Source organism: Demequina aurantiaca (assembly GCF_050598105.1).
Lineage (GTDB): Bacteria > Actinomycetota > Actinomycetes > Actinomycetales > Demequinaceae > Demequina > Demequina aurantiaca_A.
This window is the reverse complement of the sequence record NZ_CP192436.1, coordinates 1375817-1489893: the sequence shown is the minus strand read 5'-3', so window position 1 is coordinate 1489893 and position 114077 is coordinate 1375817. Positions and strand designations below refer to the sequence as shown.

Sequence of the window (114077 nt, the reverse complement as noted above, 5' to 3'; positions counted from 1 at the left end):
GCGTCCGCGCGACGTCGCCGTGTATGTGGGCGCCGGGACGGTGCACGCGGGCATCACCGGTCGCGACCTGCTGCTGGACAGCGCCGCGAAGGCGGTCGAGACGCTGGAGCTGGGCTTTGGCGGCTCAACCTTCCGTTACGCCGCCCCGACCGGGGAGTTCACCTCGATCGAGCAGATCGACGGCAAGCGCGTCGCCACCTCCTACCCTCACCTGGTCAAGAACCACCTCAAGTCGTTCGGAGTCGAGGCCAAGGTGGTCCGCCTGGACGGCGCGGTCGAGTCCTCCGTGCGCCTGGGCGTCGCCGATGTCGTGGCCGACGTGGTCTCCACGGGCACCACGCTGCGCGCCGCCGGCCTCGAGATCTTCGGCGAGCCGCTGCTGAAGTCCGAGGCCATCCTCATTCGCGGCGCCGATGCCTCCGAGGACGACGTCGCCGTGCTTACCGGCCGCCTGCGCGGCGTGCTGATGGCCCGCCAGTTTGTCCTGGTCGACTACGACGTCCCCAACGAGCACCTTGAGGCCGCCGTCGCCATTTCCCCCGGCGCGGAGGGTCCCACCGTCACCCCGCTGCACGGCAAGGACTGGCACGCCGTCCGCGTCATGATTCCGCGCGTCGAGATGAACCAGATCATGGATCAGCTGTACGCAGCCGGTGCCCGCGCGATCCTCTCGACCGAACTGCTAGCCGTCAGGGTCTAGTCATGGCGCAGGCGGACGCGGCGGAGCGACTTCTCAACCTGATCATCGCGCTGACTCACGCGCCTCGGCGCATGACTCGTGACGAGATTCGCGACACGGTGGACGGCTACACCGGACGCCCGCGCGGGGCCATCCCCGACGAGGCCAAGAAGTCCGACGCCGCCTTCGAGCGCATGTTTGAGCGCGACAAGGACGACCTGCGTCGCATGGGCGTCCCGCTGCGCACCGTGACCGACCCTCTTGACGGCGCGGACATCGGCTACAAGATCGTCGCGGCCGACGCCGCGATGCCCGCCCTGGATCTCACTCCCGCGGAGGTCGCGGTCCTGGGCCTGGCTGCCGAGTATTGGCAGGGGGCGACGCTGGGCGACGACGCCAGGCTGGCGCTCACCAAGGTGGCCTCTCACACGCCTCACCAGGTCAGCGAGCCGATGCCGTTCTCGGCGCTGTCCACCGCGTCGCGCGACGCGACGTCGCTGTTTGTCGACGCCATCCACGAGCGTCAGTGCGTGCGGTTCGACTACACGTCGACGACCTCCGGGTATTCGCGCCGAAATGTAGAGCCCTGGCGCCTGGTGGTGCGCGGCGGCACCGAGTACCTGGTGGGTCGCGATGTGGACAAGGACCAGACCCGCACCTACCGCGTGAGCCGCGTGCACGGCACGGTGAAACTCACGGGGGAGCCGGGAGCCTTCGAGCGTCCCGAGGTGGTTCCCAGCAGCATCTTCTCCGCGACCGCGGGAGGAACGGCCATCCTGGCGTTGCGCCCCGAGTCCGGCTACGCGCTGAGGGCTCGCGCGACGGCGCTCGACACCATCGCGGCACGCGAACTCGCGGTGGAGTCTGCCTCCATCGGCGTGACGGCGGCGGAAGTAGCCAATGAGCACGTGCCGGGGGAGTGGGAACTCTTCTCGGTCCGCTACGAGCACCTCGACCTGCTTCGAGACGAGGTGCTGTCGCTTCGCGGCGGCGCGAAGGTGGTTCATCCCGAGGCGTTGGCGGCTTCCGTCGTCGACTTCGCACGCAAGGCGCTGGAGGTGGCCCGTGGCTGAGAAGGCACTGCCGCGGCTGACGAGGCTGCTCGGCATCATGACCTACGTCCAGGATCAGGGCGAGGCGCCGTTCTCTGAGCTCGCCGCGCACTTCGGTGTGACCGAGGCTCAGATTCGCAAGGACATCACCGCGCTGTGGTCCGCAGGCCTGCCCGGCCACGCGGGTGGCGACCTCATCGACTTTGACGCGTACCTGTACGACCAGGACGTCGCCTCGATCGTGGACAGCCAGGGCGTCACGCAGGTGCGTCTCAGCACCCGCGAGGCCGTCGCGCTGGTCGGAGCGCTGTCGAGCATGCTGGCCTCCGGCGCAGCGCCGGACGTGGCGACCAGCGCCAACGACAAGATCCGTGCCCTGTTAGGCGCCGACGATCCGGTGACCGTGCTGCCCACCGCGGACGTGGACCGCGCCATCGCGACGACGCTGCAGGACGCCGTGACGACTCGGCGGGTCTGCGACATCGAATACGTCGACGCGGCCGATCGACGCACCTCGCGCACGATCGAACCTCACCGGCTGGTCGCCATCGACGGCGTCGCGTACGTGGAGTGCTACTGCCGACGGGCCAACGACTACCGCACCCTGCGAGTGAGTCGCATCGTTGGCGTCGAGGTGCGGGACGAGTCAGTCGTCGCGCCTCCTGCCGACGCAGCCGGGTTCTCCCTTGTCTCGCAGTTCCAAGCCACCGTCGTGGCGGGCCGCGGCGCACGCTGGGTGCTCGAGGACCTGCCGGGAGTGAGCCTCGTGGAGGTGGGGGACGACGTGTCCGCGACCTTCGACGTGGTGGACGTCGACTGGGTGGCTGACCGGCTGCTCGCCATCGCCCCATACCTGCGCACCGTCGAGCCCGCGAGCGTCCGCGACGCGCTGGCGCAGCACGCGGATGCGGTATTGGCCACGCTCGCCGGTTAGACTGACTGGACGTCGCTAGAGGAGTCACACATGGGTGCATTAAAGGGCTGGCACATTGTCGTCCTACTGGTCGTAGTTCTGTTGCTGTTTGGTGCGCCCAAGCTTCCCGAGCTCGCTCGGTCGGTAGGCAAGTCTCTCCACATCCTGAAGGACGAGGCCAAGTCGCTCACCTCCGACGATGACGACAAGCCAGCCACGCCGTCGAGCTCGGCGCAGGATCGCAACGACGCTGCGAATACCTCGACGACCGAGGTCACCGGCGACGGCGACACTGAGGCGCGTGGCAAGTAAGCCTGCGCGCCGGAAGCAAAACCCCGACGCGCGGATGCCGCTGCGCGAACATCTACTCGAGTTCCGCAAGCGCATCATCCTGGTCGCCATCGGCATAGCCGTGTTCACGGTGGCCGGTTGGTTCGTCTACACCCCCGTCTTCGAGGCGCTGCAGGCACCCATCTTGAGGGCTGCGGATACCGGCGACGGGCTCGTGGCCATCAACTTTGAGGGCCTCGCCACGGCGCTCGACATGCAGATCAAGGTGTCCGTCGTGATCGGGGTAGTGGCGAGTTCCCCGTGGTGGCTGTATCAGTTATGGGCGTTCGTGTCGCCGGGGCTCAGGAGCACCGAGCGCAGGTACACGGCCGGCTTCCTGGGCGCCGCCGTGCCGCTCTTTCTGGGCGGCGTCGCCCTCGCGTGGTGGGTGTTCCCGCACGCGGTCCAGATCCTGACGGACTTCCGCCCGGAGAACACGACTAACCTGCTCAACGCGCAGATGTTCATGACGTTCGCGATGCGCCTGGTGCTGGCCTTTGGACTCGCGTTCGTGTTCCCCGTGGTGATGGTCGCCCTGACCTGGTCCGGTGCGGTTCCCTCACGCACGTGGCTGAAGGGCTGGCGCTGGGCGGTGATGGGCATCTTCGTGTTCGCCGCCATCATGACCCCTACTCCCGACGCCATCACCATGATCATCATGGCGATCCCCATGTGCGCGCTGTACTTCGGCGCCATCGGGGTGGGTGCGCTGCGCGAGAGGAGCCGGCGTCGCCGCGCCGCTCGCCAACAGGACTCCGCCGACGCCGACGCATGAGCCGCATCGGCGTCATCTCGAACCCCACCGCAGGCTCCGGTCGGGGTGCGCGTTGGGGCAGCGAGGCGCTAGTTGAACTCTCCGCCCGCGGGCACCAGATCCGCGATCTTTCTCGTGGCACCTGGGCGGCTTCCTACGAGGCCGCCATGGAGCACCGCGGCGACCTCGACGCGCTCGTCGTGGTGGGCGGGGATGGCATGGTTCACCTCGGAATCCAGGTGTGCGCACGCACGCAGCTCCCACTCGGCATAGTCGCCGCTGGGTCAGGCAACGATGCGGCGACCAGCCTCGGCCTGCCCGTCCACGACATCCCCGGCGCTGTGGGGCGTATCGACGCCGGTCTCGAGGCGCCTACCGCTATTGACCTGGGCGTCATCGAAGGTCCGCCCCTGGACCACCCCGCCGCGCCGAGGTACTTCATCGCGGTGCTGTCGGCAGGGATTGACGCCGCGATTGCGGCGTACGCGGCCAACCTCAGGTACCCGCGCGGACCCTTCAAGTACAAGGTCGCGACCATGCGGGAGCTGCCTCGGTTCAAGCCCTACGGCGTGAGGGTCAGGGTGGATGACCAGGAGTGGACGCAGCTGTGCACCCTGGTCGCGGTGGCCAACGCGCCGCGCTTTGGCGGCGGGCTCATCGTGTCGCCGGAGTCGTCGATGACGGACGGGAAACTCGAGCTGGTGCTGGCCGAGCCGCTCAGCAAGGGCGCCATCGTCAAACTGTTCCCCAAGCTGTACGACGGCACTCACGTGGGCGACCCGCGGGTGCGCATCATCCAGGCCACCAAGATCGAGATCGCGCCGGCCGGCATCAACCAGTTGCTATCGCCCGGAGCGCCCGGAGCGCCCGGAGCGCCCGCCGACTCTCGCGGATTCGTCGGCGCGGCCCTCCCTCCCGCCTTCGCGGACGGCGAGCTGGTCGGTCGCGCGCCCATGACGGTGACTGCCGCGCCAGGGGCGCTGCGGGTGCTGGGCGCGCAGTTACCTGTTTCCGCGTAGCGACCCCTCGACCAGCGGCGACTTCTTGACCCGGCGCTGCCGCGGGCGCCCCGCGGTTCGTACGGCCGATGCATCGGCGGGGGCGAGTGGGCAAGTAGCCTGGAAGGCATGACACCTCCAGCGGACGACACCCTCTCACCGGCGGAGCGTTTCGCCGCCGCCAAGGCCCGCACCCGGCGCGCGGACCTGGAAATGTTCGTCAACACGCTCAAGTTTCCGCTTGACGACTTCCAGCGCGAGGCCTGCGAGGTAGTCGCGGACGGCCACTCCGTCTTGGTGGCGGCGCCCACGGGGGCGGGAAAGACCATCGTCGGCGAGTACGCGGTGCGTCACGCGTTCGACCGCGGCGAGAAGGCCTTCTACACCACCCCCATCAAGGCGCTGAGTAACCAGAAGTTCCAGGACCTGCGCGCGGTGTATGGCGAGGCGAACGTCGGCCTGCTGACTGGTGACACCTCGATCAACTCCGAGGCGAGCATCGTGGTGATGACCACCGAGGTGCTGCGCAACATGATCTACGCGGGCTCGCGCACGCTGGACCGCCTGGGAGTGGTGATCCTGGATGAGGTGCACTACCTGGCCGACCGCTTCCGCGGCTCGGTCTGGGAAGAGGTGATCATCCACCTCAACGAGCGCACCGCGATTGTCGCGCTGTCCGCCACCGTGTCCAACGCCGAGGAGTTTGGCGCTTGGTTGCACGAGGTGCGCGGCGACACGCGCGTGATCGTGTCCGAGCGACGCCCGGTGCCGCTGTGGCCCCACGTCATGGTGCGCGAGGGGATCTTCGACCTCTACTCCCCGGGGGTCGACCCCCAGGAGCCGGGACCCAACCCGGACCTCAATCCCGAACTCGAAGCGATCGGCCGCCGCGACCGCGCCAGCGACAGCCGCAATCACCACGGGCGCAACCAGCATCGGGCCGGCCGCGGCCCGAACAAGCCGCGCGGCCGGCGCAGCCCACCCAGGTTCGCCGTCGTGGACGTGCTGGACCAGCAGGCCCTGCTGCCCGCGATCGTGTTCGTGTTCTCCCGCAAGGGCTGCGAGGAGGCGGTGGACCAGGTCCGTCGCTCGGGGCTGGTGCTCACCGACGACCACCAGCGCAACCGCATCGCGGACATCATCGACGAGCGCTGCGCCGGCATCCCCACCGAGGACCTGGGCGCGCTGGGCTTCGACCACTGGCGTGACCACCTCGAGGCGGGCATCGCCGCCCACCACGCGGGCATGATCCCCCTGTTCAAGGAGGTGGTCGAGGAGCTGTTCGCCGCCGGCCTCATCAAGGTGGTGTACGCCACCGAGACGCTCGCGCTCGGCATCAACATGCCTGCCCGCTCGGTAGTTCTCGAGAAACTAGTGAAGTGGGACGGCCAGGGTCACAAGGACCTGACGGCGGGGGAGTACACGCAGCTCACCGGCCGCGCGGGCCGTCGCGGCATCGACGTCGAGGGCCACGCGGTGGTCGTCGAGCACCCCGGCTTCGACGCCGGCCAGCTGGGCCGGCTCGCGTCGCGTCGCACCTACCCCTTGATCAGCTCGTTCCAGCCGTCGTACAACATGACCATCAACCTGCTGTCCTCGCTCGGGGTATCCCGCTCGCGGGAGGTGCTGGAGATGTCCTTCGCGCAGTACCAGGCAGACCAGGGCGTGGTGGGCAAGGCCCGCCGGGCCAAGGACCTCGACGCGACCCTCGCGGGCTACAAGGACGCCGCCAAGTGCGACAAGGGCGACTTCATGGAGTACGCGGCGCTGCGCGAGAAGATCGCGCGCTCCCAAAAGGGCTCGGCAAAGCAGGTCAAGCGCGCGATGCGCGAGGCCACCGCCGACGTCCTGTCGGAGCTGCGCCGGGGCGACGTCGTGAAGATCGGCGGGGGCCGCCGTGCGGGGCTGGCCGCGGTGGTCATCCCGGACGCCGACGCATCGGCGCCGCGTCCCACGGTCGTCACCGACGACGGACGCATGTTCAGGCTCGCGCTATCGGAGCTGCATCACGGCATCGACGTGGCCGGGGCCATCACCGTGCCCAAGAAGTTCGACCCCCGCAACGCCCGCAGCCGTCGCGAGCTCGCCCAGGTGATCGAGGGTGCCAAGCCCACGTTCGACCTCAACGCGCACAAGAGGGCCGTCCGCGAGGGGCTGCCCGACGCGGGCAGGATGGAGCGCGAGACCGAGGCGCTGCGCCGCAAGATGCGCGCCCACCCGTGTCACCACTGCCCGGACCGGGAGTCGCACGCGCGATGGTCCGAGCGCTACTACCGCACGCTGCGCGACAAGGACAAGCTGGCCAACGAGATCTCCCGCGCCACCGGCTCGATCGCGCGCATCTTTGACCGCAGGCTGGCGGTGCTCGGCGACCTGGGCTACGTCGAGGGCCACGGCACCGAGATTGCCGTGACGGACGCCGGCGCCATGATGCGCACGCTGTACTCGGAGAACGACCTGGTGATGTCCGAGTGCCTGCGCCTCGACGTGTGGAGCGAGCTCAGCCCGCCCGCCCTCGCCGCCGCGGTGTCGACCCTGCTCTACAACGGGCGGCGCGAGGACGAGAACAAGACGCCACGCATCCCCGGCGGGGAACACGGGACACTGGGCAACGCGCTCAACGAGACGGTGCGCGTGTGGTCCAGGATTGACGACCTGCAAAGCTCGCACCACCTGCCCGACCTCAACGCGCCCCACTGGGGCATCGTGGGTGCCATCCACTCGTGGGCGCAGGGCAAGAGCCTCGACGCCTCGCTGCGGGGCACCGAGACCGCCCCCGGGGACATGGTGCGCTGGTGCAAGCAGGTGATCGACATCCTCGACCAGGTCGCGCAGGTCGCGCCCTCCGAGCTGGTCCAGGGTCGCGCGCGCACGGCAATAGATGCGATGCGCAGGGGAGTCGTGGCGTACTAGCAGCGCGCGCTCGTTTAGGCTTACGTGGTGTCCAAGTTCATGAGGTTCGTCGCCGCAATTGTGGGCGGAGTCCTCTTGACTCTGGCCTTCCCTGACTTTGGCGTGTGGCCGCTTGCCTTCGTCTCGGTCATCGTCCTGTGGTTCGCGCTTCGCGGCGCGACGGCCTGGGGCGGATTCTTCCTCGGCTGGGCGTACGGCATCGTCTTCTTCGCCCCGCTGCTGTGGTGGGCCTACGTGGCCGTTGGCCCCATTCCGTGGGCCGCGCTGAGCATCGTCGAGGCGCTGGCGTTCGCGCTCTTCGGCATGGCCTGGGCGCAGATCCGTCGCTCGGGGCTGCTGGAGAACCGGGAGTGGGCCGCGGCACCGGCCTTCGCCGCGCTATGGATCGCCGTCGAGCAGCTGCGATCCATGTTTCCCTTTGGCGGCTTCCCGTGGGGGCGGATCGCCGAGTCGCTCGTCGATTCCCCGACTGCCCGCTTCGCGTGGCTGGGCGGCATCCCGCTCGCCGGCTTTGTGGCCGTCCTGATCGCGGCGCTGCTGGCACTGGTCATCGAGTTCCTGATCCTGCGGCGCGTCCTGTCCGCGGCTCTCGCGCTGTTCGTCGCTGTCGTGGTGTTCTTCGGCGGGATTCAGCTGCCCATCAATTCCGAGGCGCAGGACGGCACCATCGCGCTGGGGATTATCCAGGGAGACGTGCCCAACGACGGGCTTGACAGCTTCAAGCAGGCGCGACTCGTGACGGAGAACCACCTGGCCGGGACCGAGGCGCTCGTCGCATCGGAGCCCGGGCCCATCGACCTGCTGGTGTGGCCGGAGAACGCGGTCGACCTGGACCCGCGGGTGGACGCGGAGAGTGCCGCGGCGGTCACCCAGGCGGCGCAGCTTGCTGAGGCCCCGCTGCTGTTCGGCACGGTGGATTACACGCCAGTGGAGGGTCGCTACAACACGTCGATTTTGTGGAGCGAGAATGGCACCGTGATGGACACGTACAGCAAGCAGCGGCCCGCCCCGTTTGCCGAGTACATCCCCATTCGCGAAGTCGCGCGGATCTTCTCGCCGGCGGTGGATCGGGTCACCCAGGACGTCATTCCCGGCGTCGGCGTCGCTACCATCGACGTGCCCGTCGAGCGAACGGGATCCACCGTTCGGGTTTCCACGGTGATCTGCTTCGAAGTCGCCTACGACCAGATTGTGCGCGACTCGGTGGCGGACGGCGCACAAATCATCATCGTCCAGACCAACAACGCGTCGTTTGGGCTCACCGCTGAGAGCACTCAGCAGCTCGCGATGACCCGCCTGCGCGCCATCGAGACCGGCCGCGTCGCGGTCCAGGCCTCTACGGTCGGCGTGAGTGCGGTCGTCGACCCTCGGGGTCGCGTGATGCAGGAGACCGGGTTGTTCACCGCCGAGCAGATGTACGCGGAGGCCGCGCTGCGCACGGAGATTACCCCCGCGGTACGGTTCGGCCCTGTGTTCTACTGGGGTTTCCTGATCGCGCCGTGGCTGATTGTTGCCTTCGCCACCCGACGCCGGCTAGCGACTAAGTACGAATGGTAGACATGCGCACGCTCATCATCATCCCCACGTACAACGAGCGCGAGTCGCTCCCGCGCCAGGTAGACGGCGTGCGCGAGGCCGCGCCCGACGTAGACATCCTGGTGGTGGACGACGGATCACCGGACGGCACCGGCGAGTGGGCCGACGAACGTGCCGCCCAGGACTCGCACGTGCACGTGCTGCACCGCACCTCCAAGCAGGGGCTGGGCGCGGCCTACCTCGCGGGCTTCGCGTGGGGCCTCGAGCGCGACTACGGCATCCTGGTGGAGATGGACGCGGACGGCTCGCACCAGGCCAAGCAACTGCCCAGCCTGTTGGAGCACGCCGGCGACTATGAATTGGTGATCGGATCACGTTGGGTCCCCGGCGGGTCCGTCGTGAATTGGCCCACCAGTCGCAAGTGGCTGTCGACGGGAGCCAACACGTACGTGGGACTCGCGCTCGGCATCGGCGTCAAGGACGCGACCGCGGGGTTCCGCGCGTACACGGCCGATGCGCTGCGCGCGCTGGATCTGGACTCCGTCGAGTCGCAGGGATACTGCTTCCAGGTGGACATGTGCTGGCGCGTGGTGCGCGACGGAGGACGCGTGCGCGAGGTGCCCATCGAGTTCGTCGAGCGCGAGTTCGGCACGTCAAAGATGAGCGGCGACATCATTCGCGAGGCGCTCGTCAAGGTCACGCAGTGGGGCGCGCAGCACCGCTGGCACCAGGTGACCGGCGTCTTTAGACGCAGAAACGACGCCTAGAAGGGGTATCTAGGCGCCGTCTCTACGGACTGCGCTGTCCAGACTCTGCTCGCGAGCGAGTGGTCCGATTGCGACGGGAGGTTAGCCCCGGCGTCCTGCGCGGAGGAGCTGAAGACGCTCCTCGAGTAGTTCTTCCAGTTCCGGGATGGTACGACGCTCGAGCAGCATGTCCCAGTGGGTACGCTGCGTCTTCACGTCCTTAGGCTCCGGCTGTGCGCCGTCACGCAGTAGCGCGAGGGCGCCGCAGTGGCACTCCCAGGACAGCGGAACGTCTGCCTCGACCGAGAACGGCATCGTAACGATATGACCGTTCGGGCAGTCGTAGTGGTGCTCGGTGCGCGCCGCGAGCTCGGCGTTTGCTGCGGTTTCCATGGACTGGGTTCCCAGTCGCATGCCGCGAAGTGCGCGATCAGCCATGTCAGCCTCCAAGAGTGTGGGCTGGGGTGTGCCCACTCGTTACGGGAACGCGTGCGGAGTCCGCTTTGTTCCCTGATTCGTCGCAAACAGGCATATTGTCGGCCGATGCGGCGGCGGGCGTAGTGGCTCGGTCCGGGCGGCTACCGAGCCACACGGAGAACAGAATCACCCCTGCTCCTGCCCACTGTAGCGGTGAGAGCGTCTCGCTGAGAACCAGCCAACCCAGCATCGTCGCCACTAGCGGCGCCAGGAAGGTGAGGATCACCACGCGGGAGGCAGGTAGTGCCAGGATTCCGCGGAACCACAGCAGGTAGGAGAGGACGGCTCCGGGAATCGCGAGCCACGCGTAGCCGGCCATGTTCGCAGCGCTCAGGCCGTCCGGCAGGCCCTCAAAGAGCAGGGCCGGAATCACGAGGAACAGCCCGCCCGCGACCAACTGCCAGGCAGTGAACGACAGCAGCGGCACCGGCCGCCCCCACTTCTTGGTCAGCACCACGCCAAGGGCGGTGGAGGTTCCGCCGAGTAGTCCCGCGATGACGCCGATCCAGTCGAGCTGCGCCTCGGGGGACAACACGAGCATGGCGACACCGATCATCCCGAGGATGGCCGCGAGGATCGCGTTGCGGCGTACCGCCTCGTGAATGACCACCATCGCCAGGACGGTGGCGATGATCGGGTTGACGGCGCCCAGCGTGGCCGACACCCCGCCCGGCAGCCTGTACGCGCTGACGAACAGCAGCGCGAAGAACGCGCCGATGTTCAGGGTGCCGAGCACCGCCGCCTTCCACCACCACTGGCCGCGGGGGAGGGTTCGCGTCGCGGCCAGCAGGATCAGGCCGGCGGGCAGGGCCCGCAGGGTCCCGGCCAGGAACGGGCGGTCGGGCGGCAGGAACTCGGTGGTGACCAGGTAAGTGGTGCCCCACAGGGCGGGCGCAATGGCCGTGGCGAGGAGCAGGCTCCGATTGGATGGCATGCCGTATCCGATCTCTTGACGTAAAGATATCTATTGCCGCCAGGCTACGTCGGTGATATCTTGATGTCAAGAGATTGGCGTCACGATGGGCGCAGTGGACGATGGGGGATGGCATGACTACTCGGGGGAGACCGGAGACCGACCACGCGGGCGCGACCGGCGCATCGGCCGCTGGAGGCGACCAGGTCGACACGTTCATCGCGCAGTGGGCCAAGGAGCGTCCCGAGCTGGACGTGAGCCCCATGGCGATCATCGGGCGCATCTCGCGCCTGGCCCTGGAGCTACAGCAACGGCTGGACGCGGTGTTCGCCCAGTTCGGGTTGCAGTCGTGGGAGTTCGACGTGATGGCCACCTTGATCCGCTCTGGCGAGCCGCACGAGCTGACGCCCGGCGAGTTGGACCGGACCATGATGATCACCTCGGGCACCACGACCCACCGAATCTCGAAGCTCGAGCAGCGCGGCTTCGTGACCCGCACGCGCGACCAGGACGACCGGCGAGTGGTGCGCGTCCGCCTCACTGAGTCGGGCCGCGCGGTATTCGACGCCGCACACGTCGCGCACATGGCGAACGAGCAAGAAATCCTCGCGCCTCTCGTTGCCGCAGACCGCGCGAAGCTACTCGACGGCCTCCGCGCGCTGTCCGGCGTACTGGCGAAGGCACCGCCCAGCTGACGTGGCCCTGCTCCGTCGAGCTAGTGGTGCGAGCGCTGATTTGCGGCGCTCTCTGACGTCGCGGGTGACTCTAGCGCCGCGCGCTGGTACGCTCTCGACTAGAACATAGACAAACATCAATATAAGGAGACATCGTGGCCGAGGCGAACCGTGCGGACCTACCAGTAGTAGTGATTGGTGCGGGCCCAGTCGGCCTGGCCGCTGCGGCACAACTTTTAGAGCGCGGCCTCGAACCCCTCGTTATTGAGGCGGGGGAGTCTCCCGGGGCGACCGTCTCAACCTGGGGTCACGTGCGACTATTTTCCCCGTGGCGCTACGACATAGACGATGCCGCCCGCCGGCTCCTCGAGGGCACCGACTGGGTCGAGCCGGACCTGGACGAGCTGCCGACCGGCGCCGAACTGGTGAGCGAATACCTGACGCCGCTGGCCGCCACGCACGCGATCTCGTCGCGACTGACGACCGGCACAAAGGTGCTGGCCGTGGCCAGGGACGGCGCGGACAAGACCCGCACGCTGGGCCGGGAGCGCCGCGGATACCGCGTGCGCACCGTGAACTCGCAGGGTGGGGTCGAGGACGTGCTGGCCCGCGCCGTGATCGACGCGTCCGGCACATTTGCCACCTCCAACCCGCTCGGGACGAGCGGCATGCCCGCCGCGGGAGAGCGCGCGGCGGGGGAGTTCATCACCGGACCGCTACCCGACGTGCTGGGCGCGCAGCGGTCCAGGTTCGCGGGTGTTCACACGCTGGTAGTTGGCATGGGTCACTCTGCGGCGAACACTCTGTTGTCACTGATCGAGCTGGCGGAATCGGAGCCCGGCACCACGGTGACCTGGGCTATTCGGGGCGGCTCGACGCGCCGCCTGCTCGGCGGCGGGGCCGACGACGAATTGCCCGCTCGCGGGTTGCTGGGAGAACGTCTGCAGGCGGCCGTGGAGGCGGGCCGCCTCACCCTGGTGAAGTGGGCCTCGATCGAGCAGATCGTCGTCGGCACCGGCACCGGCACCGGCACAGTGCGCGTGCTGGGCAAGTCTCGCGAGGAGACGATTGATCTAGAGGTGGGTGCCATCGTCAACGCGACCGGCTTCCGTCCCAACCTGGACATGCTGCGCGAGGTGCGCCTGGACCTGGACCCCGTGGTCGAGTCGCCCCGCCAACTGGCGGAGCTCATCGATCCCAACTTTCACTCGTGCGGCACCGTCCCTCCCCACGGCGAGGCGTTGCTCAGGCACCCAGACGACGGGTTCTACATCGCCGGCATGAAGTCCTACGGCCGCGCGCCTACGTTCCTGTTGGCCACGGGCTACGAGCAGGTGCGGTCCATCGCGGCGGCGCTCGCCGGCGACCAGGCCGGTGCGGACCTGGTGCAGCTGAACCTGCCCGCTACCGGCGTGTGCGAATCGGACATCAACCCGGACGCCGAGGAAGGCTCTGGCGGCTTGTGCTGCAGCGCCGAGCCGTCGACCGTACAGCCGCTGACGCTAGAGACACTCGTGCCCGCGGGTGCAGGATTCGGGAGCGGCGTTGCTCATGGGCGCTCAGGCGACCAGCCCAAGCCGGCCAACACCTGCGGCTAGATCTGACCTTGATAATGTAACGCCGATAATTGACATTATGTCATTAGTGCGAGAGATACGAGCGCCTCCCCTGCGCGGATGGTGTCCTGCACGAAGCCGTCAGTGGCGCTTTGTTGCGTGCTCGCGCGACCCGCTCGGCGTACACCACACAGCGCCCACCCCGTTCATCGGAATGGGCGCTGCTGATGGAACTAGTTGCGCTGCGCCCTGAGTCGCAGCGCGAGGGCGCCGAAGCCGACGAGGACCAGAGACGCGAGTGCGAGCATTCCGCTCTGGGCACCGGTGCTCGAGAGTTCGCCAGTGGTTGCCACAGCAACCGTGTCGTCGGTTGAGGCGGGATCCGCGACGCCGGCCACTGCTGCAACAGAATCAGTGTCGGGTGTGACGACGGCCTCCCCTGCCGGAGTCGTCACTGCAACCTGCTGCCATCCGGTGACCGTAATGGCCTGCCAGCCGATAACCGCTCCATCTGACGCGTACAAGACGAGCGAGTGCTTGCCTGCAGCCAGTGCTTCCGGAATGGTCACCGTGAAGGTATCTGCCCCGAGAATTGTTGGTTGCGAGAACGCCACAAGGTGAGTTCCAGTCGAGTCGCCCAGGTCGGAGCAGTCGGTGCCGGCGACAGTGATCGACTCACCGTGCGCGACCGTGACGACGGGAGTCCCGTCGGCGCAGATGACGAGACCTCCCTCGGCGATGCCGTCCAGGTCTGACTCCAACGGGTCGAACTCCGAAGGGGTCGTGTTGATCGGCTCAGTCGCCTGAATGTAGGGAGGCGGCGTCAATGTGCCAAGAGAGACATCGGTCTGGTTGCCAACGGAGTGGGGTCCGTAGTCAATCGAGTACGACATCGTTACCGGAGACTGGTCCACGCGACCTGCAGTGACCATGTCGGCCGTGACAGACACTCCCTTATAGAGGGTGTCCTCGCGCTCGTCCGGGGGGATGAAGTGGACGGTGACCCCCCAACCGGTCGTGTCCGCGACGTCGATCAAGAGACTGGTGTAGTCCTCAGCGCCCGTGTAGGTCAGGCGGTACGGGAAGGCGACGGTATCGCCTTCGTCGATCCGACCGTTCTCGTTGGCGTCAACACTAAGTGTCGGGTCGAGCCAAACGACATCAACCACTGCCGGGCAGGGTCCGGCGTCAGTCTGCGTCCACGACGACTTTGCGCTTGCGAAGCTGTAGCCGTCCCCGGGCGTCGCCACGGCGGTGGCGGTACGGTTCCCCGTGCCGTCCTGACCGTAGTCAATCGCCCAGTTCACTCCAGTCTGCTCCAACGGCGTAGCCACCGTGATGTTATTCGCGCCACAATCGTCAGTGAACGTGGGTGTAAACGGAGTCACCGGGTGCGGGTTCAACCACGCCGAGGGAGCCGAGGCAGGAAGAGCGCGGTTCGTCTCATTGAGCAGAGTGCTTCCACTGTTGTAGGTGACCGAATAGTCGACTACATGCACGAGCGGCTCGACTCGGCCTGCGGCGACCATGCCGGTGGTCACCAAAACGTCGCGCCCGTCAGACGCAACACCCGTCTCGTCCATCGGTAAAAACCTGCTGAGTCCGTAGTCAGCCACGCGGAAATGCATGGCCGCGAACGCTTCCGACCCTGTGTACCTCACCGTGTAGGGGAACCGTACGTAGTCCCCCGCGTCAGCAACTCCGTTTTCGTTGACGTCCGTGGACAAGAACGGAGTCCCCCATGTCACGGAACCGACGAGGTCCGGAAGGCACTCGCCGGCGTCGTCCTGAGACCAGATGGACTTGGCTCCGCCGAAGGTGTAGCCGGCCTCCGGGGTGGCGGTCGCCGTGATGCGGGTATCCCCGCTCACGTTGGACGAGTTCACGACGTCCCACGCCACGCCGTCCTTAGCTAAAGGGAGAGAAACGGCGATGTTATCGCCCCCGCAAGCGTCAGTGAACGTGGGTTCAGTCGGTGTTACCTGAATCAGCGGGTTCACCCAGGCAGCAGCGGGAGAAGGAGGTGCAATCGGATACCGGCCAGCGGATGGCGGCAAACCGACCTCCTCGTAGACGTAAGTGCCCCCGAAGTTGGTGGGTGCAGACACGCGCCCAGTCGCCGCCATCTCGGCGTTCACCACCACGGTTGTTCCGGTGATCTTGGCGCTCACGTTGCCAGGAGAGAAGGAGCCGGAAGTCACTACGGGGACGTAAAGCGAATACTCCATGGAAAAGCCCTCGGCAGCGGTATTCGCGTTGAGAGTGCCTTCCCATGCGACCGTGTCGCCTTCGTCGGCTCGCCCGTTGGTGTTGGTATCTACTAATAGTGTCGGCGCGCCCCACACGAAGGTGGGAACGCCATTTCGCACAGCTGCTTGCGCGGGCGGCACAACGAGCAACGTTGCCCCCATCGCCATTAAGAGTCCAGACGCTCCCGCGCGGCTCGCAAATTTCCTCATGGTCATCAATCGTCCCTTCGCAGATGCGCGAACTCATCCGCACTGGGACAAGGCGCTAGCGGCTGGTAGCCGCAACGTGAAAATAGCACAGAACCCCTGGTTACCACCGGTTTTAGACCCTCGTGCGGGGACAAAAGCAAGCAACCGGACATTCTCCGCGACTACTCCCCCTCGAGGCTAACTGTCACCGCGCCAATCGACCTCAGCGCGTACGAGGCGGCCTTCATCTTTAGGCAGGCGTCAGGACAAGATGAAGCAGGCGCTGAGCACCGAGAGAAGCCGCACCTGTGTTGTCAGGGCTAGGCCCCTTGAGGGGCTACTTAGACCCCATCTCTTGGAACCAATTCGTCAGGCTCGGCCGGCGTGCCGCGGTGAGGAACCCCTACGCCAACGCGAGGAATAGCAGCCTTACGCCGATCTCGTGGGCCCAGTCACGCACTAGTGCGAAGTCGCGGTGGTCGCCCATGGGCGGGTTAATGGCGCGGATGATGGCCCGCTCCCCCACGTTGAGACGGTCGTAGTCCAGCGCGCCGGCGAACATCGCGTGTTGCTCGGCTCCCACTAGCTCAGTGAGTTTCTCCGCCTCACCGGTGGCGTACCCGGGTTCCTTGACCTCCCGAACGCCGGACGAGAACAGCCAGACGTCACGCTTCTTCAACTCGTCGGCATGCTCCTCGATGAGCGCGGACGCGTCGCGTCGCCACAGTCCGCCGTAGATGGCGCTACCCACGATGACGGCGTCGTAAGCGGTCACGGAGAGCACGTCACAGGCGTCCTCGACATCGACGTCGAATCCGACCGATCCAATCTCTTGGCCAATCACGTCGGCTAGTCCGCGCGTCGCGCCGTACTTTGAACCGACAGCTACCAAAACCTTCATGACACACCTTCTTTCGTTCCCCCAATTGTTGCGTGGCGTACCCCGCCTCCCAAGGGACGTTGGTCCCCCGCTATTACGCAGCGTCGCGGCCGTACGGCGGGAGGCGTGTGCACGGGCGCCGACTACGGTGGTGTCATGAAGCCACTCATCCTCGCCTTGGTCGCCGCGCTGATCCTCGCCGGCTGCTCGCCAGACCCCGAGCCGACGGAGGAATACCACGACCAGGCAGAGAGCAACCTGATCGTGCAGACCACGCAGACAAAGGTCATCGGCGTCCATACGGAGGTATGGCAGCAGGCCGCCACCATCGAGGAAGCGCACGCCGCGGCCGAGTCCGCGTTGAATCTGGTGGTGGGTGCCGACGGGCCTCACTACGGCGACGCGGATGGCGACGGCAGCATCGGCGGAGAGACCGTGGCCGGGCTGCTGCCGGGGCTCGACGGTGAGCCGGGCGTGGCGCAGATCGAACCCATCAACGAGTGCGTCGAGAGGGATGTCCTGGGCGGATCGTGGGACGACCCCGCCGCGCGGTGGGCAGAGGCAGACGCCGCGCTGGCCGCCTGGTCCCCCAGCGACAACACGATGCCCACCCTCGCGAGCCACCCGCAGCGAATCTACGGGTGGGCCTCGCTCACCCTCGCCACGGATGACCTAGACGAGGCGCACGAGTACGCCGGTCACGCGCTGATCCACGTGAACGTCACCCTCGACGCGTTCGAGAACTGCTCCTAGCGTTACTCGACGACGACCACGAGGTCGCCACCGGCGAGGGTCTCGGTGCCGCTGAGCGCGATGCGGGTCACCTTGCCAGCCACGGGGGTGGTGATGGATGACTCCATCTTCATGGCCTCGATCACCGCGACTGTCGCGCCGGCCTCGACCTGGGCGCCAACCTCGACCGATGCCGTGACGGCGCCGGAGAACGGCGACGCGATCGAGCCATCGTTGTTCGCATCGGCCTTCTCGCGGGCGACCACGTCGACCGACGCGCTCTCGTCGCGAACCTGGACGGGGCGAATCGAGCCGTTGTAGTTGAACATCGCGGTGCGCTCGCCGTGGTCGTCCGGCTCTCCGAGCGCTTCCAGCGTCGCGATCATCCGGACGCCGCGCTCGAGGTCGACCGTGACCTCTTCCCCGCTGTCGGCGTTGATCCCGTACAGGTAGTGGAAGGTGTCGATCACCGAGATGTCACCGTAGCGCTCGACCGAAGCGTCAAACTCCTTGGCCGGCCCCGGGAACAGCAGGTGGTTGAGCCTACGACGGCGCACCTCACCCGACTGCGCCAACGCCTCGTTGTCCTCGTCCGTGAGCACAGGCGACTTGGTCTCGAACGTGCGTCCCTTCAATGCCTTGGTACGGAACGGCTCGGGCCAGCCTCCGGGAGGCGTGCCGAGCTCGCCCGAGAGGAAACCGACGACGGAGTCCGGCATGTCGTACTTGTCGGGATTCTCCGCGAAGTCGACGGGATCCGCGTCGTTGGCGACCAGGTGCAGCGCTAGGTCCCCGACCACCTTGGAGGAAGGCGTGACCTTCACCAGGCGGCCCAGAATCTTGTCCGCGGCCGAGTACATGTCCTCGATCTGCTCGAACTTGTCGGCCAGTCCCAGGGAGGTCGCCTGCTGACGAAGGTTAGACAGCTGACCGCCCGGGATCTCGTGCATGTACACGCGGCCTGTGGGGCCCGGAAGCCCGGACTCGAAGGGCGCGTACAGACGGCGCACCGACTCCCAGTAGGGCTCCAGGTCCTGTGCGGCCTTGAGGGAGATACCGGTGTCGCGCGTGGTGTGCTCGAGCGCGGCAATCAGCGCACTCATGGGAGGCTGGGAGGTGGTGCCGGCCATCGCTGCGCTTGCCACGTCGACGGCGTCTACTCCCGCCTCTGCTGCGGCCAGCAACGTGCCGATCTGGCCACCCGCGGTGTCATGGGTGTGCAGGTGCACGGGAACGTCGAAGCGCTCGCGCAGCGCAGAAACGAGCGTGTACGCGGCGGCGGGACGCAGCAGTCCTGCCATGTCCTTGACCGCCAGGATGTGGGCGCCGGCGTCCACTAGTGAGTCCGCTAACTTGAGGTAGTAGTCGAGGGTGTAGAGGTCCTCGTCGGGGCTGATCATGTTGCCCGTGTAGCACAGCGAGGCCTCGGCGACCGCCTGTCCGGTGGCACGCACGGCCTCGATGGCGGGCCGCATCTGCTCGACGTCATTGAGCGCGTCGAAGATCCGGAAGATGTCGATTCCGGTCTCGGTGGCCTCCTGCACAAAGGCGTGCGCCACCTCGTCCGGGTACGGCGTGTAGCCGACAGTGTTGCGGCCGCGCAGCAGCATCTGCAGGGCGATGTTCGGCATCGCCTCGCGCAGGTTTGCGAGGCGCAGCCACGGGTCCTCCGACAGGAAGCGCAGCGCGACGTCGTACGTCGCTCCGCCCCAGGCCTCCATCGACAGCAGTTCGGGCGTCATGCGGGACACGTGTCCCGCCGCAGCGAGCAAGTCGTACGTGCGTACCCGGGTGGCGAGCAGAGACTGGTGCGCGTCGCGCATCGTCGTGTCGGTCAGCGCGAGCTGCTTCTGATCGCGCAGCGCCTTGGCGAAGCCCTCGGGTCCCAGTTCCAACAGGCGCTGGCGCGAGCCCGCGACGGGCTCGGCATTGAGATCGATCTTGGGTAGCTTGTCCGCCGGACGCATGAAGTCCTCGACGTGGTCGCCGTTGGGCTTGTTCACGGTGACGTCGCCAAGGAACTGCAGCAGCTTGGTGGAACGGTCCTTGCTCGCTGCGATCTCGAGCAGGTAGGGGCGGTTGTCGATGAACGACGTCGGCACTCCCCCGGCCTTGAAGTCGGGGTCGGCGAGTACCGCCTGCAGGAACTTGATGTTGCTCGTGACGCCGCGAATACGGAACTCGGCCAGCGCGCGCGAGGCGCGGCGGACGGCCGAGTCGAAGTCGCGTCCACGGCAGGTGAGCTTCACCAGCATCGAGTCGAAGTGGCCCGAGATGGAGTTGCCCGCCATACCTGTGGCGCCGTCGAGGCGGATGCCCGCGCCGCCCGGCGAACGATAGGCGACGATGCGGCCGGTGTCGGGAACGAAGCCGTTGGAGGGGTCCTCCGTCGTGATGCGGGTCTGCACGGCATAGCCGTTGACGCGCACGTCCTCCTGGCGGATGCCGATCTGCTCGAGGGTCTCGCCCGAGGCGATGCGCATCTGCGCGCTCACCAGGTCGATGTCCGTGACCTCTTCGGTCACCGTGTGCTCGACCTGGATGCGCGGGTTCATCTCGATGAACACGTGCTTTCCGGCGCGCTCGCCCTCGGTGTCTACCAGGAACTCGACGGTGCCAGCGTTGATGTAGCCAATGGACCTGGCGAACTTGACGGCGTCGCGGCAAAGCGCGTCGCGAATGGCGGGGTCGAGGTTGGGCGCCGGGGCGATCTCGATGACCTTCTGGTGGCGACGCTGCACGGAGCAGTCGCGCTCGAACAGGTGGACAACGTTGCCCTCGTTGTCGGCAAGAATCTGCACCTCAATGTGGCGCGGGGCAAGCACCGCCTGCTCCAAGAACACGGTGGCGTCGCCGAAGGCGCTCTCCGCCTCGCGCATGGCAGCGGACATCAGCTCGGGTAGTTCCTCGCGGGTCTCCACGCGGCGCATACCGCGACCGCCGCCGCCGGCCACTGCCTTAACGAAGATCGGGAAGCCGATGCGGTCCGCCTCGACAACGAGGTAGTCCTTATCCTTTGACGGCTCGGACGACTCAAGTACGGGCACGCCGGCCGCGCGCGCCGCCTTCAGGGCAGCCACCTTGTCGCCCGCGTTCTCGAGGACCTCGGGCGGGGGGCCAATGAAGGTCAACCCGGCGTCGCGGCACTTGGTCGCGAACTCCACGTTCTCACTCAGGAACCCGTAGCCCGGGTAGATGGCATCCGCGCCGGCCAGCTTGGCCACGCGCACCATCTCGTCCGCGTCGAGGTACGCCTTGACGGGGTGACCCTCGTCGCCAATCTGGAACGCCTCATCGGCCTTCAGCCGGTGTTCCGACATCCGGTCCTCGTGGGGGAAGACGGCGACCGTCTTGGAGCCCAACTCGACGGCAGCGCGGAAGGCGCGCACAGCTATTTCGGCACGGTTTGCTACCAGGACCTTGGAGAACATTGACTTCCCTTCGACTTTGGCTTTATCTTGCCAGGTTTCGTCTGGGAGTCACAGTTTCGTAAGCCCCCAATGGAAAAAACTTGCATGGAGGCGGTAATTGCCCGCGGCCGATGCGGGGCTAGCTTGCGTTCGTACGCCTTGCGCGGCGCTCGGCGAGTTCGTCGACAACGTCAGCGGCGGCAACTCCGGGAGCCTGTCCGCGGTCGGCGGGAAGCGTTGCAAGCGAACCCTCAAGCTCACGCCACACCTTGCCCAACGCGATTCCAAAAACGCCCTGGCCGCCCTGGACCAGGTCGATGACCTCGTCGTTCGACGTGCACTCGTATACAGAGGCGCCGTCGGACATCAGGGTGATCCGGGAGAGGTCCTCGACGCCGCGCTCCCGAAGGTGCTCGACTGCCGTCCGGATCTGCTGGAGCGAGACGCCCGAGTCGAGCAGTCTCTTGACTACCCGCAGCACCAAGATGTCGCGGAATCCGTACAGGCGTTGCGTGCCGGAGCCGGTAGCGGTGCGCACGGTTGGCTCCACCAAGCCAGTGCGCGCCCAGTAGTCGAGTTGACGGTAGGTGATGCCCGCGGCGCTACACGCCGTGGGACCGCGGTATCCCGTGTTCTCGTCGAGATGGGTGAGTCCGTCATCGAACAGGATGCCCTGGTCGGCGACGTTTCCGGGGTTGCGGATCGAGGTTAGTTCGTGGCCGGTTTCGTCGGTCATCGCGCCTCCTCGTTTTGTCTTTCAACCTTGGGTTCAACGTTATTGCCGGCCGGCCCTCAGGTCAACGACATTCCACCTTCACGCTACCGCGTGTCGCGCATTGATTGCGGTTGCCATCCCTATCGGCTCAGGGAGCCCCGTACAGAAGCCGAGAAAACGGCGATGGCCGCCTCGCCGAACTCGCGTGAGGCGTCCTCAGCCTCGGCAGCGCGCCCGCGCATTCTGTCGGGCTGAGCGACGGCCTCCGCGAGGTCGGCCGACCGCCCGGCAGCAGCCATGAGGGTCTTCAGCGTGCGCAGGTCTCCCCCGCCGTTGAGGTAAGCCTGTGCTGATGTGGCCAGCGGCAACCACACTCGGTCGTATCGCCCTGGCACCGACTGAGACAGAAGACCAGCCTCATCGAGTTGCTCGATGAGTGACTCAGCAACGCTCGCGCCGGCGGCGAAGTCGCGCAATCCCAGGTACTGATCCGCATCGTCGTCAACGGGACGTGGCGCCACCGCCATGTGCATCCGCCCCGAGTCGAGTGCCTCGAGGTGGCTCGCGATGACGCTGAGCGGCTGATACTGGTCGCGCTGCTGACGGAGCACAAACCGGAGCCGTTCCAGGTCCGCCGGCGAGTACTGCCGGTAACCAGAGGCGGTCCTGAACGGCGTGACGAGCCCGTTGTTGTCCAGGAACCGCAACTTGGAAGTCGTGAGAGCCGGAAACTCGCTCTGTACCTGGGCCAATACGTCGCTCACGCGCAGCATCGGCTCGTGAGAAACCGCGTGCGGCCACGTTCCCTCAGGCACGGAATCCGTCGCCAATTGGGGTGCGACGACATCGATCGAGGGTTCTCCCTCAGGACCGACGACGGCTCGAAGCTCAGGCATTGCGCCAGCCTACTTGCTTGGGAACTACTTGGCCGAGCCCGGGTAGAACGTCAGTCGGTACTTACCGATCTGAACCTCGTCACCGGACTTCAACTCACGTTCGGAGACACTCTCGCGGTTGACGTAGGTGCCGTTTAGCGAACCGGAGTCCACCACGACGAAGCCGCCGTTACGGCGTACAAACTGGACGTGCTCGCGGCTGACGGTCACGTCGTCGAGGAAGATGTCTCCCGAGACTGACCGGCCGGCGGTGGTCACGTCGACGTCGAGCAGGAAGCGTGCGCCCTGATTGGGGCCGTGGTGCACGATCAACAGCGCGTTGTCGTGGTCAAGCGCGTCTACCGAGGACTGGTCCTGTGCGGACAACCGCACTGCGGGGTTGTCGTCAAAGGGCATCTGGGCGTCAAGGGACATCGTCCGTTCGGCTGGTGATTCGTCGTACGTCATGGTGCCTCCTCGTTCCGCGCGCGTGCTGCGGTATTTCGCCCCACCAGTCTACGACCTACAGCGGGCTCGGTGTCACCTTTTGGTTCGTCGATTCACCGTTGCGGCACGGGAGTTTCGCGTGAGCGTCGACGTACATCCAGAACGTAGCCGATGCCGGCCCACCAGTACAGGACCGTGGCACCGAAGGTGAACACTAGCGCGAGCACGTACAGCTGATCCCAGCGGTCGTAACACAGGTACGCGATGGGGAGGGCGAAGTAGAGCAGTAGCGTCGCGAGCTTGCCAATGAAGGTGACCTGAGGGGTACTGACGCCGCCTCGCTTCCCGATCGCGAGGGCCACTCCCACCACCAAGTCACGCAGCAGAATCAACACCACCAGCCACCACGGGACGATGCCTCGCACCGCGAGAGCGAGCACCACGGCGACGGTGAGGATCCTGTCCGCCGCTGGGTCGAGCAACCGACCCAGCTTGGTGACCTGGTTCCAGCGGCGCGCGAGGTAGCCGTCGAGGAAATCGCTGATACCGGCAATCGCGAGGGCGGCGATCGCCCATCCGTCCTGGTGATTGCCGAGCAGGACCACGAACACGACGATCAGAAGAATCCGCAGCGCCGAGATGGCGTTGGGTATGGTCCAGATGGCGTCGCTGATTGATTCGTTGCCTACCGCGGCCCCGTCAGCGGAATCGTCTGCCCCGTTGCGCTGGTCACTCGGGCTGTGCGCGGGCGCGGACCCCGAGGGGCTACCGTCAGGTGTTGGTGTCGTCACGCTCTTGAGTCTAGAGCCACGGACGTGGCTGTCGTCAGCCAGTCTGCTTGGCTTCCGATTCCTTCTCCATGACGGTGTCGACCGTCTCGGTCGCGATCCTGGTCGCCTCATCCGCGCTCGCTCCCCTGGCAAGCTCCCTCGCGCGGATCTGCTCGAAGTGGTAGCGACGCGTACCGGTGGCATTCGTGTCTGACATGGCGCACTCCCTCGACTCGGTTGGTGTTATCCAGGCTACGGCCTGACCCGGTCGGCGCGCTGGGCGAGAGGCCTATTCGTTATCGAGTCGGGTCGCTGTGACCACCACGTCGAGCCGCGTAGCGGACGCGCTCAGACGCTCCTCGGTCCGGGAGTCGACTTGCCAACGAGAGGACAGCGCCAAAGCATCGACTACCTGTTGCTCGCTAAACCTGGCGTCAAGCGGGGGCCCGGGCACACCAGCCGGCTCCTCCGGGGAATGACCAACGATCAGCAACATCCCTCCTGGCGCCACCGCCGCGGCCGCGCTCTGCCAGGCTCGCCCGCGCACTGCAAACTCCTCGTGCAGGAAGTGACAGGTGACCAGGTCGTACGCATGGTTCGTCGTCCACACGCTGAGGTCGGCCTGTATCCAGGAGCACTGTCCCGAGACCCCGGCCTGATCGGCTGCCGCCGATGCGCGTGACAGTGCCTCGCCTGAGAAGTCGACGCCGCGCACGCGCCAGCCTTGGGACGCGAGCCAAACCGCGTCGCCGCCCTCGCCGCAGCCGACGTCCAGCGCCGTCCCCGGCTCGAGGGCGCTGGCACGTTCCGCCAGGGTGGCGTTCACCGCGCCGGACCACACCGAGGCCGCGGCGTAGCGAGAGTTCCACTGCGCCGCGCTAGACATAGCACCCGCCACGAAGCGCGGAGGCCGCGCTCGAGAGCGGCGTGGCGGTACACAACATAGGCATGTCTTCACACTACGGCGCTGAGTTGACCCCCACCACCAATAACTACAACGATCGGGTGTCGTCGGGGGTGGGTGGGCACCATTCACCGCAGCGAGGCGAATACGCCTAAAATGTGGGCCATGGACAGTTCGGTCACGCCCCTCCACGCGCTCGGCCCGGTTGAATGGGCGCAATGGCGAGCATTTTCGCTCATGAGCCGACGAGTCATGAGCGCGGTCGAGGCTCGCCTGCAGGCGGATGCCGGAATCTCCAGCGCCGACCTTGAGATCCTGGCCGCGCTCGACAAGTCTCCAGGCGGCACCGCGCGTGCCAAGGACCTAGGCGAAATGCTGTCGTGGGAGAAGAGCCGCATCTCGCACCAAGTCACGCGCATGGTTGATCGTGGCCTGCTTCAGCGCACCGAGTGCGACCAGGACCTGCGCGGTAGCTGGGTTCAGCAGACCACCGCCGGTCGCGACGCGCTCGCGCTGGCGCTGCCTCACTACGGAGCGGCTGTGCGCGAGGTTTACTTGAATCACTTGGGCGACGGCCAGGCGTCCAGCCTGGCGCTGACCGCGCTCCAGGTGGTCGCAGCCTCCACCCCCGATGCCTGCCGGGCCGAGACAGATGAGATCGGCAAGGCGCTGGCCCCGTAGCGCGCTACTGGTCCACGGGTGGCACGGTGTCGTAGCTGGCAATCGACGCCCTGATCGCGTCCAGGGACGCGTCACTGAGTCCGCCATCACCGGTAACGGCTATCCACGCGTCGAAGGTAATCGCGCCGTACTTGTGACCGGAGTCGTCCGGAACCGAAGTGCCCATGGTGAAGTCGATTAGGGCTTGGAGTCCGGTCACCACCGGAATCCATCGCATATCCGGCGACACCACAGGGGATCGCTGCCCGTCCTCGAGCCACTGTGGGCGCTGCCAAAAGATGGACGCGCTTAACCACGTGACCGGGTCATTGCCATGCTGCAGGTAGGCCACCCTCGGGTAGTCCCACTCGCCGGCCAAGAAGTCAAAGTCCTCAGGCGTCGCGAACCACCGCACCTGGCGACCGTCGTCAAGGACCGGCAGCGTCACGGGACTGTGGGGGTCACGTTGGGCGGTCAACGTGTCCCACAGCCCGGTGCGCGCCGGAGTGCCCGCGAACACCGCTCCCTGCGATCGCGCGAGCATCGTGTCTAAGTCCGGGAACACCGACTGCATGGCATACGAGCCAAGACTCATGCCGTAGATCACCAATTGCGGACGGCTCTCCGAGGGCAGCGCGCTCCACCACGCGTACACCGAGTAGAACTGCGCACTCGCGCCCTCGGCGGGCACGTTTGGACTGAGAACCCGGCTTCGCCAGCTGGGCTTGTCGTTGTATTCGAGCGCGACTACCGCAGTGTCTCCGCCGTGAAGGTACTCGATCGAGTCCAGGGCCTGGGGGTCCAACCAACCAGTGCCGGTTGTCCCGGCGACGACGAGCACCTCGCGGTCAGCCGCCCCCATGCGTTGCAGCTCGTTCACCGCGATGGCCGACCGCTCAGCGTACGTGGGTGCCGCGGCAAGCCCCACGTAGACCCGAATCGGCTCCAGTGCGGGCTCCCCCGTCAGGGCACCGATGGCCGTCGCGTCTGGTCCGGTCGCGACTACCTGGGAACCGGCGAACCCCAAGTCGTCCCACGCGACCACGCTGCCCGGCCCACCGGAACGCAGGTAGGAGGCCGGCCGCGTGAGAGTGGGGTCTGGCATGGCGTTGGAGGCGCTCCATCCGCGGTCCAGGACGCGTAGTCCCAGCATGACGAATGCAGCCGCGATCAAAGCGAAGATCAAGGTCACCGCGAGCAGGGTGGCCGCCACGGTCGCCATGTCGAGCGCTCGTTGCGAGAGCGAGGTGTCAGGTCCCACCACCCGCCGCACTATCGGGGCGCTACGTTTGCCCGTGGCCTGATAAGCCAGCCGCGCCCCGCGCCCCAGCGAGATCGCGACCAGCGCAACGACTAAGGCGACGCCGAGCAGCTGGAGCCACGAGTACCCGGGAATCGTCGGTAACCCAACTGTGGTCCGGATCCCGTTCTGCCACGCGACGACGAGTGGCGCCATGATCACGCCGCCGGTGACGATTACGAGGCCGACTATTGGCCAGCCCCACCTGGCCGCATCGTGATGGCGCCACGGCACAACCCGGCGAGCCATCGCCCACGCGGCAACGCCGACTCCGTAGCCAACGGCAAAACTCAGTCCCGATATGGCGCCCTGGGATACCTGTGGCCTCGGCAGCAGAGAGGGGGTGAGTGACAGCGCCAAGAAGGCTAGTCCCACAAGGACGCCGCCGTAATCGAGGCCGAAGGCGTCAACCAAGCGCGACCTGCGAGTACTGCCGCGTGCCTGCCCTTCGCTCACACCCTCACTCTAGTGAGTTGGCTCGCCGTCAAATGCGAGGTGGCGTTCGAGCGCGGGCCTCGAGAGGCGGACCCCAAAAACCGGGCCGCCCGCCTCCAGCGCGCCCGATTGCGCGAGGCCGCCGCCATCCACCGCGTCAAAGCCGATGCGGTGCACCATCTCCAGGACAAGTTCCACCGCGGCTCGCGAGTCCCCCGCGACCGCCAGCGCGCGTCGTTCGTGGTGCCCGGATTCCCGCCGGTCCGTCTCTATCTCGTGATACCCGATGTGGTTGAAGGCCTTCACCATCTCCGCGCCGGCAAATCGTGTGGAAACCACCTGAGTGGTGGGGTCGCCGTCCGCAAAGTCCGCCAATCGCCCGTCAACCGGCTCCCAGTAATTCATGACGTCAACCACCACCTTGCCCCGAAGCAATTCAGGGGCCACGGTATCCACCTTGTGGAGCGGCACCGCCAGGATGACGACATCGGCGCCGTGGACAGCGTCCCTCGCCGCCATCGCTACTGCCCCGGGAGCGAGCACGTCGATGATGAGTGCGATGCCGCTTGGCGGCCCGGAGCCCACCACCCGAACGTCGTAGCCCGCGGCCACCAGAGACCGAGCCAGCGCCGTACCCACCCGCCCGGCGCCAAAAATGGCGACCGTCCGCGCGAGGGGGGCGAGCGTCTGCGACGATGAAGCGGAAGGGGAATACTGCCGCGTGCGCGTTGTTGACATATCAACGTAAACATCGCGCGACTTCTCCGTATTCCTGCCACTTGCGACGGGGCACGAGGCCCCGCGCCCGATGAGAGGATCCCCATCATGCAACTCGGCGTTATGAGTTTTGGAGACCGCCGCAGCGGCGCCGACGGCACGTGGACTCCCGTCGCGCAGTCGCTCAAGGAGCAGCTCGAGCGGATTCAACTGGCTGAGCAGGTGGGCCTGGACTTCTACGGCCTCGGCGAGCACCACATAGAGTCCTACGCCATATCCAACCCCGGAACCGTGCTTGCCGCCGCATCGTCCGTCACCGAGCGCATCACGCTCGGTACCGCCGTGAGCGTCGTGAGCACAGACGACCCCGTGCGCCTCTTTCAGCAATTCACCACGCTCGACCAGCTCAGCGCTGGGCGCGCGGAGATCATGGCGGGCAGGGGTTCCTTCACCGAGAGCTACCCGCTGTTTGGCGCCTCGCTGAACGACTACGAGGCGTTGTTCGACGAGAAGATCCAGCTGCTCTTGCGGCTCAGTGAGGAGTCCCCCATCACCTGGAGCGGACGCTTTCGCGCCGCTCTCGACCAGGCGCTGGTTCTGCCCCGCCCGTTCGGTGAGCGGCTAAGCGTGTCAATCGGCACCGGCGGCAATCCCCAGTCCTCAGTGCGCGCCGGAATGCTGGGTGCGCCGGTCGTCTACGCGGTTATTGGCGGCCAGCCGGAGCGCTTCGCGCCACTCGTAGACCTCTACCGGCGGGCCTCGGAACAGGCGGGCAACGCGGCACGCCAGCACGTCACCATGACGGCGGTCGGGCTCATCGCGGACCGGTCCCAGGATGCGAAGAATACCTTCTACCCGTACTGGAATCAGGTGATGGAGTACGGGGCGCAGGCGCGCGGCTGGTCCGTCCCGAGCAGGGTCGATTACGACCACATGACTCAAGGTGGCGACATGATCTTCGCTGGCTCCCCCGACGAGATTGCGGCGCGCCTGATCTCGGTCGGTCAACTCACCAAGGCCGACCGCTACTTCCTGCAGATGGACTGGGGCGGAGTGCCTCACGGGCACGTGATGAAGGCCATCGAGTTGCTGGGCACCCGCGTCAAGCCCCAAGTAGACGAGGCCTTCGGCTCACGTGACTAACGCGGACGAACTCCACGGAGGGGCGGAGCAGGCGACGCAGGCAAAGGTGGTGATCATCGGCGCTGGCCAAGCCGGGTTGTCGACGGCCTACCACCTGGCCCGGCAGGGACTTGGTGCGGGCACCGACGTGGTCACCCTCGACCGCGGCCCGGACGCGGGAGGGGCATGGCAGCACCGGTGGAGCGCGCTGAAGGTGGGCGACGCGCACCGGATCCACGACCTCCCCGGGATGAGCGAGATGTCGATCTCCTTCGACACCGCGCCTCGTGAGCAGAGCGCCCGCGACGTGGTGCGGAGCTACTACGCGGCCTACGAGGAGCACTTCGGGCTGGAGGTGCTCCGTCCCGCGACCGTCGTTTCCGTAGAGGCCCTGGTTCCCGTGGACACGCAGACTCACTCGCCTGCCGCGCCGGTGGACGATGCGCGGCGAGGGACGGGGTTCGTCGTCACAGTGGACCACGGAGGCGCCACGCGACGCCTGCGAACCCAGGTAGTGGTGAACGCCTCCGGGACGTGGCACCGACCCCGGGTGCCGCAGGTCGCGGGACGAGACGTCTTCGAGGGGAGGCAACTCAGCACCCCCGAGTACACCAGCGCGGAGGAGTTCGCCGGGCTGCGAGTCGGGGTGGTGGGCGCGGGAACGTCCGCGCTGGGATTTCTCGACGAACTGACGGCGGCAGGCGCGACCACGGAGTGGTTCACGCGGCGCGCGCCTCAGTTTCTGGAAGCGGACCCCGGGCTGACCCGGGAGGGCGGGCTGGAGGCGGTACGTCGCCAGGACGAGGCCGCGCGGGCGGGCAGAATCCTCCCCAGCATCGTTGGCACGACGGGTTTGCCGCGGTCCGACCGGGTCCGCCGCATCGAACGTCGCGGTGCGCTAAAGCGGCGCCCCATGTTCGCGCGCTTGGTGCGCGACGGGGCCGTCGACGTCGAGGGCGACTTCATCCCTCTTGACGCGATCGTCTGGGCCACCGGGTTCGATGCCGAGCTTGACCACCTTGATCAGTTGGCGCTGGATCGCGGGCGCGGCGGGATCGTGGTGCGTGACGGAGAGTCCGCGGACTTTCCGGGCCTCTTCCTGGCGGGTTACGGGCCGCAGGCGAGCACGATCGGCGCGAACCGAGCGGGCCGCGCCATGGCCAGGCAGATCGTATCGCGGCTCGGTGTCGAGTAGCGCAGATTCTAAATGTGCGCAGACTCTAAATGTGCGCAGTCTAGAAGCGCGCAGCCTAGGCTTGCGCCGCGCATGACTCGGGCAGCCGCGGAGGCCCCGCTCGGTCGGCCTCGCCGAGGAGTCGCCGGGTAAGCAGCGTGGCGCCCACGGTCGCTGCGGGCATGGTCGCCACCGCACCCAAGGGCAGGAGGAACAGCAGAAACACGGTGACTCCGAAGCCGGCCGACACCGAACGTTGGCTGGCGAGCTGGCGGCGTCGTTCGCGCAGGGTGACGGTTCCCCGGCGCGAAAGCGAATAGGACGTGAGTTCCAGGGTGACCAGCCACCCGCCAAAAACGGCGCCCGTCGTGAAGGCAACGGCGGTGCCGACCACCGGCACGAGCCCCAGGATGAACAGCGAGGACGCGACCAGCAACGCCAGCGCGAGCAGTCGCGCCGCCTCCGCGAGGCCACGCAGCAGGCCGCGCACCCAAGACTCCTCCGCCACCGCCGTCGGGGCGCCCAACTCGGCGTCCACCTCGCGGGAAATGCGTTCAAAGAACGGCTGCCCCACCAACAGGGTGAGCGCCGTAAAACTGTAGACGGCGATCAACAAGGTCCCGGCGATCAGGCCGATCGCTATGACCACCCACAGCACCGTCGCGAGAGGGCCCGTCACCCCCGAGGCGACGCGTTCCAGAATCCAGGTGGCGGCATCCCCGAGGTTGTAGGAGAAAACCACTACCGCCGTCGCGACGAGTAGCACGGAAACCACGCCTGGCAGCAGCCCCCAGCCCATCAGGCGGGGGCTGCGCGACCAAGCTCGGAAGCCGCGCAGGACGTAGGAGGCACCCAGGAAGAATCCGGACGCCCCCGACTTGCTCAAGCCTCTGCGCACGTATCCGGCGGATTTGGTCACCGCGTCTCCACTAGCCATCGCATCAACTTAGCCGACAGTCTCGGGAAGGTGCCGTCCGCCCAGAGCCGCTAGTTGAGCGTGACGCTTGCCAGCGTGATCTCGATGCCCGAGAGCGCCTGGGATACGGGGCAGTTCGCCTTCGCGTCCTCAGCGAACTTCGCGAACTCATCGGCACTCAGCCCGGGGACGGTCGCCACGACCGTAATGGCGCTGGACTTCACTCCCTCGCCAGGAACGAAGTCGACCTGCGCGTCGACGGACAGCTCCGACGGTGCGGTGCCGTTCTCGCCCAGCGCGTGCGAGAGCGCCATGGCGTAGCAGGAGGAATGGGCGGCGGCCAGCAATTCCTCGGGGGTAACTGCGCCTGCGCCACCGGCGGAACGCGCGTTCCAGTTGATGTCGAAGTCGGCGGCGTTGGACGACGCCAGCGTTGTGTGGCCGGATCCGGTGGGGAGGTCTCCCGACCAGGTGGTGTGTGACTTGCTTGAGACTGCCATGTGCACTCCTTCTATTGTGGTGAATGTAGGCTCTGGCACGTGCCCAAAGACCTTAACGAATCTAACAACGACGCCGCCGTAATCGTTCCCGCGGAGGCCGCCGATGCTGACAACGGTATCGACCCGGACGATCTGGCGACGACCCTGCGGGTGCTGGCCGCCCTCAACGAGGTAGACGAAGAGCACGCGGATTTCATTGCCGTACGCCACGCCACTGCCCGCATGATCAAGGCCGTGAAGCAGGCGCGCCGCAGCGAGAAGCGGGCCTCCATTGCCGAGGCAGACCGTGCGGTAGTCGCGAGCACCGCCACCGGCGCCGCGGACCGGATCGACGACGAGACGCGCGGACTCACGCTGACGGCGAGTGCGCAGGCGGCCACGGCGGGGACGTTCACCAAGGCGCGCCCGTGCTACATCTGCAAGCAGAAGTACAGCACGGTCGACGCGTTCTATCACCAGCTCTGCCCCGCGTGCGCATCCCTGGGGCACGCCAAGCGTGGCGCTCGCACCGACCTGCGCGGCAAGCGCGCGTTGCTGACCGGCGGCAGAGCCAAGATCGGCATGCACATCGCGCTGCGCCTCCTCAGGGACGGCGCCCACACCACCATCACCACCCGCTTCCCGCGCGACGCGGTGCGCCGCTTCGCCGCAATGGACGATGCCGGGGACTGGTTACACCGCCTCACCGTCGTCGGAATCGACTTGCGTGACCCGTCCCAAGTGGTGTCGCTCGCCGACTCCGTGGCGGCCGAGGGTCCCCTAGACATCCTGATCAACAACGCCGCCCAGACGGTGCGCCGCTCCCCCGGCTCGTACGCACCGCTGGCCGAGGCCGAGTCCGTGCCGGTCGAGGACAACCTCTGGCCTGAGGGCCGCGGGCCCGCGATGCTCACGTTTGGCCACGCGACCGACGTCCACCCCCACGCGCTGCAGCAATCAGTGACCGCGCACCCATTGCTTGCCTCCGCCCACTCCGCGGAGGTGGGCCACGCCGCGGGGAGCAGCGAGGTGGCGGACCAGGCTCGCCGCGACACTGCCGCGGACGCCGCCATCGCCTCGGAGAATGCGCGACGCCTCACGTCGCTCGCACTCGCGCCCGGATCCTCCTCTCTCGAGAAACTAGCTGACGGTAGCGCCATCGACGCGGGAGGGCTCGTCCCCGACCTGCACGACGTGAACTCCTGGGTGCAGGCGGTGGGAGACGTTGACGCGCTCGAACTGCTCGAGGTCCAGCTCTGCAACAGCACCGCGCCTTTCATCCTGATCAACCGACTGCGCACGCAGCTCGCGGCAGGTGCCCGCGGCGCGGCCGCGGAGGGCTCGGGCCGCAGCTACGTGGTGAACGTCTCCGCGATGGAGGGCGTGTTCACCCGCGGCTACAAGGGTCCCGGCCACCCGCACACCAACATGGCGAAGGCTGCCGTCAACATGCTGACCCGAACCAGCGCTCGCGAGATGTTCGAGTCGGACCACATTCTGATGACCAGCGTCGACACGGGCTGGATCACCGACGAGCGCCCCCACCCCACCAAGGTCCGCCTCGCCGAGGAGGGTTTCCACGCTCCGCTCGACCTTGTCGATGGTGCCGCGCGGGTGTACGACCCGGTGGTGCGGGGCGAGGCCGGCGAGGACCTCTTCGGGGTCTTCCTGAAGGACTACGCTCCTTCCTCCTGGTAGTGCGAATCCTGCGCCGCATCGTCGGGTGGGGAACACATCGTCTCCGATGGCTGTTGACCAAGCCATGACTAGCAACGCGGCGCTCGACTCAATCGAGATCACGACCATCGACGGCACCAAGACCACTGTCGGCGCCTACTCGGACAAGGCGCTGATGATCGTCAACGTCGCCTCGCGGTGCGGGCTCGCGCCCCAGTACGAGCAGCTGGAGCAGTTGCAAAAAACCTACGGCGATCGCGGCTTTACCGTGCTCGGCTTTCCGAGTAATCAGTTCATGCAGGAGCTGGGCTCCGCGGACGCCATTCAGGAGTATTGCTCGCGAACCTGGGGCGTGACCTTTCCGATGTTCGAGACAATCCGAGTCAACGGTCGACACCGCCACCCGCTCTATGCGGAACTCACGTCACATGCCGACGCGGACGGCAAGGCTGGACGCATTAAGTGGAACTTCGAGAAGTTCGTGGTGGGTACGGACGGCGCAGTTACCCGCTTCCGCCCCACCACCAAGCCCGACTCCCCGGAGGTCATCGCGGCGATTGAGGCAGCACTTCCTGCTACCTAGGAGAAGGCCCTAGGCTACGAGCTCCGCGACGCTGAGGGCGCCGATCAGTCTTCTAGGGCCGCGGTGGACAGGGGAACCATGTCAACAACTACGCGGTCTCGTCCGGCCGCTTTCGCCTGGTACATCGCCGCATCGGCCCTCGCGAGGGAGCGTTCAACGGGCACGCCACCCACGGCCACCGACACGCCGAAACTCACCGTCGGCACGGTGATGCCGCTGCGCAGCGCCGATGCCGCAAAACTATCGCCCAAATCACTCAAGCGCTCCGACACGTCGCTCGTGGAGGTTTCGCACAGGAGGAGAGCAAATTCCTCTCCCCCCAGCCGGCCCGCGAGTTCGCCGTCGTCGAGCGACTCGGTGACGGCGGCGGCAAATACCTCGAGCGCTCGGTCGCCGGCCGCGTGACCGTGCTGGTCGTTGATGTCCTTGAAGTGATCGAGGTCCGCGACTACAAAGAGCCGCTCCTGGCCCGAGGAACACGGCTTCGCGATGGCGGTGGAGACGCGTTCGAAGAAGGCCGTGCGCGCCAGGAGCCCGGTGAGGTCGTCGAGCGCCACGCGGCGGCGTAGTTCGCGCGTCTGTTCGTCGTAACCCAGAGCCGCCACCGAGAACGTGACCGCGACCAGTGTGATGAGCAGCACCACCGTGGCGGGGCCGCTACCAACCGTCGTGGTGAAGACACTACTTTCGTGTCCTGCCACCACGTAGAGCACTGCTCGCCAGGTATAGAACACAGCCAGCAGTGTCGACGCGAGCGCGCTCACCATGAGCGCGACGCGCGCCTCGCCATCGTGAACCCACTGCGGCGACTGCCGGCGCTCTCGCCACGCGAGCCAGATGTCCCGCGCGCCGAGCGAGAAGAACAGCGCCATCACGACGAAGAGCAGGCCGTTCCCCGCCCAGTCATTGGTGGCTGGATCGTCAAGCAGAGCCGCGACGGCCACTATTGCCGGAGCGCCGTACATCACCCATGGCACAGGCGGCAGGGAGCGCAGCGACCTGGTCGCGAACCACACACAGATCACGCCGATCGTCGAGACCAGGCTGGACATCGGGTTCGCGAGGACCTGCCAATCGGTCCCGTTCAGCAGCAAAAGCGCGGGGCTGACGGCCGAGCACAGCAGCGCCAGCGACCACCACCCGGCGAATGGTGACTTGGTGGGCCGGTACACGCCGACGTAGAACAGCACGAGCACCACGACCGAGAGTGCGCCCAGCGCGAATCGCAGAGTCTCGATATTGAACACCCATCGACCCTACCGGCACGAAACGATACGACAGAACGAAGGGCTGCGGGTGTCTCTCAACTGGTTTTCCTGCGATGTCCTCCCACGTCTCCGTGCAGGGGAGGAAAACAGGCACACGATGACGAGCGACCACGTCGGCTCAACCGCCGGGCTATTCTCGGTCGGCTTCCTCTGCGGAGCCGGAAATCATCTCGCGCAGGCCCGGCCACGCCTTCGCGAAACCGGGGTGGAGATCGAGACTGGCAACCTCATCCACCGGCACCCAGGCAAGCGCGAGGCTTTCCTCGTCGCCCGCCACGGGCTCGAAGGGCTGCTCCACCCGGGCGATCACGGTCGTATACGTCCAGACGCCACGGTCGAGCACCGTCGTGGCAAACGGGCGAACGGCATTCGGGGGAACACCCGCCTCTTCGTGGGCTTCGCGGAGCGCTGCGGTGATCGCGTCCTCGTCCAGATGCCGGGCGCCGCCGGGCAGTCCCCAGGTGCCGCCGTGATGGCTCCACAACGCGCGATGCTGCATCAGCACGCCACGCGAGGGGTCCACCGCGAGTAGGCCCGCCGCGCCGAACCGGCCCCATACCTTCTCGCCAGAATCGATCACGACCCACGCGTCTCCGGGGTCGCGCCCGGGGTGCAGTGGAGGGGGAACGTCGGTCACTTCGTCAGCCTCCCACAGTTCTTTTAGCACTCCGCAACGCGCGTGCGGTGCGCCAAGGTGCTCGCGACGAACTACCGTATACCTATGCCTACTTCCGATAATCCGCCCACTGATAGCCCCCTAGAGTCGCACGACGCAGTCACCTTTGCCGATCTCGGCCTAGGCGACGCCGTCCTCAAGGCCCTCAAGGGTGTCGGATACGAGACCCCATCGGCCATTCAGGCCTCCACCATTCCGCACCTGCTCGAGGGCCGCGACGTCATCGGACTCGCGCAGACCGGCACCGGCAAGACCGCAGCCTTCGCGTTGCCCATCCTCGACCGGCTAGACCGCTCGCAGAAGAATCCGCAGGCGCTCGTGTTGGCACCCACTCGCGAGCTTGCACTCCAGGTATGTGAGGCGTTCGAGACCTACGCGGGCCACAGCGCCGGCGTGCACATCCTCCCCGTCTACGGCGGCCAGGGCTACGGAGTCCAGCTCTCCGCGCTGCGTCGCGGCGTCCACATCATTGTCGGTACGCCAGGTCGCATCATGGATCACCTCGACAAGGGCACTCTCGACCTTTCCGAGTTGAAGTACCTAGTTCTCGACGAGGCAGACGAGATGCTCAAGATGGGCTTCGCGGAGGACGTTGAGACGATTCTGGCATCCACCCCCGACGACAAGCAGGTGGCGCTCTTCTCCGCGACCATGCCGGCGCAGATCCGCCGACTGTCGTCCAAGTACCTGAATAACCCGGCCGAAGTCACGATCAAGGAGAAGACCACCACCTCCGCGAACATCACCCAGCGGTACCTGATCGTGGGCTTCCCGCAGAAAGTCGACGCGCTGACACGCATCCTCGAGGTGGAAAACTTCGAGGGAATGATCGTGTTCACCCGGACCAAGAACGACACCGTGGTCGTCGCCGAGAAACTGCGCGCCCGTGGCTACGCTGCTGCTGCCATCAACGGCGACATCGTCCAGGCTCAGCGCGAGAAGACCATCAAGCAGCTCAAGGACGGCAAGCTCGACATCTTGGTGGCGACCGACGTTGCCGCCCGCGGGCTCGATGTGGATCGAATCAGCCACGTCGTGAACTTCGACCTTCCCATCGACACCCAGTCCTACGTGCACCGCGTGGGTCGTACGGGTCGCGCCGGGCGCACGGGTGCCGCCATCAGTTTTGTGACTCCTCGCGAGCGTCGCATGCTGAGCTCCATCGAGCGAGCCACGCGTCAACCGCTCACTCAGATGCACCTGCCCACGGCCGAGGACGTCAATGCGACAAGGCTCACGCGATTCGACGACTCCATCTCCGCCGCGCTGCTCCTGCAGGATCGCATCTCCAAGTTCCGCGACATCATCGATCACTACGTCGAACACCACGACGTGCCGGAGGCGGACGTCGCCGCCGCGCTTGCCGTGATGGCCCAGGGAGATACTCCCCTGCTCATCGACCCCGCCGCCGAGCCGCGCAAGCAGGAGTTTGATCAGCGCGCAGTCGGCAAGGGCAACGCGCGCGACTCAGGTCCCAGCACTGGTCGTAGCTCGCGCGGCAACGACCGCAGTTCCGCATCGGGCCCCATGGCGACCTACCGCATCGCGGTAGGCAAGCGTCACAAGGTGGAGCCCCGGCAGATCGTGGGTGCCATCGCCAACGAGGGTGGCCTGGGCCGCGGAGACTTTGGCGCGATCAAGATCCACCCGAACTTCTCGCTCGTTGAGCTTCCCTCCAACCTTTCACAGGACGCCTTTCGCAAGTTGCAGAAGACTCGCATCAGCGGGATCCTGATCGATCTCAAGCTCGACAACGGCGCGTCACCGAGGGGTGGCACGCTGTCCCGCGACGACACTGCCGGCGGCTACGACAAGCGTCCGCCTCGCAAGCCGCGGTACGACAACAACTAGCTGCGACGGCGCGCTTGGCGCGCTAGAAGTCACGATGCCCAGGGCTTAGGTGCCCTGGGCATCGTCATTTTTCAATCCTCCAGGATCGCGGCGCGTAGCCACTGCTCCGGTATCCCCATGCCCTCGACAAGTGCGAGGGCATTTGGCCGCAGGGTCCGGCACAGGTCGTTCAGCGTGCCGCCGATAGCCTTGGCGTTGGAGCCGCTGATGCGGTTGTGCTCCAGGAACCACGCGCGGTCGGTATCGATGCTGCCCAGCGCGAACAGCGTGCACAGCGTCTTCAGCACCTGCCGCGCGTCCGCGTCCTTACACGCGGCTATGCCCGCGACAAAGGCCTCCAGCGCGACGCGTTCCATGTGCGCCCTGGCCACGAACTGCACGTGATCCCCCAGCGCGTTGAACTTCTCGAATGAGTCACCCTTGCTCTGCGAGGCGGCCTTGAAACGCCGCGCGAGCGACTCAAGCGAGTGGCGCTCACGTTCCTCGAACATCAGGGCGTGCCACGAGGAATCGGTAAGGCTGGACTCCTCCGGCCTGCGCCGCGCGGATGCCGCGAGTTTGTCGAGCATGATCGACGCGGCGGTGCGTTCCATCATCGTCTCGCTGACCACCCGACCGGTCTCGCGCACTACCCCACTGCGGTCGAGCTCACCCCACGCCCGCTTGTAGTCGGACAACAACGACTTGGTCACCAGTTGCATCAGCACGGTGTTGTCGCCCTCGAACGTCGCGAACACGTCCACGTCGCTACGCAGGTCCGTGAGTCGGTTCTCGCTGAGGTAGCCGGCGCCGCCGCACGCCTCCCTGGCCTCCTGAACCGTCTCGTTCGCAAAGCGGGTGGTCACTGCCTTCAGCCCGGCCGCGCGGGACTCCAATTCCCGCTGGTCGACTTCGGTGTGCTCCCCTCCCCCCTGGATGTGAACCAACATCTCCGTCAGTTCGTTCTGGGCAAAGCCGAGTGCGTAGCTGCGCGCGATGCGGGGAAGGAGCCGGCGCTGGTGCACGAGGTAGTCAAGGAGCAGCACTCCGCCCTGCCTGCCCGCCTCCGGGAACTGGCGCCGCTTGAGCGAGTAGCGGGTCGCGATGGACAGCGCCCGGCGGGCGGCGATTCCGCCCCCGGCCGCGATGCACACGCGCCCGCGCACCAGCGTGCCAAGCATCGTAAAGAAGCGCCGGTTGGGATTGTCGATTGCCGACTGGTAGTTGCCTTGCTCGTCGACTCCGCCATAGCGGTCGAGCAGCATGCGACGCGGCACGCGGACGTGGTCGAACAGGATGGTGCCGTTGTCCACTCCGAGCAGACCGCCCTTGTGGCCCTGGTCGCCGATGCTCACGTTGGGCAGCACGTCGCCGTCATCGGACCGCAGCGGCACCAGGATGGTGTGCACGCCCTGACACACTCCCCCCACGTAGAGCTGGCCAAAGACGGCGGCCATGTGACCGTCGCGCGCCGCGTTGCCGATGTAGGCCTTGGCGGCGCTCGGGGACGGCGAGTTGACCTCGAACTCCTGGGTATCCGGCAGGTAGGTGATCGTGGTCTCGATGCTCGCCACGTCGCTGCCGTGGCCAAGTTCAGTCATGGCGAAGCCGCCGAGCAAGCGCATCGAGGTGATGTCTGGCAGGTAGGTCTCGTGGTGCCACGCCGTGCCGAGGTTGGTGACCGCGCCGCCGAATAGCCCGAACTGGACGCCGGACTTAATAGTGACGGACAGGTCGCCATGGGCGTGTAGTTCAAAGGTCATGACGGCGGAGAGTGGATCCGACACCGCGTTCGCGCCGGCTGGTACTCCCACCGAGCCCAGGCCGTTCGCGTTAAGGAACAGGAGCCTGTCAAGAGTCCACTGCCTGGATTGCTCGATGTCCGCCGCGGGATCTCTCAACAGATCGGCGGCGGGGAACGTGCTTCGGCCGGCCTCACGCGCATCGGCGAACGGGCCGTCGAGCGCACGCCGCATGGACGCCCCGAGGGTCGTGAGGCGTTCCTCGTTCTCGGTTGCCCTGGTCGTGTCGGTCAACGTCATTGTTGCTCCTTTGGGGGGGTCGCTCAGCTGGGGGTCATGGCGCTCGCGAATGCGGGCGCAAAAAGTCTCGAAACGTGGTCGACCACCTGGTCGCGCGGCTCGCGCTGACCGGACTCCATCCATCTGGCGACGACCGCGCTGATGAAGCCGACTAGGCCGTGACCCCACGTGGCCGCACACTGCGCGGACACGCCAGGGCCGTTCTCGCTTGCGACAATCACGCCGGTGACGTAGTCGCCCATGCGCACGGGCATCGAGCCCATGGGATCCCCGGCGGCGGCGCCGGGAATCGGGCCGTTCATCACGAACCGATAGATCTCGGGGTCACGCTCGACCAGGGTCAGGTACGCGTCCGACAGCACGGTCGCCAGATGGTCAAGATTGGCCGGCTCGTGAGCCGCTATCGCGGTGGTGAGGCCCTGTTCGATGTAGGCGTGCACGGACTCCACGACGGCCTCATACAGCCCGGCGCGATCGCCAAAGTGGCGGTAGAACACGGTCTTAGAGGTTCCGGCCCGCGACGCGATCTCGTCCATACCGACACCTGCGCCATTCACGCGGATGGCGCGCAAGGCATGCGACACCAATTCACGGCGGCGTGTAATGCGGTGCGCGTCCCATCGAGTATCTCGACCATCTCCAGTCATGGCTTCACCATAACCGATACCGCGAGTATCTGCTACCGTAAGTATCGGAGAAATCCTCGTGAACAGTCCCGCACCCGATTCTCAAGCCAATGGAGGCATGATGAACAGCAACGCCGTCATCGTAGGTGGAAACCGCACCCCTTTCGCGAAGGCAGGGGGACCCTACTCCCAGGCCTCGACTCACGACCTACTCACGTCAGCGATTGACGGGCTTGCTGCCCGTTACGGCCTCAGCGGGATGCGCATCGGGGAGGTAGTCGCGGGTGCAGTACTCAAGCACCCTCGCGACTTCAACCTGACCCGAGAGGCCGTCCTCAGCTCGTCCCTGGCACCCGACACCCCGGCGTGCGACCTGCAGCAGGCATGCGGGACTGGACTCGAGGCGACGATCTACATCGCCAACAAGATTTCCCTTGGGCAGATCGAGTCGGGCATCGCCGGAGGGGCTGACTCCGCATCGGACGCTCCCATCACGGTAAGCGAACCGCTGCGCAGGACGTTGCTCGCAGCCAATGCTGCTCGATCGACTTCCGCACGGCTGAAGGCGCTCGCGCGCATTAGGCCAAGCCACCTCAAGCCGCTCGCGCCCTCGGTCAGCGAGCCCCGCACCGGGCTGTCCATGGGCGAGCATCAGGCGCTGACAACGGAGCGTTGGGAGATCACGCGCGAGGCGCAGGATGAACTGGCTGCGGCCTCTCACCATTCGTTGGCATCCGCCTGGGACGCAGGATTCTTCGACGACCTGGTCACTCCCTACCTCGGGGTCGCACGCGACGCCATCCTCCGCCCCGACACCTCCGTTGAGAAGCTCGCCAAACTCAAGCCCGCCTTCGGCGGACCCCACGGCACCATGACGGCCGGCAACTCCACCGCTCTCTCCGACGGTGCTGCCGCAGTGCTGCTCGGCAGCGAGCAGTGGGCCAGGGACAACCACCTCCCGGTGCTCGCGCGATTCGTCGATGCGAATGTGGCCGCGATCGATCACCCCGGCGGAGGCGACCTACTGCTCGCGCCAGTGGCGGCGACCGGCCGGATGCTCGAACGCAACGGGTTGACCCTGGACGACTTCGACTTGGTAGAGATTCACGAGGCCTTCGCCTCGACCGTGCTCGCGACCCTGTCCGCATGGGAGTCGGACGAGTACTGCCGAGGAGTCGGCTTACGGGGCCCCATCGGCACGCTCGACCGGGCACGGCTCAACACGACGGGCTCATCGCTCGCCGTGGGCCACCCCTTCGCCGCCACCGGTGCCCGCATCGTTCCCACCCTCGCCAAGTCCCTCCACGACCTAGGACCGGGAAGCCGCGGCCTGATCTCCGTGTGCGCCGCCGGCGGACTCGGCGTCGTCGCGATCCTGGAGGCAGTGTGATGGGCGCTCTCGAGAAGATCTTCTACTCCCCCGTCGGCCACGCCGTCGCCAACCGCGCCGGCCTCGCCGATCCTCCCAAGCTTCGTCGCGGCCGCACGTGGACCAAGGGCGCCGTCGTGCTAGCGCCCATCGGCTCGTCGACCCTCGCGGAGGAGACGCTCGCGTTACTGGGGCTGCAGACTTCGGCGCCGATCGTCGACGTGCCGGCCGCCTCACCCCCTGGTTACGGTTCACGCATTGGCGCGCTCGTCGTCGACGCGACCGACCTGTCGACCATTACGCAACTCGAGAACCTACGGGCGGTACTACGGCCCGCCATTCGGGCGCTCGAGGGCTCCGGGCGAATCGTGATCATCGCGCGCGAATCTGGCGGAGGGTGGGAGTCAAAGTCAGTGGCGCGCGCCCTCGACGGCATCAATCGGACCGTGGGCAAGGAACTTCGTCGCGGCGCGACGTCGAACCTGATCTACGTGGCCGCGGACGCCGCCCCCAGCGACCTGGTGTCGACGCTCGGCTTCCTCCTGCAGGGACGCTCAGCCTTCGTCGACGGGCAATCTTGGCACGTGGCCACGGCGGGCGGCTCGGTGGAGCAGCTCGACGACCAACCCTTGCTGGGCAAAGTGATCGTGGTGACGGGAGCCGCCCGTGGCATCGGAGCGTCAATCGCCCGGACCCTCGCGCGCGACGGGGCGAGCATCGTGGCGGTCGACATCCCCGCCGCTGGTGAGGGGCTCGCCGAGGTCGCCAACGAGGTGGGGGGCACGGCCCTGCAACTGGACATCACCGCGCCCGATGCGGGCACCGTCGTGGCGGAGCACGTGGCGCGCAGAGGCGAGCGAATCTACGGCGTGGTGCACTGCGCGGGAATCACCCGCGACAAGATGCTGGTGAACACCGACGCGGATCGCTGGGGGTCCGTGCTCGACGTCAATCTGGCCGCGCAGATCCGCATGAACGAGGCGCTGCTCGATCCCGACGTGGCGGGCTCCGTCATGGACGGTGGGCGGATTGTGGGCATCGCATCCACCTCCGGGCTCGCCGGGAACAAGGGCCAGACCAACTATGCGGCGTCCAAGGCCGGCGTCGCCGGGCTGGTCGAGGCGATGGCGCCGGACCTCGCGGCGCGATCCATCACGGCTAACGCGGTGGCCCCGGGCTTCATCGAGACCGCCATGACCGCCAGGATTCCGTTCGTGCAACGGGAGATCTTCCGTCGCACCAATTCGCTCAGCCAGGGTGGCCAGCCGGAGGACGTAGCCGAGACCATCGGCTACCTGCTCGACCCGGCGTCTGCTGGGGTGAATGGGCAGGTCGTGCGCGTGTGCGGCCAGAATTTGGTGGGCGCCTGATGGTCAGGCCGGAGGAGATTCTCGACCACACCCCCCACATGGGACCCGTGTTCGCGCGCGCCCTGGTTCCCCGCCGCACAACGACGGCCCGCATCCCGGAGCAGGTGGCAGTCCTCGAGGATCAACACCAGCCCCTCCCGCGACTAGCGCAGTACAACCGGGTCTGCGGATTCACGCTCAGGGACTCAGTGCCCCCCACCTGGATCCACGTGCTCACCTTCCCGCTGCACGTTCATCTCCTGGGCGCGCCGGAGTCCTCCATCAGACTCGTTGGCGCGGTGCACGTCAGCAACTCGATGACGCTGCACCGCCCCGTGGGAGTCGGCGAGCGGCTGCAGCTACGCGTGCACGTAGAGAACCTGCGAGCCCACAAGCGCGGCGCGCTGATCGACCTGGTGGGCGAGGCTCGGGTCGACGGCGAGACAGTATGGGACGGCTCCAGCACCTACCTCGCGACGGGCATGGCCGCCCCCGGTGAGCCGGAACAGGCCGAACGCCCCGCCTTCGAGCCCGTCACTCCCCAGGCCAAATGGCGGCTTCCCACGGACCTCGGGCGGCGCTATCGGGAGGTCTCGCACGACCCCAACCCCATTCACACCAGCAGGGTGGCCGCTAGGGCGTTTGGCTTCGCGCGCCCGCTCATTCACGGGATGTGGACTCACGCGCGCGCGTTGGCCGCGCTCGAAGGGCGGGTGGCGGGCTCCTATTCCACGTCGGTAAACTTCCTCCGGCCCATCATGCTGCCCGGCACCGTTGGGTTTTCCGCAATACCGACTACGGACGGCTATCAGGCGGCGGTTACCTCGCGCGACGGAGCCAAAGCTCATCTCTTGATGGGCGTCACCCGCGCGCCGCAGTTGTAACTATGGCCTCCGCTACCCCATCATTGTTGCCAGACGCGCACCCCATCAAAGAGGATGACCATGACGACGAACGCAGACAGCCACCTTCCCTCCGCTGACCCGGTAGGGGGCGAGGACCGCCCGTGGTTCAAGTTCTACCCCGATGCCGTCCCCACGCAGATTCCTGCCGTGGTGGAACACTCCCTGAGCGACATGGTCCGCAACGCCGCGGCGAACCACGGCGATAACATCGCATTCTCCAACCTGGGCGGCAGCCTGACCTTCAACGAGGTGGACCGCCTCGCTACCGACTTCGCGGCGTTCCTGCAAAATGACTTCGGCCTCGAAAAGGGCGACCGCATCGTCATTCAGATGCCCAATTTGCTGCAGTTCCCGGTCGCGTTCTATGGAGCGTTGCGCGCGGGCCTGATCGTCGTTAATGCGAACCCGCTGTACACGGTCAGCGAGCTCCGGGAGACCCTGCAGGACTCCAAGCCTCGCGCGATTGTGGTGATGTCCAACTTCGCGCACAAGGTCGAAGAACTTCTGCCAGGGTCGACGCTCGAGCACGTGGTGATCACGGACGCGGGCGACATGTTGTCGCAGCCCAAGCGCAGCCTCATCAACTTTGCCGCGGACAAGATCAAGCACATGGTCCCCAAGTTCTCGATCCCCGAAGCGGTCCCCTTCCGTGCCGCCCTCAAGCGCGGATCCGAGGCGACGTGGAAGGATCCCGAGCTGGCTCAGAGCGACGTAGCGCTGCTTCAGTACACCGGCGGAACAACCGGCGGTTCGAAGGCCGCGATGCTGTCCCACTGGAATCTGCTCAACAATCAGGAGCAGTTCATGGGCCAAATCCGCAACACCCTGGGCGAGGACCGCCAGCACGTCGTCATCGCGGCCCTCCCGCTTTATCACGTGTTCGCGCTCACTGTGAATGCCATCGGGTTCTTCCGGTTCGGATCCCATAACGTCCTCATCACCAACCCGAGGGACATGCCCGGGTTCGTCAAGACCATTCACAAATCCAACCCCGACGGGATCATGCTGGTCAGCACGCTCGCCGCGGCCCTCATGGACGACCCCAACTTCGCTAAGACCGCCCACAGCGGCCTGCAAATCACCGTCGCGGGCGGAATGGCGCTGCGGTCGTCGGTAGCCGACAGGTGGCGCGAGATGACCGGTAAGGACATCACTGAGGGCTACGGGCTGACAGAGGCCTCTCCCGTGGTGGCCGTTAACCCGACTCACATCGCTCCCCGCCAGGGCACCATCGGCATCCCCCTGCCGTCCACAGACGTCCGCATCGTGGGCGAGGACCACATGGATGTGGCTCTGGGCGAGCCGGGAGAGCTTGCGGTGAAGGGCCCGCAGGTCATGCGCGGCTATTGGAACAACCCCGAAGAGTCCGCGAACGTGCTTCTTGACGGCGGCTGGCTGCTGACCGGAGACATCGCGACCATGGACGAGGACGGGTTCCTGCGGATCGTCGACCGCAAGAAGGAGATCATCCTGGTCTCCGGCTTTAACGTCTTCCCCGGCGAGATCGAGGATGCGGCGATGTTGCACCCTAAGGTCAAGGAGGCCGGCGCCACCGGTGTGCCGAGCGAGAGCTCAGGCGAGGCCCCCAAGCTCTACGTGGTCAAGCGGGACGAGACCCTCACCGAGGGCGAGCTCCGCGAGTACCTGAAGACCCGCCTGGCGGGCTACAAGCGCCCGCGAGACATCGTCTTTGTGGCGGATCTTCCCAAGACGAACGTGGGCAAGGTGCTTCGTCGTGCGCTCAAGGAACTCGACGCGGACATCTCGACCGCGGGCGAGTAACCGAGCTAGGCGCTCGCGCCCATCTGCGCGTCCGCGCTTTCTTCTACCAGGTGAGGCTTGGTTGGCATAGGTGCGTTGCGAGTAATCGCCCAGCCGGCAAGCGCGCACGCGGCGCCGGGAAGGATGAGGGCGAGCCCTATCCACGTTGGTGCGAGGTAGCCCCAGCCAGCGGCGATCACGACGCCGCCTAGGAAGGCCCCCAGGCTGTTGCCGAGGTTGAGCGAGGAGTGGTTGACCGCAGCCGCGATGGTTTGGCTCTCCCCCGCCACGTCCATAAGTCGAGTCTGAATGGCCGGCGACAGCGCGGCGGCGGCGGCGCCCACCAGGAACAGTCCGATCAGCAGGCCAGTCACCCCGTGTACCAACACGATCAGCAGGACCATGGCTATGGCAAAGGCGCCGAACAGGATGAACACCGCACGCATGGCGCCGCTGTCCGCAAGCCGCCCTCCCACGAGGTTTCCGGAGGTCATTCCGAGGCCCAGGACGACCAGCGCCAACGGAACAAACGACTCGCTGGTGCCCGTGATCTCGGTCGCGAGCGGCGCCACGTAACTGTAAACGGCAAAGAATCCGCCGAAGCCGAGCGCACCAGTGAGCAGCGCGAGCCAGACCGCGGGGCGCTTGAACGCTCCGAGCTCACGGCGCACGGTCGCGTCAGGGTCACCCTCCTGCCACGGGAGGAAGGCGACAATCGCGAGCGTTGCGAGGGCAAACAGTCCCGCGACCGCGAGGTAGGCAATTCGCCAGCCAGTCTGCTGACCAAGGAACGTGATCGCGGGCACCCCGATGACGCTGGCGATGGTCAAGCCCGACAACACGAAGGCCACCGCCTGACCGCGCTTGCCCGGACCCATGATCTTCGCCGCCACCAGCGCCGCCACTCCGAAGTAGGCACCGTGCGGGAGCCCTGCTAGGAAGCGGGCTACCAGGACCGTCTCGAAGGTGGGCGCCAACGCGGAAGCCACCGTCGCGACCGTGAAGGCAATCGCGAGCACCGTGAGCAGCGTCTTGCGCGGGAAGCGCGCGGCGAAGGCGGCGATGGTCGGCGCGCCCACGACGACGCCGAGGGCGTACGCGGTAATCACCGCTCCGGCCTTCGCGATCGCCGCAGCCGGGTCTACCGCGTCGAGCTCCGGCAGCAGGTCGGCCGCGATGTTGGGAAGCAGCCCCATCGCCACGAACTCCGTGGTGCCGATGCCGAATCCCCCGAGTGCGAGGGCCGTAAGAGCGAGCCGGGCACGAGCCGGACTAAGAGTGGACATGCGGCACCGATCTAAATGAAGGACACAGAAGGACAACGCGCGACGGTGGGCGATCCCACCTTACCGCGCTTACCAAGTGGTAGGTAATGCGCGCCGAGGCCGATTCCCAGCAAGCCCCCAGAAACGTCCGGGCCAAATCCGAGTTTCGCTTCATAGATTCGCAATGTGACCTTACAAATTGCTTACGAACCTCGGCCCCCGAACCGGCGACGGCGTGTGCGGCGAATCCTCCTCACGGGTCTGCTCGGGTTCACTATTCTGGTGGGCGGACCGACGCTCTGGGCGCTCGACCGCTATGTGTTCGAGCACGTGGAGGTGTCAAACGCCTCCTCGTACGAGGCCGCGCTCGCGTCGGCGTCAGTGTCCGACTCCGCCGCGGTGCCGGACCCGGCAGGCAGTGACGACGCCACGGCCGCACCCGCCGCGGACATCACCATTGCCGAACACACCTTCGGCTCGGGCGCGGACGAGGCGACCTACTTTGTGGCCGATGCTCAATTCACGGACATCACTCAGCTGAAGTCCGCTTTCGCCCAGGATTCGTTCGGGCTTAACATCACGCAGTTCCCGTCCGAGATCGCGTCCGAGGTGGGCGCGGCCTTCGCGATCAACGGCGATTACTACGGCTTCCGCGACACGGGCATAGCGATCCGCAACGGGGTCGCTTATCGAGATGAAGGCGCGCGCACTGGCGCGGTGATCTATTCCGACGGCTCGATGGATATCTACGACGAGACCGCCACCAGCGCCGACGCGCTGCTCGCCGATGGCGCCTGGCAGACTCTCTCGTTCGGCCCGGCGCTGGTCTCAGACGGCGCGATCGTGGAGGGCATCGACCAGGTCGAGATTGACACCAACATCGGCAACCACTCGATCCAAGGCGACCAGCCCCGTACGGCAATCGGAATGATCGCTCCCCACCACTACGTCTTCGTCGTGGTCGATGGGCGCTCAAGCGATAGCGCGGGCGTCACGCTGCCCGAACTCGCCCAGATCATGCAGGACCTAGGCGCCACCGAGGCGTACAACCTTGACGGCGGGGGTTCGTCGGCGATGGTGAGCGACGGCGAGTTGGTCAACGACCCACTTGGCTCGGGACAAGAACGTGGCGTCTCCGACATTCTCTGGGTGGGCTGACTGATGTGGGTGCTCATCCCGTCGTTCGAGCCCGACAGCAGGTTGGTTGAGCTGGTGCGTGACCTTAGCCCGCATTGCCCAGTGTTGGTGGTCGACGACGGCTCCGGGCCCTCCTACGGGGATGTGTTTGGTGAGGTAGCGGCACTTGGTGCCGTGGTCGTGGCGCGACGGGTCAATCTTGGAAAGGGAGACGCGCTACGCCTAGGCTTCTCCTGGTTGCAACGGGAGGCGCCGAACGACTCGGTGGTGTGCGCGGACAGCGACGGGCAGCATCGGGTAGCCGACATCCTGAAGGTCGGCGCGCAACTCATGCAGCGCGCCCAGTTGGGCGCCCCGGACGCGGTGGTGCTGGGCGCGCGAGCCTTCGTTGGGGCCGTGCCGCTGCGCTCTCGCGTAGGCAATCTCGCCACGACCGCGCTGGTCAGCTCGGCCGTAGGGAGGCGCATTACGGACACTCAGACGGGGCTGCGCGGGTACCCCGCATCATTGGTCGGCTGGGCGAGCCAGGTGCAGGGCGAGCGCTTCGCCTATGAGTTGCGTTTGCTGCTCGAGGCCTCCCGCCAGGACGTGCCCATGGTCGAGGTTCCCATCGAAACCGTCTACCTGGACGAGAACAGCTCCTCGCACTTCCGGCCCGTCACTGACTCGCTGCTGGTCCTCGCTCCCCTACTGCTGTTTGCGGGTTCCTCACTCGCGGCCTTCGCGATCGACACGGTGGCGCTCCTCGCGCTGAACGCGCTCACCGGGTCCCTGGGCGTCTCGGTGGTGGGGGCGCGGCTGCTGAGTTCGTCGGCCAATTTTGGGATGAACCGCGGCGCGGTCTTCCGTACGCGGGGAAGATTGCTCCCGCAGGTGGCCGGCTATGTGGCCCTCGCGGCGGTGATCCTGGGCGCAAGCTACGCCGGCCTGCTGCTGCTCACGGGAATCGGGATGGCGCTACTGCCCGCCAAGATCATCACCGACCTGGCCCTTTGGGTGGTTTCCTACGCGGTGCAACGGCGGGTGGTGTTCTCCCCCACACGCGCCGCTGCCGACGTCCCCGTCCACGCCTGACGTGGCCAAGTACTAGCCGAAGTAGCGACCCGGCCGGTGATTGATCGCCAGGATCAGATTGAGCAGCACGGCACCCACGATCGAGCAGAACAGAATGAAGGGCGGCACGATCATCAGCGAGGCGAGAACCACGACCACATCGAAGGCGCCCTGCGTATACCCCGCGCGAATGCCGCGGGTGGCCTGGAGATACGCCGCCAGGATTCCAAAGCCTCCCGCCGAGCCCCCGTGCCGGAAGATCATGATCATGCCGACGCCCACCGCAAGTCCCGCGAACATTGCCGCATACAGAGGACCTATCGAGCTGACGTCGAGGTAGTAGGCGTGCACCACGGAGAACGCGGAGATCAGCACCACTGTGATGATCGTCTTAGCGGTGAACATCCAGCCCATCCGCACAATGGACAGCGCAAAGAAGGGCAGGTTGAGGATCAAGAACAACAGACCGAAGGACCAGTTGGTCCAGTAACTCCCTAGGATGGCGACGCCCGCAATACCGCCTGACACGCCGCCTATTTGGCTCAGCAGGAACAGCCCGAACGACATCAGGAAGGCCCCGCTTGGGATCGCGAGGGCGTCCTCCCAGAGGGCGTGCTTCTCCGCGACCGGCGGGTCGACTACGGACACGGGTGGGCCTCTCGTTTGCTCAACTTCTCACGGCTAGTGGCCACACCCTACGCTAGCCGCGGGCGATCAGCTCATCCCCCACGGAGTCGGCTGGCGCGAACGGAGTGCCGTAGCGGTGGGCCGTCATGGAGATGGCCTGCTCGCGCAGGAACGGAATCATCTCCAGTTCTGCGTTCGCGCTCACTGGAGTGTCGAACACCGCCACATCGGGACGTCCGCGCAGCTCCGGCTCAACCGCTCCAACGGTGCGGACGCGCCCACCTGGAACCTCCGCCACCCGGGCGGCGAGCGTCGAGGCGTCCTCGACGCGCATCTCAAGGCCCGCGAGAGTAAGGGCCGCGAGTACGGCTGCGGGCAGTTCGAGTGCGCACGACACCTCGGTCGCGACGCGGGCGGCCACGGCTGCGGCGGCGACGCGGGCGAGTTGGGCGACATCTTCGCCGTCCCACCGAATCACCGTGGGCGCGGGCCGGTAGCGCAGCACGTTGCGCTCGCTGGTCAGCCCCGTGGGGTCGTGGCCGACTCCGAACCGGTTGGTCCACGCCGCGGCATCGAGTTGGGCGGCGCGAAGGACCCACGGCTGTCCGGCCAGGTCGACGAGCGGTGCCACCGCGGGATCAACGGCAACGTCGACTGCCGGTTCGGGCTCCCGCGGGATCCACCCGGTAAGAGTCTGCACGTAGTGGGGGCCGCCTGCCTTGACGGTGGGACCGACGACGGAGCGCTTCCAACCGCCAAAGGGCTGGCGCTGAACGATGGCGCCGGTGGTGCCGCGGTTCACGTACAGGTTCCCGGCGTGGATTCCCTCCATCCAACGGCGGATCTCGCCCTCGTCGAGGGTGTGGATTCCGGATGTCAGGCCGTAGTCGATCTGGTTGACCAGCGCGATGGCCTCCTCAAGGCTGCTGGCCCTCATCATCCCGAGAACCGGGCCGAAGCACTCGACGGTGTGCATGAATGACCCCGGCTCGACCCACCCGCGGACCCCTGGGCTCCACAGCGCGTCTCCGAGCCTGCGGGGCTCGACCCACCACTGCTCGTCGCCGTCGAGCTCCGAGAGCCCGCGCAACAGCTTGTCCGCTGGCTCGCTTATGACGGGGCCCATCTGCGCTGTGATGTCCGTGGCGTGCGCGACGTGCAGCGACTCGACCGCATCGAGTAACTGGTCGTGGAAGCGGCGCGACTCGGCCACCGAACCCACCAGAATGGCGACCGACGCCGCGGAGCACTTTTGGCCCGCGTGGCCGAACGCGGAAGACACCAGATCCTTCACCGCGAGGTCGAGATCCGCGCTGGGCGTGACGATGAGCACGTTCTTGCCCGACGTCTCCGCGTGTAGCCGCATGCCCGGGCGCTTGGCGAGGAACATCTCCGCCGTCTCGAACCCGCCGGTCAGAATGACCTGGTCGATGCGCTCGTCGGTGAGCAGGTTGTCTCCCACCTTGCGGGTATTGATAGTCATCAGCGTGACTAGGTCTTCCGGCACTCCGGCTGCCCACATCGCCTCGGCGAGGACAGCTCCGCAGCGCCTGGCCTCCCGGGCCGGCTTGAGGATGACGGCCGAACCCGCCGCGAGCGACGCCAGCACGGAACCCGCCGGGATTGCCACGGGAAAGTTCCACGGCGGCGTGACGAGCGTGAGCGCGCGGGGTACGGGCCGGGCGCCCTCCAGCGATTCCAGCTCCCGCGCACGGGCCGCGTAGTAGCGGGCAAAGTCGATGGCCTCGGACACCTCGGGGTCCGACTGGTCTAGGGTCTTGCCCGCCTCCGAGGCCATCACCTCCATCAGGAGGTGACGGTGCAGCTCGAGCTGATCCGCGATGCGCTCGAGCACCTCGGCCCGCTCCGCCGGCGGCACCTTGCCCCACCGTAGCCCCGCCTCCCGGGCAGCCCCGATGACTTTGCTGAGCGGCTCGGGCGCGTCGTAGTGACGCGCCGAGAGGGCGTCCTGACCCGCCTTAGAGCTGATCGCGAGAGAAAGAATCTCGCGGCCCGACTGCCGCACCGAGGCGCGGGCTGGGTCCTGGTCCGGTACGTTGACGAAGCCGGCGTGGGCCGCCGGGCGCGGGTCGATGTCTCGGTACGTCGACACCGGCTGTGCCTTGAGCGAGGCGGAGTAGGAGGCTCGGAAGGCGCGCTCCTCACGGTCAAAGTGGTCCTTACTGGTGTTGAGTGTGGCCAGGCGCGACAAGAAGTTCTGCGGGTTGGCTACCTCCTCAAGCCTGCGTACGAGGTAGGCCAGGGCCACGTCGAAGTCACGGGGATCCACCACGGGCGTGTAGAGGCGCAGCGTGCCGATGTCTGCGCTGACGGCTTCGGCGACGTGCTCGCCCATGCCCAGCAGCATCTCGAACTGCACGTCGTCCATGACGCCGCGGGTGGCCGCGCGGTCCCAGGCGAGGGCGATGTCGAAGAGGTTGTGTCCGGCGACGCCCACCTTGAGGGTCCGCGTTCGCTCTGGCGTGAGGGCGCGGTCTAGCAGCCGCTTGTACTGCGCGTCGGAGTCCGACTTTGTGCCCCACGTCGCTAGCGGCCAGTCACGGATCTCGCACTCGACCCTCTCCATGGACAGGTTCGCGCCCTTGACTATCCGAACCCGCAATGGGGCGCCGCCGTCAGCCACCCGCCGGTCCGCGAGCGACTGAACCCGCTCGAGCGCGGCTCCTGACTCCGGCAGGTAGGCCTGGATGACGATTCCCGCGCTCAGAGTAGAAAATTCGGGCAGGGCCATCAGCTTCTCGAACACCGAGACAGTGAGGTCGAGATCGCGGTACTCCTCCATGTCGAGGTTGACGAAAGTGCGGTTGTTCTTCAAGGCGGCCGCGTAGAGCGGGGTGAGGGTGTCGACGATCGAGTCCACCGCCTCCTCAGAGGCCCACACGGAGTGCGGTGCGATGGCCGCTGACACCTTGATCGACACGTAGTCGACGTCCGGATTACGGATTAGTTCAAGCGTGGCCTCTACGCGGCGCTGCGCCTCCCGCTTGCCGAGGACAGCCTCGCCGAGGAGGTTCACGTTGAGTTGGACCCCTCCTGCGCGCAACCGTCGCAGGCTGGCGGAGAGCTTGCCTGGCCGCGCGTCGACCACCAGGTGGCCCACCAGGCCGCGGATGAACCTGCGTGCGATTCGCACGGTCAGGACCGGGGCGACGCGCGCCACGGCGGCGCCCACCTTGGTCATGAACGCCATGGGGCGCGGGAGGTGCAGCCCCGCATCCTTGCTCGCCCGGATCAACTCGCGGGCGGCTACCCGCAGGTCCTCGGGGCGGACCACGCCGTCAACTACCTCGGTCAAATACCGCAGTCCGCCCGGCGTGGCGAGCGCCCGTGCCATCAAGGCCGCGGCCGGGCGCTGCCTGCGCGAATGGGCGGCATCGAGCCACGTGTGGACCTGCGCGACGGCGGCTTCGACGTCAGAGTGAGAATGGGCTGCGGCATGCGCCAACGGCTCGACTTGGGGACTTGTCATGAACTTAGTTTCCACGAGCACTCCCCACAGCACTAGTTAAGGTTTCTTCACGTTTCCGTGCACCTGTGCTTAACTTAAGAATGCTCGACGCCAACCAGTTACGAACCCTGCGCGAATTCGCGCTGAGAGGGACCATCGCCGCGACGGCGGACGCCCTCGGCTACACGCCCTCTGCGGTCTCCCAACAGCTGTCCGCGCTAGAGCGTTCGGCCGGATCGAGCCTCACCCGGAGGGTCGGCCGCAGGCTGGTCCTGACTCCCGCGGGGGTGAGCCTCGCGGCATCGGCCGACGAGGTACTGTCGGCATTGGAGCGTGCGCAATCGGCCGTGCGAGGCGCGACGGGGAGGGCCTCGGGCACCGTGAGGCTCGCGGTGTTCCAATCGGCGGCCCTGTCGCTGCTGCCGCTGGCCCTGCAAAACGTGCGCCGCGCCGCGCCCGACCTGCGGGTGCAGGTCACGCAGAGTGAGCCCGCCCAGGCGCTCGAGGACACGTGGGCACGGGAGTTCGACCTGGTTGTTGCCGAGGAGTATCCGCATCACTCGGCGCCCCACTACGCGGGCCTGGTGCGCGACACGCTCGTCGCCGATGCCGTCAGGCTCGCCACTCCCCTCACCCACGAGGGTTCGACCATCGGCTCCTGCTCCCACCTGCCATGGGTGATGGAGCCGCGCGGCGCGGCGTCACGCCACTTCGCAGAGCAGCTGTGCCGGGTGACCGGCTTCGAGCCGGACGTGCGCTTTGAGACCGTGGACCTCCAGGCACATATCGCACTGGTGAGCGCCGGGGAGGCAGTCGCGTTTCTACCCGACCTGATGCACGCCGATGCCGCGGGGACTTTGGCGCTCCACTCGCTTCCCCAGGCGCCCGCGCGCACCGTTTTCACCGCCATGAGGGAGTCGTCGCTGGCCGACCCGGCGATACAAGTCGTCGTGTCGTCGCTAAGAGAGGCCGCGCGCCACCTGCGTGAAAATACGTAGCGAGCCACTCGCGCAACAAACGTGGGAGCCGATCATGCCCCACCTGGCGCACTCTGACGTCAGAATGAATAGGCTAGCCCCTGGTAGTCAACCGACCGGAGGTAAGGATCATGGGATCGCTACGACGCAAGCTTCACCGTCCGCACCTCACCAACGCCGGGACGCCGCGGGCCGCTAGCTCTCCCGACAGGCCCCCATCGGCCGGCGGCGCCAGGGTCGCTCGCTACGTCGTGGACGGCATCGCCTCCCGCGCCCCCGCCGGCGCCACGGTTCAGGACGCGTTGGACTTCGCTCACGCGGAACCCCAGAACCTCAGCCTCCTTCTCTACGCGGAGCCCACCGCGTCGGTCATCGAGGAACTGACCGCGGCATGGGATCTGCACCCACTGCTAGTCGAGGACCTTACCAAGGGGCGCCAGCGCCCAAAGTTCGAGCGCTACGGCGACGTGGTCTTCATAGTCGCGCGGTCGGCCTGGTACCTGGACGCCCATGAGCGCGTGGAGTTCGCCGAGTTCCACATCCTGCTGCGGCCCAACGCCGTGGTGGTGCTGTGCCAGGACGGGCTCTGGGTGGACGGAACAGACGTCGCCGCCTTCGAGCGCGAGGAGGACGTGGTGCAGATCGGCCTCGCCTGGGGCCTAATGGCCGACCAGCAGATGCTCCGGCTGGGGCCCGAGGCGGTGGCGTACAAGATGCTGGACGGCATCATCGACGGTTACGTCCCGGTACTCGAGGGCCTGGACGTGGACAAAGACCAGATTGAACGGCAGGTGTTCAGCGGTGACGCCGCGGCCGCCGAGCGCATCTATCGGCTAAGCCAGGAGGTCATCGACCTCAAGCAGGCGTCGGCGTCGCTGACGGGTGTTGTCAACGCCTTCTCCACCGGCTTTGAACGGTTCGGGCTATCCGAGGAGCTTCGCGCTTACGTCGCCGACCTTTCCGACCACCTCACTCGCATCAACGCCGAGATCGTCGAGCTACGCGACGCGCTCACTCAAATCCTGGCCGTTAACGCGACGCTCGTGGGCCAGCGGCAGAACGAGGATATGAAGACGATCTCAGGATGGGCCGCCATCTTCATCGTCCCCACCCTCATCGCAGCCATCTACGGCATGAACTTTGTGGGGATGCCGGGCCTGAATCTGACGTGGGGCTACCCTGCGGCGTTACTGATGATGGTCGTGTTCTCGAGCCTTCTCTACTGGTTCTTCAAGCGCAAGAAGTGGATGTAGGGCACTACCCTTACACCGCCCAGGGAACAATTCGGGCGGCCGAGCCGTTGAAGCAGTGTCGCACTCGTTCTTGAAATATCGGGCCTCGCCAATTTGGCGCGGGCCTGGTTTCATTTTCTGGACTATGCGCGCGGTGGCTCTGAGCCGCGTGCCAGCACCGCGGCGACACCCGCGCCGACGAGAGCCGCAACTCACAGTGATTGCGTGGCACAGCCGCGCCTAGTGAGCAGTACCTGCCCCCTACGTTTACGAGAGTTATGAGTCATCCGATCCGCAAGACCACAGTTGTCACCGCCACAGTCGCACTCGCGTGTTTTGGCGCCGGCTACGTCTTCACCGGCGGCGCCTACGCCTTCGAGACCAACCGCGCCGTCGGACAGGCCGTCGCCGCAGCGCGCGACGTCGACGACAAGCGCCAGGAGCTGGAGGCGTCGCTCGCGCGGGCCCAGAGCCTGACCAACGAAGCGGCCCACGTAGCCACTGACGCCCAGGTCCGCACCGCCTCGGAGACCCTGTCCCTCGCCACGACGGACGCCCTCAGCGTGGCCGCAGACCACGACGTGCCCGTCGACGCGATGGCCGTGGACCTCGAGTCCGCGACCCTCATGCGGGGGTCGACCATCCTGCCCCCGAACCCGGCTACAGACTCGGCCAAGCCTGCAGAGACCCCCGACACCGCGCTATCGGGCGTCGTGACGGACGACGAGGTCTCCAAGGTTCTCGACGGCGACGTCAAAGACCTCTCGTCCACGCGAGAGGTGACGGCCAAGTTGACTGAGGTCGGCCTCGCTCTCGATGAGTCGCTCGCGAAGGTCGAAGCGAGCGCGGCGACCGTCAAGGACGCCACCGACACCGCGCACCTGGTCCGCAACGCGAAGACGCTAGACGACGCCGTGGCCCAGGTACCGGCCTCGATAGAATCCGCCGCGGCGCTCCTCGACGCAATCGAGACCAACGTGATGGATTCGACCACCATCAGCAACATTCACTCCGCGACCGCCGCGCTAGAGGGATCGGTCATCAGCGCGGGCGCGGTCGATCGGGCGGACGCGGCGGCGGTGACAGCCGGCTTCGCGGTGATCGCCGACCTGGCGACCGCGCTCGAGCGCTCCATTCAGGCCGCTGGCGCGTCGCACCTGGCATGGGTCGACGCTGAGAACGAGCGACGCGCGGCGCTCAACGACCAGAGCCAGGAAGAGTATGCCGCCGAGCTTCAAAGCGCCCGCGACGCCTACGCCGCGCAGAACCGCGAGTACGTCGCCTCGCGCAGCAACGGCTGGGTCGGCACGCCCACTGAAGTGAGCGGCTCCAACGGGCGCCTCGCGAGTGGAAGCCTGTGCGCCGTGTCGTTCGCACCGGGCCAGTACCTGCAGTGCGACGCGGCCGCGGCGCTCGAACTCGCGGATGCCGAGTACTTTTCTCAGACGGGCGGCCACCTGTCGATGACCGACTCGTACCGCTCCTATGGCCTTCAGGTGACGACGCGGGCGCGCAAGCCCAGCACCGCGGCGGTCCCCGGGACGTCCAACCACGGCTGGGGGATGGCAGTGGATCTAGACGTCGCTTCGGCCGCCTGGCTCACGGCAAATGGAGCCAGCTTTGGCTGGGTCCACCCCGCTTGGGCCCGCCCCGGCGGCTCGAAGCCCGAATTCTGGCACCTCGAGTACGTCGCCCCCGAGGTGGGCGGTTTTGTTGCTCCGGAGGCGCCCGAGGCGCTCCAGGCGGTCGAGACCGCTCTCACCAAGGAGTAACCGCTACTCCCACGCGATTCACTGGGCGCCGTTTCAACCAAGCGTGGTCGAGACTGATTCGGTCACCCGAGTTGGACCGCCGCACGGACGTCGTCGCGCGGTAGCTCGTCCACTACCGCCATGACGGACATGGATTCCAGCGTCAAGGTGCCACTCAGAATGGTCAGGAATGCGGTATCCGCCGCGTCCCGACCCGTCGCGATCCGCACCATCGACTCGCGGGGCGCGAGGGTGGTGGGGTCAACCACCAGCCAGCGTCCGTCGACGTATGCCTCGCACACAGCGTGGAAGTCCATGGGGCTGAGGCCCGGCGCGTAGACAGACGCCAACCTCGCCGGCACATTCTTGGCGCGCAGCATGGCGACGCACAGGTGAGCGAAGTCACGGCACACCCCCTCCCGTGCCAACAACGTCCGCACGGCACCGTCGGTGGGAAGGCTCGACCCGGACACGTACGCGAGGTGCGTTCCCACCCACGAGCCGACGCCCTCGAGCAGTTCCATGCCGTTTTGGGTCGCGAATGTCGCGTTCGCCGTCGCACCTAAGGAGTCCGACTCGCAGTAGCGACTAGGTCGCAGGTAGCGAATGACGTCCGCCTCCTCGACCGGCTCCGGGTTCGCACGGCCCGGCAGGCTTGCGGAGTAGCGGACCTTGACGGCGCCCGGGCCAGTGGTGACCCGGTGCAGCCGGGTCCCGTGACGGTCCTGGAGTTCCGCTACGGGTAGCGAGGCGCCGTCGAGTTCGACCACTAGCTCCTCGGTGCCGCCCAAGGCGGCTACGTCCGCGCAGGCGATGGATAGCACCAGGTCGCTGGTCGATGTCACGTCCAGGGTCAGGACCGAACTCACGTCGCGTTTCATGACCTCATCGTCCCACGGCACCGACGGGACTGCGGCGCTCCCCCGCTATTCGCTTGACCGGGCATGGCCCTCGGAGAGCCGCAGCAGAGCCTTCGCGATGCGCCGGTCGCGGGTCGCCTCGTTCGGGGCGGTGACCAGGGGGTGAATGACCGCGAAACGCTCGCTCTTGGAAAGAGCGTCAAAAGCGGACTCCGCAACCGGGGACGACTCAAGCGCGGCGAGAAGCTCGGCGGGGGGCTGTATGGTCGCGGGCCCCGCGTACGCCCGCTCCCAGCGACCGTCGCCCTTGGCACGATCAATCTCGGACCGACCCAATTCACGCATGCGGCCCTGCTCGGCGAGGTCCGCCACCAGCCCCACATTGCGTTGCGACCACAGGGAGGCCTTGCGGCGGGGCGTGAAGCGCTGCAGAAAGGTGGTGGCGTCTCGACTGCGCCGTTGCCCGTCAATCCAGCCGCTGCACAGTGCCTCCTCCAGCGCCTGGTCGTAGCGCAGGGATGTCGGCCGTTCCGTGCCCTTCTTGGCGAGCACCAGCCACACCCCATCCGACGTCGCCTCGTTGTCGTCGAGCCATGCGCGCCACGCCGCGGCGTCCGCGACCACGTGCGCGTCAGGGATTTCGTTTGCCATCGTCGCTCCTCAAGACCTGTCGCGCATGGGCCAAGCCGCCCCAGCACCGGAAAGTGGATTTTATCGCTCTACGCCAGCCAAACCGGGCTCAGCGGCGACGGTTCCCCGCGAACAGGGTGTGGAACAACGGCACCATGGACCCGATCATCAGCGCGTTGCTGAGCCATCTGTCATCTGAGCGCATGACGGCACCGGAGAAAAGTAGCGCGCCAAAAAGTAACGCCGACATCAGGCGTTTCGCGGCCCCTTCTAGGCGGTCGAGGCGCGTGTCGAGCTGGGGTGTCGTGATGGCCAGCTTCCCGTCCTCCACCCGGTCGAGGATGCCGTCGAGGCGCTTGGGAAGCCGCCACGCAACGCTCGCGATCTCCATGGCGTCCTTCGCGAGGTCCTGCACCACGTTGCCGCTCTCGTCCTTCAGCAACTGGGTCGCAAACGGCTCGACAGAGTCCCACAGGTTGTAGGCGGGATTAAGGGCGCTGCACACTCCCGACGTAAGCGACATCGCGCGGCCCACCAGAAGGAAGTCCCCTGGCAGTTGAATCGGCATGGTGCGCACCACGTCGTTGAGCTGCACCGCGAACTCCCGGAACTCGCGCGGATCGACCTCGCGCAACTCGGCGAAGCCCATGCCGCCGAATCTCGCGAACAGCTTTGTCAACACGCGCTCGAGGTCGGCGGTATCGGCCGAGGGCAACAGCACCCCCATCGCGCGGGCCGCCTCAACGAGCCCCTTGCCGTCGCGTGTCGCGGCGGCGATCAGGAGCTTGCGTAGGTTGGTGCGGGTGCTCGACGATATCTCGCCCATCATTCCGAAGTCGATGAAGGTAAGTTTCCACGGCCGCTTATCCCCTGCATCGGCGATGGGGGTGACGAAGATGTTGCCAGGGTGCGGATCGGCGTGGAAGAAGGCGTGATTGAAGAGTTGGTCGTACATGACCTCGGCAAAGACGGGTGCCACGTCCTTGGGGTCGATGCCCGCAGCGCGCAGGGCCACGACGTCGGTGATCTTGATCGCTGTGACGTCCTCGAGGACCAACACCCTTCGCGTGGAGCGCTCCCAGGCGATGGCGGGTGCCGCCACGCGTTCGTCCCCCGCGAAGTTCTCCGAGAATCGTCCCGCGCTAGCCGCCTCGTGAAGGTAGTTGATCTCCTCGAGGCTGGTCGCCGCGAACTCCTCGATGAGGCCGGGCATGTCGACGCGCCTGTACACCGCACGCACACGGTCGAGCCACTTGCCCACCTTGCGCAATGCGGCCAGGTCGACGGCCACGATCTCGTCGATGCCGGGGCGCTGGACCTTGACGATCACCCTGCTAAAACCTGTGTCTGCGGCGTCCCCCGGACCGAGCAGAGCGCGGTGGGCCTGTCCCAGCGACGCGGCAGCTACGGGTGTCTCGTCGATTGACACAAATACTTGCTCGAGCGAAGCGCCAAGTTCCGCCTCGGCGAGGGCGCGGATCTGGTCGAAAGGCACCGCCGGGACCTCGTCCTGGAGCCCCTCGAGTTCCGCGGTGATCTGGGGCGGCAACACGTCGAGCCTCGACGACATGTACTGCCCGACCTTGATCATCAGGCCGCCGAGATCCACTGCGAGCGCATGAAAGCGTCGCGCCACCTTCTGCATCCGCTTGTCGCGGGTGCGTTCGGAAAGGCGGCCGAGCCCGATGCCGGGCAGCAGTATCTCGTACCACCAGATCGTCGCCATATTCCAGCTGGCAAACCTCATGATGCGCCGGTACCGGGCGCGGGAGCTTCCCGCGCCCGGAACTGAGACTGGCTGAGCCCGACGAGTTGAGGTCACCCGGGTCAGTCCTGAGCGAGAATGGCGTAAATGCGGCGGCGAGAATCCTCGAGCACCGCGATGGCTTCCTTGACCTGCGCGGGCGTGCCGGTGCGGCCCACCTGAGCGGCGGCCTGCGCCAGTTCGACGCCCGCCTTGGGCAGACCGGTGAAGCCTGGCTCCGCGTTGGTGGCGCTCGCCCAGGGTGCAGACTCCCCGGAACCGGCGACTTCTTCGATGCCCGCGTTGGTCAGCGTGTAGGTCTTGCGTCCGTTGGACTCCTCGGAGGTGATCAAGCCCTCGTCGGCCAGGAGCTGGAGCGTCGGGTAGACAGAGCCGGCACTCGGCTTCCAGTTTCCGTCGGTACGCTCCTCGATCTCACGAATGATCTGATAACCGTGCATTGGCGACTCGGAAAGCAGCGCCAGTACCGCAGCGCGGACGTCTCCCCTGCCCATGCGCGTGCCCACGCGCTTCTCGAAGGTGGCGCGCAACTGATCCATCGCCTGCCACACTCCCTCGGCGCCCTTGCTGGTGTCGAACCCCGTTGTCTTGAATGAACTGCCCATGATGACCTCCTAGTTGTATCGTGAACGATACTCAACGATATATCGTTCACGCGCCGAGCGATAGCCCCAATTTAGGAGGCAATTTGGGTCACGCGCCCGCGCTCCGCACGTCCCCGACCTTGTCGAGGTAGCACCGACCGCAGAGCGACTCATAGGCGGTCTCCTGACCATCGATCGCCACCTGAACGCCTCGGGACACGAATTCGCCGTCAATAACCCGGCCGTTGAAAATCGCCTTGGACCCGCATCGGCAGATTGTCTTGAGTTCCTCGATTGAATGAGAAATCTCAAGCAGGCGCAGGGAACCCGGGAATGAGTGGGTCATGAAGTCCCCGCGCAGCCCGTAGCAAAGCACGGGCACGCCGTGGCGCACCGCGATCACGAAAGCCTCGTCGACCTGCGCCGGCGTCATGAACTGAGCCTCGTCGATGAAGATCGCGTTGATGCCGGCCAGCGGGCTATGACGCTCCAATGCCTCGATCAGGGAGTCCTCGGCGCCTAGCACCACGTCAACCGGGCGCTCGACGCCGATGCGTGAAGAGACGGACTCGCCCGCCTTGGTGTCGATGCCGGGCTTGACGATCACCGCGTGCTGATCGCGCTCCTCGTAGTTATACGCCGCCGTCAGCAACAGTGCGGTCTTGGACGAGTTCATCGCGCCGTAGCGGAAGTAGAGCTTTGCCATGGGCAAACTCTAGCGGAGCAGTTTCAAAGTCCGCCCTCGGGTGGGCACACTAGGGGTAGCAGCAACCACGCACCTCTAGGGAGTTCACCATGCCAACCATCGCCATCATCGGAGCCGGGCCCGGACTGGGCGCCGCCGTCGCACGACGATTTGGCCGGGAGGGCTTCGCGGTCGCCCTCGTGTCCCGCGATCAGGCGAAGCTTGACCAGTTAGCCGCGACCCTCGAAGGTGAAGGCGTCACCGCGCGCGGCTACGCGGCGGACATCCTGGATCCGTCGGCGCTCGAGTCGGCGCTCGCTGACGCAGCGGCCGAGTTGGGTCCCATCTCCGCACTTCAGTACAGCCCGCTTCCCACCCGCACCTTCCTCAAGCCGGTCTTGGACCTCACCCCAGAGCTCGCGCTTGAGGCGCTGCGGTTCTCCGCACTGGGGCTCATCCACGCGGTCCGTGCCGTCCTTCCGCCCATGCGCGTCTCTGGCGAGGGCACCATCATCCTGATCAACGGTGGGACCGCGTTGAAGTCCCGGTCCGACTTTGCCGGCACCTCCGTAGCCTTCCCCGCGGAGACCGCCTACGGCGAGATGCTTCACGACGCACTAGCCGACGAGGGAATCGGAGTGGTCCAATTGGTCATCCCCGGCGCGATCCCCAAACTCCAGCTTGAGAACGGGATCGACGACGTGGCCGAGCGCATCTGGTCCCTCCATGTCTCGCACGGCGAGTTCCGCTCCATGATGATCCCCCTGGAGGACGGTCGCGAGTAGAGCCGAACCAGACGGGCCACCCCCCGGGGCCGCCACCTCCGTGCCCGGTGATGTGGTTCCCCCCGACGGCTATATGATGGATTCATCAAGTCGTGAATCCGCGATGATGAAATTGGTTGGGCAAGGAGCAGTACATGGCATTTGGAGAGGGCGAACGGCCCCTGTACGAGATCAAGGCGAATCTATTCAAGGGTCTTGCCCACCCGTACCGCATCCGGGTGCTCGAGATCCTCGCCGGGGTCGAGGAGGCACCGGTCTCTGAGTTGATTGCCGAGACCGGCCTCGAGGCGTCCCACCTTTCCCAGCACCTCTCCGTGCTGCGCAGGTACGGGCTGGTGGTGTCCGATCGACGAGCCAGCGTGGTCTACTACCGCTTGGCCTTCCCCCAGGTCGCCGATCTCCTGCAGGTCGCGCGCCAGCTGCTGGCGGAATTGGTGCGGTCCTCGCAAGAGCGCGGGGCCTCGGTCGATGCGTTGCCAACTATTTCTGCCGCGTCATGAGCGCGAACTCGCGTTCATTCACCTCCCTTCTCCCCTCGCTGCAGGATTATCGCGAGTTGAAGCGAAGCTGGCGCACTGACCTGATCGCCGGCGTGACTGTCGGAATCGTCGCGCTGCCGCTCGCCCTGGCCTTTGGGGTGAGCTCAGGGGCTGGCGCGGAGGCAGGCCTGATCACGGCGATCGTCGCCGGCATAGTGGCTGGCATCTTTGGCGGCTCGAACGTGCAGGTCTCCGGCCCGACGGGCGCGATGGTCGTGGTGCTCGGCCCGATCGTCGTCACCCACGGTGTCGGCTCGGTCGTGGTCGTCAGCATCATGGCGGGCATCATCGTGGTCGTCGCCGGAATGTTGCGCCTAGGTCGCACTGTCAGCTACATCCCGTGGCCCGTGATCGAGGGCTTCACCGTCGGCATCGGCATCATCATCTTCCTCCAACAGGTGCCCGCCGCCGTGGGCGTGACCGCCGCCGGCCACAGCACTAACGCCGCGGTTGCCGCCGTGCAGTCGGTCATGGACGCCTCCTGGCCGGCCGCGTTGCTGCCGCTGGCTGCCGTCGCGGTGGTGGCTATAGTGATGCTGCTGCTGGGCAGAGTGGGCGGTCGCCTTCCCGCGTCGTTCATCGCGATCGTGGTGGTGACACTCGCCACCTCCGTCTTCAGCCTTCCCCTCAACATGATCGGCGCGCTGCCAAGCTCGCTGCCGCTGCCCGCCCTTCCCTCGCTTGACCCAGGCACGATGCTGTCCCTCTTGGGCCCCGCCTTCGCCGTAGCCGCACTGGCCTCGATCGAGTCGCTACTGTCGGCGCGCGTCGCCGCGTCGATGGAGGACACCGGCCCCTACAACGCCGACCGCGAACTCGTGGGGCAGGGGCTCGCTTCCGTTGCGTCCGGCTTCTTTGGCGGTATGCCGGCGACCGGCGCCATCGCCCGTACCGCTGTCAACGTTCGCTCGGGGGCGCGCACTAGGGTCTCAGCGGTAGTGCATTCGCTCGCGCTGCTCTCGGTGGTCTACCTGGCCACGAACATCGTCTCCGGCATCCCGCTCGCCGCGCTGGCGGGAGTGCTCATGGTGACCGCGGCCCGCATGGTCTCCCCCACCATCATCAAGCAGGTGATGCGAGCGTCCCGCTCCGACGCGGTGGTCTTTGTGGTGACGGCCATCATCACCGTGAGCTTCGACCTGATCATCGCAGTCGGCATCGGCATCGCCGCGGCCGCCTTCTTCGCGCTGCGCGCGCTCAGCAAGGCCAGCGGGGTTCACCGCGAGGAGCTGCCCGGCTCCCCCGTACTAGGAGACGCGCAAATAGCCCTGTTCCGCATCGACGGCTCGCTCTTCTTTGGAGCCGCCGAGCGCATTCTGGACCGCATCAGCGAGCACGAGGGCATCGAGGTGGTGATCCTGCGGCTATCGCAATTGCAGCTCATCGACGCCACCGGCGCCCACACGCTCACGGAGCTGGTCCAGGCGCTCGAGCGGCGCGGGATTACGGTGTTGATCAAGGGCATCAAGCCCGAGCACCTGACGCTGCTCAAGCGTCTGGGCGTCATCGAGGCGTTGCGGCACCCCAATCACCTTTTCGACGACCTTGCGCCAGCCGTCGAGCACGCGCGGTCGCACGTCAACGAGGAAGTCACCGTTGAGGCCACTCCGGGGGTCAACCCGGAGCGGTAGGTCCGCACCATGTGAGGTGAGCGGTCGGTGAGCGCTTCTGGCGCGGTGTGAACTATGTCGCAGCGCGCGACGACCGTGCACATGCCGCCGCCTCCACTCACACTAGTTTTGCCGTCCTCGCCCACCAGCATGGGCCTGAAGTGGAGATGGAAGTTGTCGCGCAGGTACGCCACGGGTCATGCTGGAACTACCGAAAGGATCGCCCTGGGGAGGGTTACCGTCACCGCGTCCCCCACCTGGACGTTGAGGGTGCCGGGCACCTCCACGAGAAGTTGTGCTTCTCCGATGCGGATAGTTGCGCGCCACCGCAGCCCCGTGCGAGATGTCGCCAAGACGGTTCCCGGCAGTTCCTCATCACTGGTCGCGGGTGCGTGGCCCAGGGCAAGGCCCGCGGACTCGTGGCGGAACACGAGCACACCCGCGCCCTCCGGCGTGGAGTCCTCAACAGCCACCGGGCCCATCTGAGAGTAGTGAATCCCATCACTCACTACTCCGCTAATGAAGTTCTCCCCTCCCATCAAGCGCGCCACGTCGACCGATGCCGGCCGGTGATACACCCGATGCACGGTGTCGTGCTGGAGTAGCTGCCCGTCCTCGAGCACGGCGATCCGGTCTGCCACCGCCGTCGCCTCATCGCGATCGTGGGTCACCAGCAGCACGGTCGGCGACAACTCGCGTTGGATCCGAACCAACAACTCGTGCATTTCCTGACGCAACGCTGCGTCCAGCGCGCTGAACGGCTCATCGAGCAACAGGATCGCGGGTTGGGCCGCCAGCGCACGTGCGATCGCTACGCGCTGTTCCTGGCCGCCTGAGAGCGATCCCACGCCGCGGCCACCGAGGTCGGCAAGTTGCACCATCTCTAGGTAGGGCATCGCACGCTCGCGAGCACGCTGACGAGACACTCCCGCCGCACGGTCGGCGAACGCCACGTTGTCGATCACTGACAGGTGCGGGAACAGCAACGGGCGTTGGAACACGAGCCCCACGTTGCGCTTCTCGGGGAGCACGTCCGTGAGATCCCTGCCGTTGAGCAGGACGCGTCCGCCACTGGGGTCCTCGAGTCCCGCGATGATCCGCAGGATGGTGCTCTTGCCGGAGCCGCTCGGCCCGAGCAGCGCGGTCGACGTCCCCGTGAGCACGTCGAGGTTGACGCCCGTCAGAGCGTGCGGCTGAGAACCAACGAACTGTTTGGATATCTGGCGCAGTGAGATCGCTGAGGTCATGTTGTCCGCCGCCTTCCTGTACGTGCCAGCAAGACCACCAGAATCAGCGGTGGGATTGTGGCAATGAGTGATAACAGAGCTACTACCGAATCGTTGCCGATTCCGGACGCCAGCGACGCGGTGATCATCGGCAACGTGACGAACTGCCCGCCGCCGACGATCAGCGTGACGACGTAGTCGCTCCAGCCGACCAGGAAGGCGAGGAAGGCGGCCCTGGCTAGGGCCGGCGCGATCAGCGGCAGGTGCACGCGCAGCAACACCTGCCTGCGGGAGGCGCCCAGCGCTCGCGCAGCCTCCTCGAAGCCGATGTCGTGCGCGGCATACGCGGTTCGCAGGACGAACGTCGTGTACGGCACCGCTACCGCGACCAGCACCAGCACCACCCCCAGGAAGGCCGGCGCGTGGGCGCGCAGCAGGAGCACGTTGGTGCCCATGACCAAGGCGAAGGGAGGAATCGCGATGGGAGCAAACAGCAACACGGTGAGGGTCTTAGGGAACGGTGCCCATCCCGCGACGAGCGCTCGCGCGGCGAGCGCGCCTATCGCCGTCGCGATGACCGCCACCACGAGTCCCAACGTGAGGGAGCTGCCGAACGCGGACAGTCCCCCGGAGGCAAGCGCGGTGCGCACACCCTCGAGCCCAAAGCTCGTGGGCGCGATCGCGGGGTACGACCAGCGGTCGGCAAAAGCCCACATCGCGAGCGGCAAGAGCGGAAGCGCGAACCAGGCAACCAAAAGTGTCGAAAACAGGACCCTGCCAACGGCACCCGCCGGCACCGATGCGGTCAGGGGCCTGCCCGGATCGCCAGGAAGCCTCCGTCCGGCTCGACGCGGGGGTGCGATCACTAACTCATGGGTGGAAAGCGTCACCGCCACACCGCCGTCCGGCGTACCGCGAATGAGGCCGCGGCGACCACGACTAGCGAGATCGCTACGGTCAGCACGGCGACCGCGGCCGACTCCGCCCGCGCTGCGAGGCTCACGTCGTTAAACAGGCGTATCGCCATGACCGCGAGCGGCTCGGGGTGGGTGCGACCCAGCAACCAGGCGACCTCGTACGACCCCAAGGTATAGATGAACACTATGGTCGCGGAGATGATGAGAGACGGCGTCGCGAGCGGCAGGAACACCATCCTCAGACGGGTGAAGCGGCTCGCGCCGAGCATGGCGGCCGGTTCGTCGAACTGCGCCACCCGCGTCAGGAGCGTGCCCGCCACCACTAACGCCACGAAGGCCGACTCCTTCCACGCGTACTCGGCCACCACCGCTATCCACCACGGCCCGCCCACCAACGCGGGCCACGCATCGGCGTCGATTCCCAGCAGTCGCGGCAACACGCCCGAGTCCGCCAGCAGCAAGCCGATCGTCGCGGCGCCGATCAGGTGCGGCACGCTCACCGTGAGGGCCCCGAGGGCGGCCAACAGTCTGCCAAATTTCCCGCCCGACAGGACCACTAAGGCTGCGGCGCCTCCGACCAAGACCGCGATCGCGGTCGATGCCGTCGCTATGCCCAGCGACGTAGCAATCGCGCTTGGCGCCTCCTGCGCGACGGCGGCGTAGGCGTCGAGGCTGAGATCGACGCTCCCCACCAGGGGCATGAGTCCGATGCTCTGGAGCACTATCGACCCCAGCCCGCCCACGACCACCAGGAGCAAGGGGGTCATCGCCACCAGGAGCAGCAGTCGCGCGCCCCTGACCCCGGTCACTGGGCCGCGACTTGGGTCCGCCAGCCGTCGTTCACGGCAGGCACCCATTCCGCGGAAAGTTCCGGGTTGGCGTTTCGTGACAGCTCGTCGAACGAGGGCACGACCGTCGACTGCGGGAGATCCGCGAACTGCTGTCGCTGCGCTGGATTGAGCGCGTCGAAGTCGAGCACGGTGAACTGGCCCCAACCGGCGGGGTCTGCCTTGGCCACCTGCTGATCGACTGAGAGCGAAAGGTTCGCCACGACCATGGCGCCCTCGGCGTTCGAGGCGTTGGCGGGGATGGCCAGGAAGCTGGCGTTGCCCAGCGTCCCCTCCCCAAGCGAGAGCACTCGCGTACCAGAGGGATAGACACCGTCCGCCACGAGTTTGGTGAGTGAGGCGGGCCCGTACGTCATGGTCATGTCGACCTGCCCGTCTGCGTACAACTGGTCCAGCTGATCCGAGTCCGCGGGGTAGGTGTCCCCCTCGCGCCACAGGAACGGAGCGACCGCCTGCAACGACTCGTACAGGTCCGGACTCGCCTCGTCGAAGGCCTCCTGCGAGAAGTCAGCGGGCACATTCTGGTGGCCACCCGCCTCGCTGTACAAGACCTGGCGGATGAAGGCCGAGCCCGTAAAGTCGGGCGGCGCCGGGTAGGTGAACCGGCCGGGGTGCGCCTGCGCCCATTCCAGGATGCCCGCCACCGACGTGGGCGGATCCGTCACCACATCGGAGTTGTAGGCGATGCTGAACTGAGCCTTGCTCCATGGGGCTTCACACCCGTTGACCGGGGTCCCAAAGTCGCTATTGAGCAGCGGGTCCGCGGAGGAGACGTTGGCCATGTTCGGCAACTTCTGCGTCCACTCGCACCGCCACGCGCTCGCCTCGCTGCCGGTGCGGAAGTTATCGCCATTGACCCAAACCAAGTCGACGCTGCCGTCGGTGGTGCGACCCGCCTGCAACTCCGTCAGGATCCGGTTGAGGGCGTCCTTGGTGTCGACGATGGGCACCCTGTTGAGGGAAACCCCCTCGTCGGCAGCCGCGGGGGTGAGAACGTCGTCGACGTACGCGTTGGCCTGGTCGTCGCCACCGTACATCCACAGGTTGACGGTCTGACCGTCAGCGTCAGCGACGATGCCGTCCCAGTCCTGTAGCGGGGCGAGGCCCTCCCCCGCTGGCGCGGCGGGTGCCGCGCATCCCGCTAGCACTACGAGTCCGCCTACGGCGATCGTCGCGGTGGCGAGGCCGCGCCACCTTCGGAGTCGGACTGAGAGCTGAGCCATGGGGGTCATTGAGTAGCAATTCTGTGGAGGTTGGGCGGCGAATACAGACAGGCTACGGCCAACTTCATTGCCAGCTCGGTGCCCTAGTTCACACAAGGATGCCGCTCACCGTCTCTATCATTGAGCAAATGCAGCTATCAAACCGCGCCGTCGTCTGGAGGGCCGCGATCTTCGTGGCGTTCCTCGTCGGCGTCGTACTGATCGCCGTCCTTGCGCCCTTGCCGAGCGTCGACTCGCTCCTGAAATCCGTGTCTGACGCCGGCGTGTGGGGCGCTGTCCTGTTCGTCCTCGGCTACGGGCTAGCGACCCTCACCCCGATTCCGAAGTCGGTCGTCAGCATCGCCGCGGGATTCACGTGGGGACTGGCCCTAGGCGTTGCACTGGTGTACGTGGGGGCGTTGATTGGTGCCGCTCTCGCCTTCGCCATAGGTCGCTCTCTGGGCAGAGACGCAGTCGAACGCTTCACCGGTGCGCGGGTGGCGAAGGTCGACGAGGCCATCCGTCAGAAGGGCCTCGTGGCGCTCATCGGCGTGCGACTGGTCCCGGTGTTCCCCTTCACCGTCATCAACTACAGCGCGGGATTGACAGATGTGAGGCGCCGAGACTACGCGTTGGGCACGATGGTGGGCATCCTGCCGGGCACCATCGCCTACGTCGCGGTGGGCGCCTACTCGACGACGCTGGGCCTGCCGCTCTATGTCGCGATCGGGGCCCTGTTGCTGCTGACGGCGGGCGGAGCCGTCTACGCGGTGCGCGCACGCCGCCGGCAAGCGCGAAACCTCCTCTTGCAGGAGACGACATGATCGACCTCCCACTGAGGCGCGCGATGGCGCGCCCGCTCGCCAGGATGGCGGCGGTGATCGACGTGCCGCTGGTCACACCCGACAGACTGACGATGGCCGGGCTGGTGATCGGCGTGAGTAGCGCCGGGCTGGCAGCCGCCCAATGGTGGTGGCTAGCGCTTGTCGCGTGGCTGATCTCGCGCGTGCTCGACGGACTGGACGGCGAGCTGGCACGCCGGCGCCGCGCCCGCTCCCCGCAGTCCACGGTGAGCGAGGCCGGCGGGTTCCTCGATATCACCGCCGACTTCGTCGTGTACGGCACCACCGTGGTCGGCGTTGCCATCGGCGCCTCCAACGGCTTCGGGGCGCCGTGGTGGCCGTTCCTCGCGGTGCTGCTCGCGTATTACCTCAACGGGGCGACCTTTCTGGCGTACTCGTCGATCGCGGAGCGCACCGGGAGGCAGATCGACGACGGTCGCTCGCTGTCCTTCCTGGGGCGCGTCGCTGAGGGCGCCGAGACCATCGCGGTGCACTCGGCGTGGCTGATAGTGCCGTTCTTTGCCTGGCAGATTGCCGTCGGGTGGGCGGCCGTGGTCTTCATCTCCGCACTCCAGCGGATGGCCTCCGGGTACCGGCTCCTGCGCTAGCCCTCTTGGGTCACCTCATGCGAGCGAGGCGGACTCTGCTCAGGAGCTTGATCGCTCGGGCCATCACTCCCGCGTCAAGCCGCCTGCGGACGTCCGCGACCGCGGCGTTCCACAGGGCGTCGCTGTACGTCGGGTAGGGGTGGATGGCGCTGGCGATGGCGCTCGTCGAGAGCTTCTGGTGGACCGCCAGGGTCAGTTCCCCGATAGTCTCCCCCGCCCGCGGTCCCACGATCGTGCCGCCCACCACGCGGCCGCCGTTCTCGACGACGATCTGAGTGAAGCCGCTGGTGGCGGATTCCGTGATCGCCCGGTCGGTATGGGCGTGCTGGATGGTGACCACGCGATGCTTGCCTGGTTCCGCGTCGGACGCGGTGATCCCAACGGCGGCCACCTCGGGAGAGGTAAAGGTGACTCGCGGAATGACCCTGGTCTGGGCCTTGCGGCGCAGGCCCAGGATGGCGTTGGTGGCCGCGACGCTGCCGTTGACTCCCGCCGTGTGCGTGAACTGCGGCATTCCCGTGATGTCACCTGCTGCCCACACCCGCTTGTTGGCGGTGCGTAGCGCGGCGTCGACGCTCACGAAGCCGGCGTTGTCGGTGGCTACTCCGGCGGCGTCGAGCCCAAGCGCGGCGGTTTCCGGCCTGCGTCCCAGGGCGGCGGCGAGCCGGCCGAAGCGAAGCATCTGACCGTCGTCGAGCGTGAGAGTGCCCGCGAGGTTATCCGTCGTCGAGACGGAAACGGCAGAGCGTCCCGTGATGATGGTGACCCCGTCCGCCACCATTGCGTCGTGCACCACGCGCGCCGCCGCCTCTTCCTCCTTGGGAAGAATTCGCGGGCCGCGTTGGACGATGGTCACTTTAGAACCCAGCCTCGCCATTGCTTGGCCGAGCTCACAGCCGATGGCCCCGCCGCCGAGGATCACAAACTCCTCCGGCAACTCGCGCAGGTCCCAGAACGACGCGCTATTGAGTATCTGCAGCCCCTCGGCACCCTCGAACTGCGGTGTGGTCGGACTCGTCCCCGTAGCGATCAGCGCCTGGGCGAAGGTGATCTCTTCACCGTCGAGGGAGATGCTGCGCTCGGACACGAAGTGAGCGTGGCCGGCCGCGACAGCGACGCCCTCCGCCTCCAGTGCCTCGCGGGAGTCGGTAGGGGCGATGGTCTGCACGGCGGAGTCGACGTTCCTCATGGTCTCCAGGAAGTCGGGCGCCATCCGCTGCTGACCAGGGCGGACGCCCTGCGCGAGGGCGGCGGCCGACGCTACGTGCGCCGCGGCGATCAGCGTTTTTGACGGGACGCAGCCGGTCCACAGGCAGTCGCCACCCAGCCGGTCCTTTTCGATGAGCAGCACCTTGGCCCCAAAGTTCGCAGCGGCCTTGCTCGCCACTAGTCCCGCGCTGCCCCCGCCGATGACGATCAAGTCCCACGATGTTTCAGCCATCGTTACCTCCGTATTGATTAGATGCAGTCTCGACCCATTTTTAACAGTTCACCTCCCAGCCGCTCCGTGAACCAGAACACACAACTAGTGGGGTGGGAGACGTAGTGTCGAACTATGACATCTACGACACCCGATTTCTCTGACCTGCGCGCCGTCTACGTGAACTGCACTCTCAAGAAGTCCCCAGAACTCAGCCACACCCAGGGACTCATGGACCGCAGCATCGAACTGATGCGTCATCTTGGCGCGACCGTTGATTCCGTCAGGCTCATCGATCACCCCGTGGCGACCGGCGTGTACCCGGACATGCGGGAGCACGGTTGGGACGAGGATGCCTGGCCCGAGGACATCTGGCCGCTCATCAAGGACGCGGACATCCTCGTCATCGGCGGACCCATCTGGCTGGGAGATAACTCGTCAGTGGCCCGCCAGCTGATCGAGCGCCTGTACGCGATGAGCGGCATGTTCAACGACCGGGGACAGTACGTCTACTACGGGAAGACGGCGGGGGCGATCATCACCGGCAACGAAGACGGCGTCAAGCACAGCGCGATGTCCCTGCTCTACAGCCTGCAGCACATCGGCTACGTGATACCACCCGCAGCCGATGCGGGATGGATCGGCGAGGTGGGGCCAGGCGCCAGCTATCTCGACGAGGGCTCCGGCGGCCCCGAGAACGACTTCACCAACCGCAACACCACGTTCATGACGTGGAACCTGCTTCACATGGCCAGGATGCTCAAGGACGCGGGTGGGATTCCCGCCCAGGGAAACGTCCGTCAGGAGTGGAACGACGGCGAACGCTTCGGCTTCGACGCCAATCCCGAGTATCGGTGAGGGGCACCTACGAGCGAGGCGCGCTACTTTACGACTGGGTCTCCGGAGAGCGAACCGTCTACCGGTCGGGCCGGGTAGCAGGCGTCGAACTGCTCGACCTGAGCGCCGGCGACACCGTCCTCGACATCGGCTGTGGAACCGGACTGAACTTCCCCCAGCTGGTCGAGGCCGTGGGGCCAACCGGCCGTGTCATCGGTCTGGACCGCAGCCCTGGGATGCTGGCGCGCGCCGATCACCGCGTCGCCCGCCGGGGGTGGACCAACGTGACAACCGTCCGCGCGGACGCGACGGAGTTCACCAGCGAGACCATCGGCGCTGACGCTGTCGATGCCGTGTTCGCCACCTACTCACTGAGCGTGGTGGACGACTGGCGCTCGGCCTGGGAGAACAGTCTGGCGGTACTCCGCCCGGGCGGGCGCGCCGGAATCGTCGACATGCGCATACCCACGACGGCCACGCCACTGCTCTCCCCGCTGGCCCGCCTCGCCTGCGCAATTGGCGGTGCGGACATCGAAGCACACCCCTGGACGGCACTGAGCGAGGAGGGGCGCGACGTGCGCGACGTCACCTTGCGCGCGGGGCACATCGTGGCGGCCGCGGCCACCGTGCATTGAGGACGACCGCGCCTTGTGTGTCCTGGGTCGCTTAACTGTGCGAGCCACGCGCCATACAGTCGAAGGAATCAGCATCCAGACTCGAAGGGCACCATCGTGACAACCGCACCGTACTCGCCCGGTCAAAATCCGTCCCTACCCACACCGCATATGATCGACGCATGCGCCAAGGACGTTGCGTCGGCACCGTCGGGAGATCTTCGCCCGTGGTCGCCAGACGAACGGGAGAAAACACTAGTGCCAGCCGCCGATTCCGAACCCTTCAGCTGCCTGAGTTCGGTTGAGCTGTTCGCAGACCTGACTCCGGATGAGATCGCGGCATTCGACCGCATGGCACCCTCACGTAGCTTCGGCAACGGAGAGATCGTCTTCAGCCAAAGCCAACCCATCACGGCGTTATTCATCCTTAAAGAGGGACGGGTGAGGATCTTCCGCGTGACCGAGGACGGCAAGGCACTGACGATGGCGATCCTCGAGCCAGGCGCGGTGTTTGGCGAGATGTCCCTGGTGGGCCAACGCATGTACGACAACTATGCGGAGGCGATCGAGGACACGCAGATCTGCCAGTTGAGCGTCCAGGACGTCGAGCGCCACATGCTCTCCGACCCCCGCATCGCGGTACGAATCTCTCGCCACCTCGGCGAGCAGGTCGCCCGTCTCGAGGAGAGGCTGACTGACCTCGCACTGCGGCCGCTGATTGCCCGCGCGTCGAGCACCCTGGTGCGCCTGTCCGGTTCGCAGCGAATCTCCCGCCACGGCCACGTCACCATCAGGCTCACTCACGACCAGTTGGCGGGCCTGCTCGGCGCCACGCGTGAGTCCACCAGCAAGACCATGTCGGACCTTGCGTTGCGCGGGCTCATTCGCCAGGCCCGCGGGCGGATCGTCTTGCTCGACATAGACGGCCTGGCGATCCTGTCTAAGAGGATGGCCTAGGAATGGCTGCGGGCCGCGCCCCAGAGCGTGTCGAGTTCGTGGGGTCGCAGGGTGAGAAGCTCGCGGGCCGGCTCGAACTGCCCGAGGGAGAGCCGCTGGCTTACGCGCTGTTCGCGCACTGCTTCACCTGCGGCAAGGACTCCGTGGCCGCTACCCGTATCTCGCGTGCGCTCACGAGTGCCGGCGTCGCAGTGCTGCGGTTCGACTTCACCGGGCTGGGCCACTCAGGCGGCGACTTTGGCAACTCCAACTTCACGACCAACGTCGAGGACCTAGTGCGGGCGGCGGGCTACCTGCGTTCGGACCACGCGGCGCCGAGCATCCTCATCGGCCACTCGCTCGGCGGCGCGGCGACCCTGGTGGCCGCGCCCCAGATTCCCGAGGTCCAGGCCGTGGTGACGATCGGCGCGCCTGCGGACCCCGCGCACGTGCTGGAGCTCATGCCGGACAGCCTTGCCCAACTTGAGGAGAACGGCAGTGCCGAGGTCTCGCTGGGAGGACGTTCGTTCCGGATCGGCCGGCAGTTCATTCACGACCTGCAGTCCCAGCGGGACTTGGCTCAGGTATCCCATCTTTCCGCCGCGCTGCTGGTGTTGCACTCCCCCGTCGACCAGATCGTCTCGATCGACAACGCCCGGCAAATTTTCGATGCGGCCCATCACCCCAAGTCGTTCGTCGCGCTCGACGGCGCGGACCACCTGCTCACTCGCAAGGGTGATGCCCAGTTTGCCGCCGACGTCATAGGCGCGTGGGTGGGCAGATACGTGTCCTCGCTCAGCCCAGAAACGCCCCCAGCATCGGGCCCGTCGGCCCTCTCTCAGCTCGCGGACGGCGCGGTGCGGGTCGCCGAGAACGCCAACGGTCCATACGGCCAGACGGTATCCACGAATGAACACGCGATACTCGCCGACGAGCCGGCGCCCATCGGGTCGGCCACTGGGATGTCTCCTTACGACCTTCTGCTCGCCGGTCTAGGCGCGTGCACCTCCATGACCCTACGCATGTACGCCGAGCGCAAGCGATGGCCGCTGGAAAGCGTCGAGGTGACGCTCCGCCATAGCCGCGTGCACTCCGATGACTGTGCCGACTGCGAGTCCACCCCGGCGGCCCTGGAGCGGATCGAACGAACCATCGTCGTCTCGGGAGACCTGTCGCCCGAGCAGCGGCAATCCTTGCTCGCCATCGCCGACAAGTGCCCGGTTCACCGCACGCTGCACGCGAACGTGCAAGTGGCCACCAGCATCGTGCCGGCCGGCGTAAGTGAGTAGCGGGGCGCGCCTGATCCTCCGCGCAGCGGCCGGCTCGTTAGTGATCGCGGCACTGTGGATTGTGCTCGCGTCGATCACTCCGACCACCAACTACCACCTGGCGCCGATGGTGGCCGTGATCGCCGCCCCCTCCACGATCCGGCTGACGGTTCCCGGTCGCCCGGCGCCCGTGGTCGCAGTGAGCGCCGTGGCCATCGGCATCATCGTCGCCACCGGTTCGGCGCTACTCATTCACGCGGCCGGTTGGGATCTTGGTCACGCGATCAGCACGAGCATCACGACTCGCTCGGAAACCGTCGTGGTTATTGCCCTCGGCGCTGTCATCGGTGCCGTCATCGCGGCGCTTCCCTCCAAGGACGACGCCCGGTCACCTGGGTAGACTCTCAATCGAACTCACTCAAGGTCGAGGCGCTGGCAAATCGAGTATCGCGCCGACCAGCAATTGCTAGGGGGACGTCGTGCGCGCACTACTGAAAGCGACAGCGGGCCCCGGGTTAGAGCTCGCCGAAGTACCGGAGCCGATCGCGGGCGAGGCGGATGTCACGATACGGGTGCTGCGCACGGGCATCTGCGGGACCGACCTACACATCGAATCCTGGGACGGGTGGGCCTCCTCCACCATCAACCCGCCCCTCATCCCCGGACATGAATTCAGTGGTGAGGTGGTCGCCATCGGCACCGCCGTCCGCGACGTGCACGTCGGCGCCATCGTCTCCGGGGAGGGCCACATCGTGTGTGGCACGTGCCGCAACTGCCGCGCGGGCCGTCGACAGATGTGCAACCGCACGTCAGGCCTTGGCGTCAATAGGCACGGCGCGTTCGCGGAGTATGTGGTGCTCCCAGAGTCAAACGTGTGGGTGCACCCGGACGGCATGGACCTGGACCACGCGGCGATCTTCGACCCCCTGGGCAACGCCGTCCACACGGCACTGAAGTTTCCCCTCGTCGGCGAGGACGTCCTCATCTCCGGCGCCGGACCAATCGGGCTGATGGCAGCCGCGGTGGTCCGCCACATCGGCGCGCGGTTCATCGTGGTCACCGACGTGTCGGAGCCCCGACTCGAACTAGCTCGACGCGTGGGCGCCGACCTCGGCCTGAACGTGTCGATGCGACGGGTAGCCGAGGCCCAAGCCGCCTTGGGCATGCGCGAGGGGTTCGACGTGGGCCTGGAGATGAGCGGGCAGCCGACTGCGCTCCCGGAGATGATCGACAACCTCACGCACGGCGGGCGCGTCGCGATGCTTGGGCTGGCTTCTGGCCCCATCGACGTCGACTGGGCCAAGGTCGTCACTCACATGCTCACGATCACCGGCATCTACGGTCGCGAGATGTTCGAGACCTGGAATGCCATGAGTGCGATGCTGCAGAGCAGCACGGACCTGCGCGTCGCCCTCGACACAGTGATCACGCACCGCCTGCCCGCCAGCGAGTGGGAACAGGGCTTCTCGGTCGCGCGCACGGCCACGGCCGGCAAGGTAGTTCTCGACTGGAGCGGTACTTAACCGAGGTAGCGTCCGGCGCCTAGCCGGGCCGCGATAAGGAGACCCCATGTACGGAACCATGCAGGCACAGTTGGCAGGCGCCCTCGACGAGATTCGCGCGGCCGGCACCCTCAAGTCAGAGAGGCCGCTGGGAGGCCCTCAGTCTTCAGTGGTGTCCGCGGGAGGCGACGACGTCCTCAATTTCTGCGCCAACAACTACTTGGGGCTCGCGAATGATCCGCGCATCGTCGAGGCCGCGAAGTCCGGCATGGACGACTGGGGTTTTGGGCTGGCGAGCGTCCGCTTCATCTGCGGCACCCAGGACCTGCACCTGGAACTCGAGGCCAGAGTCTCCGCGTTCCTCGGGACGGAGGACACCATCCTCTTCTCGTCCTGCTTCGACGCAAACGGCGGCGTGTTTGAGTCCCTCTTTGGCCCCGAGGACGCCATCATCTCTGACGAACTCAACCACGCCTCGCTCATCGACGGTATACGGCTATGCAAGGCCCAGCGCCTGCGCTACCGCAACCGCGACCTGGGCGACCTCGAGGAGCAGCTCAAGTCCGTGACGGACGCGCGCCAACGCATCATCGTGACCGACGGGGTCTTCTCAATGGACGGCTACCTCGCGCCCCTGGCAGGCATCTGCGACCTAGCCGACCGCTACGGGGCGTTGGTGCTCGTCGACGACTCCCACGCCGTGGGCTTCATGGGCGAGCACGGGCGCGGCACACCCGAGCTCATGGGAGTGTCGGACCGCGTGGACATCTACACCGGTACCTTCGGTAAGGCCCTCGGCGGGGCCTCCGGCGGCTACGTGTCGGGGCACAAGGAAATCGTCGCGATGCTGCGCCAACGCGCGCGGCCCTACCTGTTCTCCAACACGGTCGCGCCGGCCGTTGCGGCCGCCACGTTCGTCGCGCTGGACCTAATCGAGCAGAGCGGTGAACTACGGCGCACGTTGGTCGAGAACGCCGCGCTGTTCCGCACCCTGATGACCGACGCGGGGTTCGAGCTGCTCGACGGCGAGCATGCGATCGTGCCCGTCATGTTCGGCGACGCCGCGCTGGCCGCTCGCATGGCCGAGAGCATGCTCGCGCACGGGGTCTACGTAGTGGCCTTTTCGTACCCTGTGGTCCCTATGGGAAAGGCGCGGATTCGGGTGCAGCTCTCCGCGGCACATTCCGATGCGGAGATCCGACGCTGCGTCGCGGCGTTCGTCGCCGCGAGGGATGAGTGCGGCGGCTCAGCCCAGGGTTGAGTCGGTCCCGCTGGACTAAGCCTCCGGTGGCGTAGCGAAGATGTCCAGTTCAAGGTCGCGCGCGACTTGTTTGGCGACAAGTTGGCCCTTGATACTGTTTCCGGCCGCGTCGAGACGGGGCGCGTAGGTTCCCAGCCCAAGCGTCCCGGGCGCAACCGTCACGATTCCCCCGCCGATGCCACTCTTAGCCGGGAGCCCTACGTCCAGGAGCCAGTCCCCCGAGGTCTCGTACAGGCCGGCGGTCGCCATGACGGCGACGGCTGACCTGGCCGCGCCCGCGTCCACCACCCTCGCCCCGGTGACGGGGCTGACACCCCGGTTCGCGAGGGTCGCCCCCATGACGGACAGATCGCGAGCAGTTACCTCCAGGCAGCTGACGCGGGTGTAGAGCTCTGTTGCGGAATCGGGGTCACCCGCTAGCGCGCCCCTGTCGAAAAGCAGGTGCGCGAGCGAACGGTTGCGGTGATTTGCTTGGGAGACGGACGAGTACATGCTCTCGTTGATCGTTAGGGTTCGCCCGGCGAATCCGGACAGCACCTCGGCGATCCGCTGCCACTGCTCGTCGACGGAGGCACCGGGAACCAAGGCGATGGTCGCCAGCGCGCCCGAGTTGACCATCGGGTTGGTACGCGATGCCGGATCACGCTCGACGGCCGCAGACGAGTTAAAGGGCAGGCCCGTCGCGTTGACGCCGACAGTCGCCCGCACCTCTTCGAGTCCCCGCGTCTGACACACCAGCGCAAACACGAACGGCTTGGCGCAACTCATGAGCGCGAAACGCACCCCCGCGTCGCCCACCTCCGTGACACGCCCGTCCACCTCGGTCACCGCAATCCCGAAGAGGCCCGGATCGACCTCGCTCAGGCCTGGATAGACCGCCGAAACGGTCCCCGCGGTCGTGTCGGAGTGGTCGCTTCGCGCGCGGTCCAACACCGTCTGAAATCGCAATGGGTCTTCCTGGTTCACGGGTTTCCCTACGTTGCTCGTGGTCCACTGGCTCGACAAGGCTAGATCATCAGGGCCAACCGCGGTTCGCCTCGCGGCATGCCTGCATCCGAGCGAGTGAGAGCGCTAGCGCTGGCGGGAATCCGGTTCTGAGGAGTCGGTACTTATCAGAACCACTTCTTCTGGGAGCCGCGCACCTCGTTATTGTTCGCCCCGGACATCGTCCGATTCGAGAGTCCCTTTCTTGCCTGCACAAAGTCGTCCTGCTCCTGCATGTTCAGCAATGTCGCCTGCGTCTCGGACTCGTGATGGTGGCGCTTGTTGACGTTGCGGTACTTGAAGAAGATGACCGCGTAGAAGATGAAGCCGGACAGCAGGAAGGCCAGTCCGATGAACCCGCCACCGTCGTCGGAGGATCCAGACGAGGCCAGGATCTGGCTGTTCATCGTGGCTAGTTCAGCAAGGGTAAGCATCAGATTCCTAACGCGAGTAGCACTATGCCCACCACGGTGCCCACCACCTGGACGGCGGCGGAGACCACCAGCAGACGACTCTGGTGGATCGGGACGCTGCCCATGGTCTCGCCGGTTCTGGCGTTCACCGCGACGTAGTGCAGAAAGGTCTTTCCGTTGGACTTGCGCTGCTGGTAGCTGTACAGCCACACCGGCAGATACGCGGACACCCAACGCTGTCCACGAACGTCTACGTCCTCCTGCGTCCACCTGACGCCGCGGTCGTAGAACCGGATGGTGTCGTTGACCTTGTGCCGGGTGACGTCCCCCGCCTGAGTAAGCGCCAGCGGGGAGAGTTCTTCGAGATTGCTGTCCCTGCGCTCCGACGTGAATCCGGCCAGGTAGTTCGAGTCGTATCGCACCGAATTCTCTACATCGAACGGCATGATCGTGTTGATGATGTTGTTCGAGTTCTGAGCTGTGTTCTGGTTGCGGCGATCGCTCGAGGACTCCACGGTGAGGTCGTTCACGTGGATGTCGAACTCGCGCGCGACGTTGTAGAGGTCAGCGTCGTACTTAGTTTGCTCGCTGTCCCCGTTCTTAACGGTGTACTTGCGCGTCTGGTGCTCACCCTGACCGCTCAGCTTGGCGTGCGCGTTGACGTCGACCACCATGTACGGCAGGTACACCCCCATGACGTTCTCCGCGTTGAACTCAGCACGGAACTTGGGGTGCGCGAAGAACCTACGCTTCCTGACAAATTGGTTGATGCTCGCTACGGCCGTCTCCTTCACGATCTTGAAGGGAAGGATCATGTCCGGGACAGCACCGTTGGCGACCTGTTGGTTCATCGACAAGGTATTGCGGCACCAGTGGCAGCGAGCCTGAGTGCTGCTGTTGGTGTCGATCACCACCTCCGCACCGCAGGCGCTGCACTTAAAGGTCAGCACCTCATCGGTGGAGGGCACGATGTCGCTTGAGCCAGAACCCACGACGACGCCGACGAGATTGCCGATGTCGCCGTTAAGACCAAAGGCCTCCATCGCGTTGTCCGCAGACCACTCGAACCTGCAGTAGCCGCACCGCAGGTTGCCCGTCTCGACGTTGAGCGATATCTCGGTAGCTCCGCAGCGCGCGCACTTTGCGAGGCCGTCCTTCGCCCCCTCGTCCGTCTGAACAACCCGGTGAGTGGCGCCGTCGTCCTCTGACGGCACTACGGGTGCGATCACTTCCTCGGTAGCCTTCTGGGCCTGCGGCCCAACGGGCGCCGCCGGAGTAACCTCCTCCGCCGGAGGTGGCGTAGGGCTGGCGTTCTCCATCGGAGTCCCTGCCTACAAACCTAGAACTTTGGCCTTGGCCGCTTCGAAGTCGGCCTCGGTGATAAGCCCCTGATCGAGCATGTCCTTGTACTGGCGCAACTTCGCCATGGGGTCCTCCGCAGCTGGCGCGGCCGCAGCCGCCGCTGCCGGCGCTGCCGGCGCGGGTGCCTGGGGCGCCGCGGTGTTGGGCTGCTGGAGTCCCCCGGCGGCTCCCCCCGTCGCGTTCATCCCCATGCCGAGGAACGCCATGCCAGCGCCGCCGCCGGCGCCGCCCTCGTTGGAACCCGCGGCCTCGAAACCACGCGCAGCAGCCTGCTGCATAAACGAGTTGCCCCGGGCGCCGCCCAAAGCGTCGGCCTTCTTGACGTCGCTCAGCAGTGCGCGCGTGTCCTCGTCGTACTCGATCGACTGCAGAGCGACCTTGGCGATGGTCAGCCCGCGGTCCGTCGTCCACTGGTAGCCATCTTCGACGGCCGCACTCAGGGACTGCGCGAAGCCGATCGCGTCGCCCTGAATCTTGGCGATGCGGTTGCCCTTGCTCGGATCATTCGTGTAATACGAGAACGCCGCCGCGAGCGAGCCCACCACCTCGTTGAAAAGCTGGCTCGCCGCGTCGTTGTCGAGGTCCGAGAAGTCGAACACCTTGGCGTCGTAGCTGAGGTAGGTCAGCGGGACAAAGTTCTTCACCATCAGGATGGGGTCGACGATGCGCAGCGTGTAGCTTCCCCGGGTCACCGCCCCCACCTGTGTGCCCAGATAGGCGTCGTCCCAGTAGATTTCGGATTGGGTGCCGAAACGGTTGTTCGGAATCTCCTTGAGGTTGACGTAGAACGCCAGCTGCTGAGACGCGGGCTGGCCGCCAAACTTGAAGCGCTCCCATGACGTCGTGACGGTGGGACTGATGAGGCCGTCGCCCGCGAAGATCGACTTGGAGTTCTGGTCCTCGCTGGTGAAGATGAAGCCGCCCGGCTCAGCGATGAATCCGGTGAGCTGGCCGTCCTGGAAGGTCACCAGGCCGTAGCCCTCCGGCACGATAATTCGGCTGCCGTTGGTGATGATGTTCTCGGAGCCCTTGACGTTGGCTCCACGGCCGGCGTTCTGACCCTGAGTGACGGCCGGGAAGATGGCGGCCGTCGGCGCTAGGCCGGGGGGCGGGATAAGGAAGTCTTTCCACTGGTCTGCAAAAGTTCCGCCGATTGCACCCGTGAAGGCCTTGATGAATCCCATTTCCACACCCCGTCAGCTAGATAAGCAGGTCGTCGCTCAAGGAGATGCAAGACGCGCGACGGTACATGGTCCAAGCCGTCGATACCTGCGCGTCTACGCTGGCGGCGATCAATAAACACTAGCACCGAGCCGCTGGCGCGGGCGGTTGAACCTCTACCTTCAGGACCTGCCTGCGGGGAAATGGCGACGACGGAGTAATCTGTCTACAACAAAAGGCACTTTTAATGACGACGAACGGGAGGCTGCCCTTGGCACGGTCCCGGGATTGCGCCCTGTCGGCAAGGGTCAACGTCGCCCCCGGCTCCTTCCTGGGACGGGAGGTAGCGGGTCTCTCGGGGCCGGTTTGGTCGATGATGGCCTGGTACCTGCTGATCACCGGCCTGATATTGGCGGGAACCTTGTACACCTCTGTCTCCACCAACGATGTGGGGACGTCGGGCCTGAGGGTCTTCGGCCTTGTCTATTGTCTAGGTTGCCTGGCCGTGCTCGCTCGGTTGAGGTCGAGGACCCCCGGGTGGCTGCTGTTCATCCTTGTCGATGTCAACATCGCGGTGGCCTGCCTGATCTCCGCCTCGTGGAACACGGTCTTTGCGGCGGCGGTCCCGCTCGCCACTCTGGTCATCGCGGCGCTCTACGCCGCCACGTGGTTCCGCCACGCCGACATGCTGGCCCACCTCGGATGGCTCACCGTGCTGTCGGCGATCGCGGTCTTCCTCGCCAGCGATAGCGCAAACCTGCGAGTGCTTTGGTTCGCCATTGTCTTTTTGTGTTGGGGGCTGGGGCTCTTCGTCAACGCGCTTGTCCGCGACCTGAACCAGCAGGTGATGACAGATCCGTTGACCTCTCTACTGAACCGCACCGGGCTCGATCTAGTCGTTGACCACCTAGGCGGCGACAGGCCACACCTGATGCCCAGATCCGTCGCCTTCCTCGACCTCAAGGACTTCAAGGAGTTCAACGACCGCGACGGTCATCACGCCGGGGACGAGGTCCTTCGGCAAGTCGGTAGCGCGCTGCAGGCGCAGTTGCGTGCCAGCGACATCCCTGCCCGCACGGGTGGCGACGAGTTCGTTATTGTGCTGCCGTCGACGTCGCTGGAACACGCCCGAGTCGTGCTCGGTCGGATCATCAAGTCTCTGCCAGTCGGCTGCTCCTTCGGCCTCGTCGACTGGCCAGCCGGGACCACCTTCGACGACGCGGTGCGCGCGGCCGACCGCGAGATGTACACGGACAAGAGGCGCAACAGCCTGTAGAGGCGACTCGCCCTCTGCCCCGGACCCGCGCCCCTTCACGCATGAAACGCGGGAGCAACCCGTGATGCGCTGATCGCCGCGACACCGCCGCGCGCAAAGCGTAAAGTGAGGCCTAGGCGAGACAAGCGTCAGATTGATCCCGTCTAGGAGACCCGAACCGGGGGTTGTGGATGTCGGACCAAGTCGAGCCGGTGACTCACGACGAGCCGGCGCGTCCAGACTCAAACGGCGCCCGCGCCAGGCATCGCCAGTACGACGCCCTTCTCGAGTACGCCCCCGACGCGATAGTTATCGTGGATGCCGACGGAATCGTCTCGGAATGGAACCCCGCCGCAGAGGCACTGCTAGGCGTCACTCGCACGCAGGCAGTCGGGGCGCCCGCCCGCTCGCTCTTTGCGGCCCCCAATGCGGACCAATTCGACCACGCGTGGCAACAGTTGGTGGCCGGCGGGCCCGCCCCCCAGTACGAGTTTCAGTCCGCCGCTGCCGGGTCCCCTGGCATAACGCTCAGCGTGATCGTCGCTCCGATTCGTTCAGAGGGGTCGCTTCCGGGGGCCGTGGTGATCCTGCGAGATCTGGATACTCCGGACCCACGCGCATCCTCACCCACCCATGCCAGCGGCGCCCCTGGCATCGCTCACGACGAGCCTGCAACCGTGGCGGGCGAGGCGACGAGTGAATCGCCACTCGCTATCCGCGGGCCGCGCTGGCTTCAGCAACATCTTGCGATTCCGCCGTCTCCCGGCCTGGAACGCGGCGTCGCCGTGATCGACCTCGACGCGTTCGCGATGCTGGTGACCACCTATGGGCACGATGCCGCCGACGCCGTGATCGCGGAGTTTGGGGAGCTCCTCGTGGGGCTTGATACACCCGGGGTCTTCGCTTTGTGGCGGGCGGGCACGTTCATCTGGACTGTCGACAGCACCGACCCGGTATCGGCCCTCGACTCCTGCGTCAGCAGCCTTACCAGCGCGCTCGAGGAGCCCTTCCACATAGGAGACGAACGGGGGTGGTTAACGCTGAGCATCGGCCTGGCCACCACTGCCGACGTGGCGGGAGGTGACCTGCTGTCCGCGGGGACGGACGCCGTGGAACTCGCCAGGAGCATCGGCGGCACGAGCGCCGTGTACTACGACGAATCGATGCCGGACGGACCGACGCCTGGCTTCGGTCTCGCCAGCGACCTCCACCACGCCATCGATCACGATGAGCTCCGGCTGCACTACCAGCCGGTGATGGACTTTGCCACGAACGAGATTGCAGGCGTCGAGGCGTTGGTGAGATGGGAGCGACCAGGAATAGGCTTGCTGCCCCCCGGCGACTTCATCGACACCGCGGAGCGTACCGGGCAGATCGTGCCCCTCGGCAACTGGGTCGTGCGCACCGCTTGCGACAACGCCCCTCGCCTGGGAAGCAGCTCGAAGGGGCCCCGCACCATGAGCATCAATGTCTCTGCGCGACAATTGCAGGATCCTGAGCTCGTCTCGACCCTGCACAACGCAATCGTCGCCGGCAAATGCCTGCCCGCGACCATTGTCATCGAGGTGACGGAGTCCGTCCTACTTAATGATCTGGCGACGGTCGCCGACTCCCTGAACGCCATCAAGGCGCTCGACGTGGGCCTGGACCTGGACGACTTCGGCACTGGTTACTCGTCGCTGCACTATCTGCGCAACCTCCCGATCGACCGCGTCAAGGTAGACAAGAGCTTCGTGGCCGGACTGGGCACGAGCGGGGCCGACACCGCGATCGTGGCCTCCACAATCGCCCTGGCGCACGCGCTCGGGCTGCGCTGCGTCGCCGAAGGCGTTGAAACTCTAGATCAGCTCTCGTTGCTGAGGAAGATGGGATGCGACTACGCGCAGGGCTACTTGCTGAGCCGTCCCTCCGACATGGATAGCTTGAGAGCTTGGCTCGACTCCTACGTGCCCGCTCAGGTACGACCCGGCGGTGGTACTGGTACCGCCACTATTCCGCGCCCGCGCACGGGTGCGCACGACCGTCGCGCCCCGGGGGCGGACCGGCGTGACACGCAGCCTGCCGGCCTTGACACGAACATTGACTCTCCGGACGTACCCAATCAGACAAGCGCACGCGGAGAACGGGAGAGCCCGTAGCATCGGCCCGCGCCGATTTACTAGCGCCTGGGCGAACGGCTAAAGGTGAGCGCGATCGCGACGACGCTGGTCGTACAGGCCCGCGTCGGCCAAGCCAAGCAGCACCTTTGCCTCGGTGCCCCCGCTAGTGGTCGCGGAACCCACGGTCACTTTCCCTCCATGAGGCAGCAAACCGCCCGCGAGACCATCAAGCAGGCGCCGCTCGAGTGCGGCCGCGGTCTCCCGGTCGGCACTCGGCAACAGCACGGCGAACTCGTCCCCACCAATGCGGCCCACCACGTCGCCCTTGCGGAACCCGCCCCTCAGCAGCGAGCCCAGCCGGGCGAGAACCTCGTCGCCCTCCAAGTGCCCGTAACTGTCATTGATCGCCTTGAAGTGGTCGACGTCGAGCACGAGCACGCTGAGTGGCTCCGCCGGCGTGGCAAGCGCCGTCGCGTCCACCAAGGTGGAGTGAAATGCGCGATGGTTGAGGCAACCCGTCAGGCCGTCAATATCGGCGAGCCTGCGCGCCTCGTTGGTGAGGGTTCGCGCCCGGCCGACAAGCGCCTGCTGCCCACGCGACATGAGTGCGGCTACCGCCGCCAACAGTGCAAGCACGGTGACGTTGAGCACGGTCTCGACTATCGGCTCACGGACGTCGAGCAAGCCGAGCACCAGGCGTGCGAATACCACCGCCAGACCCGCGATCATGGTCGCTCGAGGCGGGAACGCCATAGCAGCGTGCCCCACCAGGACAAAGAAGAACACCGCGTACACGCTTGAACCGCCGCCGTCCAGCGCGACCCAAATCACCGTGCCCACGATTCCGATGCCGTCCCAGAGGTACAAGTAGCGAAGGAAGTGCTCGCTGTCCAGGATTCTGCGTGCGTGGTGGAGAAGGAACGGGAGGGTGGCCAAGAAGAGCACCGCTATCGCGATCGAGGTGCCTCGCGCGGGCACATCATCCAGCACATAGGTCCGCGTCAACACCAGTGCCGGCGCCAGAATCGTCATCGCTATCCCGACTCCAAAGTGGAGCGTCCAGAACTGGCCGTCGCCTCTCCACATAGAAGTTTCCATCACTCATTGTCTTAGGCCGTGAGAAGAGGGCGAAGCCACCCACGCCTTCTAGCCCGGGGAAAGGCGCCGTTGAGCCGGCTCGCCTTGCCCTCCTAAGTTCTTTCTGGGAGCCACTGACACGACCGGCACCAGCGCCTCCCGCGGCATTCGCCCACGCAGATAGGTCATTACGGGGCGCGGGCGAAGTTTACCTTCACGCATATTCACGTGGCTGCCAGATTGAAACTGTGGACCTTGTCACACGAAGCACGGTCCCGTCACGATTCGGCTCCTAGTATGGAGTTATGTCCCCGCGCCAGAGAGCCCCCTTTGGCCGAGCCGTCAGATTCGGCGCCGAGGCGCTGCCACATAGAGTTACCCCATGACAGCTGTGCGCGCGAAGACAGATTTCCCTAAGGCGGTTCTTACCGCCCTCGGAATAGTCGTGGCATTGACCATCTTCGCCATCGATATTGCGCTACCCCCCACCTACATCGTCGCGGACCTCTACGTGGTCGTGGTGCTCGCTTCCGGGCTATCCCGATCGCTTCGTGCCGTGATTTTCACCGCGATTGGCACCCTGGCGCTCACCTGGGCGGGCTTCTTCATCCAGCTCTCGAAAACCCCGCCCGGCGAACTTATAGAGCATCTGGTCGAGCGCGGACTCGCGACGCTCATGATCGGCCTTTCGGTCCTGGTAGTGGCGCTGATCCTGGTTCGAGAGGCACGAAACGCCGAGCTTAATAGTGCCCTCAGCGGCGTGCGGGGAGAGCAAGCGGAAAGCGACCGCATGCTCGCGGCGGCCAGCGAGATAGCTCCGATAGGCACGTGGTCGATTGACCTGGAGGACGAGCTTCTGACGCTGTCGGAACAGGCTGCCGCGATGTACGGCGCGCCAGTCGGAGCTCGCCCCGCCCGCCAGGAGGTGCTGTCGCGTCTCGAGCCGGCGGACGCCAAACTATTGAGCGACCGGGTCGACGACGCCCTGGCCCGCAACATCCCCTTCCGTATCGAGGTGCGCATGACGCCTCCCGGCGGCACCCCTCGGTGGATCGTGGCAATGGGAGACGGGGTGCGGACGGAGGCGGGAATTCCCCCGCGTATCCGGGGCACTGTTCAGGACATCACGATCTGGAAGCAGGCCGAGCTCTCCGCGAACTTCGAGAGTCGTCGCTTAACCAAGATTACGAGCGCGCTGCCGATCATCGTCTGGACTGCCACCCCCGACGGGCTCATAGACTTTTTCAACGCCACGATGGCTTCCTTCACCGGTATACCCGTCGACCAACTGCTCGCGGATGGTTGGAGGGCGGTCGTCCATCCCGAGGATCTGGGCTACGCAACGGAGCGTTGGGAACGATCCCTGGATTCCGGGGAACGGTACGACGTCGATTTTCGGGTCGAACGTGCCGATGGTCGCTACCTCTGGCACCAGATCTCTGCGTATCCGGAGCTCGGTGAGGGCGGTCTCATCGTGGGATGGTTGGGCAGCGCAGTAGACATTGACGCAGCCCGCACGTTGAAGGTCCGGGCGGACGAGTTGGCCGCGGAACGCGAAACCATTCTCGAGAGCATGAATGACGGCGTCTACGCCCTCGACGAGGACTACTGCGTCGTCTACATGAACGCGAGTGCTGAAGAGATACTCGGGCTCGGGCGCAACGGACTCGTGGGCAGATCGATCTGGGATGCGTTCCCCGACTCCGGGGCAACCCCGGCCGCGGACGTCATCAGGGGCGCAATGTCTAAGGGCATCGCGAGTCGAATCACCTACAAGAGCGTGATACTCGACAAGTGGTTGGACTTGTCTGTGACGCGAAACTCCGCGGGCGTCACCGTGTTCCTGCGAGATATCACCGAGGTCAAATCGCTGGGGGAAAAACTGTCTCAGTCCCAGCGCCTCGAGTCTGTGGGTCAGCTCACGGGAGGCATCGCGCACGACTTCAACAATCTCCTCACCGTCGTGCTGGGCGGCGCGGACGCGCTCACGGACGACGAGTCGCTGTCTTCCGATGCACAGGAGATGGCGGAGATGATAGGTGTCGCCGCCACACGAGGCGCGGAGCTCACCCACCGGCTGCTCGCCTTCGCCCGGATGCAGCCGCTGGAGCCGCAATCGGTAGACCTAGCGAAGCGGTTGCGGAGCCTGCGTCCACTGTTACGGCGCACGCTCGGCGAAGACGTTTCCATGATGGTCGGCCCCTCCACGGGTAGCGCCCTCGCTCAGGTCGACCCCGGACAATACGACAACGCGGTACTCAACCTTTGCATCAATGCCCGGGACGCGATGCCGCACGGTGGAACGCTGTCCATTGAAACAGTCACCACCACCATCGACGAGACCTACGTGACCGAGCATGCCGAGGTGGCGCCAGGAAGTTACGCGGTAACCACCGTCACCGACTCTGGCGAGGGGATACCACCGGAGGACCTTGGCCGTCTCTTTGACCCCTTCTTCACCACAAAGGAGACCGGTAAGGGATCTGGATTAGGTCTCGCTATGGTCTGGGGCTTTGTGAAGCAGAGCGGCGGCCACATCACTGTCTACACCGAGTCCGGCATCGGCACTTCGTTTAAGATGTACCTGCCGAGTGCGCAGGCCGCCCCGGAGCCCGACCCCCCGACCAGCGACCAGATCCCGCTGCAGGCGGTGTCCGGAACCATCCTGATCGCGGAGGACGACGACCTGGTCCGTCGTTTCGCGGCGGAGCGTCTCAGGTCGCGGGGCTACGACGTGGTCGAGGCGGCCTCCGGGCCCGAGGCAATCGAGGCGCTGCGGTCCCTGGACCACATCGACCTGCTGTTCACTGACGTGATTATGCCCGGAGGCATGTCCGGACGCGACCTCGCTGAGGCGGTGGAAGAACTTCGCCCCGGAACGCCAGTGCTCTACGCCTCTGGCTATACAGAGAACGTGATTCTTCACAACGGCAAGATCGACCAGGGCGTGAAACTATTGGCTAAGCCGTACTCGGCGCGACAGTTATTCAATCGCGTCGGAGAGCTGGCATTATTCGAGTCTGAGGAGCAATCGTGAGCGGCACGACTCGCCTAGGCAGGGTGCTCATCATCGACGATGACCTCCTTGTGCTCAAGATGATGGCCGCACACGTCCGTGCCGCCGGCTACGCTGCCGAGTTCACTTCCGACCCCGAAGAGTTCTACGCGATGGCGCGCTCCTGGAGTCCCACCTACGTGGTGGTGGATCTGGTCATGGGCAAGGTCGACGGCCTTACCGTGCTGAAGAAGCTCGCCGAGATGAACTCCAATGCCGTGGTCGTGATTGCCAGCGGCATGGGAAGCAGCATCCTCGACTCCGCGCGGCAGTTTGCCGCGGCGAGCGGGCTCGCGTACGGCGGAGTGCTTCACAAGCCCTTCCGTAGGGCGGACGTCGCCGCAGTGTTGGCGGCCGGCGCACACTCGCCTGGGCCGGTCGAGCCGGACACCGACGAACTCGATGCCTGGGACGCCGCGGCGTTCGAGCTGGAGCTTCGCAACGCCGCAACTTCCGGCGACTTCGCACTTGTGTTTCAGCCAAAGGTGTCCTGCGTCGACAGCTCGGTGGTGGGCTACGAGGCGCTGGTCCGCTGGGACCATCCGGAACTAGGGATGATCCCTCCATCCTCTTTCGTCCCTCGGGCGGAGAGCGCTGGTCTCATCACGGTCGTGACCGATTGGGTGGCCGCGGAGGCCTTCGGATGGTTCGCCAGATCGCGCCACCACACCGACGAACACCTCTCCATCAATGTATCCGCTTCCGAGCTCACCGGAAAGGATCTGTGCGAGCGAATGCTCAAGGCCGCCGCACACGCCCAGGTATCGCCAGGGCGGATCATTCTCGAAGTGACCGAGACGAGCGCCATCGCAGATGCCAAATCCTCCCTCGAGGTCCTCACGCGTCTAAGGCTCGGGGGATTCCAACTGTCGATCGACGACTTTGGAACCGGCTACTCGTCAATGACTCAGCTGTCCGACATGCCATTCACCGAGATCAAGATCGACCGATCATTCGTGCAGAAACTCGGCAAGTCCGGCCCCTCAGACGTCATGGTTCGGTCGATGGTGCAACTCGGAAGTGGCCTTGGGATTCGCTGCACAGCTGAAGGCGTGGAGACGGTGGCGGCCCTCAAGGCGGTCACCGAGATGGGCTGCGACTACGCGCAGGGGTACTTCATCGCATTCCCGATGGATGAGCAGGCGCTCGAGGCTTGGCTCGTCGAGCGCTTGTCCCTCGCGTAGCGGATCCCCTCCCCACCAGGCGAACCGCTCTGAAGACGCGACTAGCCGCTGAATACGGGCGTGCCTGACCAACCGCCGCTAAGATCGGATCAGCCCAAAGCGGGTTAACGGCCACCTTGATATTCCCGAGCTGCCAGGCGGGATATCGGTCACCCAGTAACGGAATTTTCGCGCAACCGCTCGCCCACATGACTGCGGTCTGTTCGTGTCTCACCCCTGAACCCTCTCAGCCCCCTTTGAACGGAGCGTTTGCCATGGAACCCGTGACCGAAACCAATGGGGCAGCGAGCCCCAATGCAGAGTCGGCGCGTCTCACGGCAGCAGATAGCGGAAGTGCGCCATGGCGAGACTGGGGCCCGTACCTCTCCGAACGGGCGTGGGGCACGGTCCGGGAAGACTACAGCGACGATGGCGAGGCTTGGGACTTCTTCCCCCATGACCACGCCCGCTCAAGAACGTACCGGTGGAACGAGGACGGGATGGCTGGCTTCTGCGACGAGGGCCAGAATTGGTGCCTATCGCTCGCTCTCTGGAACGGCACCGATCCGATGCTCAAGGAACGCATGTTCGGCCTTTCCGGACCGGAGGGCAACCACGGCGAGGACGTCAAGGAGTACTGGTGGTACACGGACGCCACCCCTACCCACTCTTGGAACTCGTGGCGCTACCACTACCCGCAGCAGGCCTTCCCATATGCGGATTTGGTCGCTGAGAACGCTCGCCGCTCCGCGGCCGAGCCAGAGTACGAGCTCATCGACACCGGAATCTTCGACGACGACCGCTACTGGGTGGTGAACGTGGACTACGCCAAGGCCGGGCCGCGCGACGTACTCATGAGCATCACCCTAGAGAATGCCGGGCCAGAGGCTGCCACGATCGAAGTCTTGCCGACGCTCAACTTCCGTAACACGTGGTCGTGGGGGTATCCCGACCACCCCAAGCCCTCGCTTCGTCGAGTGGGTGACCGCATCATCGGCGATCATTCTCGGTCCGGACCCCTGGCCCTGGTCGGCGAGGGTTCGCCCGATCTCCTCTTCTGCGACAACGAAACCAACGTGCCGAAGCTCTTCGGCGCAGAACCAACGACCCCCTATCCCAAGGACGGGATCAACGACTTCGTGGTGAATGGCGCCGACTCGGTCAATCCCGACCAGGAAGGAACCAAAGCCGCGCTACGTTACAAGGTCTCCCTGGGACCCGGGGAGTCGACCCAAATCCGTGTTCGTCTAGTGGGGGTCAACTCCCCCGGCGTTGACACGGACGCGACGGCGCTCTCCACCGCACAGATTGACGTTGCCGCGGGCTTCGACGCCGTGGTGGCCGCGCGCCGCACCGAGGCCGACGAGTTTTACGATGGCGTCATCCCAGTGGCGCCGAATTCGGAGGAGTATCGAGTCGCGCGGCAGGCCTTCGCCGGGCTGCTGTGGGGGAAGCAGTTCTACCACTACGACGTCTCTCGTTCTTTGAGCGGAGACCCGGACCAGCCGCCACCGCCTCCAGGGCGCGGCGCCATCAGAAACGGCGCGTGGCCGAACCTCGACGCTCACGATGTCATCCTGATGCCGGACCCGTGGGAGTACCCCTGGTTTGCGGCATGGGATCTCGCCTTTCACTGCGTGACGCTGGCCCACATTGACCCCGAGTTCGCGAAGGACCAGCTGATTCTGCTGCTGCGCGAGTGGTACATGCACCCCAACGGGCAGATCCCCGCGTACGAGTGGAACTTCTCCGACGTCAATCCCCCGGTGCACGCCTGGGCCGCGATCCGTGTATTCGAGATCGGCGGGAAGCAAGACTTCACCTTCCTCGCGAAGGTCTTCCACAAGTTGCTGCTCAATTTCACCTGGTGGGTGGACAACAAGGACCGGGCGGGCGACAACCTGTTCGAGGGCGGGTTCATGGGACTCGACAACATCGCCCCGCTCGACCGGTCCAAGCTGCCTCCGTCTGTCGGTTACCTCGAGCAGGCCGATTCGACCGGCTGGATGGCGATGTACGCACTCGATCTGCTCGACATTGCCCTGCGCCTCGCGCTCAAGGATCCCGCCTACGAAGACATCGCGACCAAGTTCGCGGAGCACTTCCTCACCATCTCCGCAGCGGCGAACAGCAGCGCCATGTGGGACGAGGACGATGCGTACTATTACGACGTGTTCCATGGCGCCGACGGCGTGGACGTACCGGTGAAGGTGAAGTCCCTGGTGGGCCTGGTGCCGTTGCGCGCCGTGCTTGCGTACGACATCGGTGAGATTGACGAGGCGTTGCCCGACTTCAAGGAGCGCGCCCTCTGGTACCTGGCCAACCATCCCGAGCTAGCGGACACCTTCCAAACCTGCGATATCGATGGCGTCCGGCACCGCCTGCTCGCGCTCGTCCCCCAGGACCGCCTAGTTCGAATGCTCGGAACCGTCTTCGACGAGTCGGAGATGCTCAGCGACTACGGGATTCGAGCGATCTCCGCGTGGCACCGTGAGCACCCTTTCTCGATGCAAGTTGGCGACCACGTCGCCACGGTGGATTACGAACCCGCCGAGTCGACGAATGGTCTTTTTGGCGGAAACTCGAACTGGCGCGGTCCCATCTGGATGCCGCTGAACGTACTCCTCATCGAGGCGTTGCACGACTACGATCGGCTCGCCCCCGGCGAACTGCAGGTCGAATACCCCACGGGTTCCGGAAACAAGATCGGTGTGCGGGAAGCGGCTGACGACGTCTCCCGCCGTCTGGTGTCCATCTTCCTTCCAGGTGCCGACGGCCGTCGCCCCGTGCACGGCTGGTACGACAAGATGGCTACCGATCCTCGTTGGAAGGACAATCTTCCATTTCACGAGTATTTTCACGGCGACACCGGTATGGGACTCGGCGCATCGCACCAGACCGGCTGGACCGCGCTGGTCGCACACCTCATCATCACCACTGGGCAACACACTCACACTAAGCCAGGAGAAACACCATGAGTCTTGAAGGAAAAGTAGCTATCGTCACCGGAGGCAATAGCGGCATCGGCATGTCGATTGTGCTGGAGCTCGCCGCCCAGGGGGCGAGCGTCGTCATCGATTACGTCTCCCACCCAGAAGCCACCGAAGCACTCGAGCGCCAGATGGCCGCTCTCGGCGAGACCAACGTCATCGGTGTGGATGCCGACGTCAGTAAGGTGGCTGACCTGCAGATGCTCGTCGACAAAGCCGTCGAGACTTTCGGCCGGCTGGACATCATGGTGAATAACGCGGGTGTCGAGACCCGCACTGACATCCTGAATACCACCGAGGAACAGTACGAATTCGTCATGGACGTCAACCTGAAGAGCGCCTTCTTTGGCACCCAGATTGCCGCGAAGCAGATGATCACCCAGGGCGACGGCGGCGCGATCATCAACATCAGTTCGGTTCACGAAGACTGGCCAATGCCGGGCAACACCGCCTACTGCCTGTCGAAGGGCGGCGCCAAGATGCTCGCCCGCACCGCCGGGCAGGAACTCGGCCCCTACGGCATTCGAATTGTCAACGTGGGCCCGGGAGCGGTAGCGACGCCGATCAACCAGGCGACGATGGCCGACCCCGAGAAGATGAAGGTTCTCGACGCCGCGATTCCGCTCGGACGTATGGCCCAGCCCAAGGAGATTGGCGGCGTCGTCGCGTTCCTTGCCTCGGACGCCGGCTCCTACCTCAACGCCACCACGGTGTTTGTGGACGGCGGCCTCATGCACTCCAGCCCCGGGCTGTAGGCCGCCGTCTCCCCACTCGAACCGCACGAATCGCCCTGGCGCTAGCCTGGACACATGGCTAAGTCAATGGGGACCGATTCGATCGTGCGTGCCACCGGGGTCGAATGGCCGGACTGGATGTCCCACCTGGAACTGGCGGGCGGGCGTGAACTGAGCCACACCGCCTTGGCCGTCGTGGCCGAGCGCATGATGCCGGCGAACGTCGCGAGTCCTGAGTGGTGGAGTCAGGCAGTCACGGTGGCGTACGAGTTAGAGATAGGGCGCAGGGTGCCTGGGCAGCGCGCCGACGGCACCTTTGAGGTGGCCGCCTCCCGCACGCTCTCGGGAACGCTGGACGACACCTTCAAGACGTGGATGGACCTCATCAGTGACCGCGACTCGTTCGCCGGCCGTGAGCTCCAAGACTCCCCCAGCACGTCGAGCACCGCCAAGTGGCGACGTTGGCGAGGGAAACTGGACGGCGGCCGCACGATCGTTGGTGAAGTGGGCTCGCGGGGAGACAAGTCAGTTCTCACGGTCACGGTCAGCAAGATGGCAGACCAGGAGGAATTGGAAGCAACCCGTGACTTCCTGAAGTCGCTGCTGGCCAATCTTCCAATCGACTGATTCGGGACCCGCTAGGGAAAGTAGGGACAGGCGGTTACGCCCCGACAGTTCAGCACGAACCTCGTGCCCGGCCACCGCTGACGGCGCTAGCCGGGGAATACCGGCACAGATCACAGGTTGATACAAGGTAGGGAGTCAACCGCATCGGGCCGTGAAAGTGGGCCCGCCTTCAGACAGGAGCGACTTGTGAGCGCGAGTGAACACGATTCCACGTCTAAGTTCGCTGTGAGCACGCCGCTGGGTAGCGAGGAAACGCTTCGCGCCCAGCCTCACCCGGATGGCTCGTTCCCGTTGGTCCTCATCCTGGGTGCCACGGGGTACATCGGCGGAAGGCTGGTTCCCCGCCTCCTCGCGGGTGGCTACCGCGTACGGGTGTTGTCACGATCCAGCGGCCGTATTCAGGCGCTCCCCTGGGCCGACGACGTCGAGACCGTCGAGGGCGACGCCGCGGATCCCGAGGCGATGGATCTCGCCATGCGCGACGTGGACATCGTGTACTACCTGGTGCATTCCATGACCAGCGGTCACGACTACGGCAAGCTGGACCGCGCCATCGCCATCAACGTCGCCCTCAGGGCCGCGGAACAGCAGGTGGGGCGGATCATCTACCTTGGCGGGCTACACCCCGACGGAGTCGAACTGTCTCCGCACCTGGCCTCCCGCAAGGAGGTGGGCGACATCCTGTTGGCGTCCGCGACCCCCACCATCGTCTTGCAGGCCGGCGTCGTGATCGGGGCTGGCTCCGCGTCGTTCGAGATGATCCGGCACCTGACCGAAGTCCTCCCCTACATGCCCGCGCCCAAGTGGGTGCGCAACTACATCCAGCCGATCGCGGTACGCGATGTGGTCTACTACCTGCTCGGCGCCGCACGGTCTGAGCCCGGTGCCAACGGCACCTACGACATCGGCGGGCCGGACGTCTTCCGATACTCCAAGATGATGAACGGCTACGCGTACGTCGCGGGCCTTCCCCGCCGCCACATCGCCGCGCTGCCGGTGTTGACGCCGGGTCTCGCGTCGCACTGGGTAGGCCTGGTCACTCCCGTGCCTCGGCAGATCGCGCGGCCGCTCGTGGAGTCCCTGGTCCACACCTGCGTGGTGAAGGACGATGCGATAGACGGCCTGGTCCCGCCGCCGCCGGGAGGCCTGACCGGCTACCTCGAGGCCGTCCGCTGGGCTCTGGGCCGGATGGAAATCGACCAGGTGGAGACGAGTTGGGTCGACGCGCGCGTCGCCGACGCCCCCAGCGATCCGATGCCGAGCGACCCTGATTGGGCCGGGCGCACCGTCTTCCAGGACGAGCGCACGCGCGCCACCACCGCGGACTCCACCTCGGTGTGGAAGGTGATCTCTCAGATTGGCGGAGCCACCGGCTGGTACTCGGCATCTGTCCTGTGGGCCTCTCGGGGCCTCATCGACCGACTCTCGGGCGGCATCGGCTCGCAGCGCGGACGCCGCGGTTACGACGGCCTCAGGGTGGGCGACGCGATCGACGTATGGAGGGTCGAGCACGTCGAACCCGGGCGCCTTGTACGGCTCAGGGCGGAGATGCGTGTGCCGGGAAGCGCGTGGCTCGAGCTCAGCGTGGATCCGACTGACGAGGGATCGGATTACCGCCAGCGCGCGGTCTTCTTCCCCCGCGGCCTCACTGGGCGGCTCTACTGGCTGTCGATGCTGCCCTTCCATGGGCTGATCTTCAGCGGCATGGTGAACCGGATTGTCGCGGAGGCCGAGACCGACGTCGAGGACTAGTCGGTTTCCGGGCTTACGACTGCGCTACCAGGTCAGTCGGTCGGTCCAGCGGCCTCGACATCCGCCAAAGCGGCACCTCACCTGACAACCGAGGCACTCTGTCTCAGCTTTACGAAAGGTCACCACATGTCTCTCGCTGATGAACTGCAAGCCCAGGCCCTGCGCTCCGCCGCCGAGGCCACCCCCGAGGTCGCCGCCCAGCGGAAGGCTGCTGTCGCCGCTGTCACCGCGCTAGTCGGCGACCAGGTCACCTCGGTTGGCGACGTCGCACCGGATTTCGAGCTTCCCGATGCCGCAGGTGGCCTCGTCCGACTCTCCGAGCTCGCCGCCGGCGGCCCAGTCGTCGTCTCCTTCTACCGTGGGGGCTGGTGCCCTTACTGCAACATTGAGCTGCGTGCCCTTCAGGAAGCGTTGCCTGCGATCACCGCTGCCGGGGGCGCGTTGGTCGCGATCTCCCCGGAAGCGCCGGACCTTTCTCTCTCGACCGCAGAGAAAGAAAACCTTGACTTCGCCGTGCTCTCAGACACCACCGCGGCCACCATCGACGCGTACGGTTTGAACTTCACCATCGACTCCACCACGCGCGATGTGCTGAGCGGCGAGGAAGCGGAGCGTGCGCTCGCGGAGGGCGTCGAGACCGAGGTCCTCCCGATTCCCGCCACGTACGTGATCGGCGCCGACCGCCGCGTCACCTACGCGTTCGTTGACCCCGATCACAAGCACCGGGCGGAGCCAGCCGACATCGTCGCCGCGGTGCGGGCCCTCGCAGAATAGGGCCCTGCTAGTCGCCTTCTACCTCGGTGAAGTCGTACTCCTGAAACTCCGCAACCTCGGGCAACCAGCGGTTCGCGACGAACGCCACGTGGGTGGGGTGTTCGTTGTAGGCGAGGTACGCCGACTCATCGGCGAACACCATGCTCAATTGATGGGTCAAGTCGCTCTTCTCACTGACCTGGCGCTGGATGGTGAACTGCTGCACCCCTGGTATGGAACTCAATAAAGCCCGGGCGTCGGCGAAGAACGCGGCCGCCTGCGGTGAATCTAAGGAGTGGTTGAGGCGGAAGATCACGGTGTGCTGGATGCTCATGGACCCGATACTACGTGGCACCCTGTACGCAGTCGGCTGCTCGCGACCCCCGGGTCAGCAGCACACCTCACTTCGAGATCCCTAGTTCGGACTCAACCCCGTGAGCTCACGTAAGCGTAGGACCACTGCGGCACGGCTCGTGACGTCTAGCACGCGGAAGATTCCCTCGAGGTGCTTCTTCACGGTCGACTCCGACAGCCCGAGTTCACGCGCTAGTTCGTTGTTCGAGCCTCCCGTGCGTGCGAGGGCGATCACCACCTCGGATTGGCGGCGGGTCAGGCCCACCTCCAGGAGCGAGTCGGTATCCGCCGCTACGTCCTGTTGCCTGCGTAGGAGCAATACCGTTGGGCCGAGCCGCACCGGATGCATGATGCAGTGCCACCGTTGCGTCCCAATCATCACGTCGTGTCGAGACTCATCCCCCGGCATCAATTCCTTGTCGGCGATGATCGAGGCGAGAGCGTCGGGAACCCGGGCGCCGGCCTCCATCACCTTCGACGACGAGGCCTCCACCACGCCATCTGAACGCACCGAGACCACCGCCCACGCGTAGCGATCCATCTCCGCGTCCACGAGGAGGGCGCGCTCGACATCGAGCGCTGTCCGGTGGTGCATGGCGAGATGCCCGCTCAGGGCGTTCATGACGGCTACGTCACGATCGCTGAACTCTCCCTCTGACTCACTGCGATTCAGCGCATAGGCCACCACCACATCGGGCGGGGACGGGAGCTCAATAGCCAGTTGAAATCGAACGTTGAAGGGTCCGTAGAAGTGACGGAACAAGTTAGTGGAGGTGACCTCGGCGCCTCCCTCGACATCGCAGAATCGCAGTGCGCCAAGCCCCCGCTGAGCTGTCGCCGCCACAATCAGCGGGTGCTCGTGAAAGTACTTGTCGTACTGAGGCTTGAGCCGGGTTGCCAGTGCTACCTCACTGGCGGGCACCATCACGTAGCGAAAATCGCGGGCGGCCATCACCATGTCGTTGAAGGACGCGCTGTCGCATTCGATCACGTCGCGCAACGCCTCGAGTACCCCCGCGAACTCCAGCGGCGGATACTCAGTGAGCCGCCCGGCGACGCGCAGGACCGCTTGCGCATCCCCATGGCTCAGTCCCATGGTGTGCCACATTACCCGTGCGCGTACGCCTAAAGACGTATTGCGGAACTCGTCGACCGCTTGGCAACCTTGGTTTCATGACTATTCAGCACTCGACCTTGGCCGTCGAACCCCTTCCCATGGCGCGCAAATTCCGCGTCGCGGCTGGCGTCATGGCCATCACCGCGACGCTCGCGGCGTGCTCACCGTCCACGGATGAGGCGCCCGCCAGCGCCGACGCACAGGAAATTCTCACGCAGGACGCCGTGGCAGCGGGCACGGACGCGACGGAGGAATCCGACGCGGCCACCGAGGGTTCGGTGGAGGAGTCCTCCCCCGATGCGCCCGACGCCGGCGCATACACCTCCGACGATGTCGGAAACGGTACCCTCCACGTCGACGGGGTCGAGTTTCCCGACTTTACAGGTGACTGTGAGATCAGCCGCCAGAACGGCAAGGAGGACGTTGGAGACCTCAACGAAGGCGACATCGTCACCATCATCGCCATCGACAATGTCAAGGCGCACGAGGACAGCTCGATGAATTACGTGGCACTCAACGAGGAGAGTTTTCGGTTCAGCGATCCGATGGGTGCGGCAGGCGTGGGTGGGCCCACCGCCCGCGGCGAAATCACTTCGCTGACTGAACTGGGCCCGCGCACGGCGGACGGCAGTCGCGACATCGTGGAAGTGCGCTTCGCCGGAGCTCTGGAAGACGGCACTACGGTCGACGCGGACGTTGTCTGCGAGCTTCAGAACGCCTTCTGATTAACGGCATTTGCGATGCGCTGCGTGCCCACTCCTGCGAAAAGAGCCCGACGCGCAAGTAGGGCGCGCATTCGGGCGTTAGCCTTCATAGATGAGAACTAATGATTCGGTCGATGATTTTCGCGTCGAGGGAGAGGTCATTCGGCTCGGGCAGTTCCTGAAGCTCGCTGGCCTCCTCGACTCCGGAGCCAACGCCAAGGAAGCTATCGTCAACGGCGATGTGCACGTCAACGGCGCAACCGAACTTCGGCGCGGCTATCAGCTCAAGGAGGGCGACCTCGTGACGTTCCAAAAGCGCTCGGTTCGAGTCCGCTACTAGCTCGGCGCGTCCGCGATGAATTTGCCCATTGATCGCTACGACACCCTGGTCATTGGCGCCGGAGTGGCTGGGCTGACCGCAGCACGGCTGCTCACTCAGGCGGGGCGTCGCGTGGTAGTGCTCGAGGCGCGCGACCGCGTGGGCGGTCGGGTATGGACCGAGCGCACCGACGGCATGGTCACTGATCTGGGCGCGTCCTGGATCCACGGCATCGACGACTCCCCCGTTGCCGCCGCAGCAGGAGCCTTCGGCATGCGTACTGTCGAGTTCACCGTCGGGGGCTACCAGAGCGACAGTCGCCCCATCGCCTACTACGGACCCGACGGTGCCAAACTGGACGATGCTGCTACGCGGGGCTTCGTGGACGACATCCATGCACTCGACGCCGCGCTCGTGGAGGTAATCGCCGCATCGGCCGTTAACGCGTCCTATAGGGACGTCACCGACGATGCCCTGGCCGCGCTCGGCTGGGCCGACGACCGCGTGCAGCGGGTGCGCGAGTACCTCGAACACCGATCAGAGGAGCAGTACGGCGCCCGGATCGAGGACCTAGCCGCCCACGGTCTTGACGACGACCAGATTGCGGGCGACGAGGTGGTGTTCCCGGACGGGTACGACCACCTTCCGGCGGGTCTCGCCGACGGCCTTGACGTGCGGCTCGAGCACATCGTCTCTTGCGTCCAGTGGACGGCCGATGGCGTGGCGGTCGTCACCGATCGGGGCCGCTTCGCGGCGGCCAGCGCCGTGGTCACGGTACCGGTGGGGGTACTTCAATCTAAGGACTTCGACATCCAGCCTCCTCTTCCCGATCCCGTCGCTGGCGCCCTCAGCCGTCTCGCGATGAACGACTTCGAGAAGGTGTTCCTGCGATTCCCCACCAAGTTCTGGGACCGCGACGTCTATGCCATCCGCCAGCAGGGGCCTGAAGGACGCTGGTGGCATTCCTGGTACGACCTCACGGCGCTACACGGAACCCCCGCGCTATTGACGTTCGCGGCGGGCCCCGGCGCCACCGGGACCCGCGGGTGGGACGAGTCGCGCGTTGTGAACTCGGTCATGGCGCAGTTGCGCCGGCTCTACGGCGACCGTGCAGTCGCGCCAACCAGCGTGAACATCACCGACTGGCACGCCGATCCTTTCGCGCGAGGCTCGTACGCCTACATGACGGTGGGGTCGACCACAGCCGACCACGATGCGCTAGCGACGCCCATCGGTGGCGTGTTGCATCTCGCGGGCGAGGCCACCTGGACCGACGACCCCGCGACAGTTACTGCCGCACTGCTCTCCGGGCATCGTGCGGCCCAGAACATTCTCGGGCGCGCCGTAGCTGTGGAGGCAATCTGGACCGCCTCCCCACTCACGTAGCGGGGCCAGTCCCTCTCAACTCTTCCGTCAGCTACGCCGGGCCGGACGGCCGTCTGGGTCGCGGCGCAGGACGAGGAGGCACTTCCTTCGCGGCGACTACGCTCGTCAACGCGATCCGCTCGATTCCACGCACGCCGTCCACGACCACCGTCTGGTCGTCAACGCTCAGAAGTTCACCGAGCGCGTCCGTCGCCTCTCCAGTGGAGATCAGGTACCGCACCACCACTCGCGCGCCGGCCTCTGGCAGCCTGATCGCGCCGTTGCTCCTGCTCGGCTCAGTCATTCACCTATCCTCGCAGGTACGCCTCCACCTCTCAATAGGCGTGCAGGGTGGCTTGCTCGAGCCTTCGGCACGCGCGGCTAGGCTTTCATCATGTTCGGATCTCACTGGCGAAGCCTCGCCACCTGCGTCAACACCCACGTGCTCCCGAGCGACGTGCGGGTACGGCGCGTCAACATTGAATTGATGCTGTGAGCGCGGTGCTCGAAGGGCTGCGGCGGTGGCCGGACATCGAGGCGCCCGAACTCGTCGCCGTCGATGCCGCAGATCGCTTGATTCTTGATGAATCCGCCGTGCTGCGTGCTGGCGTGGATGCTGGCTCTATCGTGGTGATTGGCGACGCCTACGGAGCGCTGACCCTCGGTGCGGCACACGCGGGCGCCACCGGTATCCGCTCGCATCTCGACGCACTGAACGGCGAGCGGGCCCTTGCCGCCAACGCCGAGCGCGCTGGTCTCTCGGAAGGCTACCGTACGCTCCCGCTGGAACCTGAACTCGTACGCGGCGCGAGAATCGTCCTGCTGCGGCTACCGCGGTCCCTCGACGAGCTCCGGGACATCGCCGGCGTTATCGCCGCGCACGCAGATCCAAGCGTGGTCGTAGTCGCCGGTGGCCGACTCAAGCACATGTCGTTGTCGATGAACGAGGTGCTGGGCGAGTTCTTTGGGCGGTTGGACGTCAGCCATGCCAGGCAGAAGTCCCGCGTGCTCCTGGCACGCGAGCCACACGATGGGCACGATCCCCAGCCGGCGTCAGCACACGTCGAGGGTCTCGAGCTGCGGGCTTTCGGGGGCGCGTTCGCTGGAGCACGCCTGGACATCGGAACCCGGTTGCTGCTTGACAGCCTCCCCGCAGAGCTGGTGGGCGGGACGGCGCATGATCCTCTCATCGACCTAGCCTGCGGGACGGGAATCGTAGGCGCATGGCTGGCGACGCGGCATCCGAATGCTCACGTCTACGCGTGCGACCAGTCGGCCATCGCGGTCAACTCTGCTCGCGCGACGATGCTCGCCAACGGCATCGACAATCGCGTCGAGGTCAGGCAAGACGACGCACTCACCGCTAGGCCTTCCGCCAGCGCCTCGCTCATTGCGCTCAACCCTCCGTTTCACTCTGGGGCGGCCGTGACTGATCTCCTCGCTCCGAGGCTTTTCGCCGATACCGCGCGGGTTTTACGCTCCGGAGGACAGCTCTGGTGCGTGTGGAATTCGTCGCTGGGCTACCGAGCGCTACTCGAACGGGCCGTGGGACCGACCCAGCAAGTCGCACGCAACGCCAAGTTCACTGTGACGGTCTCGACGCGTCGCTGAGGCCGACAATTGGTAACCGTTTAACTCGCGCTCCGAGCTGCGGCAAGGGACTGCACTAGGTTGGCGACTTCCTTGTACTCGTCCTGCTTCTTGGCGACAAACTCAAGCGCTTCACGCCCCACACGGGCGAATCCAAGACCGAGTTCACCTGGATCGCGAAACTTGTGGCTGACGTCGCCAGCCAATCCGCCCTCAAGTGAGAGCTTGCCGACCAGGTCAAGCTTCAAGATGCCGGAGCCCTCTGAAAAGCTCACCTTTTCAAAGTCAACCCACACAATGCTCGGGCGGGTAGTCGACTCAAACGCGTAGCGCTTGTTCGTCAGGTCTGCGACTACCTGCCAAATCGTCTGCGAAGCGTCGGGCTTGCCCGGTTCCGGGGTGCGGAACGGTTGAGCGGCGTTGCGGATGATGCTGAACATCGCGGCCATTGCCTGCAACTGTGACTTGGGCTGGACTTGTTGCTCGACATAGTAGGAAGCGCGCGCAAAGCGATCGGTCGCAAGGGTTGATCCTGGTAGCGGCTGGTCCCCGCCAAGACCCTCAATCTCTTTCACCAGTTCGAGCTGCTTGTCGAACGTGGGTGAATTGGTCATGACCTTGTAGTCGCGGCTGTGGTAAACCTGTGGCTTGCCGGCGATGTACTCGATGATCGCCGAGTCCCCGGATGCATCGTTCAGCGCAAGGTGTAGTGCGGGTACCAGGTGGCCGGTCGGGTCGAACAGCTGAGAGACGAGCACGCCAGATTCGTTTGTCCATTCGACTGCCTCAGCAACGGTGGCAAAGTTATCAAGGTAGTACTGCAACCAGATGGACTGGCTGAGTTGAACATCGGTGTCCTCGGGCTTTCCGTAGTCCGACTCAGTAAGCCAGAGAATATGCCCGGCAAATCCCTCTTCATTCATGCCGTCAGTGGCAATCAGGTCAAACGCTGTAGCGACAACGCTGCCGTACTTGGCTTTCCAAGTGAGGTTTCCGTTCACCCCATCCTTGCGTTCAATGCCGCGAGGCATCTTCCACAGGTTGGTGAGGAGGTCCATGTGGAAATCCATGTTGCGGCCCACGATCACCGACCCGTTGGCGTCGGGCCATAACACTCGTGTGCACATATTTGATACCTTTCCTTACGAAACAGGCGCTATTAGTGGTTTTCAATGGCGAGCATCTCTTGCCCAAATATAGCCATCTATGAGGAAGTTCGCTCGACATAGGTTCCGGGTAATCTTCGTGAAGCGTAGCCTTGCTCCATGCCAATGGTGAAGCAAGCGCGCGCGCTGGCTTTAGCGAGTCACCCTATCCCTACAGTCGCCGTCACAGCGCTCGGGGCAGGGCTCGCGGCGCTCGCCGGACTCTCCCTCGGGCGCGGTGCGCTCGTCACGCTCGCGATCTTCACGGGCCAGCTCTCGATCGGCTGGTCGAATGACTACCTCGACGCCGAACGCGACCGCAGCGTTAATAGAACAGACAAGCCACTCGCCATTGGCGCGATGGGCACGCGAGTCGTGGGTATCGCGGCCGTCGTCGCGCTAGTGCTGACAATCGCGTTCTCTGCGGCACTCGGCTGGCGTGGAGGAACCGCGGCGTTGGTCATCGTCGTATGCGGGTGGGCTTACAACCTTGGACTCAAGGGAACATGGCTATCGTGGGCCCCCTACGCGATCGCGTTTGGCATGCTCCCCGCGGTGGCGACGCTCTCTGCGATACCGCCTCGGTGGCCTCAGCCTTGGGCGCTCGCGGCGGGAGCGCTCCTAGGGGTCGCAGCGCACCTAGCGAACGTGTTGCCCGACCTGAAGGACGATGTCGCCACCGGGATCCGTGCCCTACCGCACCGCATCGGCGCGAGGGCTACCGCCTTGAGCGCCGCCGTGATTCTGCTGGCAGCTTCGACGGTGATGGTGTTTGGCCCGGAGGGAGATCCCAACGCCTGGCACTGGGCGGCCTTCGGCGCTGCGGCGATAGTCGCGACGGCGGCTGTTCGTCTTGCCATCCGCGATGGCTCGTCGAAACTGATCTTCCTAGCGATGCTCGTGGTCGCGGTGATCGACCTCGTGACATTCGCCCTTGCGGGGGACCGTCTTTGACGCTGAGAGCCTGCTTCGGGTAATCCTGGTGAGATTTTGCCGAGGGGTGCATGTTCTGGCCGAGGGTGAAGCCTTCCGCGCCCGGCTGTCAGTGGGCGAGTTGCTGAACAGCAGAGTCGAAGAGGCGCGGTAGCCGAGCCGCGATGGGGACGATGCGTTGCGAGAGCATCGGCTGACGGCGGCACCACAAAAGTGACGCGGTAAGGGAGCGATAGCGCCGCGATGCGGTGCGCCAGCGCTTGTCGTACCCTTCTGGATCGCCGGAGGTGATGCTCTGCACCAGCGCCCGCGCGGAGCCGAGTGCCACCGCGATCCCCTCCCCTGTCAGCGCATCGACGTACCCTGCCGCGTCCCCCACGAGGAGCACCCGGCCCGATACCCGCGCGGCGGCACTTTGACGAAACGGTCCGGCACCACGCACCGACGTGGCCCCCTCCTCGGGCAGTCGTTCCCGCAGTGCAGGAAAGGCGGCGAGTTGGGTGTCGAATGGCGCCTGGACGCTAGAGAGGATCGCCACACCCACCATGCCGGGTCCCACCGGGGTCACGTATGCCTCGGCCTTCTCAGCCCAGTGCACTTCAACAAGGTCGCTCCACGGTGTGACGGCGTAATGGCGCCGAGTCCCCCACCGCGGCGGCGCCGCGTGAGGCCCGCGGGGTCGGTCGAGGCCCAATTGACGGCGAATGGGCGAATGAAGGCCGTCTGCCGCCGCCAGAAACCGTCCGCGACGACCGTCGACGTTCACTCCGTCACTGTCCTGGGTGATCGCGTGAGCTTTGGCGGACACCACCTCGACTCCCGCACGGCGGGCAGCATCCAGGAGCGCGGCCTCCAAGGTGGTGCGCCGGACGCCGCACCCGGGGCCGCGACGGAACTCTGCAGCAACGCTGCGGCTGCCATCGGTGTATCGAATCCCTTGGATGACATGCCCGTCAAGTTCCACGCCAAGGTCATGCAACTCACGCACGGCCGCGGGCATCAGACCCTCTCCGCACGCCTTGTCGACGGGATACGCACGTGGCTCCAGAACGACCGTACTCAAACCCGCTCGCGCCGCATACAACGCCGTGCTGAGTCCTGCGGGTCCACCTCCAACGACGATCAGGTCGGTGGTCGTCACGACAGCTGTTCCGCCGTGGGCGGTGGTTCCTCGGCGAGCGCCTGCGCAAGCGCAGCGTTTTCGGCTCGAATCCTGACCCAGAGCAGACCTGCGTTGAGAACCGTGAAGGTCAAGGCGGTGACCCATGCCGTGTGCACCAGCGGTAGCGCGATGCCCTCGAGCACCACGGCGACGTAATTGGGGTGGGACATCCAGCGATACGGGCCGCGCCGGACTAGTGGCAAGCCGGGGATCACAATGATTCTTGTGTTCCACCGGGGTCCGAGCACGGCGATGCACCACCACCGTAGGGCCTGTGCCGCGATAACCAGGGCGAGCATGGTCCAACCCAGCGCCGGGATGAACGGCCGATGCGACGCCTCGACAAGACAAGCGACGAGCAGGGCGGAGTGCAGTACCACCATGAACGGGTAGTGGCCAAAGCCGTACTCGCGCCCGCCGTGAGCCTTCGCCCACGCCAGATTGCGCTTCGCTACGACGAGTTCCGCCAATCGCTCGAGGCCAACCAAGGCAATCAGGGCTATGTAGAAGGGCATCAGCGCTCTACCACTCCAATAGAACGAGCTCGGAGAAGAACCCGGGGCCCATCGCCATCATCACTCCGGCCGATCCCGCGGCGGGTGCGCGCTGGTCTAGCGTGTCGCGAAGGACATGGAGCACAGAGGCCGACGAGAGGTTCCCCGCCTTCGCGAGCGATGCCCAAGTCAGTTCAAGCGGGTTTCCGTCGAGTCCAAGCACCGCCTCGATTGACTCGATCACCTTAGGGCCTCCCGTGTGGCACACCCATGCGCCCACATCCTGGACGCTGAGCGAGTGCTCCGCGAGCAATGAACGGATGTCATCACCGAGGTAATTCTGGACAATCTCAGGCACCCGCGCGTCGAGAACGATCTTCATCCCGGTCGGTCCCACGTCCCAGCCCATGATCTGGAGGCTGTCGGGGAAAAGATGGCTCCGAGAGTCGATCACGCGCGGCCCCTCGGCGGAGCGGTTCGCTCCCATCGCGACCACCGCGGCCGCGCCATCACCAAAGAGGCCACTCGCGACCATATTGGCGATTGAAGGGTCGTCGCGCTGCACCGTGAGAGAGCACAACTCCACGGAGAGCAGAACCCCTACCTGGTCGGGGTGACCCACGAGGTAGTCGTGCAACAGGCTCAGGCCGGCTGCGCCGCCCGCGCATCCCAAACCGAAGAGCGGCATTCGCTTGACGTCTGGTCGCAGACCCACCAGCTGGGCCACCCGGGCCTCGATGGAGGGAACGGCGACACCCGTGACGGTTGTCGACATCACAAAATCGACGTCCTGCGCCGCGATCCCCGCGCGATCGAGCGCGCCAGTCAGCGCCTGTGCCGCAAGAGCCACCGCGTGGGTGAGGAAGAGGTCGTTGGCCTCACCAAAGTCCTTGATCGTCGCATATTGCTCCAGCGGCAGGACCGTGTGCCGGGTGCTGACACCGGCGTTGGAATGCAACCGGGCCAGGAGCGCCCGGTTGTCCTGAGGGCCAAGGCAGAGATCCGAAAAGGCCTCGGTCAATTCTCTCTGCGTATAACGATGCGGCGGTAAGACCGCGTGTACGCCTGCCAAGGTGCTCATGAACAGTTCTCCTTCGCGACGTCAGAAAGCAAGACTAACCGCTGACAGCCCACATCACGGCTTACCAGGCAGAGCGCGACCGGATCGGCTCGAAAGCGAGCCTTCATGCCGGGTCTGACCTGAGACAGTGTGGTGAAATTCTTCAACTACTCGCGTGCCAGAATGAAACGAAGCCTCGCTCGCCGACGAACAGATCGCTAAGCACGTTCAGGAGTACCAATGAAGACTCGCCCGTTCGGCACCACCGGCATCCGCGTCAGCGAGATCGGCCTCGGGTCGTGGCAACTGGGTAAGTCAGCGTCTTGGCCAGAGGGTCCCGACCGCGATGAGGCTGTGCGGCTCGTTCATTCGGCGCTCGACGCCGGGGTCACCTTGCTCGACACAGCGCCCGGATACGCCGACGGCCACAGCGAGCTCAACATCGGCGCTGCCTTGCGAGGCAAACGGCGCGACGATGTCGTGATCTGCACCAAGTTCGGCCACCTCACTGACGGCACCAGCGACTGGGCCGCCTCGAGCATAGAATCCGCCGTCCTCCGCAGCGCCGAGCGCATGGGCACTGACTACATCGATATCGTGGCGCTGCACAACCCCCCTGAAGAGGTGATGGACGGCAACCAGAGCGAGCACTACGACGTGCTTGAAGGGCTGAAAGCAAGAGGGCTGATTCGCGCATACGGAGCCTCGATCGACTCGAGCGCGGATGTGGACCTTGTCCTGCAGACGAGTCAGAGCCAAGCCCTAGAGGTCCGCATGTCTGCTCTCTATCAAGAGACGTGGCCCGCAATTGAGCGCGCAAAGGCCCGAGGCGCCGGCACCATCATTAAGGTGCCGCTCGAGTCAGGCTGGCTCTCTGGCCGCTACGCGGCGGACTCCACTTTTGCGGGCGTGCGTTCTCGGTGGTCGCGAGACGACATCGCGCTCAGGGCAGAGCTCGTTGAGCAATTCCGTTCTCTGTTGCCGGTTGGTGTCTCGGTGGCTCACGGAGCGCTTCGGTTCCTGTTAGCTCACGATGGGGTGTCTAGCCTGATTCCGGGCGCACGTTCTGTAGAACTACTCGAGAACTCGATCGCCGCTGCCGCGGAGCCCCTGCCTGCTGCGACTGTGACCGCGATACGCGACTTCTACGCACATCGGCTGGAGGGGGCACCGCTCACCTGGTGAACCCCGTCCTCGCGAGCACCATCACCACGATCGCGACGTGCCTGCGAGTTTCGACCTTTGGAACGCGAATACCGGGGGAACCGCGACCAACCGCTGCAGTTCTGGATGCCAACTGAACTCCTCCACTTCGGCGACGGGCGGGTCAGCTAAACAGTTGGGCGACAACTTGACCTGGCCAACCGTTCAGCAGCGCCCTTAGAGTGCCTCCTGCGTCAGTAGTGCCAGAGCCTGGCGCAACTGCGCCGCTTCGTGCCACACCGGGAGGCGAATCATGGTGCGTTGACCGTCATATGTTGAGAAGCTCGGCCCCGCTAGGAGTTTCACGCCCACTCTCTTTGCCCGTGCAACCAAGGCACTCGTGTCTTCACAGGTGTCGATCCATAGGCCGGAGCCGCCATCAATGCGACCCCAGCGCCACGACGGCACCATTTCCTCAAAAATGGCCTCGGCCTGTTCTACATGAGTGACGAGCATGTCACGTCGTTCAGCACGGGCCTCTGCCGTGTGGCCGATGAGCCGCGCCGCATACAGCTGATCCGGCACGGAGCACGCGAGTTGGGTGCTCTTAAGCAGCTCGGTCAGGGCCTCGATACGCTTCGGCGACGAGCGGACCCAACCGACCCTTAGCCCACCCCAAAACAGTTTCGAGAACGTACCGATCGTGATCAAGAGGTCGGGCGCCACGAGTCCCGCCAGGCCCTTCGCCACAGGGGGTCCGCTCAACAGAAGGTCAGACCAACAACGGTCTTCAACGGTAAGCAGACCGTGCTCGTTAATCACTTTGGCGAGTTCGCCGCGCGCGGTTGGGTGCATGGTCGTACCTGTTGGATTGTGAATCCCGGTTTGGCAGTACAGGAGACGGGGCTCAGCCTTCAACGCCGCCCTCACCATTGGGACCGATATCCCGCCATCAACCAGAGGAATGCCGCGTACACGGGCATCGTGTTCACGAAGAATCTCGAGGGCGCCCCTGTAGGAAGGTTCCTCGACGAGCACTTGGTCACCTGCGGTCACGAGCGCACGGATCACCAGCCAGGTGGCCTGCTGAGCTCCCGCAGTGACAAGAATTTCGTCCGATGATGTCGGCACGCCATCGTCCGTCAGCTGGCTGGCGATAGCTCGTCGCAGTACCGGCAAACCCGCTGGGAAGTACCCGTCGGTGGTGAGGTAGTCCGCGAGGGGCGCCTGGATCCCGCGCAAAAGAACGTCTTGGGCGACTCTGGAAGCGGGGAGGGCGCCGGTAGACATGTCGATGACGTCGCCTGGCTGCGCGCTGAATGAAAACAGTCTGCCTTGCGGTCGGGTGCGCAACGAGGTGCGCTTTGAACGGATCTGAGACCCAGACCCCCGCCGTGAGAGCATGTACCCGTGACGCTCAAGAGTCGCGTACGCCGCCATCACGGTTCCCCGCGAAACGCCGATGGCGGGCGCTAGGGCGCGCTGAGCTGGCATAGTGATGCCCGCCGGAAGCACCCCCGCCTCGATGAGTTCGATGAGCGCCTCGGAGAGGTCGTCGACAAGCGTTCCCCGCCCGCTTGCCCAGTGTCCGAGCGTTGTATTGAGCTCTTCGGCGGAAAGCGTCGTCAACATGGCAAGAGCCTACGCGCGGTCCGGACACGCGAAGTCGCCATTCATGTGCCAATCCGCGCTGATTGGCACAGCAGGCGCTCCGTGCGGAGATCTACGGTGAGTATCAACCGACACAAAGGAGTGAAGATGACCACGGTAGCCCTACTGGGAACTCTCGATACCAAGGCTGATGACTACGCTTGGCTCGCCGAACAACTGCACGCGCTGGGAACAGACGTGCTGGTGATCGATACCGGTTCTTTCTCAAAAAGTCCGATGGCGACAGTAGATTCGGATGCTGTCATTAAGGCAGCTGGCGCAGACGCCGCGGGACTGAGGGAACGGCGTGACCGTGGCGAGATGATGGCGGTCATGGGGCGCGGCGCGGCAGTGATCGTGCGCGAACTCGCAGATGCAGGAAAGATTCAAGGAGTGCTTGCCATTGGTGGGTCAGGCGGCTCGTCCGTTGCCGCCCCCGCGATGCAAGCCCTTCCCGTTGGCTTTCCCAAAGTATTGGTCTCGACTATGGCCTCGGGAGATGTCAGTCCTTATGTGGGCGAAGTCGACATGACGCTCATGTACTCAGTGGTTGATGTCGCCGGTATCAATTCCGTCTCCTCGCAGGTGCTGGGAAATGCGGTTGCCGCGATCAGCGCAATGGCACAGGCGTTCCAGACGCGCCTCGAAACGGCGTCCGTCGACCACAAGCCCCTCGTGGCAATCACCATGTTCGGAGTGACGACCCCTGCGGCGGACGAGGCGCGGGCGCGCTTCGTGAGCCTCGGCTACGAGGTCCTTGTTTTCCATGCCACTGGATCGGGAGGCCGCGCGATGGAAAAGCTTGTGGAGTCGGGGCTGCTGGCAGGAGTATGCGACCTCACGACCACCGAACTTGCCGACGATCTCGTGGGCGGAGTGCTTTCTGCCGGCCCCCACCGCCTAGAAATGGCGGGCTCAGTGGGCTTGCCGCAGGTGGTGAGCCTGGGTGCTCTCGACATGGTCAACTTCGGTCCGCAGGACACCGTCCCGGAAAAGTTCGCCGGGCGAAACCTGTTGGTCCACAACCCTTCCGTGACCCTCATGCGGACCACCGGAGAAGAAATGCAGCAACTGGGGCTCAGCATCGGCCGCAAACTCGCGTCGGCAACCGGCCCCACTGAAGTCTTCATTCCGCTCGCCGGGGTCTCCGCCGTGGACGTGGACGGAGCGCCCTTCCGTGACGCAGAGGCCGATTCCCTACTGTTTGCCGCCTTGCGCGGGGAACTTGAGGGCTCAAATGTGACAATTCACGAGCTCGACATGGCCATTAACGACACCGGCTTCGGCGCAGCGATGGCCGACGCCCTGCACGCGGCTATCGTCGCGCGCTAATCAACCTAACCATAAGGAGAACCTGATATGTCCACACGTACCGAAATCTTAGAACGCTTTCGCGCTCAGGTCGCCAAGGGCAACCCCATCATCGGTGGAGGCGCCGGCACCGGTATTTCCGCCAAGTCAGCCGAGGCTGGTGGTATCGACCTCATCGTGATCTACAATTCGGGGCGCTACCGCATGGCGGGACGCGGCTCACTTGCCGGGTTGCTTGCCTACGGCGATGCCAACGCCATTGTGATGGACATGGCCAACGAAGTGCTGCCGGTGGTGAAGCACACGCCGGTCATCGCGGGAGTCAACGGCACTGACCCGTTCAAGAACATGCCCTACTTCCTCAAGCAGGTGAAGGACATCGGATTTGCCGGTATCCAAAACTTCCCCACCGTGGGACTCATTGACGGCGTGTTCCGCGCCAACCTTGAAGAAACCGGTATGGGATTCGGCCTGGAAGTCGACATGGTCCGCATGGCACACGAGATGGACCTCCTCACGACCCCTTACGCCTTCGATGAGGAGCAGGCGGTCGCCCTCGCCGAGGCCGGCGCGGACATCTTGGTGCCCCACATGGGCCTGACCACATCCGGCAGCATCGGTGCCACCACGGCGCTGACCCTGGATGAGGCGGTTATCAAGGTGCAGGCACTCGCGGACGCAGCCAAGTCCGTGCGTCCCGACATCATGGTGCTGTGCCACGGCGGCCCCATCGCAATGCCTGAGGACGCACAGTATGTCCTCAACAACACGGAGGGCGTTGTCGGTTTCTACGGCGCATCGTCCATCGAGCGGTTCCCGACAGAGGTCGGTATCCGTGAACAGGCCGAGAAGTTTAAGGCCCTTTCCTTCTGACCTGTGTTTTCGCGACGGGCCGCCCCAACCTTCAGAGCCGGACGGCCCGCCGCGAGACAGAGGTCTCTACGACATCAAAGCAAAGGAGCAAAGCATGTCTGAAACCACCACCCAAGAGTACCGAGAAACTATCCCGCTATGGTTAGCGGTTGGCATCACTGTTGTTGTCACCGTGCCCTTCACCCTCTGGCTAGGGAGCTGGAACATGGCGGTATGGGTGTCTTTCATCGTGTGGGCATCGTATTTCGCCCTCGGGGCAAAGCCGTCCGCAGTCAAGACCATCATTCCCGCGTTCAGCTACTCCGCCATACTCACGGGGTTGACGCTCGCAGCCATTCCATTCCTGGACTTCCTGCCTTCCATTCGGGTCGACGGGGACCTTGCGACCGCCGTGGCACTGTTCGTCGGCGTTTCCTTCATGGTCTATTCGATGAAGTGGTTCCCTGTCCTTCAGAAGGGCTCACTGCCATTCTTCAACGGAATCTCTATGGTCCTGGCGGTGTACTTCACCGCCAGTTACCCCTCCATTACAGAAACCGCGTGGCTCATGCCTCTGTGGGCCGCTGTATGGGCCGTCGTCCTTGGTGTGTTCGGAGCCTTCCTCGGCGTATTCAACGTCTGGTTGACTTTCCCGAAGCCAGTGGCTGCCGTTACCGCTAAGTAATACCCGCACCCAGGCTGGGTAGCGATGTCCAATGCGGCTTCGCTACCCAGCTTTTGCGTGCCCGGTGGGTCGCATGAAGGGGAGAAGTCGTGCGGACCCGCAGGACCTACCGAACGTCGCTAGCGCAGCTGTTACATCCCGCTGCGGACGTTGAGTTCGAGGAGATCTTGGCCGACCACCACGCGACCGTCGAATCCACTTACGGCCTGTTCCCAGCGCTCGGTCGGAATCGAAGCTGGGACGAGGTGAGTGAGGACGAGCGTGCTGACACCGGCGGCTTGGGCGACAGCCCCAATCTGGTCAGTCGAGGTGTGCTTACCCATCACCGTCGCTACCGCACGTTCCTGTGCGGCGTCCAGAGGCCCCGGCCCAAACTGCCACGTGGCGTAGTCAGCATCAATCACCTCGTGAACCAGGACGTCAGCGCCCTGACTCAGCCTCACCAGATTCTCTGAGGGCACGGTGTCGCCTGAAAAGACCACTGATCCATCGGCGGTGTCGAAGCGATAAGCAAGGCACGGATACATCGCGCCGTGTTCGACGAGAGTCGCGCTCACTCGCACCGTGTCGTCCTCCATGACCAGCCACGGCTCGACCGTCGGGCTTGTGCCCTGGGAGAGGTCAACCTCAATTGGAGGCAGCAAGTCGTGAGCCCTAAGCAATGAGAGCGGATTGCGCCGGTGCGCCATCAGGATCCGGTCGTTAAAGTCGGTTGCG

Annotated in this window: 103 protein-coding genes (1 of these 103 cut by a window edge); 57 read left to right on the top strand and 46 right to left on the bottom strand. The window is 65.7% G+C overall.

The window, feature by feature from the left end; translation table 11 throughout:
- From hisG to ACQU6B_RS06605, 9 genes are all read left to right on the top strand, one after another.
- Nucleotides 1-700, top strand: the 3' portion of a protein-coding gene (gene hisG / locus ACQU6B_RS06645; protein WP_430866759.1) for an ATP phosphoribosyltransferase. Its footprint begins 143 nt before the window's first position; the window shows 700 of its 843 coding nt (coding positions 144-843); its start codon lies beyond the left edge, outside the window; its stop codon occupies nt 698-700.
- Between the two features lie 2 nt (nt 701-702).
- On the top strand, nt 703-1752 hold the full coding sequence (locus ACQU6B_RS06640) for a helix-turn-helix transcriptional regulator (RefSeq protein WP_430866758.1): 1050 nt from the start codon (nt 703-705) through the stop codon (nt 1750-1752).
- Nucleotides 1745-2665 (top strand): helix-turn-helix transcriptional regulator, encoded by a 921-nt coding sequence (locus ACQU6B_RS06635; protein ID WP_430866757.1) that lies wholly within the window; start codon nt 1745-1747, stop codon nt 2663-2665. Before ACQU6B_RS06640 ends, ACQU6B_RS06635 begins: the two co-directional genes overlap by 8 nt.
- A 30-nt stretch (nt 2666-2695) precedes the next feature.
- The gene (gene tatA / locus ACQU6B_RS06630) at nt 2696-2956 is read left to right on the top strand and encodes a Sec-independent protein translocase subunit TatA (RefSeq protein ID WP_430866756.1); all 261 of its coding nucleotides are present in this window, start codon (nt 2696-2698) and stop codon (nt 2954-2956) included.
- Nucleotides 2946-3749: a twin-arginine translocase subunit TatC gene (gene tatC, locus ACQU6B_RS06625; RefSeq protein ID WP_430866755.1), complete on the top strand. Its 804-nt coding sequence runs from the start codon at nt 2946-2948 to the stop codon at nt 3747-3749. Before tatA ends, tatC begins: the two co-directional genes overlap by 11 nt.
- Complete coding sequence (locus tag ACQU6B_RS06620) at nt 3746-4747, top strand: diacylglycerol/lipid kinase family protein (protein ID WP_430866754.1); 1002 nt, start codon at nt 3746-3748, stop codon at nt 4745-4747. The genes tatC and ACQU6B_RS06620 overlap by 4 nt, the downstream gene beginning before the upstream one ends.
- A 108-nt stretch (nt 4748-4855) precedes the next feature.
- On the top strand, nt 4856-7639 hold the full coding sequence (locus ACQU6B_RS06615) for a DEAD/DEAH box helicase (RefSeq protein ID WP_430866753.1): 2784 nt from the start codon (nt 4856-4858) through the stop codon (nt 7637-7639).
- A 27-nt stretch (nt 7640-7666) separates the two neighbouring features.
- Entirely contained in the window at nt 7667-9196 is a 1530-nt protein-coding gene (gene lnt / locus ACQU6B_RS06610; RefSeq protein ID WP_430866752.1) for an apolipoprotein N-acyltransferase, read from the top strand.
- Nucleotides 9197-9198: 2 nt separating this feature from the next.
- Nucleotides 9199-9942: a polyprenol monophosphomannose synthase gene (locus tag ACQU6B_RS06605; protein WP_430866751.1), complete on the top strand. Its 744-nt coding sequence runs from the start codon at nt 9199-9201 to the stop codon at nt 9940-9942.
- A gap of 81 nt (nt 9943-10023) precedes the next feature.
- On the opposite strand, the gene ACQU6B_RS06600 is transcribed toward ACQU6B_RS06605, so the two are convergent.
- Both ACQU6B_RS06600 and ACQU6B_RS06595 read right to left on the bottom strand, forming a co-directional pair.
- On the bottom strand, nt 10024-10359 hold the full coding sequence (locus tag ACQU6B_RS06600) for an RNA polymerase-binding protein RbpA (RefSeq protein ID WP_430866750.1): 336 nt from the start codon (nt 10357-10359) through the stop codon (nt 10024-10026).
- A 1-nt stretch (nt 10360) separates the two neighbouring features.
- Nucleotides 10361-11332, bottom strand: coding sequence for an EamA family transporter (locus ACQU6B_RS06595; RefSeq protein WP_430866749.1), 972 nt, complete (start codon nt 11330-11332; stop codon nt 10361-10363).
- A 113-nt stretch (nt 11333-11445) separates the two neighbouring features.
- Here ACQU6B_RS06595 and ACQU6B_RS06590 point away from each other — a divergent pair, with 113 nt between their 5' ends.
- The gene (locus ACQU6B_RS06590) at nt 11446-12006 is read left to right on the top strand and encodes a MarR family winged helix-turn-helix transcriptional regulator (protein WP_430866748.1); all 561 of its coding nucleotides are present in this window, start codon (nt 11446-11448) and stop codon (nt 12004-12006) included.
- A gap of 134 nt (nt 12007-12140) precedes the next feature.
- The gene (locus tag ACQU6B_RS06585; protein WP_430866747.1) at nt 12141-13583 is read left to right on the top strand and encodes an FAD-dependent oxidoreductase; all 1443 of its coding nucleotides are present in this window, start codon (nt 12141-12143) and stop codon (nt 13581-13583) included.
- Between the two features lie 191 nt (nt 13584-13774).
- Here the strand turns inward: ACQU6B_RS06585 and ACQU6B_RS06580 are convergent, their stop codons facing one another.
- Together ACQU6B_RS06580 and ACQU6B_RS06575 are read right to left on the bottom strand one after the other, a co-directional pair.
- Nucleotides 13775-16006, bottom strand: coding sequence for a hypothetical protein (locus ACQU6B_RS06580; RefSeq protein ID WP_430866746.1), 2232 nt, complete (start codon nt 16004-16006; stop codon nt 13775-13777).
- A gap of 376 nt (nt 16007-16382) precedes the next feature.
- Nucleotides 16383-16880 carry a flavodoxin domain-containing protein gene (locus ACQU6B_RS06575; RefSeq protein WP_430866745.1) on the bottom strand — a complete coding sequence of 166 codons (498 nt, stop codon included), beginning with the start codon at nt 16878-16880 and terminating at the stop codon, nt 16383-16385.
- A 135-nt stretch (nt 16881-17015) separates the two neighbouring features.
- Here ACQU6B_RS06575 and ACQU6B_RS06570 point away from each other — a divergent pair, with 135 nt between their 5' ends.
- A complete protein-coding gene (locus tag ACQU6B_RS06570; RefSeq protein WP_430866744.1) occupies nt 17016-17612 on the top strand; it encodes a hypothetical protein in 597 nt (198 codons plus the stop codon).
- A gap of 2 nt (nt 17613-17614) precedes the next feature.
- On the opposite strand, the gene ACQU6B_RS06565 is transcribed toward ACQU6B_RS06570, so the two are convergent.
- The 7 genes from ACQU6B_RS06565 to ACQU6B_RS06535 form a co-directional block, all read right to left on the bottom strand.
- On the bottom strand, nt 17615-21022 hold the full coding sequence (locus tag ACQU6B_RS06565) for a pyruvate carboxylase (RefSeq protein WP_430866743.1): 3408 nt from the start codon (nt 21020-21022) through the stop codon (nt 17615-17617).
- 118 nt (nt 21023-21140) lie between these two features.
- Nucleotides 21141-21737, bottom strand: a complete 597-nt coding sequence (locus tag ACQU6B_RS06560; protein WP_430866742.1) for a MerR family transcriptional regulator — start codon at nt 21735-21737, stop codon at nt 21141-21143.
- Between the two features lie 119 nt (nt 21738-21856).
- Nucleotides 21857-22612 carry a transcriptional regulator FtsR gene (gene ftsR, locus ACQU6B_RS06555; RefSeq protein ID WP_430866741.1) on the bottom strand — a complete coding sequence of 252 codons (756 nt, stop codon included), beginning with the start codon at nt 22610-22612 and terminating at the stop codon, nt 21857-21859.
- Between the two features lie 24 nt (nt 22613-22636).
- Nucleotides 22637-23059 carry an FHA domain-containing protein gene (locus tag ACQU6B_RS06550; protein WP_430866740.1) on the bottom strand — a complete coding sequence of 141 codons (423 nt, stop codon included), beginning with the start codon at nt 23057-23059 and terminating at the stop codon, nt 22637-22639.
- Nucleotides 23060-23151: 92 nt separating this feature from the next.
- Entirely contained in the window at nt 23152-23829 is a 678-nt protein-coding gene (locus ACQU6B_RS06545; protein WP_430866739.1) for a CDP-alcohol phosphatidyltransferase family protein, read from the bottom strand.
- 34 nt (nt 23830-23863) lie between these two features.
- Complete coding sequence (locus tag ACQU6B_RS06540) at nt 23864-24025, bottom strand: hypothetical protein (RefSeq protein ID WP_430866738.1); 162 nt, start codon at nt 24023-24025, stop codon at nt 23864-23866.
- Nucleotides 24026-24097: 72 nt separating this feature from the next.
- Complete coding sequence (locus ACQU6B_RS06535; RefSeq protein ID WP_430866737.1) at nt 24098-24694, bottom strand: class I SAM-dependent methyltransferase; 597 nt, start codon at nt 24692-24694, stop codon at nt 24098-24100.
- A 255-nt stretch (nt 24695-24949) separates the two neighbouring features.
- Here ACQU6B_RS06535 and ACQU6B_RS06530 point away from each other — a divergent pair, with 255 nt between their 5' ends.
- Nucleotides 24950-25393 carry a MarR family winged helix-turn-helix transcriptional regulator gene (locus ACQU6B_RS06530; RefSeq protein ID WP_430866736.1) on the top strand — a complete coding sequence of 148 codons (444 nt, stop codon included), beginning with the start codon at nt 24950-24952 and terminating at the stop codon, nt 25391-25393.
- A 4-nt stretch (nt 25394-25397) separates the two neighbouring features.
- On the opposite strand, the gene ACQU6B_RS06525 is transcribed toward ACQU6B_RS06530, so the two are convergent.
- A complete protein-coding gene (locus ACQU6B_RS06525) occupies nt 25398-27128 on the bottom strand; it encodes an alpha/beta-hydrolase family protein (RefSeq protein WP_430866735.1) in 1731 nt (576 codons plus the stop codon).
- Between the two features lie 9 nt (nt 27129-27137).
- Nucleotides 27138-27845: an NADPH-dependent F420 reductase gene (locus tag ACQU6B_RS06520; RefSeq protein WP_430866734.1), complete on the bottom strand. Its 708-nt coding sequence runs from the start codon at nt 27843-27845 to the stop codon at nt 27138-27140.
- Between the two features lie 87 nt (nt 27846-27932).
- Between ACQU6B_RS06520 and ACQU6B_RS06515 the strand changes: the two genes are divergently transcribed.
- Complete coding sequence (locus tag ACQU6B_RS06515) at nt 27933-28967, top strand: LLM class flavin-dependent oxidoreductase (protein WP_430866733.1); 1035 nt, start codon at nt 27933-27935, stop codon at nt 28965-28967.
- On the top strand, nt 28960-30141 hold the full coding sequence (locus ACQU6B_RS06510; protein WP_430866732.1) for an FAD-dependent oxidoreductase: 1182 nt from the start codon (nt 28960-28962) through the stop codon (nt 30139-30141). The genes ACQU6B_RS06515 and ACQU6B_RS06510 overlap by 8 nt, the downstream gene beginning before the upstream one ends.
- 55 nt (nt 30142-30196) lie before the next feature.
- On the opposite strand, the gene ACQU6B_RS06505 is transcribed toward ACQU6B_RS06510, so the two are convergent.
- Together ACQU6B_RS06505 and ACQU6B_RS06500 are read right to left on the bottom strand one after the other, a co-directional pair.
- Complete coding sequence (locus ACQU6B_RS06505; protein WP_430866731.1) at nt 30197-31039, bottom strand: EI24 domain-containing protein; 843 nt, start codon at nt 31037-31039, stop codon at nt 30197-30199.
- 68 nt (nt 31040-31107) lie between these two features.
- Nucleotides 31108-31536 carry an OsmC family peroxiredoxin gene (locus tag ACQU6B_RS06500; protein WP_430866730.1) on the bottom strand — a complete coding sequence of 143 codons (429 nt, stop codon included), beginning with the start codon at nt 31534-31536 and terminating at the stop codon, nt 31108-31110.
- A gap of 81 nt (nt 31537-31617) precedes the next feature.
- Between ACQU6B_RS06500 and ACQU6B_RS06495 the strand changes: the two genes are divergently transcribed.
- Nucleotides 31618-33213 carry an SDR family NAD(P)-dependent oxidoreductase gene (locus tag ACQU6B_RS06495; protein ID WP_430869223.1) on the top strand — a complete coding sequence of 532 codons (1596 nt, stop codon included), beginning with the start codon at nt 31618-31620 and terminating at the stop codon, nt 33211-33213.
- A 64-nt stretch (nt 33214-33277) separates the two neighbouring features.
- Complete coding sequence (locus ACQU6B_RS06490; RefSeq protein ID WP_430866729.1) at nt 33278-33775, top strand: glutathione peroxidase; 498 nt, start codon at nt 33278-33280, stop codon at nt 33773-33775.
- A 44-nt stretch (nt 33776-33819) separates the two neighbouring features.
- Here the strand turns inward: ACQU6B_RS06490 and ACQU6B_RS06485 are convergent, their stop codons facing one another.
- Together ACQU6B_RS06485 and ACQU6B_RS06480 are read right to left on the bottom strand one after the other, a co-directional pair.
- On the bottom strand, nt 33820-35022 hold the full coding sequence (locus ACQU6B_RS06485; RefSeq protein WP_430866728.1) for a diguanylate cyclase domain-containing protein: 1203 nt from the start codon (nt 35020-35022) through the stop codon (nt 33820-33822).
- Nucleotides 35023-35173: 151 nt separating this feature from the next.
- A complete protein-coding gene (locus ACQU6B_RS06480; protein ID WP_430866727.1) occupies nt 35174-35680 on the bottom strand; it encodes an NUDIX domain-containing protein in 507 nt (168 codons plus the stop codon).
- An 84-nt stretch (nt 35681-35764) separates the two neighbouring features.
- Here ACQU6B_RS06480 and ACQU6B_RS06475 point away from each other — a divergent pair, with 84 nt between their 5' ends.
- A complete protein-coding gene (locus ACQU6B_RS06475) occupies nt 35765-37570 on the top strand; it encodes a DEAD/DEAH box helicase (protein WP_430866726.1) in 1806 nt (601 codons plus the stop codon).
- 71 nt (nt 37571-37641) lie between these two features.
- Here the strand turns inward: ACQU6B_RS06475 and ACQU6B_RS06470 are convergent, their stop codons facing one another.
- Both ACQU6B_RS06470 and ACQU6B_RS06465 read right to left on the bottom strand, forming a co-directional pair.
- On the bottom strand, nt 37642-39591 hold the full coding sequence (locus ACQU6B_RS06470; protein WP_430866725.1) for an acyl-CoA dehydrogenase: 1950 nt from the start codon (nt 39589-39591) through the stop codon (nt 37642-37644).
- A 23-nt stretch (nt 39592-39614) separates the two neighbouring features.
- Nucleotides 39615-40238 carry a TetR/AcrR family transcriptional regulator gene (locus ACQU6B_RS06465; RefSeq protein WP_430866724.1) on the bottom strand — a complete coding sequence of 208 codons (624 nt, stop codon included), beginning with the start codon at nt 40236-40238 and terminating at the stop codon, nt 39615-39617.
- Between the two features lie 97 nt (nt 40239-40335).
- On the opposite strand from ACQU6B_RS06465, the gene ACQU6B_RS06460 reads away from it, so the two are divergent.
- The 4 genes from ACQU6B_RS06460 to ACQU6B_RS06445 are packed head-to-tail and all read left to right on the top strand — an operon-like array spanning nt 40336 to nt 45622.
- On the top strand, nt 40336-41607 hold the full coding sequence (locus tag ACQU6B_RS06460) for an acetyl-CoA C-acetyltransferase (protein WP_430866723.1): 1272 nt from the start codon (nt 40336-40338) through the stop codon (nt 41605-41607).
- A complete protein-coding gene (locus ACQU6B_RS06455; protein WP_430866722.1) occupies nt 41607-42956 on the top strand; it encodes a 3-oxoacyl-ACP reductase in 1350 nt (449 codons plus the stop codon). The genes ACQU6B_RS06460 and ACQU6B_RS06455 overlap by 1 nt, the downstream gene beginning before the upstream one ends.
- Before the next feature lie 38 nt (nt 42957-42994).
- Entirely contained in the window at nt 42995-43819 is an 825-nt protein-coding gene (locus ACQU6B_RS06450; RefSeq protein ID WP_430866721.1) for a MaoC/PaaZ C-terminal domain-containing protein, read from the top strand.
- A gap of 60 nt (nt 43820-43879) precedes the next feature.
- On the top strand, nt 43880-45622 hold the full coding sequence (locus ACQU6B_RS06445) for an AMP-binding protein (RefSeq protein WP_430866720.1): 1743 nt from the start codon (nt 43880-43882) through the stop codon (nt 45620-45622).
- Nucleotides 45623-45627: 5 nt separating this feature from the next.
- On the opposite strand, the gene ACQU6B_RS06440 is transcribed toward ACQU6B_RS06445, so the two are convergent.
- Entirely contained in the window at nt 45628-46887 is a 1260-nt protein-coding gene (locus tag ACQU6B_RS06440) for an MFS transporter (RefSeq protein ID WP_430866719.1), read from the bottom strand.
- Nucleotides 46888-47103: 216 nt separating this feature from the next.
- Between ACQU6B_RS06440 and ACQU6B_RS06435 the strand changes: the two genes are divergently transcribed.
- The gene (locus ACQU6B_RS06435; protein ID WP_430866718.1) at nt 47104-48024 is read left to right on the top strand and encodes a phosphodiester glycosidase family protein; all 921 of its coding nucleotides are present in this window, start codon (nt 47104-47106) and stop codon (nt 48022-48024) included.
- Nucleotides 48025-48027: 3 nt separating this feature from the next.
- Nucleotides 48028-49077 (top strand): GtrA family protein, encoded by a 1050-nt coding sequence (locus ACQU6B_RS06430; RefSeq protein WP_430866717.1) that lies wholly within the window; start codon nt 48028-48030, stop codon nt 49075-49077.
- Between the two features lie 12 nt (nt 49078-49089).
- Here ACQU6B_RS06430 and ACQU6B_RS06425 read toward each other — a convergent pair whose 3' ends face one another.
- On the bottom strand, nt 49090-49704 hold the full coding sequence (locus ACQU6B_RS06425; RefSeq protein WP_430866716.1) for a YitT family protein: 615 nt from the start codon (nt 49702-49704) through the stop codon (nt 49090-49092).
- Between the two features lie 52 nt (nt 49705-49756).
- Nucleotides 49757-53173 carry a proline dehydrogenase family protein gene (locus ACQU6B_RS06420; RefSeq protein WP_430866715.1) on the bottom strand — a complete coding sequence of 1139 codons (3417 nt, stop codon included), beginning with the start codon at nt 53171-53173 and terminating at the stop codon, nt 49757-49759.
- A gap of 65 nt (nt 53174-53238) precedes the next feature.
- Between ACQU6B_RS06420 and ACQU6B_RS06415 the strand changes: the two genes are divergently transcribed.
- The 3 genes from ACQU6B_RS06415 to ACQU6B_RS06405 all read left to right on the top strand — a co-directional run bounded on the left by ACQU6B_RS06415 (nt 53239) and on the right by ACQU6B_RS06405 (nt 57133).
- The gene (locus ACQU6B_RS06415; RefSeq protein ID WP_430866714.1) at nt 53239-54150 is read left to right on the top strand and encodes a LysR family transcriptional regulator; all 912 of its coding nucleotides are present in this window, start codon (nt 53239-53241) and stop codon (nt 54148-54150) included.
- Nucleotides 54151-54260: 110 nt separating this feature from the next.
- Nucleotides 54261-55382 (top strand): magnesium and cobalt transport protein CorA, encoded by a 1122-nt coding sequence (locus tag ACQU6B_RS06410; RefSeq protein WP_430866713.1) that lies wholly within the window; start codon nt 54261-54263, stop codon nt 55380-55382.
- Nucleotides 55383-55639: 257 nt separating this feature from the next.
- Nucleotides 55640-57133 carry a M15 family metallopeptidase gene (locus ACQU6B_RS06405; RefSeq protein ID WP_430866712.1) on the top strand — a complete coding sequence of 498 codons (1494 nt, stop codon included), beginning with the start codon at nt 55640-55642 and terminating at the stop codon, nt 57131-57133.
- Between the two features lie 62 nt (nt 57134-57195).
- Here the strand turns inward: ACQU6B_RS06405 and ACQU6B_RS06400 are convergent, their stop codons facing one another.
- From ACQU6B_RS06400 to ACQU6B_RS06380, 5 genes are all read right to left on the bottom strand, one after another.
- On the bottom strand, nt 57196-57993 hold the full coding sequence (locus ACQU6B_RS06400) for a transglutaminase-like domain-containing protein (protein WP_430866711.1): 798 nt from the start codon (nt 57991-57993) through the stop codon (nt 57196-57198).
- A gap of 45 nt (nt 57994-58038) precedes the next feature.
- The gene (locus ACQU6B_RS06395; RefSeq protein WP_430869205.1) at nt 58039-58623 is read right to left on the bottom strand and encodes a YdeI/OmpD-associated family protein; all 585 of its coding nucleotides are present in this window, start codon (nt 58621-58623) and stop codon (nt 58039-58041) included.
- 88 nt (nt 58624-58711) lie between these two features.
- Nucleotides 58712-60424, bottom strand: a complete 1713-nt coding sequence (locus ACQU6B_RS06390) for an ABC1 kinase family protein (RefSeq protein WP_430869204.1) — start codon at nt 60422-60424, stop codon at nt 58712-58714.
- 5 nt (nt 60425-60429) lie between these two features.
- On the bottom strand, nt 60430-60972 hold the full coding sequence (locus ACQU6B_RS06385) for a PadR family transcriptional regulator (protein WP_430869203.1): 543 nt from the start codon (nt 60970-60972) through the stop codon (nt 60430-60432).
- Between the two features lie 88 nt (nt 60973-61060).
- Nucleotides 61061-61657 carry a thymidine kinase gene (locus tag ACQU6B_RS06380; protein ID WP_430869202.1) on the bottom strand — a complete coding sequence of 199 codons (597 nt, stop codon included), beginning with the start codon at nt 61655-61657 and terminating at the stop codon, nt 61061-61063.
- Nucleotides 61658-61746: 89 nt separating this feature from the next.
- Between ACQU6B_RS06380 and ACQU6B_RS06375 the strand changes: the two genes are divergently transcribed.
- The 3 genes from ACQU6B_RS06375 (at nt 61747) to ACQU6B_RS06365 (ending at nt 64591) form a co-directional block, all read left to right on the top strand.
- Complete coding sequence (locus ACQU6B_RS06375) at nt 61747-62421, top strand: SDR family NAD(P)-dependent oxidoreductase (RefSeq protein ID WP_430869201.1); 675 nt, start codon at nt 61747-61749, stop codon at nt 62419-62421.
- 134 nt (nt 62422-62555) lie between these two features.
- Entirely contained in the window at nt 62556-62921 is a 366-nt protein-coding gene (locus ACQU6B_RS06370) for an ArsR/SmtB family transcription factor (RefSeq protein WP_430869200.1), read from the top strand.
- On the top strand, nt 62918-64591 hold the full coding sequence (locus ACQU6B_RS06365) for a SulP family inorganic anion transporter (RefSeq protein ID WP_430869199.1): 1674 nt from the start codon (nt 62918-62920) through the stop codon (nt 64589-64591). Before ACQU6B_RS06370 ends, ACQU6B_RS06365 begins: the two co-directional genes overlap by 4 nt.
- A gap of 176 nt (nt 64592-64767) precedes the next feature.
- Here ACQU6B_RS06365 and ACQU6B_RS06360 read toward each other — a convergent pair whose 3' ends face one another.
- From ACQU6B_RS06360 to ACQU6B_RS06345, 4 genes are read right to left on the bottom strand one after another with little or no spacing between them, the layout of a single operon-like run.
- The gene (locus ACQU6B_RS06360) at nt 64768-65817 is read right to left on the bottom strand and encodes an ABC transporter ATP-binding protein (protein WP_430869198.1); all 1050 of its coding nucleotides are present in this window, start codon (nt 65815-65817) and stop codon (nt 64768-64770) included.
- Nucleotides 65814-66662 (bottom strand): ABC transporter permease, encoded by an 849-nt coding sequence (locus ACQU6B_RS06355; RefSeq protein ID WP_430869197.1) that lies wholly within the window; start codon nt 66660-66662, stop codon nt 65814-65816. Before ACQU6B_RS06355 ends, ACQU6B_RS06360 begins: the two co-directional genes overlap by 4 nt.
- A gap of 20 nt (nt 66663-66682) precedes the next feature.
- Complete coding sequence (locus ACQU6B_RS06350; RefSeq protein WP_430869196.1) at nt 66683-67522, bottom strand: ABC transporter permease; 840 nt, start codon at nt 67520-67522, stop codon at nt 66683-66685.
- Nucleotides 67519-68784 carry an ABC transporter substrate-binding protein gene (locus ACQU6B_RS06345; RefSeq protein ID WP_430869195.1) on the bottom strand — a complete coding sequence of 422 codons (1266 nt, stop codon included), beginning with the start codon at nt 68782-68784 and terminating at the stop codon, nt 67519-67521. Before ACQU6B_RS06345 ends, ACQU6B_RS06350 begins: the two co-directional genes overlap by 4 nt.
- 128 nt (nt 68785-68912) lie before the next feature.
- Between ACQU6B_RS06345 and ACQU6B_RS06340 the strand changes: the two genes are divergently transcribed.
- Both ACQU6B_RS06340 and ACQU6B_RS06335 read left to right on the top strand, forming a co-directional pair.
- Nucleotides 68913-69587, top strand: coding sequence for a TVP38/TMEM64 family protein (locus ACQU6B_RS06340; protein ID WP_430869194.1), 675 nt, complete (start codon nt 68913-68915; stop codon nt 69585-69587).
- Entirely contained in the window at nt 69584-70213 is a 630-nt protein-coding gene (locus ACQU6B_RS06335; RefSeq protein WP_430869193.1) for a CDP-alcohol phosphatidyltransferase family protein, read from the top strand. Before ACQU6B_RS06340 ends, ACQU6B_RS06335 begins: the two co-directional genes overlap by 4 nt.
- A gap of 10 nt (nt 70214-70223) precedes the next feature.
- Here ACQU6B_RS06335 and ACQU6B_RS06330 read toward each other — a convergent pair whose 3' ends face one another.
- A complete protein-coding gene (locus ACQU6B_RS06330; RefSeq protein ID WP_430869192.1) occupies nt 70224-71654 on the bottom strand; it encodes a dihydrolipoyl dehydrogenase family protein in 1431 nt (476 codons plus the stop codon).
- A gap of 114 nt (nt 71655-71768) precedes the next feature.
- On the opposite strand from ACQU6B_RS06330, the gene ACQU6B_RS06325 reads away from it, so the two are divergent.
- From ACQU6B_RS06325 to ACQU6B_RS06295, 7 genes are all read left to right on the top strand, one after another.
- A complete protein-coding gene (locus ACQU6B_RS06325) occupies nt 71769-72491 on the top strand; it encodes a flavodoxin family protein (protein WP_430869191.1) in 723 nt (240 codons plus the stop codon).
- On the top strand, nt 72488-73105 hold the full coding sequence (locus ACQU6B_RS06320) for a class I SAM-dependent methyltransferase (protein WP_430869190.1): 618 nt from the start codon (nt 72488-72490) through the stop codon (nt 73103-73105). Before ACQU6B_RS06325 ends, ACQU6B_RS06320 begins: the two co-directional genes overlap by 4 nt.
- 237 nt (nt 73106-73342) lie before the next feature.
- Complete coding sequence (locus tag ACQU6B_RS06315) at nt 73343-74041, top strand: Crp/Fnr family transcriptional regulator (protein ID WP_430869189.1); 699 nt, start codon at nt 73343-73345, stop codon at nt 74039-74041.
- A 2-nt stretch (nt 74042-74043) separates the two neighbouring features.
- The gene (locus tag ACQU6B_RS06310) at nt 74044-75309 is read left to right on the top strand and encodes a bifunctional alpha/beta hydrolase/OsmC family protein (protein ID WP_430869188.1); all 1266 of its coding nucleotides are present in this window, start codon (nt 74044-74046) and stop codon (nt 75307-75309) included.
- Nucleotides 75302-75688 (top strand): hypothetical protein, encoded by a 387-nt coding sequence (locus ACQU6B_RS06305; RefSeq protein ID WP_430869187.1) that lies wholly within the window; start codon nt 75302-75304, stop codon nt 75686-75688. Before ACQU6B_RS06310 ends, ACQU6B_RS06305 begins: the two co-directional genes overlap by 8 nt.
- 79 nt (nt 75689-75767) lie before the next feature.
- Nucleotides 75768-76811, top strand: coding sequence for an L-threonine 3-dehydrogenase (tdh, locus tag ACQU6B_RS06300; protein WP_430869186.1), 1044 nt, complete (start codon nt 75768-75770; stop codon nt 76809-76811).
- Nucleotides 76812-76857: 46 nt separating this feature from the next.
- Nucleotides 76858-78051 (top strand): glycine C-acetyltransferase, encoded by a 1194-nt coding sequence (locus ACQU6B_RS06295; RefSeq protein WP_430869185.1) that lies wholly within the window; start codon nt 76858-76860, stop codon nt 78049-78051.
- Nucleotides 78052-78066: 15 nt separating this feature from the next.
- Here ACQU6B_RS06295 and glsA read toward each other — a convergent pair whose 3' ends face one another.
- The 4 genes from glsA to ACQU6B_RS06275 all read right to left on the bottom strand — a co-directional run bounded on the left by glsA (nt 78067) and on the right by ACQU6B_RS06275 (nt 81994).
- On the bottom strand, nt 78067-79017 hold the full coding sequence (gene glsA / locus ACQU6B_RS06290) for a glutaminase A (protein ID WP_430869184.1): 951 nt from the start codon (nt 79015-79017) through the stop codon (nt 78067-78069).
- A 146-nt stretch (nt 79018-79163) separates the two neighbouring features.
- On the bottom strand, nt 79164-79469 hold the full coding sequence (locus tag ACQU6B_RS06285; protein ID WP_430869183.1) for a hypothetical protein: 306 nt from the start codon (nt 79467-79469) through the stop codon (nt 79164-79166).
- Complete coding sequence (locus tag ACQU6B_RS06280; protein ID WP_430869182.1) at nt 79469-80767, bottom strand: TFIIB-type zinc ribbon-containing protein; 1299 nt, start codon at nt 80765-80767, stop codon at nt 79469-79471. Before ACQU6B_RS06280 ends, ACQU6B_RS06285 begins: the two co-directional genes overlap by 1 nt.
- A 12-nt stretch (nt 80768-80779) precedes the next feature.
- Nucleotides 80780-81994 (bottom strand): SHOCT domain-containing protein, encoded by a 1215-nt coding sequence (locus ACQU6B_RS06275; protein WP_430869181.1) that lies wholly within the window; start codon nt 81992-81994, stop codon nt 80780-80782.
- Between the two features lie 224 nt (nt 81995-82218).
- On the opposite strand from ACQU6B_RS06275, the gene ACQU6B_RS06270 reads away from it, so the two are divergent.
- Entirely contained in the window at nt 82219-83247 is a 1029-nt protein-coding gene (locus ACQU6B_RS06270; RefSeq protein WP_430869180.1) for a GGDEF domain-containing protein, read from the top strand.
- Nucleotides 83248-83417: 170 nt separating this feature from the next.
- Entirely contained in the window at nt 83418-85364 is a 1947-nt protein-coding gene (locus tag ACQU6B_RS06265; RefSeq protein WP_430869179.1) for an EAL domain-containing protein, read from the top strand.
- Nucleotides 85365-85403: 39 nt separating this feature from the next.
- On the opposite strand, the gene ACQU6B_RS06260 is transcribed toward ACQU6B_RS06265, so the two are convergent.
- Nucleotides 85404-86423 carry a GGDEF domain-containing protein gene (locus ACQU6B_RS06260; RefSeq protein WP_430869178.1) on the bottom strand — a complete coding sequence of 340 codons (1020 nt, stop codon included), beginning with the start codon at nt 86421-86423 and terminating at the stop codon, nt 85404-85406.
- A 361-nt stretch (nt 86424-86784) separates the two neighbouring features.
- Here ACQU6B_RS06260 and ACQU6B_RS06255 point away from each other — a divergent pair, with 361 nt between their 5' ends.
- From ACQU6B_RS06255 to ACQU6B_RS06225, 7 genes are all read left to right on the top strand, one after another.
- On the top strand, nt 86785-89439 hold the full coding sequence (locus ACQU6B_RS06255; RefSeq protein ID WP_430869177.1) for a PAS domain S-box protein: 2655 nt from the start codon (nt 86785-86787) through the stop codon (nt 89437-89439).
- Nucleotides 89436-90641, top strand: a complete 1206-nt coding sequence (locus ACQU6B_RS06250; protein ID WP_430869176.1) for an EAL domain-containing response regulator — start codon at nt 89436-89438, stop codon at nt 90639-90641. The genes ACQU6B_RS06255 and ACQU6B_RS06250 overlap by 4 nt, the downstream gene beginning before the upstream one ends.
- 254 nt (nt 90642-90895) lie before the next feature.
- A complete protein-coding gene (locus ACQU6B_RS06245; protein WP_430869175.1) occupies nt 90896-93598 on the top strand; it encodes an MGH1-like glycoside hydrolase domain-containing protein in 2703 nt (900 codons plus the stop codon).
- Nucleotides 93595-94365 (top strand): glucose 1-dehydrogenase, encoded by a 771-nt coding sequence (locus ACQU6B_RS06240; protein WP_430869174.1) that lies wholly within the window; start codon nt 93595-93597, stop codon nt 94363-94365. Before ACQU6B_RS06245 ends, ACQU6B_RS06240 begins: the two co-directional genes overlap by 4 nt.
- Before the next feature lie 54 nt (nt 94366-94419).
- Entirely contained in the window at nt 94420-94971 is a 552-nt protein-coding gene (locus tag ACQU6B_RS06235; protein ID WP_430869173.1) for a hypothetical protein, read from the top strand.
- A 186-nt stretch (nt 94972-95157) separates the two neighbouring features.
- Nucleotides 95158-96723 (top strand): SDR family oxidoreductase, encoded by a 1566-nt coding sequence (locus ACQU6B_RS06230; RefSeq protein WP_430869172.1) that lies wholly within the window; start codon nt 95158-95160, stop codon nt 96721-96723.
- Between the two features lie 126 nt (nt 96724-96849).
- A complete protein-coding gene (locus ACQU6B_RS06225) occupies nt 96850-97497 on the top strand; it encodes a peroxiredoxin-like family protein (RefSeq protein WP_430869171.1) in 648 nt (215 codons plus the stop codon).
- Between the two features lie 7 nt (nt 97498-97504).
- Here the strand turns inward: ACQU6B_RS06225 and ACQU6B_RS06220 are convergent, their stop codons facing one another.
- Together ACQU6B_RS06220 and ACQU6B_RS06215 are read right to left on the bottom strand one after the other, a co-directional pair.
- Nucleotides 97505-97810 (bottom strand): Dabb family protein, encoded by a 306-nt coding sequence (locus ACQU6B_RS06220; RefSeq protein ID WP_430869170.1) that lies wholly within the window; start codon nt 97808-97810, stop codon nt 97505-97507.
- A gap of 81 nt (nt 97811-97891) precedes the next feature.
- Complete coding sequence (locus ACQU6B_RS06215) at nt 97892-98938, bottom strand: response regulator transcription factor (RefSeq protein WP_430869169.1); 1047 nt, start codon at nt 98936-98938, stop codon at nt 97892-97894.
- 65 nt (nt 98939-99003) lie between these two features.
- Between ACQU6B_RS06215 and ACQU6B_RS06210 the strand changes: the two genes are divergently transcribed.
- The 3 genes from ACQU6B_RS06210 (at nt 99004) to ACQU6B_RS06200 (ending at nt 101356) form a co-directional block, all read left to right on the top strand.
- Nucleotides 99004-99672, top strand: a complete 669-nt coding sequence (locus tag ACQU6B_RS06210; protein ID WP_430869168.1) for a hypothetical protein — start codon at nt 99004-99006, stop codon at nt 99670-99672.
- A gap of 91 nt (nt 99673-99763) precedes the next feature.
- Complete coding sequence (locus ACQU6B_RS06205) at nt 99764-99991, top strand: RNA-binding S4 domain-containing protein (protein WP_430869167.1); 228 nt, start codon at nt 99764-99766, stop codon at nt 99989-99991.
- A 15-nt stretch (nt 99992-100006) separates the two neighbouring features.
- Entirely contained in the window at nt 100007-101356 is a 1350-nt protein-coding gene (locus tag ACQU6B_RS06200; protein ID WP_430869166.1) for a flavin monoamine oxidase family protein, read from the top strand.
- A 31-nt stretch (nt 101357-101387) separates the two neighbouring features.
- On the opposite strand, the gene ACQU6B_RS06195 is transcribed toward ACQU6B_RS06200, so the two are convergent.
- The gene (locus tag ACQU6B_RS06195) at nt 101388-101639 is read right to left on the bottom strand and encodes a hypothetical protein (RefSeq protein ID WP_430869165.1); all 252 of its coding nucleotides are present in this window, start codon (nt 101637-101639) and stop codon (nt 101388-101390) included.
- Nucleotides 101640-101827: 188 nt separating this feature from the next.
- On the opposite strand from ACQU6B_RS06195, the gene ACQU6B_RS06190 reads away from it, so the two are divergent.
- On the top strand, nt 101828-102946 hold the full coding sequence (locus tag ACQU6B_RS06190) for a class I SAM-dependent methyltransferase (RefSeq protein ID WP_430869164.1): 1119 nt from the start codon (nt 101828-101830) through the stop codon (nt 102944-102946).
- Nucleotides 102947-102966: 20 nt separating this feature from the next.
- Here ACQU6B_RS06190 and ACQU6B_RS06185 read toward each other — a convergent pair whose 3' ends face one another.
- Nucleotides 102967-103995: a linear amide C-N hydrolase gene (locus tag ACQU6B_RS06185; protein WP_430869222.1), complete on the bottom strand. Its 1029-nt coding sequence runs from the start codon at nt 103993-103995 to the stop codon at nt 102967-102969.
- 195 nt (nt 103996-104190) lie between these two features.
- Here ACQU6B_RS06185 and ACQU6B_RS06180 point away from each other — a divergent pair, with 195 nt between their 5' ends.
- Complete coding sequence (locus ACQU6B_RS06180) at nt 104191-105024, top strand: UbiA family prenyltransferase (protein WP_430869163.1); 834 nt, start codon at nt 104191-104193, stop codon at nt 105022-105024.
- 88 nt (nt 105025-105112) lie between these two features.
- Here the strand turns inward: ACQU6B_RS06180 and ACQU6B_RS06175 are convergent, their stop codons facing one another.
- The 3 genes from ACQU6B_RS06175 to ACQU6B_RS06165 are packed head-to-tail and all read right to left on the bottom strand — an operon-like array spanning nt 105113 to nt 107740.
- Nucleotides 105113-106144, bottom strand: a complete 1032-nt coding sequence (locus ACQU6B_RS06175) for an NAD(P)/FAD-dependent oxidoreductase (protein WP_430869162.1) — start codon at nt 106142-106144, stop codon at nt 105113-105115.
- Nucleotides 106141-106680, bottom strand: coding sequence for an isoprenylcysteine carboxyl methyltransferase family protein (locus ACQU6B_RS06170; protein WP_430869161.1), 540 nt, complete (start codon nt 106678-106680; stop codon nt 106141-106143). The genes ACQU6B_RS06175 and ACQU6B_RS06170 overlap by 4 nt, the downstream gene beginning before the upstream one ends.
- 7 nt (nt 106681-106687) lie before the next feature.
- Nucleotides 106688-107740 carry a type III polyketide synthase gene (locus ACQU6B_RS06165; RefSeq protein ID WP_430869160.1) on the bottom strand — a complete coding sequence of 351 codons (1053 nt, stop codon included), beginning with the start codon at nt 107738-107740 and terminating at the stop codon, nt 106688-106690.
- Nucleotides 107741-107959: 219 nt separating this feature from the next.
- Here ACQU6B_RS06165 and ACQU6B_RS06160 point away from each other — a divergent pair, with 219 nt between their 5' ends.
- On the top strand, nt 107960-108904 hold the full coding sequence (locus ACQU6B_RS06160; protein WP_430869159.1) for an aldo/keto reductase: 945 nt from the start codon (nt 107960-107962) through the stop codon (nt 108902-108904).
- Nucleotides 108905-109099: 195 nt separating this feature from the next.
- On the opposite strand, the gene ACQU6B_RS06155 is transcribed toward ACQU6B_RS06160, so the two are convergent.
- The gene (locus tag ACQU6B_RS06155) at nt 109100-110494 is read right to left on the bottom strand and encodes a PLP-dependent aminotransferase family protein (RefSeq protein WP_430869158.1); all 1395 of its coding nucleotides are present in this window, start codon (nt 110492-110494) and stop codon (nt 109100-109102) included.
- Nucleotides 110495-110620: 126 nt separating this feature from the next.
- On the opposite strand from ACQU6B_RS06155, the gene ACQU6B_RS06150 reads away from it, so the two are divergent.
- The 3 genes from ACQU6B_RS06150 to ACQU6B_RS06140 all read left to right on the top strand — a co-directional run bounded on the left by ACQU6B_RS06150 (nt 110621) and on the right by ACQU6B_RS06140 (nt 113360).
- The gene (locus ACQU6B_RS06150; protein WP_430869157.1) at nt 110621-111844 is read left to right on the top strand and encodes a Tm-1-like ATP-binding domain-containing protein; all 1224 of its coding nucleotides are present in this window, start codon (nt 110621-110623) and stop codon (nt 111842-111844) included.
- Between the two features lie 27 nt (nt 111845-111871).
- Nucleotides 111872-112696, top strand: a complete 825-nt coding sequence (locus ACQU6B_RS06145) for a phosphoenolpyruvate hydrolase family protein (protein WP_430869156.1) — start codon at nt 111872-111874, stop codon at nt 112694-112696.
- 94 nt (nt 112697-112790) lie between these two features.
- The gene (locus ACQU6B_RS06140; protein ID WP_430869155.1) at nt 112791-113360 is read left to right on the top strand and encodes a DUF1097 family protein; all 570 of its coding nucleotides are present in this window, start codon (nt 112791-112793) and stop codon (nt 113358-113360) included.
- A gap of 131 nt (nt 113361-113491) precedes the next feature.
- Here ACQU6B_RS06140 and ACQU6B_RS06135 read toward each other — a convergent pair whose 3' ends face one another.
- Nucleotides 113492-114004 (bottom strand): MBL fold metallo-hydrolase, encoded by a 513-nt coding sequence (locus tag ACQU6B_RS06135; RefSeq protein ID WP_430869154.1) that lies wholly within the window; start codon nt 114002-114004, stop codon nt 113492-113494.
- Nucleotides 114005-114077: the final 73 nt, after the last annotated feature.

Bases quoted from the DNA above. Each gene is read 5' to 3' on its own strand.
- ACQU6B_RS06455 (WP_430866722.1), top strand. From the start codon at position 41,607: ATGGGCGCTCTCGAGAAGATCTTCTACTCCCCCGTCGGCCACGCCGTC.
- ACQU6B_RS06380 (WP_430869202.1), bottom strand. From the start codon at position 61,657: ATGGCAAAGCTCTACTTCCGCTACGGCGCGATGAACTCGTCCAAGACC.
- ACQU6B_RS06575 (WP_430866745.1), bottom strand. From the start codon at position 16,880: ATGAAGGTTTTGGTAGCTGTCGGTTCAAAGTACGGCGCGACGCGCGGA.
- ACQU6B_RS06150 (WP_430869157.1), top strand. From the start codon at position 110,621: ATGACCACGGTAGCCCTACTGGGAACTCTCGATACCAAGGCTGATGAC.
- ACQU6B_RS06550 (WP_430866740.1), bottom strand. From the start codon at position 23,059: ATGACGTACGACGAATCACCAGCCGAACGGACGATGTCCCTTGACGCC.
- ACQU6B_RS06185 (WP_430869222.1), bottom strand. From the start codon at position 103,995: ATGGATTTCCACATGGACCTCCTCACCAACCTGTGGAAGATGCCTCGC.
- ACQU6B_RS06360 (WP_430869198.1), bottom strand. From the start codon at position 65,817: ATGACCTCAGCGATCTCACTGCGCCAGATATCCAAACAGTTCGTTGGT.
- ACQU6B_RS06205 (WP_430869167.1), top strand. From the start codon at position 99,764: ATGAGAACTAATGATTCGGTCGATGATTTTCGCGTCGAGGGAGAGGTC.
- ACQU6B_RS06155 (WP_430869158.1), bottom strand. From the start codon at position 110,494: ATGTTGACGACGCTTTCCGCCGAAGAGCTCAATACAACGCTCGGACAC.
- ACQU6B_RS06160 (WP_430869159.1), top strand. From the start codon at position 107,960: ATGAAGACTCGCCCGTTCGGCACCACCGGCATCCGCGTCAGCGAGATC.
- ACQU6B_RS06375 (WP_430869201.1), top strand. From the start codon at position 61,747: ATGCCAACCATCGCCATCATCGGAGCCGGGCCCGGACTGGGCGCCGCC.
- ACQU6B_RS06365 (WP_430869199.1), top strand. From the start codon at position 62,918: ATGAGCGCGAACTCGCGTTCATTCACCTCCCTTCTCCCCTCGCTGCAG.
- ACQU6B_RS06540 (WP_430866738.1), bottom strand. From the start codon at position 24,025: ATGTCAGACACGAATGCCACCGGTACGCGTCGCTACCACTTCGAGCAG.
- ACQU6B_RS06520 (WP_430866734.1), bottom strand. From the start codon at position 27,845: ATGTCAACAACGCGCACGCGGCAGTATTCCCCTTCCGCTTCATCGTCG.
- ACQU6B_RS06275 (WP_430869181.1), bottom strand. From the start codon at position 81,994: ATGGGATTCATCAAGGCCTTCACGGGTGCAATCGGCGGAACTTTTGCA.
- ACQU6B_RS06470 (WP_430866725.1), bottom strand. From the start codon at position 39,591: ATGACGTTGACCGACACGACCAGGGCAACCGAGAACGAGGAACGCCTC.
- ACQU6B_RS06580 (WP_430866746.1), bottom strand. From the start codon at position 16,006: ATGACCATGAGGAAATTTGCGAGCCGCGCGGGAGCGTCTGGACTCTTA.
- ACQU6B_RS06500 (WP_430866730.1), bottom strand. From the start codon at position 31,536: ATGGCAGTCTCAAGCAAGTCACACACCACCTGGTCGGGAGACCTCCCC.
- ACQU6B_RS06395 (WP_430869205.1), bottom strand. From the start codon at position 58,623: ATGGCAAACGAAATCCCTGACGCGCACGTGGTCGCGGACGCCGCGGCG.
- ACQU6B_RS06145 (WP_430869156.1), top strand. From the start codon at position 111,872: ATGTCCACACGTACCGAAATCTTAGAACGCTTTCGCGCTCAGGTCGCC.
- ACQU6B_RS06235 (WP_430869173.1), top strand. From the start codon at position 94,420: ATGGCTAAGTCAATGGGGACCGATTCGATCGTGCGTGCCACCGGGGTC.
- ACQU6B_RS06210 (WP_430869168.1), top strand. From the start codon at position 99,004: ATGACTATTCAGCACTCGACCTTGGCCGTCGAACCCCTTCCCATGGCG.
- ACQU6B_RS06530 (WP_430866736.1), top strand. From the start codon at position 24,950: ATGAGCCGACGAGTCATGAGCGCGGTCGAGGCTCGCCTGCAGGCGGAT.
- ACQU6B_RS06285 (WP_430869183.1), bottom strand. From the start codon at position 79,469: ATGCTTACCCTTGCTGAACTAGCCACGATGAACAGCCAGATCCTGGCC.
- ACQU6B_RS06615 (WP_430866753.1), top strand. From the start codon at position 4,856: ATGACACCTCCAGCGGACGACACCCTCTCACCGGCGGAGCGTTTCGCC.
- ACQU6B_RS06475 (WP_430866726.1), top strand. From the start codon at position 35,765: ATGCCTACTTCCGATAATCCGCCCACTGATAGCCCCCTAGAGTCGCAC.
- ACQU6B_RS06330 (WP_430869192.1), bottom strand. From the start codon at position 71,654: ATGGCTGAAACATCGTGGGACTTGATCGTCATCGGCGGGGGCAGCGCG.
- ACQU6B_RS06325 (WP_430869191.1), top strand. From the start codon at position 71,769: ATGACATCTACGACACCCGATTTCTCTGACCTGCGCGCCGTCTACGTG.
- ACQU6B_RS06225 (WP_430869171.1), top strand. From the start codon at position 96,850: ATGTCTCTCGCTGATGAACTGCAAGCCCAGGCCCTGCGCTCCGCCGCC.
- ACQU6B_RS06430 (WP_430866717.1), top strand. From the start codon at position 48,028: ATGTGGGTGCTCATCCCGTCGTTCGAGCCCGACAGCAGGTTGGTTGAG.
- ACQU6B_RS06405 (WP_430866712.1), top strand. From the start codon at position 55,640: ATGAGTCATCCGATCCGCAAGACCACAGTTGTCACCGCCACAGTCGCA.
- ACQU6B_RS06245 (WP_430869175.1), top strand. From the start codon at position 90,896: ATGGAACCCGTGACCGAAACCAATGGGGCAGCGAGCCCCAATGCAGAG.
- ACQU6B_RS06570 (WP_430866744.1), top strand. From the start codon at position 17,016: ATGAAGCCACTCATCCTCGCCTTGGTCGCCGCGCTGATCCTCGCCGGC.
- tatA (WP_430866756.1), top strand. From the start codon at position 2,696: ATGGGTGCATTAAAGGGCTGGCACATTGTCGTCCTACTGGTCGTAGTT.
- ACQU6B_RS06195 (WP_430869165.1), bottom strand. From the start codon at position 101,639: ATGACTGAGCCGAGCAGGAGCAACGGCGCGATCAGGCTGCCAGAGGCC.
- ACQU6B_RS06400 (WP_430866711.1), bottom strand. From the start codon at position 57,993: ATGAAACGCGACGTGAGTTCGGTCCTGACCCTGGACGTGACATCGACC.
- ACQU6B_RS06345 (WP_430869195.1), bottom strand. From the start codon at position 68,784: ATGGCTCAGCTCTCAGTCCGACTCCGAAGGTGGCGCGGCCTCGCCACC.
- ACQU6B_RS06200 (WP_430869166.1), top strand. From the start codon at position 100,007: ATGAATTTGCCCATTGATCGCTACGACACCCTGGTCATTGGCGCCGGA.
- ACQU6B_RS06440 (WP_430866719.1), bottom strand. From the start codon at position 46,887: ATGTCCACTCTTAGTCCGGCTCGTGCCCGGCTCGCTCTTACGGCCCTC.
- ACQU6B_RS06370 (WP_430869200.1), top strand. From the start codon at position 62,556: ATGGCATTTGGAGAGGGCGAACGGCCCCTGTACGAGATCAAGGCGAAT.
- ACQU6B_RS06460 (WP_430866723.1), top strand. From the start codon at position 40,336: ATGATGAACAGCAACGCCGTCATCGTAGGTGGAAACCGCACCCCTTTC.
- ACQU6B_RS06595 (WP_430866749.1), bottom strand. From the start codon at position 11,332: ATGCCATCCAATCGGAGCCTGCTCCTCGCCACGGCCATTGCGCCCGCC.
- ACQU6B_RS06450 (WP_430866721.1), top strand. From the start codon at position 42,995: ATGGGACCCGTGTTCGCGCGCGCCCTGGTTCCCCGCCGCACAACGACG.
- ACQU6B_RS06560 (WP_430866742.1), bottom strand. From the start codon at position 21,737: ATGACCGACGAAACCGGCCACGAACTAACCTCGATCCGCAACCCCGGA.
- ACQU6B_RS06535 (WP_430866737.1), bottom strand. From the start codon at position 24,694: ATGTCTAGCGCGGCGCAGTGGAACTCTCGCTACGCCGCGGCCTCGGTG.
- ACQU6B_RS06170 (WP_430869161.1), bottom strand. From the start codon at position 106,680: ATGCCCTTCTACATAGCCCTGATTGCCTTGGTTGGCCTCGAGCGATTG.
- ACQU6B_RS06565 (WP_430866743.1), bottom strand. From the start codon at position 21,022: ATGTTCTCCAAGGTCCTGGTAGCAAACCGTGCCGAAATAGCTGTGCGC.
- ACQU6B_RS06420 (WP_430866715.1), bottom strand. From the start codon at position 53,173: ATGACAAGTCCCCAAGTCGAGCCGTTGGCGCATGCCGCAGCCCATTCT.
- ACQU6B_RS06490 (WP_430866729.1), top strand. From the start codon at position 33,278: ATGACTAGCAACGCGGCGCTCGACTCAATCGAGATCACGACCATCGAC.
- ACQU6B_RS06215 (WP_430869169.1), bottom strand. From the start codon at position 98,938: ATGTGGCACACCATGGGACTGAGCCATGGGGATGCGCAAGCGGTCCTG.
- ACQU6B_RS06335 (WP_430869193.1), top strand. From the start codon at position 69,584: ATGATCGACCTCCCACTGAGGCGCGCGATGGCGCGCCCGCTCGCCAGG.
- ACQU6B_RS06240 (WP_430869174.1), top strand. From the start codon at position 93,595: ATGAGTCTTGAAGGAAAAGTAGCTATCGTCACCGGAGGCAATAGCGGC.
- ACQU6B_RS06465 (WP_430866724.1), bottom strand. From the start codon at position 40,238: ATGACTGGAGATGGTCGAGATACTCGATGGGACGCGCACCGCATTACA.
- ACQU6B_RS06220 (WP_430869170.1), bottom strand. From the start codon at position 97,810: ATGAGCATCCAGCACACCGTGATCTTCCGCCTCAACCACTCCTTAGAT.
- ACQU6B_RS06410 (WP_430866713.1), top strand. From the start codon at position 54,261: ATGGGATCGCTACGACGCAAGCTTCACCGTCCGCACCTCACCAACGCC.
- ACQU6B_RS06270 (WP_430869180.1), top strand. From the start codon at position 82,219: ATGACGACGAACGGGAGGCTGCCCTTGGCACGGTCCCGGGATTGCGCC.
- ACQU6B_RS06295 (WP_430869185.1), top strand. From the start codon at position 76,858: ATGTACGGAACCATGCAGGCACAGTTGGCAGGCGCCCTCGACGAGATT.
- ACQU6B_RS06260 (WP_430869178.1), bottom strand. From the start codon at position 86,423: ATGGAAACTTCTATGTGGAGAGGCGACGGCCAGTTCTGGACGCTCCAC.
- ACQU6B_RS06620 (WP_430866754.1), top strand. From the start codon at position 3,746: ATGAGCCGCATCGGCGTCATCTCGAACCCCACCGCAGGCTCCGGTCGG.
- ACQU6B_RS06600 (WP_430866750.1), bottom strand. From the start codon at position 10,359: ATGGCTGATCGCGCACTTCGCGGCATGCGACTGGGAACCCAGTCCATG.
- ACQU6B_RS06640 (WP_430866758.1), top strand. From the start codon at position 703: ATGGCGCAGGCGGACGCGGCGGAGCGACTTCTCAACCTGATCATCGCG.
- ACQU6B_RS06515 (WP_430866733.1), top strand. From the start codon at position 27,933: ATGCAACTCGGCGTTATGAGTTTTGGAGACCGCCGCAGCGGCGCCGAC.
- ACQU6B_RS06165 (WP_430869160.1), bottom strand. From the start codon at position 107,740: ATGAGCACCTTGGCAGGCGTACACGCGGTCTTACCGCCGCATCGTTAT.
- ACQU6B_RS06590 (WP_430866748.1), top strand. From the start codon at position 11,446: ATGACTACTCGGGGGAGACCGGAGACCGACCACGCGGGCGCGACCGGC.
- ACQU6B_RS06280 (WP_430869182.1), bottom strand. From the start codon at position 80,767: ATGGAGAACGCCAGCCCTACGCCACCTCCGGCGGAGGAGGTTACTCCG.
- ACQU6B_RS06255 (WP_430869177.1), top strand. From the start codon at position 86,785: ATGACAGCTGTGCGCGCGAAGACAGATTTCCCTAAGGCGGTTCTTACC.
- ftsR (WP_430866741.1), bottom strand. From the start codon at position 22,612: ATGCCTGAGCTTCGAGCCGTCGTCGGTCCTGAGGGAGAACCCTCGATC.
- ACQU6B_RS06180 (WP_430869163.1), top strand. From the start codon at position 104,191: ATGCCAATGGTGAAGCAAGCGCGCGCGCTGGCTTTAGCGAGTCACCCT.
- ACQU6B_RS06310 (WP_430869188.1), top strand. From the start codon at position 74,044: ATGGCTGCGGGCCGCGCCCCAGAGCGTGTCGAGTTCGTGGGGTCGCAG.
- ACQU6B_RS06605 (WP_430866751.1), top strand. From the start codon at position 9,199: ATGCGCACGCTCATCATCATCCCCACGTACAACGAGCGCGAGTCGCTC.
- ACQU6B_RS06140 (WP_430869155.1), top strand. From the start codon at position 112,791: ATGTCTGAAACCACCACCCAAGAGTACCGAGAAACTATCCCGCTATGG.
- ACQU6B_RS06265 (WP_430869179.1), top strand. From the start codon at position 83,418: ATGTCGGACCAAGTCGAGCCGGTGACTCACGACGAGCCGGCGCGTCCA.
- ACQU6B_RS06445 (WP_430866720.1), top strand. From the start codon at position 43,880: ATGACGACGAACGCAGACAGCCACCTTCCCTCCGCTGACCCGGTAGGG.
- ACQU6B_RS06385 (WP_430869203.1), bottom strand. From the start codon at position 60,972: ATGGGCAGTTCATTCAAGACAACGGGGTTCGACACCAGCAAGGGCGCC.
- ACQU6B_RS06340 (WP_430869194.1), top strand. From the start codon at position 68,913: ATGCAGCTATCAAACCGCGCCGTCGTCTGGAGGGCCGCGATCTTCGTG.